General features: G+C 61.1%; 104 protein-coding genes, 1 tRNA gene and 3 pseudogenes (2 of these 108 cut by a window edge). 38 read left to right on the forward strand and 70 right to left on the reverse strand.

The window, feature by feature from the left end; all coding sequences use genetic code 11:
* Positions 1-811, forward strand: partial view of an NAD(P)-dependent oxidoreductase gene (locus tag ACQK2M_RS18135; RefSeq protein ID WP_223477043.1) — the 3' portion only. The gene continues 113 nt to the left of window position 1, outside the view; the window shows 811 of its 924 coding nt (coding positions 114-924); its start codon lies beyond the left edge, outside the window; its stop codon occupies positions 809-811.
* Positions 811-1605, forward strand: a complete 795-nt coding sequence (locus tag ACQK2M_RS18140) for an N-acyl homoserine lactonase family protein (protein ID WP_425418941.1) — start codon at positions 811-813, stop codon at positions 1603-1605. Before ACQK2M_RS18135 ends, ACQK2M_RS18140 begins: the two co-directional genes overlap by 1 nt.
* A 3-nt stretch (positions 1606-1608) precedes the next feature.
* Here the strand turns inward: ACQK2M_RS18140 and ACQK2M_RS18145 are convergent, their stop codons facing one another.
* From ACQK2M_RS18145 to ACQK2M_RS18170, 6 genes are all read right to left on the reverse strand, one after another.
* Entirely contained in the window at positions 1609-2508 is a 900-nt protein-coding gene (locus ACQK2M_RS18145) for a LysR family transcriptional regulator (protein WP_238484244.1), read from the reverse strand.
* Positions 2509-3220: 712 nt separating this feature from the next.
* Positions 3221-3901 (reverse strand): SGNH/GDSL hydrolase family protein, encoded by a 681-nt coding sequence (locus tag ACQK2M_RS18150; protein ID WP_425418942.1) that lies wholly within the window; start codon positions 3899-3901, stop codon positions 3221-3223.
* A gap of 28 nt (positions 3902-3929) precedes the next feature.
* Positions 3930-4886 (reverse strand): ABC transporter permease, encoded by a 957-nt coding sequence (locus ACQK2M_RS18155; RefSeq protein WP_425418943.1) that lies wholly within the window; start codon positions 4884-4886, stop codon positions 3930-3932.
* Position 4887: 1 nt separating this feature from the next.
* A complete protein-coding gene (locus ACQK2M_RS18160; RefSeq protein WP_425418944.1) occupies positions 4888-5826 on the reverse strand; it encodes an ABC transporter permease in 939 nt (312 codons plus the stop codon).
* A gap of 50 nt (positions 5827-5876) precedes the next feature.
* Positions 5877-7370: a sugar ABC transporter ATP-binding protein gene (locus ACQK2M_RS18165; protein WP_425418945.1), complete on the reverse strand. Its 1494-nt coding sequence runs from the start codon at positions 7368-7370 to the stop codon at positions 5877-5879.
* A gap of 91 nt (positions 7371-7461) precedes the next feature.
* Positions 7462-8532 carry a substrate-binding domain-containing protein gene (locus ACQK2M_RS18170; protein WP_425418946.1) on the reverse strand — a complete coding sequence of 357 codons (1071 nt, stop codon included), beginning with the start codon at positions 8530-8532 and terminating at the stop codon, positions 7462-7464.
* A 378-nt stretch (positions 8533-8910) separates the two neighbouring features.
* On the opposite strand from ACQK2M_RS18170, the gene ACQK2M_RS18175 reads away from it, so the two are divergent.
* A complete protein-coding gene (locus ACQK2M_RS18175; RefSeq protein WP_425420083.1) occupies positions 8911-9555 on the forward strand; it encodes an SGNH/GDSL hydrolase family protein in 645 nt (214 codons plus the stop codon).
* 48 nt (positions 9556-9603) lie between these two features.
* Positions 9604-10695, forward strand: a complete 1092-nt coding sequence (locus ACQK2M_RS18180; RefSeq protein ID WP_223477052.1) for an ROK family transcriptional regulator — start codon at positions 9604-9606, stop codon at positions 10693-10695.
* 521 nt (positions 10696-11216) lie between these two features.
* Here the strand turns inward: ACQK2M_RS18180 and ACQK2M_RS18185 are convergent.
* Positions 11217-11306 (reverse strand) — tRNA-Ser (locus ACQK2M_RS18185).
* Positions 11307-11600: 294 nt separating this feature from the next.
* Here ACQK2M_RS18185 and ACQK2M_RS18190 point away from each other — a divergent pair.
* From ACQK2M_RS18190 to ACQK2M_RS18205, 4 genes are all read left to right on the forward strand, one after another.
* Positions 11601-12707 carry a pyridoxal phosphate-dependent aminotransferase gene (locus tag ACQK2M_RS18190; protein WP_425420084.1) on the forward strand — a complete coding sequence of 369 codons (1107 nt, stop codon included), beginning with the start codon at positions 11601-11603 and terminating at the stop codon, positions 12705-12707.
* A gap of 32 nt (positions 12708-12739) precedes the next feature.
* Positions 12740-13408, forward strand: a complete 669-nt coding sequence (locus tag ACQK2M_RS18195; protein WP_425418947.1) for a YitT family protein — start codon at positions 12740-12742, stop codon at positions 13406-13408.
* A 438-nt stretch (positions 13409-13846) separates the two neighbouring features.
* Positions 13847-15805 (forward strand): ice-binding family protein, encoded by a 1959-nt coding sequence (locus tag ACQK2M_RS18200; protein WP_425418948.1) that lies wholly within the window; start codon positions 13847-13849, stop codon positions 15803-15805.
* Between the two features lie 96 nt (positions 15806-15901).
* Complete coding sequence (locus ACQK2M_RS18205) at positions 15902-16429, forward strand: L,D-transpeptidase (protein ID WP_425418949.1); 528 nt, start codon at positions 15902-15904, stop codon at positions 16427-16429.
* A gap of 146 nt (positions 16430-16575) precedes the next feature.
* Here ACQK2M_RS18205 and ACQK2M_RS18210 read toward each other — a convergent pair whose 3' ends face one another.
* Positions 16576-17634 carry a peptidoglycan-binding protein gene (locus ACQK2M_RS18210; protein WP_425418950.1) on the reverse strand — a complete coding sequence of 353 codons (1059 nt, stop codon included), beginning with the start codon at positions 17632-17634 and terminating at the stop codon, positions 16576-16578.
* Positions 17635-17851: 217 nt separating this feature from the next.
* Positions 17852-18118 (reverse strand): sel1 repeat family protein, encoded by a 267-nt coding sequence (locus ACQK2M_RS18215; RefSeq protein ID WP_223477057.1) that lies wholly within the window; start codon positions 18116-18118, stop codon positions 17852-17854.
* A 413-nt stretch (positions 18119-18531) separates the two neighbouring features.
* On the opposite strand from ACQK2M_RS18215, the gene ACQK2M_RS18220 reads away from it, so the two are divergent.
* The 4 genes from ACQK2M_RS18220 (at position 18532) to ACQK2M_RS18235 (ending at position 21868) form a co-directional block, all read left to right on the forward strand.
* Positions 18532-18873, forward strand: a complete 342-nt coding sequence (locus tag ACQK2M_RS18220; RefSeq protein ID WP_425418951.1) for a DUF2147 domain-containing protein — start codon at positions 18532-18534, stop codon at positions 18871-18873.
* 485 nt (positions 18874-19358) lie between these two features.
* Positions 19359-19535, forward strand: coding sequence for a hypothetical protein (locus ACQK2M_RS18225; RefSeq protein ID WP_425418952.1), 177 nt, complete (start codon positions 19359-19361; stop codon positions 19533-19535).
* Between the two features lie 82 nt (positions 19536-19617).
* Entirely contained in the window at positions 19618-20277 is a 660-nt protein-coding gene (locus tag ACQK2M_RS18230; RefSeq protein ID WP_425418953.1) for a DUF805 domain-containing protein, read from the forward strand.
* A 133-nt stretch (positions 20278-20410) separates the two neighbouring features.
* Positions 20411-21868: an AMP nucleosidase gene (locus ACQK2M_RS18235; RefSeq protein WP_425420085.1), complete on the forward strand. Its 1458-nt coding sequence runs from the start codon at positions 20411-20413 to the stop codon at positions 21866-21868.
* Positions 21869-21893: 25 nt separating this feature from the next.
* Here ACQK2M_RS18235 and ACQK2M_RS18240 read toward each other — a convergent pair whose 3' ends face one another.
* Positions 21894-22469: a cupin domain-containing protein gene (locus ACQK2M_RS18240; RefSeq protein ID WP_425418954.1), complete on the reverse strand. Its 576-nt coding sequence runs from the start codon at positions 22467-22469 to the stop codon at positions 21894-21896.
* A gap of 297 nt (positions 22470-22766) precedes the next feature.
* The gene (locus ACQK2M_RS18245) at positions 22767-23759 is read right to left on the reverse strand and encodes an acyltransferase family protein (RefSeq protein ID WP_425418955.1); all 993 of its coding nucleotides are present in this window, start codon (positions 23757-23759) and stop codon (positions 22767-22769) included.
* 204 nt (positions 23760-23963) lie between these two features.
* Between ACQK2M_RS18245 and ACQK2M_RS18250 the strand changes: the two genes are divergently transcribed.
* The 3 genes from ACQK2M_RS18250 to ACQK2M_RS18260 all read left to right on the forward strand — a co-directional run bounded on the left by ACQK2M_RS18250 (position 23964) and on the right by ACQK2M_RS18260 (position 29621).
* Positions 23964-25250 carry an MFS transporter gene (locus ACQK2M_RS18250; protein ID WP_223477064.1) on the forward strand — a complete coding sequence of 429 codons (1287 nt, stop codon included), beginning with the start codon at positions 23964-23966 and terminating at the stop codon, positions 25248-25250.
* A 259-nt stretch (positions 25251-25509) separates the two neighbouring features.
* Positions 25510-28701, forward strand: coding sequence for a hypothetical protein (locus ACQK2M_RS18255; protein WP_425418956.1), 3192 nt, complete (start codon positions 25510-25512; stop codon positions 28699-28701).
* 2 nt (positions 28702-28703) lie between these two features.
* Positions 28704-29621, forward strand: coding sequence for an EH signature domain-containing protein (locus tag ACQK2M_RS18260; RefSeq protein WP_425418957.1), 918 nt, complete (start codon positions 28704-28706; stop codon positions 29619-29621).
* Positions 29622-29645: 24 nt separating this feature from the next.
* Here the strand turns inward: ACQK2M_RS18260 and ACQK2M_RS18265 are convergent, their stop codons facing one another.
* Both ACQK2M_RS18265 and ACQK2M_RS18270 read right to left on the reverse strand, forming a co-directional pair.
* Positions 29646-32312, reverse strand: a complete 2667-nt coding sequence (locus ACQK2M_RS18265) for a hypothetical protein (RefSeq protein WP_425418958.1) — start codon at positions 32310-32312, stop codon at positions 29646-29648.
* A 209-nt stretch (positions 32313-32521) separates the two neighbouring features.
* Positions 32522-32659 carry a hypothetical protein gene (locus ACQK2M_RS18270; RefSeq protein ID WP_425418959.1) on the reverse strand — a complete coding sequence of 46 codons (138 nt, stop codon included), beginning with the start codon at positions 32657-32659 and terminating at the stop codon, positions 32522-32524.
* 139 nt (positions 32660-32798) lie between these two features.
* Here ACQK2M_RS18270 and ACQK2M_RS18275 point away from each other — a divergent pair, with 139 nt between their 5' ends.
* Together ACQK2M_RS18275 and ACQK2M_RS18280 are read left to right on the forward strand one after the other, a co-directional pair.
* Positions 32799-33782 carry an efflux RND transporter periplasmic adaptor subunit gene (locus tag ACQK2M_RS18275; RefSeq protein WP_425418960.1) on the forward strand — a complete coding sequence of 328 codons (984 nt, stop codon included), beginning with the start codon at positions 32799-32801 and terminating at the stop codon, positions 33780-33782.
* Positions 33775-36984, forward strand: a complete 3210-nt coding sequence (locus ACQK2M_RS18280; protein ID WP_425418961.1) for an efflux RND transporter permease subunit — start codon at positions 33775-33777, stop codon at positions 36982-36984. The genes ACQK2M_RS18275 and ACQK2M_RS18280 overlap by 8 nt, the downstream gene beginning before the upstream one ends.
* A gap of 71 nt (positions 36985-37055) precedes the next feature.
* On the opposite strand, the gene ACQK2M_RS18285 is transcribed toward ACQK2M_RS18280, so the two are convergent.
* Positions 37056-37502 (reverse strand): CreA family protein, encoded by a 447-nt coding sequence (locus ACQK2M_RS18285; protein ID WP_425420086.1) that lies wholly within the window; start codon positions 37500-37502, stop codon positions 37056-37058.
* A gap of 209 nt (positions 37503-37711) precedes the next feature.
* Between ACQK2M_RS18285 and ACQK2M_RS18290 the strand changes: the two genes are divergently transcribed.
* The gene (locus ACQK2M_RS18290; protein ID WP_425418962.1) at positions 37712-38563 is read left to right on the forward strand and encodes a polyphosphate kinase 2 family protein; all 852 of its coding nucleotides are present in this window, start codon (positions 37712-37714) and stop codon (positions 38561-38563) included.
* Between the two features lie 77 nt (positions 38564-38640).
* Here ACQK2M_RS18290 and ACQK2M_RS18295 read toward each other — a convergent pair.
* Positions 38641-39507 (reverse strand): annotated as a pseudogene (locus ACQK2M_RS18295) (cation diffusion facilitator family transporter); the annotation flags it as partial.
* A 127-nt stretch (positions 39508-39634) separates the two neighbouring features.
* Between ACQK2M_RS18295 and ACQK2M_RS18300 the strand changes: the two are divergent.
* Together ACQK2M_RS18300 and ACQK2M_RS18305 are read left to right on the forward strand one after the other, a co-directional pair.
* A complete protein-coding gene (locus ACQK2M_RS18300; RefSeq protein WP_425418963.1) occupies positions 39635-40537 on the forward strand; it encodes an NAD-dependent epimerase/dehydratase family protein in 903 nt (300 codons plus the stop codon).
* Between the two features lie 517 nt (positions 40538-41054).
* Positions 41055-41810, forward strand: a complete 756-nt coding sequence (locus ACQK2M_RS18305) for an endonuclease/exonuclease/phosphatase family protein (protein WP_425418964.1) — start codon at positions 41055-41057, stop codon at positions 41808-41810.
* Positions 41811-41818: 8 nt separating this feature from the next.
* Here the strand turns inward: ACQK2M_RS18305 and ACQK2M_RS18310 are convergent, their stop codons facing one another.
* Positions 41819-43513 carry an electron transfer flavoprotein-ubiquinone oxidoreductase gene (locus ACQK2M_RS18310; RefSeq protein ID WP_223477286.1) on the reverse strand — a complete coding sequence of 565 codons (1695 nt, stop codon included), beginning with the start codon at positions 43511-43513 and terminating at the stop codon, positions 41819-41821.
* 275 nt (positions 43514-43788) lie between these two features.
* On the opposite strand from ACQK2M_RS18310, the gene ACQK2M_RS18315 reads away from it, so the two are divergent.
* Both ACQK2M_RS18315 and ACQK2M_RS18320 read left to right on the forward strand, forming a co-directional pair.
* Positions 43789-44607 carry a uracil-DNA glycosylase gene (locus tag ACQK2M_RS18315; protein WP_425418965.1) on the forward strand — a complete coding sequence of 273 codons (819 nt, stop codon included), beginning with the start codon at positions 43789-43791 and terminating at the stop codon, positions 44605-44607.
* A gap of 91 nt (positions 44608-44698) precedes the next feature.
* The gene (locus ACQK2M_RS18320) at positions 44699-45946 is read left to right on the forward strand and encodes an MFS transporter (RefSeq protein WP_425418966.1); all 1248 of its coding nucleotides are present in this window, start codon (positions 44699-44701) and stop codon (positions 45944-45946) included.
* An 8-nt stretch (positions 45947-45954) separates the two neighbouring features.
* Here ACQK2M_RS18320 and ACQK2M_RS18325 read toward each other — a convergent pair whose 3' ends face one another.
* From ACQK2M_RS18325 to ACQK2M_RS18335, 3 genes are all read right to left on the reverse strand, one after another.
* Entirely contained in the window at positions 45955-46854 is a 900-nt protein-coding gene (locus ACQK2M_RS18325) for a DMT family transporter (protein WP_425418967.1), read from the reverse strand.
* 111 nt (positions 46855-46965) lie between these two features.
* Positions 46966-48315 carry a mechanosensitive ion channel domain-containing protein gene (locus ACQK2M_RS18330; protein ID WP_425418968.1) on the reverse strand — a complete coding sequence of 450 codons (1350 nt, stop codon included), beginning with the start codon at positions 48313-48315 and terminating at the stop codon, positions 46966-46968.
* A gap of 199 nt (positions 48316-48514) precedes the next feature.
* Positions 48515-49612, reverse strand: a complete 1098-nt coding sequence (locus tag ACQK2M_RS18335; RefSeq protein ID WP_425418969.1) for a CaiB/BaiF CoA transferase family protein — start codon at positions 49610-49612, stop codon at positions 48515-48517.
* Positions 49613-49915: 303 nt separating this feature from the next.
* On the opposite strand from ACQK2M_RS18335, the gene ACQK2M_RS18340 reads away from it, so the two are divergent.
* Positions 49916-51004, forward strand: a complete 1089-nt coding sequence (locus ACQK2M_RS18340) for a GGDEF domain-containing protein (RefSeq protein WP_425418970.1) — start codon at positions 49916-49918, stop codon at positions 51002-51004.
* Between the two features lie 90 nt (positions 51005-51094).
* Here the strand turns inward: ACQK2M_RS18340 and dtd are convergent, their stop codons facing one another.
* Positions 51095-51538, reverse strand: coding sequence for a D-aminoacyl-tRNA deacylase (dtd, locus tag ACQK2M_RS18345; RefSeq protein ID WP_425418971.1), 444 nt, complete (start codon positions 51536-51538; stop codon positions 51095-51097).
* A gap of 16 nt (positions 51539-51554) precedes the next feature.
* Positions 51555-53861: a xanthine dehydrogenase family protein molybdopterin-binding subunit gene (locus ACQK2M_RS18350; RefSeq protein WP_425418972.1), complete on the reverse strand. Its 2307-nt coding sequence runs from the start codon at positions 53859-53861 to the stop codon at positions 51555-51557.
* 181 nt (positions 53862-54042) lie between these two features.
* Between ACQK2M_RS18350 and pepN the strand changes: the two genes are divergently transcribed.
* Both pepN and ACQK2M_RS18360 read left to right on the forward strand, forming a co-directional pair.
* Positions 54043-56682 carry an aminopeptidase N gene (pepN, locus tag ACQK2M_RS18355; protein WP_425418973.1) on the forward strand — a complete coding sequence of 880 codons (2640 nt, stop codon included), beginning with the start codon at positions 54043-54045 and terminating at the stop codon, positions 56680-56682.
* Between the two features lie 216 nt (positions 56683-56898).
* Positions 56899-59193, forward strand: coding sequence for a PAS domain-containing sensor histidine kinase (locus tag ACQK2M_RS18360; RefSeq protein WP_425418974.1), 2295 nt, complete (start codon positions 56899-56901; stop codon positions 59191-59193).
* 27 nt (positions 59194-59220) lie between these two features.
* Here the strand turns inward: ACQK2M_RS18360 and ACQK2M_RS18365 are convergent, their stop codons facing one another.
* From ACQK2M_RS18365 to ACQK2M_RS18390, 6 genes are all read right to left on the reverse strand, one after another.
* Positions 59221-59982: an EF-hand domain-containing protein gene (locus tag ACQK2M_RS18365; RefSeq protein WP_425418975.1), complete on the reverse strand. Its 762-nt coding sequence runs from the start codon at positions 59980-59982 to the stop codon at positions 59221-59223.
* Positions 59983-60045: 63 nt separating this feature from the next.
* Positions 60046-63006: a bifunctional [glutamine synthetase] adenylyltransferase/[glutamine synthetase]-adenylyl-L-tyrosine phosphorylase gene (locus tag ACQK2M_RS18370; protein WP_425418976.1), complete on the reverse strand. Its 2961-nt coding sequence runs from the start codon at positions 63004-63006 to the stop codon at positions 60046-60048.
* Between the two features lie 82 nt (positions 63007-63088).
* On the reverse strand, positions 63089-64498 hold the full coding sequence (locus tag ACQK2M_RS18375) for a sensor histidine kinase (protein ID WP_425418977.1): 1410 nt from the start codon (positions 64496-64498) through the stop codon (positions 63089-63091).
* Between the two features lie 10 nt (positions 64499-64508).
* Positions 64509-65180, reverse strand: coding sequence for a winged helix-turn-helix domain-containing protein (locus tag ACQK2M_RS18380; RefSeq protein WP_425418978.1), 672 nt, complete (start codon positions 65178-65180; stop codon positions 64509-64511).
* Between the two features lie 151 nt (positions 65181-65331).
* Positions 65332-66861 carry a Do family serine endopeptidase gene (locus tag ACQK2M_RS18385; RefSeq protein WP_425418979.1) on the reverse strand — a complete coding sequence of 510 codons (1530 nt, stop codon included), beginning with the start codon at positions 66859-66861 and terminating at the stop codon, positions 65332-65334.
* Positions 66862-67011: 150 nt separating this feature from the next.
* A complete protein-coding gene (locus ACQK2M_RS18390; protein ID WP_425418980.1) occupies positions 67012-68235 on the reverse strand; it encodes an OmpA family protein in 1224 nt (407 codons plus the stop codon).
* A 156-nt stretch (positions 68236-68391) separates the two neighbouring features.
* Here ACQK2M_RS18390 and ACQK2M_RS18395 point away from each other — a divergent pair, with 156 nt between their 5' ends.
* Positions 68392-68940 carry a hypothetical protein gene (locus tag ACQK2M_RS18395; RefSeq protein ID WP_425418981.1) on the forward strand — a complete coding sequence of 183 codons (549 nt, stop codon included), beginning with the start codon at positions 68392-68394 and terminating at the stop codon, positions 68938-68940.
* Entirely contained in the window at positions 68916-69968 is a 1053-nt protein-coding gene (locus tag ACQK2M_RS18400) for a hypothetical protein (RefSeq protein ID WP_425418982.1), read from the forward strand. Before ACQK2M_RS18395 ends, ACQK2M_RS18400 begins: the two co-directional genes overlap by 25 nt.
* 37 nt (positions 69969-70005) lie before the next feature.
* Here the strand turns inward: ACQK2M_RS18400 and ACQK2M_RS18405 are convergent, their stop codons facing one another.
* From ACQK2M_RS18405 to ACQK2M_RS18520, 24 genes and pseudogenes are all read right to left on the reverse strand, one after another.
* On the reverse strand, positions 70006-71229 hold the full coding sequence (locus ACQK2M_RS18405) for an alpha/beta fold hydrolase (protein WP_425418983.1): 1224 nt from the start codon (positions 71227-71229) through the stop codon (positions 70006-70008).
* 37 nt (positions 71230-71266) lie between these two features.
* Positions 71267-71707, reverse strand: coding sequence for a cytochrome c-type biogenesis protein (locus tag ACQK2M_RS18410; RefSeq protein WP_425420087.1), 441 nt, complete (start codon positions 71705-71707; stop codon positions 71267-71269).
* 48 nt (positions 71708-71755) lie between these two features.
* Positions 71756-73744, reverse strand: a complete 1989-nt coding sequence (locus ACQK2M_RS18415; protein ID WP_425418984.1) for a heme lyase CcmF/NrfE family subunit — start codon at positions 73742-73744, stop codon at positions 71756-71758.
* On the reverse strand, positions 73741-74193 hold the full coding sequence (gene ccmE / locus ACQK2M_RS18420) for a cytochrome c maturation protein CcmE (RefSeq protein WP_425418985.1): 453 nt from the start codon (positions 74191-74193) through the stop codon (positions 73741-73743). Before ccmE ends, ACQK2M_RS18415 begins: the two co-directional genes overlap by 4 nt.
* Positions 74190-75374 carry a c-type cytochrome biogenesis protein CcmI gene (ccmI, locus tag ACQK2M_RS18425; RefSeq protein ID WP_425420088.1) on the reverse strand — a complete coding sequence of 395 codons (1185 nt, stop codon included), beginning with the start codon at positions 75372-75374 and terminating at the stop codon, positions 74190-74192. The genes ccmE and ccmI overlap by 4 nt, the downstream gene beginning before the upstream one ends.
* A gap of 92 nt (positions 75375-75466) precedes the next feature.
* A complete protein-coding gene (locus tag ACQK2M_RS18430) occupies positions 75467-75901 on the reverse strand; it encodes a hypothetical protein (RefSeq protein WP_425418986.1) in 435 nt (144 codons plus the stop codon).
* A gap of 121 nt (positions 75902-76022) precedes the next feature.
* Entirely contained in the window at positions 76023-77399 is a 1377-nt protein-coding gene (locus ACQK2M_RS18435; protein WP_425418987.1) for an ATP-binding protein, read from the reverse strand.
* 4 nt (positions 77400-77403) lie between these two features.
* Entirely contained in the window at positions 77404-78087 is a 684-nt protein-coding gene (locus ACQK2M_RS18440; protein WP_425418988.1) for a response regulator transcription factor, read from the reverse strand.
* A gap of 74 nt (positions 78088-78161) precedes the next feature.
* Positions 78162-78389, reverse strand: a complete 228-nt coding sequence (locus ACQK2M_RS18445; protein WP_425418989.1) for a hypothetical protein — start codon at positions 78387-78389, stop codon at positions 78162-78164.
* Positions 78390-78490: 101 nt separating this feature from the next.
* Positions 78491-78697, reverse strand: coding sequence for a hypothetical protein (locus tag ACQK2M_RS18450; RefSeq protein ID WP_425418990.1), 207 nt, complete (start codon positions 78695-78697; stop codon positions 78491-78493).
* An 18-nt stretch (positions 78698-78715) separates the two neighbouring features.
* Positions 78716-82543 (reverse strand): baseplate multidomain protein megatron, encoded by a 3828-nt coding sequence (locus ACQK2M_RS18455; protein WP_425418991.1) that lies wholly within the window; start codon positions 82541-82543, stop codon positions 78716-78718.
* A gap of 12 nt (positions 82544-82555) precedes the next feature.
* Positions 82556-83005, reverse strand: a complete 450-nt coding sequence (locus ACQK2M_RS18460) for an NlpC/P60 family protein (RefSeq protein ID WP_425418992.1) — start codon at positions 83003-83005, stop codon at positions 82556-82558.
* Complete coding sequence (locus tag ACQK2M_RS18465) at positions 82983-83876, reverse strand: DUF2163 domain-containing protein (RefSeq protein ID WP_425418993.1); 894 nt, start codon at positions 83874-83876, stop codon at positions 82983-82985. Before ACQK2M_RS18465 ends, ACQK2M_RS18460 begins: the two co-directional genes overlap by 23 nt.
* Positions 83873-84481, reverse strand: coding sequence for a phage distal tail protein, Rcc01695 family (locus tag ACQK2M_RS18470; RefSeq protein ID WP_425418994.1), 609 nt, complete (start codon positions 84479-84481; stop codon positions 83873-83875). Before ACQK2M_RS18470 ends, ACQK2M_RS18465 begins: the two co-directional genes overlap by 4 nt.
* A gap of 9 nt (positions 84482-84490) precedes the next feature.
* Complete coding sequence (locus ACQK2M_RS18475) at positions 84491-85099, reverse strand: phage tail tape measure protein (protein WP_425418995.1); 609 nt, start codon at positions 85097-85099, stop codon at positions 84491-84493.
* Complete coding sequence (locus ACQK2M_RS18480) at positions 85062-85271, reverse strand: rcc01693 family protein (RefSeq protein WP_223477105.1); 210 nt, start codon at positions 85269-85271, stop codon at positions 85062-85064. Before ACQK2M_RS18480 ends, ACQK2M_RS18475 begins: the two co-directional genes overlap by 38 nt.
* The gene (locus ACQK2M_RS18485) at positions 85264-85584 is read right to left on the reverse strand and encodes a gene transfer agent family protein (RefSeq protein WP_425420089.1); all 321 of its coding nucleotides are present in this window, start codon (positions 85582-85584) and stop codon (positions 85264-85266) included. The genes ACQK2M_RS18480 and ACQK2M_RS18485 overlap by 8 nt, the downstream gene beginning before the upstream one ends.
* Complete coding sequence (locus tag ACQK2M_RS18490) at positions 85581-85988, reverse strand: phage major tail protein, TP901-1 family (RefSeq protein WP_223477106.1); 408 nt, start codon at positions 85986-85988, stop codon at positions 85581-85583. Before ACQK2M_RS18490 ends, ACQK2M_RS18485 begins: the two co-directional genes overlap by 4 nt.
* 33 nt (positions 85989-86021) lie before the next feature.
* On the reverse strand, positions 86022-86429 hold the full coding sequence (locus ACQK2M_RS18495; RefSeq protein WP_425418996.1) for a DUF3168 domain-containing protein: 408 nt from the start codon (positions 86427-86429) through the stop codon (positions 86022-86024).
* Positions 86413-86559 (reverse strand): hypothetical protein, encoded by a 147-nt coding sequence (locus ACQK2M_RS18500; protein ID WP_425418997.1) that lies wholly within the window; start codon positions 86557-86559, stop codon positions 86413-86415. Before ACQK2M_RS18500 ends, ACQK2M_RS18495 begins: the two co-directional genes overlap by 17 nt.
* Positions 86556-86888 (reverse strand): phage head closure protein, encoded by a 333-nt coding sequence (locus ACQK2M_RS18505; protein ID WP_425418998.1) that lies wholly within the window; start codon positions 86886-86888, stop codon positions 86556-86558. The genes ACQK2M_RS18500 and ACQK2M_RS18505 overlap by 4 nt, the downstream gene beginning before the upstream one ends.
* A 2-nt stretch (positions 86889-86890) precedes the next feature.
* Positions 86891-87460 carry a head-tail connector protein gene (locus tag ACQK2M_RS18510; protein ID WP_425418999.1) on the reverse strand — a complete coding sequence of 190 codons (570 nt, stop codon included), beginning with the start codon at positions 87458-87460 and terminating at the stop codon, positions 86891-86893.
* Between the two features lie 70 nt (positions 87461-87530).
* A pseudogene (locus ACQK2M_RS18515) lies at positions 87531-87977 on the reverse strand (phage portal protein); the annotation flags it as partial.
* A 48-nt stretch (positions 87978-88025) separates the two neighbouring features.
* Positions 88026-88457 carry a winged helix-turn-helix transcriptional regulator gene (locus tag ACQK2M_RS18520; protein ID WP_425419000.1) on the reverse strand — a complete coding sequence of 144 codons (432 nt, stop codon included), beginning with the start codon at positions 88455-88457 and terminating at the stop codon, positions 88026-88028.
* Positions 88458-88551: 94 nt separating this feature from the next.
* On the opposite strand from ACQK2M_RS18520, the gene ACQK2M_RS18525 reads away from it, so the two are divergent.
* Positions 88552-89439: an SDR family oxidoreductase gene (locus ACQK2M_RS18525; RefSeq protein ID WP_425419001.1), complete on the forward strand. Its 888-nt coding sequence runs from the start codon at positions 88552-88554 to the stop codon at positions 89437-89439.
* A 26-nt stretch (positions 89440-89465) separates the two neighbouring features.
* Here the strand turns inward: ACQK2M_RS18525 and ACQK2M_RS18530 are convergent, their stop codons facing one another.
* Positions 89466-90800 (reverse strand): DNA-packaging protein, encoded by a 1335-nt coding sequence (locus ACQK2M_RS18530; RefSeq protein WP_425419002.1) that lies wholly within the window; start codon positions 90798-90800, stop codon positions 89466-89468.
* 808 nt (positions 90801-91608) lie between these two features.
* Here ACQK2M_RS18530 and ACQK2M_RS18535 point away from each other — a divergent pair.
* The 6 genes and pseudogenes from ACQK2M_RS18535 to ACQK2M_RS18560 form a co-directional block, all read left to right on the forward strand.
* Positions 91609-91995, forward strand: a pseudogene (locus tag ACQK2M_RS18535) (cell wall hydrolase); the annotation flags it as partial.
* A gap of 117 nt (positions 91996-92112) precedes the next feature.
* Positions 92113-93075, forward strand: coding sequence for a DMT family transporter (locus tag ACQK2M_RS18540; protein WP_425419003.1), 963 nt, complete (start codon positions 92113-92115; stop codon positions 93073-93075).
* Between the two features lie 217 nt (positions 93076-93292).
* Positions 93293-93673, forward strand: a complete 381-nt coding sequence (locus ACQK2M_RS18545; protein WP_425419004.1) for a DUF983 domain-containing protein — start codon at positions 93293-93295, stop codon at positions 93671-93673.
* Positions 93674-93802: 129 nt separating this feature from the next.
* The gene (locus ACQK2M_RS18550; RefSeq protein ID WP_425419005.1) at positions 93803-95971 is read left to right on the forward strand and encodes a transglycosylase domain-containing protein; all 2169 of its coding nucleotides are present in this window, start codon (positions 93803-93805) and stop codon (positions 95969-95971) included.
* A 57-nt stretch (positions 95972-96028) separates the two neighbouring features.
* Positions 96029-96616, forward strand: a complete 588-nt coding sequence (locus ACQK2M_RS18555; protein ID WP_425419006.1) for a DUF1214 domain-containing protein — start codon at positions 96029-96031, stop codon at positions 96614-96616.
* On the forward strand, positions 96609-97157 hold the full coding sequence (locus ACQK2M_RS18560; protein ID WP_425419007.1) for a DUF1254 domain-containing protein: 549 nt from the start codon (positions 96609-96611) through the stop codon (positions 97155-97157). Before ACQK2M_RS18555 ends, ACQK2M_RS18560 begins: the two co-directional genes overlap by 8 nt.
* Before the next feature lie 6 nt (positions 97158-97163).
* On the opposite strand, the gene ACQK2M_RS18565 is transcribed toward ACQK2M_RS18560, so the two are convergent.
* Positions 97164-97349 (reverse strand): hypothetical protein, encoded by a 186-nt coding sequence (locus tag ACQK2M_RS18565; RefSeq protein ID WP_425419008.1) that lies wholly within the window; start codon positions 97347-97349, stop codon positions 97164-97166.
* Between the two features lie 117 nt (positions 97350-97466).
* On the opposite strand from ACQK2M_RS18565, the gene ACQK2M_RS18570 reads away from it, so the two are divergent.
* On the forward strand, positions 97467-98408 hold the full coding sequence (locus ACQK2M_RS18570; protein WP_425419009.1) for a hypothetical protein: 942 nt from the start codon (positions 97467-97469) through the stop codon (positions 98406-98408).
* Between the two features lie 6 nt (positions 98409-98414).
* Here ACQK2M_RS18570 and ACQK2M_RS18575 read toward each other — a convergent pair whose 3' ends face one another.
* Genes ACQK2M_RS18575 through ACQK2M_RS18585 form a run of 3 tightly spaced genes read right to left on the reverse strand, consistent with a single transcriptional unit; the run spans position 98415 to position 101216 of the window.
* Positions 98415-98774, reverse strand: coding sequence for a DUF1491 family protein (locus tag ACQK2M_RS18575; RefSeq protein WP_425419010.1), 360 nt, complete (start codon positions 98772-98774; stop codon positions 98415-98417).
* A gap of 26 nt (positions 98775-98800) precedes the next feature.
* Positions 98801-99682: a peptidoglycan-binding protein gene (locus tag ACQK2M_RS18580; protein WP_425419011.1), complete on the reverse strand. Its 882-nt coding sequence runs from the start codon at positions 99680-99682 to the stop codon at positions 98801-98803.
* A gap of 4 nt (positions 99683-99686) precedes the next feature.
* A complete protein-coding gene (locus ACQK2M_RS18585; RefSeq protein WP_425419012.1) occupies positions 99687-101216 on the reverse strand; it encodes a sensor histidine kinase in 1530 nt (509 codons plus the stop codon).
* Positions 101217-101599: 383 nt separating this feature from the next.
* Between ACQK2M_RS18585 and ACQK2M_RS18590 the strand changes: the two genes are divergently transcribed.
* Both ACQK2M_RS18590 and ACQK2M_RS18595 read left to right on the forward strand, forming a co-directional pair.
* On the forward strand, positions 101600-101938 hold the full coding sequence (locus ACQK2M_RS18590) for a DUF5330 domain-containing protein (RefSeq protein WP_425419013.1): 339 nt from the start codon (positions 101600-101602) through the stop codon (positions 101936-101938).
* Between the two features lie 103 nt (positions 101939-102041).
* Positions 102042-102467 (forward strand): SufE family protein, encoded by a 426-nt coding sequence (locus ACQK2M_RS18595; protein ID WP_425419014.1) that lies wholly within the window; start codon positions 102042-102044, stop codon positions 102465-102467.
* A gap of 37 nt (positions 102468-102504) precedes the next feature.
* Here the strand turns inward: ACQK2M_RS18595 and ACQK2M_RS18600 are convergent, their stop codons facing one another.
* From ACQK2M_RS18600 to ACQK2M_RS18660, 13 genes are all read right to left on the reverse strand, one after another.
* A complete protein-coding gene (locus tag ACQK2M_RS18600; RefSeq protein WP_425419015.1) occupies positions 102505-103317 on the reverse strand; it encodes a DUF6456 domain-containing protein in 813 nt (270 codons plus the stop codon).
* Positions 103310-103768 (reverse strand): helix-turn-helix domain-containing protein, encoded by a 459-nt coding sequence (locus ACQK2M_RS18605; RefSeq protein ID WP_425419016.1) that lies wholly within the window; start codon positions 103766-103768, stop codon positions 103310-103312. Before ACQK2M_RS18605 ends, ACQK2M_RS18600 begins: the two co-directional genes overlap by 8 nt.
* 549 nt (positions 103769-104317) lie before the next feature.
* On the reverse strand, positions 104318-104737 hold the full coding sequence (locus tag ACQK2M_RS18610) for a MucR family transcriptional regulator (RefSeq protein ID WP_425419017.1): 420 nt from the start codon (positions 104735-104737) through the stop codon (positions 104318-104320).
* 200 nt (positions 104738-104937) lie between these two features.
* Positions 104938-105279, reverse strand: coding sequence for a monovalent cation/H(+) antiporter subunit G (gene mnhG / locus ACQK2M_RS18615; protein ID WP_223477136.1), 342 nt, complete (start codon positions 105277-105279; stop codon positions 104938-104940).
* A gap of 1 nt (position 105280) precedes the next feature.
* Complete coding sequence (locus ACQK2M_RS18620; protein WP_425419018.1) at positions 105281-105649, reverse strand: cation:proton antiporter; 369 nt, start codon at positions 105647-105649, stop codon at positions 105281-105283.
* Positions 105649-106122 carry a Na+/H+ antiporter subunit E gene (locus tag ACQK2M_RS18625; protein WP_223477138.1) on the reverse strand — a complete coding sequence of 158 codons (474 nt, stop codon included), beginning with the start codon at positions 106120-106122 and terminating at the stop codon, positions 105649-105651. The genes ACQK2M_RS18620 and ACQK2M_RS18625 overlap by 1 nt, the downstream gene beginning before the upstream one ends.
* Positions 106119-107732: a Na+/H+ antiporter subunit D gene (locus ACQK2M_RS18630; protein ID WP_425419019.1), complete on the reverse strand. Its 1614-nt coding sequence runs from the start codon at positions 107730-107732 to the stop codon at positions 106119-106121. Before ACQK2M_RS18630 ends, ACQK2M_RS18625 begins: the two co-directional genes overlap by 4 nt.
* 19 nt (positions 107733-107751) lie before the next feature.
* On the reverse strand, positions 107752-108129 hold the full coding sequence (locus tag ACQK2M_RS18635) for a Na+/H+ antiporter subunit C (RefSeq protein WP_425419020.1): 378 nt from the start codon (positions 108127-108129) through the stop codon (positions 107752-107754).
* Positions 108129-108548 carry a Na+/H+ antiporter subunit B gene (locus tag ACQK2M_RS18640; RefSeq protein WP_425419021.1) on the reverse strand — a complete coding sequence of 140 codons (420 nt, stop codon included), beginning with the start codon at positions 108546-108548 and terminating at the stop codon, positions 108129-108131. The genes ACQK2M_RS18635 and ACQK2M_RS18640 overlap by 1 nt, the downstream gene beginning before the upstream one ends.
* Positions 108549-108550: 2 nt before the next feature.
* Entirely contained in the window at positions 108551-110908 is a 2358-nt protein-coding gene (locus tag ACQK2M_RS18645; RefSeq protein ID WP_425419022.1) for a putative monovalent cation/H+ antiporter subunit A, read from the reverse strand.
* 179 nt (positions 110909-111087) lie between these two features.
* The gene (locus ACQK2M_RS18650; protein WP_425419023.1) at positions 111088-111378 is read right to left on the reverse strand and encodes a colicin immunity domain-containing protein; all 291 of its coding nucleotides are present in this window, start codon (positions 111376-111378) and stop codon (positions 111088-111090) included.
* A 24-nt stretch (positions 111379-111402) separates the two neighbouring features.
* Entirely contained in the window at positions 111403-112038 is a 636-nt protein-coding gene (locus tag ACQK2M_RS18655; protein ID WP_425419024.1) for a glutathione S-transferase family protein, read from the reverse strand.
* A 103-nt stretch (positions 112039-112141) separates the two neighbouring features.
* Positions 112142-112507 (reverse strand): SH3 domain-containing protein, encoded by a 366-nt coding sequence (locus ACQK2M_RS18660; RefSeq protein ID WP_425419025.1) that lies wholly within the window; start codon positions 112505-112507, stop codon positions 112142-112144.
* A gap of 129 nt (positions 112508-112636) precedes the next feature.
* Between ACQK2M_RS18660 and ACQK2M_RS18665 the strand changes: the two genes are divergently transcribed.
* Positions 112637-114742, forward strand: coding sequence for a S9 family peptidase (locus ACQK2M_RS18665; RefSeq protein ID WP_425419026.1), 2106 nt, complete (start codon positions 112637-112639; stop codon positions 114740-114742).
* 89 nt (positions 114743-114831) lie between these two features.
* Here the strand turns inward: ACQK2M_RS18665 and ACQK2M_RS18670 are convergent, their stop codons facing one another.
* On the reverse strand, positions 114832-115343 hold the 3' portion of the coding sequence (locus ACQK2M_RS18670) for a c-type cytochrome (protein WP_425420090.1). It continues 403 nt past the right edge of the window; 512 of the gene's 915 nt are visible here — the last part of the coding sequence; the start codon falls outside the window, past its right edge; its stop codon occupies positions 114832-114834.

Below are 115343 nucleotides of genomic sequence, written 5' to 3' on the forward strand. Positions count from 1 at the left end.
AGTCGAGATGGTGACCGAAAGCGGGGCAAAAGCAGTCGATTCTCCGAAGGCCGTCGCGGACGAATGCGAGATCGTCATCGTCAGCCTCCCCAACCCGCAGATACTGGAAACCGTTGCGCTGGGCGCCGACGGTCTCGCGCACGGGAAGACGATACGAATTCTCATCGATCTCTCGACGACCGGTCCGAAAACAGCCGCGCACATCGCCAACAACCTCTCCGAAAACGGCGTCAAAATGATCGATTCACCCGTCAGCGGCGGTTTGAAGGGTGCACGAGAGGGGACGCTCGCTGTCATGAATTCGGGACCGCAATCCGCGTATCAGGAAGTGAAGCCGGTTCTGGAAACCTTCGGCCGGCTGTTTTATCTCGGCGAGATCGCGGGTGCCGCGCAAACCATGAAGCTCGCCAACAATCTACTCGCCGCATCCGCTCTCGCCGTCTCCTGCGAGGCCGTCGTCATGGGCGTCAAGGCGGGCCTGGATCCGAAGATCATGCTCGACATCATCAATGCGGGAAGCGGCCGCAACAGCGCCACCGAGGACAAGTTTCCCAAATCCATCCTCCCCAGGACTTTCGACTTCGGCTTCGCGACAGGCCTGTCGTTCAAAGACGTGCGCCTTTGCGTCGATGAAGCCGAGGCCATGGGGGTTCCCATGGTCGTCGGCAGCGCGGTCCGGCAGATGCTCAGCATGACCAACCAGGTCTATGGGCCTGACAGCGATTTCACCTCGATGATAAAGATCGTCGAAGGTTGGGCCCATGTCGAGGTCGGAGAAGCGCAACCGGAAAGGACCGAGGTCCAGGGCTGATGGGTCAAGAACACTACGAGATCTATGCCGTCCGTTATGGCCATGATGGACGGCGATCTTCGCAAAACTTCCTTGGCGGAGATCCCCACGACACCGATATGCCGCTGGACTACTTCGTCTGGGTGATCGCATCGCCAAAGCGCAAGATCGTGCTGGACACCGGCTATTCACCCGAATCGGGCGAGAAGCGCGGCCGCAAAACCATACGTCCGGTCAATGAAGGCCTTGCCGCGATCGGATGCGACCACGCGGCCGTCACGGACGTGATCATCTCGCATCTCCATTACGACCACGCGGGCAATCAGGATCTTTTTCCTGAAGCGACATTCCACCTGCAGGACGCCGAGATGGGATACGCGACGGGGCGCTGCATGTGCCACCACGCGATCAACCACCCCTTCGACGTCGACGACGTCACCGCCATGGTAAAACGTGTCTACCGGGGAAAGGTCTGCTTCCACGAAGGCGACGAGGAGTTCGCGCCCGGCATTAGCTTGCACCACGTCGGCGGTCATTCGCAGGGGCTGCAGATCGTCCGGGTCGAGACCGCGCGCGGACCCGTTGTGCTCGGATCCGATGCCGCGCATTTCTATGCGAACATGGAACGCGGGATACCGTTCCCGGTATGCGACAGCCCGGCCGACGTGCTGGAAGGCGTTACACGCATGCGCAAGCTTGCAGCCAGTGACGACCACATCATTCCCGGGCACGATCCGCTCGTCACTGCCCGGTATCCTTCCGTGTCCGGCGACCTGCCGGATATCGTGAGGCTGGACCTGCCACCGGAGAAATAGCGGTCACGGCCGCCACGGGAAGGTGGATATGATATCCCGGATTTCCTGGCGGACCGTGCGCATCAGCGCACGAAAGGTCGGAGACATCGGTTTGCCGGTGCTCGTCGCCAGAAGCAGTTTCCGGGTCATTGCGGGCTCGAATCGCCATACCCTGACCTTGTCTGCCTGGACCAGCGAATGCACGGTCGCATAGGGGAGTATCGTATAGCCCTCCCCCTCCTCCACCAACAGCAGGGTCGAAGGCATTGCTTCCAGCTCCAGCTCGATCTGGGCAACGATGCCTTCCTTCGCGATCGCGCTGTCGATGAGACGGCGCAAACCGTGCGGACGGCTGGGTAAAATCATGGGAAGCCTTTGGAGGACGTCGAGCTTCACCGTTTGACCTTCGGGGCCATCCTTGGATTGAAACGGGCCGATCAGGCAGAGCTCGTCCTCGACGAGCGGCTCGGTGACGACCGACGGGATCGTGGGCGGATTATAGAGAACAGCAGCATCGATACGCCCTGCGGTGAGCCACTCCAGAATATGTCCCGAGAAGCCCTCGATCACGCGCGGCGTCACATTCGGGAACTCGTTCTTGATTTTCTTGACGAGAGGAACGGTTAGCACTGTTCCGACCGATGGCGGCACGCCCAGTACGAGCTTACCTTGGGGGGATTTTTGCATCGCCGAGACGATGTTCTTCGCATCCGCCGTCCTGTCGAGAATTTCATCGACGAACTCCTTCATCAGGACGCCCGCCTCCGTCAGCAAGACGCCCCGCCCTGTCCGATAGAACAGCTCTACGCCGAGCTCTTCCTCCAATTGCCGGATGTACCGCGTAACCATCGGTTGAGTGACTGACATTTCAAGGGCGGCCTGCGAAAGGCTGCCAACCCTGGCGACCACCTGAAAAGCAGTCATTTGTCGAAGTTCCATAGTTACATTCTAGCACCCAACCCATTGAAAGGGAAAGGAATTCTCCAAAAAACGCCAGAGGTACACATCTACTCTCTCGCTGCATCGGACACCGGAAAACAACTATCAAATTTCAGTAAATGCGTTATCGCCAAGGATTGGAATTTACGTCGGGTCAAATTGACCTTGTTTGTTCAGCGTCAAGCTGCTGAAGCGCTGGGAAACGCGATTTTCTTACAGCGATTCCTGGCAATCATCACTTGCCGCCAGCACACAGAAAAACCGTGTTCACTTCGATTGGTGATGACGCATCGAAAATAGAATGAAGGCTGTGGAATGAATGCTGCAAATCGCAGGGCTCATTGAAGCCACCATGTGACGATTGCCGTGATTGTGATTGCGGCCATTAAGACGTTAGCGCGCCTGTCATAACGCGTGGCAATGCGCCGCCAGCTCTTGAGGTTTGTGAACACATCCTCGATTGTAGAGAGTTGTTTGTATTAGGTTTTACAAGACGCTGCAGGCCATCTTTCAAGACACAGATGACGTCCGAAATGATCCGGCGCTCATCCACCCGCGCCACCCTGTGCGACTTCGGGAAGAATGGCACGATCTTCGACATCCGGGTGGGCGAAAGCAGTAATGGATCAGGGTGGCAAACTCCTTTGCCACCCTGATCCACGCAACGCCAATCAACGCCGATTATTGAGGCCTGAGCCTAAGCTGCCTCGGCTGGAGTCCTGGCTAAAATCTCCTTCACCTTCGAAGCAATCGCCACGCCGAGATCGATATTGTTTTGCGTCGTGAAATGAATCCCGTCGCAGCCATCGGTCGTGATGAAGTCGCTTGCATCGACGAAATCGATTTTCATGAAATCAGCCATGGCCCGATATTGCTGGCCGAGTTCGGCCGTCTTCTCGTGTCCGCCGCCGAACATTCCCTGGAAGTATGGATGAGGCATGGGCGTCAGCGGTGGTGGCGCGATCACGAGGCATTTCGGCGCAGGATACGTTGTGCCGACACCGCCGCCGCCTGTCAGCACCTGGCCGACCAGCTTCGCCATGCCATAGGCGATGTCATAGGGTGTTCTATTGAAGAACGGCTTGGTGTCGTTGGTGCCGAGCATGATGATCACCAGGTCGAGCGGCAGATGACTGGCAATGGCCGACGGCAGATACTGGCTGCCGTTAAGGCGCGGATCGTTCGGGTCGTCGGCGCTGGTCGTGCGCGCGCTCAATCCTTCCTCGATGATGTGGTAGCCCTGTCCGAGTTCCGCTGCCATCACCCCTGTCCACCGCTTCTCGTAGGGATAGCGCAAGGTGGGCGATCCCTCCACGACCGGGATCCAGCCCCAGGTCAGAGAGTCGCCAAAACACAATACGGATTTCTTGTCGGACATTGTTTCCTCCTCGTTTCAAAACATCTGGTCAGTTGGATCTGGCGGTTCTCACGCCGTAGAAAATGGCGGCGAGCAGTATGATCAGCCCCTGCGCGATCAGTTTTCCGGGCTCGTCTATGCCGAAGGTGGTCATCACGACGAACAACAGCGCGAATGACAGGACGCCGAAGAACGGCCCCCAGACACCTCCCTCGCCGCGCCCGAAGACAACGCCTCCGAGGATTGTCGCGGCGACCGCGAGGATCGGCAGATCGAGCCCGACGCGCACGCTGCCGACCGCGATCGAGGCCGTCTGAACCAATGCGGCAATGGCGGCGATGACCCCGGCGATCATGTGGGCGAGGATCACCGTGCGTTCGACGGGAACCCCGGCAAAGTGCGCCGCCTCGGCGTTTTCGCCGACCGAGGTCACGTAGCGGCCAAACACCGTCTTCGACAGGAACAGCGCCATGATGGCGGTGAGGAACACCCAGAAGATAACCGGTGTCGGCACCGGCCCCAACTTGGTGTTGTAGATGTCGTTGAACACGGAAGGCACGTCGCCCGGCGGCTTGCCGCTCGACAGGAACTGCACGAACCCGACCAGAATGATGCTGACGGCCAGCGTCACGATCACCGCCGAAACGCGCCGCTTCGCGACCATCACGCCGTTGAAGAGACCGATCAGCGTGCCGGTCGCCAGCGCCAGCGCGACGAAAAAGGCGACTGATGCGCCGGGAAACAGGCCGGATGATATGAAGTAGTTGACGAGCAGGATCACGCCGCCGCCCGAAAGGTCGATGCTCTTGACCCGCATCACCAGCAGCTGCCCGAGAACCAGAACGCCGAGCGGCGCGACCTGGCGGATGAAGATGCCCAAGATGTTGGCGTTGAGCATATGCGGACGAGCGATCCACAGGATGATCATCAGAATCGCGAAGACGAAATAGGCGGGCGGAATCCGCGTGACTCGCTGGACGACGGCGTTGTTCAGGGCAGCAGCCATGTCAGAGCCCCATCTTCTTGCGCGATTGCAGGCCGACAACGAGCAGTAACAGGCTGCCCTTGATCGCCGTCTGGATGAAGGGTGAGACGTTTGTCAGGTTCATGCCGTTGGAAAGAAGCGCCAACACTGCCGCGCCGATCACGGTTCCCTGCAGGCTGCCTATGCCGCCGGAAAGCTGGGTGCCGCCAATGGCGACCGCGGTGATTGCGTCGAGTTCAAACAGCAAGCCGACATTCGGATCGCCGGACACGATCCGGCCGGCGAGAAACACGCCGGCAAGCGCGGCGAAGCAGGACGAACACACATAGGCGAGCACGACCGTGCGCTTGTCGGCGACACCGAAATTGCGCGCGGCGTCATGGACCCCCGAGGCGATGCCGCCGCCGATCGCAAACAGATGCAGGCCGAACCGCGAACCATGCAGCAGTTTCCAGGCAACCAGAATGACGAAGACACCCCAGTAGACCGGCATCGGTACTCCGAGAAAGGTTTCCGACACCGCCCAGATGACGACATCCGGCACGGTCCCGCCTGAAACCGGCCGCAGGATCCGGGTGATGCCGAGGATGATGTACTGCATCGCCAGCGTCGCGATGATGGGGTGGACATTCAGCCGCGTGACGACGAAACCGTTGGTCGCACCAACAAGCGCGGCGAGGATGAAGACTGCGGGAATGAGAACGTAGCCGGGCCCGTCAAGCGCCAGGATCGCGGTGGTGAAGCTGATCAGCGACCCGACTGACAGGTCGAGCCCGCCGACGACGACAACGAACATCTGGCCGATGGCCGTTATGACCAGCGGCATCGCCTGCGCGACGAGATTGAGCAGGTTCTCCGGATTGGCGAATTGCTCCGTCCGTACGGCGAGAAAGCCGCAAATAATGACCGCGAGGACCAGCGGCAGCATCCACATGCCCTGCCGGCTCTGACTTCCGGTCATCAGTCTTCTTATACTCCGGCTCATACTTCTCCTGCCCGGTCTTGCCGCCGTCACGCGCTCAGCGCGGCGTCGAGGATGTCGTGCTCGGTCGCCGATGCCGCCGGCATTTCCGAAACGACGGTATTGTCGTGGATGACGTAGATGCGGTCGCACAGTCCGATCAGCTCGATCGTCTCGCGCGAAAGGACGAGCACCGCACCACCCTTGTTTGCGAAGTCGCGCAGCAGCCCGTAGATTTCGGATTTCGCGCCGATATCGACGCCACGCGTCGGCTCCTCGATCAGGAGGATGTCCATGTTCGCGGCGAGATAGCGCCCGAGCAGGACCTTCTGCTGGTTACCGCCGGAAAGCGAGCCGACGATGGCCGACGGACCGTCCGCCTTGACGTTCATGCTGGCCATGACGTCGGCGACTGTGTTGCGATGCCCTTTTGCGACCGACAGCTCACGCGCCCTGGCATGCAGCCCGATGGCGATGTTGTGCTCCACCGGCAACCCGAGGAAGAGGCCTTCCTCCTTGCGGTCTTCGGGGACGAAACCCACGCCGGCCGCCTGCAGCTGGCGAATGCCGCCCTCGTGTCCGACCGGCAGGGAAAGCCCCTTGCCCTTGATCGTGACGGTGCCGCCGAAGGGCTGGAACTGGCCAACCAACGCGCGCAGGAATTTCTGCTGTCCCTGCCCCTCGAGGCCGGCGAGCGCGACGATCTCGCCCTTCGAAACATGCAACGAAAAGGCTTTCGAGGCCGTGTCGATCCTGAAGTTCTCGACGGACAGGATTTCGTCTCCGGCCGCTTTTTCGCGCGGCGGAAACAGGTCCTGCAACTCGCGGCCGACCATCATGGCGATGAGCGACGCCGGCGTCATTTCGGAGAGCGGCCGGGTACCGATGAGCGTGCCGTCCTTCAGGACGGTCACCGTGTCGCAAATGGCGAATATCTCGTCCATCCGGTGGGAAATGTAGACGACCGCCTTGCCCTCGTCGCGCAAACGCCGAATGTGACGGTTCAGAACCTCGACGTCGGCGGCGTTGAGAGCGGCCGTCGGCTCGTCGAGAATGAAGATCGAGGCGTCTGCCTTGATTCCGTGTGCGATTTCAACGAATTGCCGCTCCGCGATCGACAATTCCGAGACAAGCGTTTCCGGATCGAGTGTCAGGCCGAGTTCGCCGAGCGCCTTTCGCGTCTCCGCGTTCATCTTGCGGTAGTCCACCGTACCGAACCGCGTCACCGGCTCGCGGCCAAGGAACATGTTCTCGGCGATCGTCAAGTTGGCGAGAAGCGATAATTCCTGGAAAACGGTGGAGATGCCGGATTCGAGCGCCTCGCCAGGGCTGGCGAAGGCGATTTCGAGACCATCCTTGCGGATCGAGCCGCCGTCAGGCTGATGGACGCCTGCGAGAATCTTCATCAGAGTGGACTTGCCGGCACCGTTCTCGCCCATCAGCGCGTGAACGCTTCCCGGCAACAGTTCGAGCGATACCCGATCGACAGCAAGGTTGCCGCCGAACGACTTCGATATGTTCGACATCTCGATTAGATTGACCAACACCGGCCTCCCCGGAAAATTCGTCCTTGCCCCGCGATCGCGACCGCCGGACCCGAAAGTCCGGCAGCCACCATCTCCCGGGAGGAGACTATTACTTGCCGTAGAGTTCCTGCAGCTTTTCTTCGGAGAGCTCGGTCGGCCACCACACATTCGCCGAGAGGTCGGGACGGTAGTATTCTTTCGCCTTCTCGACAGTCCAGCCATCGGGGTTGTAGTCGTAGTGCTTGTACAGCTCCTTGCCTTCCAGCAAAGCAACAGCCGCACGGACACCCGCGGCGCCCTGGGCCGGGGCATATTCCGCCGAGATCGAATCAAAACCGTCGGCGATCCACTGGCCGAAATAGCCATTGTTGCCCTCGCCCGAAATCGGCGGGATCGGCGTGCCGAACTGCTTGAAGACATCGACGCAGGCGCGCGTCATATCCGCGCCCGAAGACCAGATCCCATCGACACTCGGATTGTTCAGATAAAGGGTCTCGCAGAGCTTCTTGGCCTTGTCGTACTGCCAGTCGCCGTGCTCCTCGGCGAGAACTTCGATATCCGTTCCCTCCAGAGACTGCTTCAGCCCGTTGTAGCGATTGGTGTCCTCCGGATGCCCGGCAAGACCGCGAAGAACCCAGATCTTGCCGTCGTTTCCAACCTTATCGACAAGCCAGTCGCCCATCACCTTGCCAAAATGCTCGGCCCCACCCTGAATTTCGGTGGTGAATGCGTCGCTCTCGATACGGCCGGTATGCAGTACGACCGGAATTCCCGCGGCGACGGCCTTCTCGATCGATGCGTTCGCGGATGTCGAGGTAACCGGCTGGACAATGATCGCGTCCACTTTCTGGGCGATCAGGTCCTCGATATCGGCAACCTGCTTTTTCTGGTCGAAGGCAGCGTCAAGCAGGATGAACTTGTTGATACAGGAGTTCTTGGCAGCCGCTTCCTCGGATTCATGAGCGACCTGAACCGTCCAGGTGTTGGCGTTGACGCCGAAGTGGCTCATGCCGATTACCCAGCCGCAATCCTTCTTGTATTTCCCGGCCTCCACCATCGGATTATCGCCGGCGCGCGGCGTGACGCCGTCCATCAGGTTGACATCCTCGGCCAGAGCCGCGCCGGAAAGAAATGTCGCGGCGAGAAGCGCTACCGCCGCCGCTGTTTTATTGAGTCTCATAAGGTCTTCCTCCACATTTCAGGCTCCATCAGATCGCCTTTCGAAAGCCGCTGACGCCCGATAACTCAGCCGGCTCCCGTCGCGGACGCCTTGCCAAGGCAAGTCGTCACACATCGATTGCGGGTCGGGGTCACAAGACAAAGAGCTTCCCTGCCGCGGCAATATCGTCGCTGCGGTTTGGACTTGCACCGAGTGAATTGGGACCTCCCCCAGCCCTCATTCAACACGTTCCGGCTTGCGTGTCAATAATTAGTCAGATTGAATGATTATCTGTGAAGCTTGTCTCGAAAGCGATGCGATGTCATGAATGCGATCCTCGAGGCTGGCCGAACTTTCGGCGAACCTGTTGCTTTTTTTAATCTTTTCAGGGCGATACGCATCATGCGAACAGTTCTGTGTTACGGCGATTCCAACACGCATGGCCAAGCGCCTGGCGGGACACCGCTCGACCGTTACCCACTTTCGAAGCGTTGGCCCGGTGTTCTGGCACGCGAGCTCGGCACCAAATGGTACGTCATCGAGGAAGGCCTGAGCGGCCGCACGACCGTTCACGATGATCCGATCGAAGGAGCAATAAAGAATGGCCGGACTTATCTTCGACCCTGCCTGATGAGCCACGCCCCGGTGGATCTCGTGATCATCATGCTGGGTACCAACGACCTGAAAGCGCGTTTCGGCCAGCCTGCCTCGGAGGTCGCCATGGGCATCGGATGCCTGATCCACGACATTCGCGAATTGGCGCCGGGACCAAATGGCCGGACGCCGGAAATCATGGTCGTTGCCCCTCCCCCGATGCTCGACGACATCAAGGAATGGGAGCAGATATTCAAGAACGCGCAGCCGAAATCCAGGGAGCTCAACCTGCAGTTCGAGATCATGGCCGACTCACTGGAGGTCCATTTCTTCGACGCTGGTTCTGTCTGCGAATGCGATCCCCTGGACGGTTTCCACATCAACGATTCTGCGCATCGGGCACTCGGCGAGGCGCTTGCGCGTGAAGTGGAGGCAATCGGCTGGAAATGATCGGTTCGAACATCAAGTTTTCGGAAGCGAATGAAACGGTGCGCGGCCATGCCTGACATGCGCTTCGCTCCCCCCAATCCGTTGCGTATCGCCGACCGCGCGACCGGCCTGAATGCCGTCAGCGTACGCAGTTACAACGAGCGTCTGGTGCTTTCGCTTCTGCTTCAGAACCAATCGGTGACGCGACTCGAAATAGGCGAACGGACCGGCCTTTCCGCGCAGACGGTCTCGGTGCTTGTGCGCTCTCTTGAGCAGGAAGGCCTTGTCGCCAAGGGCGAGGCGCAGAAAGGCCGTGTCGGACCGCCGACCGTGCCGATTTCACTCAATCCGGAAGGCGCGTTTTCAGTCGGAATCAGCGTGGGCAACCGCCAGACCGATGTCGTGCTGATCGACTTCATCGGCGCGGTCCGTTTTCACGCCACATTGCCCAATCCGGAACCAGGGGCAGGCAGCAATCACTCGGAATTTCTGGACACGATTCGGAACGCTGTTTCCATGTTGCCCGCAACCGCGCGTGTGCGGCTCGCAGGCGTCGGGCTGGCACTCCCGCAAAGCGTCTCGAAAGGGCGCGACGAAGAACCCTATTTCCGGGCGCTTCAGGAAGAGATCGAGGCAACGCTCGGCATTTCGGTTTTCGTCCAGAACGACATCACCTCCGCCGCGAGCGGCGAAAGCATGTTCGGCGTTGCCAAGCAGCTCACCGACTACATGTTTTTCTATCTCGGAGCCCGCTTGCACGGTCGGCTCGTGCTCAACCACCAGATCCATGCCGGCAATTCCCCGATCAGCTTCGATGTGGGGATCGCTTCACTCGAGAAGGTATTGTCCGAACATGGCGAACCCCTTGAGCCACTGTGGGAACGCGCTGGCCAGTGGCCCGATTATGGCGGGCTTGTCAGCGCATGGGAGGAACAATTGATCGAGCAGTTGCGGCAGTCCCTCGCCGCTGTGAGCCAGTTCGTCGAGTTGGAGACTGTTGTGCTTTCTTCCTACGCCCCGAAGAGCGTTTGCGAGGACATCTGCCGCAAGCTGCAGGACGCGGTGCCGGGTGTCAGAGCCATTGCCGGCACCCTCACACCCTCGCCAAAAGCAGTCGGCGCCGCCAGCTTGCCGTACAGTTCGCGATTCATGGTCGAGTGAATCGCGGCTACGCTTTTTCGGCAAAACATCGCTGTTTCCGAAATTCGAGACCCGGGCGCTTGGTCGGCTGAACTGCATCGTCACCCGCGATCATCGAAGATAAAAACGAATTCGCGGCGCCACGTGCTCGCCATCCTCGTCCGGGCAACGATCACATAACCACTTCGAGATGTCCGTTTTCTGCCCGACCCCCATTCGCTCGGCTCGCACCGCAAGCAAATAGTGCGATTGCCATTTGTGATCTCTCTCGAAAGGAGATTCTCGCGATAGCGGCGTTACAAGTGCCAGATTTAAAGTGAAGGTGGCCAGTACTCGAGGTCAGTTCTCGTATTCAGGATATGGAAGCACATAACGTCCTCACGGCATCAGGGCCGCGGCCCTCGTCCGAAGTACGCTTGTTTTCCCAGCTTGCTCATGAGCTGCCTATTGACCCTGCTTACGGCAGTTGGAGTTCGCACTCCTAACGACAATCGAGGGAAAATTAATCTGTCAGAGAACTACATAAACCAAGGCAAAACAAATGGCGGAGAGGAAGGGATTCGAACCCTCGAGACGGGTTACCGCCTACTCCCTTAGCAGGGGAGCGCCTTCGACCACTCGGCCACCTCTCCATGCCATGAAATCCATCGGGATTTCGGCCTGACCGACTCGATTGCATCGTGACCGCAAGGCCGCGCGGCAACGCTATCGGTGGCAGGCTCTTTGCCACGTCCGCAGCGGGACTGCAACACCTGATCGGCTGGCCGACGCGACGCTTTTTCGCCGACCTTTCCTCTACGATTGAGGAAAACCGGACGTTTCCATCGCAACGCAGCGTCATCGGGGCAGAAGAGGCCGGCCTGCGCATGCCAACTGCGCTTGACAGTTGCCGAAAGTCCGGTTTGCTGGCGAGATCGAAACCGGAGATGTGCATGCCGAAAGCCAATCCGCTGGTTGCTTCCCTCCCCGCAAGCACACCATTTGTCGGGCCGGAGCGGCTCGAACGCCAGAACGGACGTCTGTTCAAGGCCCGCATCGGCGCGAACGAATGCAATTTCGGAGCCTCCCCGAAAGCCATTGAGGCGATGGACCGCGCGGCGCGCGAGGATGTCTGGAAATATTGCGACCCGGAGAACTGGGACCTGCGCCAGGCGCTCGCCGCCCATTGCGGTGTCACACCCGATGAGATCGTGGTCGGCGCAGGTATCGACAATCTGCTTGGCACAACCGTGCGCATCTTTTCCGATGTCGGCGATGCGATCATCAATTCCGACGGTGCCTATCCGACATTCAACTATCACGTAAACGGTTACGGCAGGCGGCTCGTCACGGTGCCCTATCGCCATGACAAGGAGGATCTGCTGGCGCTTTCGGAGGCTGCGCGGCGCGAAAATGCGAAGATCGTCTATCTCTCCAACCCCGACAATCCGATGGGGACGTGGTGGGACGCAGCCGCGATCGAAGGTTTCATCGCCGGGCTCCCATCCGAAACACTGCTGATCCTCGACGAGGCCTATGGCGAATTGGCCCCGCCGGGTGTCCTGCCGCAGATCGATACCGGACAGGCGAATGTCATCCGCATGCGCACCTTTTCCAAGGCCTACGGACTGGCCGGGCTGCGCGTCGGCTATGCGATCGGGCCTGCCGAACTGTGCACGGAATATCACAAGGTGCGCGACCATTTCGGCGTCAACGTGATGGCGCAAAAAGCCGCGCTCGCCGCACTGGCGGATACGGAATGGCTGGCTCAACTGACCACGCAGTTCGAGGCTGCGCGCAGGCATATCGAACGGATCGGCGTCGCCAACGGGCTCGTACCAATCCCCTCGGCGACGAACTTCGTGACGCTCGATTGCGGCCGTGACGGCGATTTCGCGATGCGCCTGCTGCAGGAACTCAACGCGCGAGACGTGTTCATCCGCAAGCCGATGGGACCGGGCATCGACCGCTGCATCCGGGTGAGTTGCGGGCTGCCGCACGAACTCGATTATCTGGAGGCCGCCCTGCCCGAGGCATTGCACGCGGCGGGCTAGCGCGCAGGGCGATTGCGGTCTACTTTGCTGCAATGCAAAAAATACCCGAAAACGCGAATTCCGCCGCAGCCGAGACGCCGAATCCCGCCATTGCAGGTTTCCGGAAATCGCGACATAGCCTCGCCGAGGACGTATTCGCGATCGCCATCGGCACAGCGCTCGTTTCTTTCGGTGTCTTTCTCTATCAGCAGTCGTCGCTGGTGCTTGGCGGGCTCGCCGGTGTCTCGCTCATCCTGGACTATCTCACACCGTTCGGCTTCGGCGTCATCTTCTTCGCGATCAATCTGCCGTTCTATCTCTTCGGCGTCGGGCGGCTCGGCTGGGGCTACATCATCCGCACCTTCGCCGCCGTCACAGCCATGTCGTTGATGGTGCGGTTTCTCCCCCAGGGTATCGATATCTCCGGCGTTCATCCGCTGGTCGCATCGACGATGGGCGGCGCGATGATCGGGCTGGGGCTGCTCGCCCTGTTCCGGCACGGCGCGGGGCTCGGCGGCGTCAATATCCTCGTCGCCTTCCTGCAGGAAAGGTTCAATCTGCGGGCCGGCTATGTGCAACTCGGCATCGACCTGGCGATCCTCGCTGCAGGCAGCCTTGTCGTATCGCCGGTGCAGTTGCTCTGGTCGATCGCCGGAGCGGTCATTTTCAACATGATCCTCGGCGTCAACCACAAGCCGGGCCGCTACATGGCCTTCAGTTAGGCCTGCCCTGCCTCTCAGTCCCCACGGCCTCGATCCCTTCGTGAAGCCATGGCTCGGGATCCAGAGACATTCAACATCGCGGCCGGGCGTTCCGCTGCGTCCAGACGACTCTCGCGCGCTTCGGGGGCCGCCAAAACAACGCGATGTGTCAGCCGTAATTAAATAAAAAGCGGATCTGTTTTCGGTTGCGCAATTAACAGCCGCGCTCTATTGTAATTTTCTTCCACCCAAGAAAATATTTTTGGATAAATACTAGGCGGCTCACCTCTTCTTCCGCCTTTTTAATTTTATCGATTCTTCTTTTGTGTCCATGATTTCACGTGCTTTCTTCTAAAAGACGTACTCTAACTCATTCAGGACAAAATCATGAACATTATTAGGGCCTTAGACTCCTCGGCGGATGCCCTGTTCAGGAGATGCGACCGAGTGGGGTCCGGGGTGATCGCAGCATCCGCGCTGCGAGATGCCGGAGATTTCGAGGCGCGTTTCCGACGCATGCGTTTCGCGGCGGGCGCGATAGCGGCCCTGGTACCGCTTTCGGCGTTCAACGTCCCCGGCGCGCAAGCGCAGGATCTGGACAGTTTCGCGATCCTTGCCGGCTCGGGGATCACGAATACCGGTGCGACAACCATTTACGGAAATATCGGCTCCAGTCCGACCGGCAGCTACACCGGATCCGGAAGCGTGACGCAAACGGGCTCCGTATATCTGGCAAATGCCGTCGCCGCGCTGGCGCAGAACGAGCTGACCACTCTCTACAACTATCTCGAGGGACAGCCGACCTCACTGGGTGGAGACCTCACCGGTCAGGAACTCGGCGGCATGACCCTGCTTCCAGGCGCATATAATTTCGATAGCTCGGCCGGCCTTTCGGCGGGCCAGACGCTGACGCTCGACGGCAATGGTGATCCAGATGCCACGTTCGTCATCAATATAGGGTCGACGCTCACCGCCGGAAGCGGATCGACGGTTCTGCTTCAAAACGGTGCGCAGGGCGGAAACGTGTTCTTCCGGGTTGGAAGCTCTGCAACACTGGATACATCAGCCAATTTCGTTGGGCAGATTGTTGCCTATACAAGCATCACGCTCAACACATCGGCGGACATACTGTGTGGCGCGGCCCTCGCCCGCAATGGAGCGGTTGCCCTGGATTCCAATACGATCGGGATCTGTGTCCTGACGTCGGGAACCTTCGTAGACTCGCTGGACGATATGGACGATTCGACGGAGACGAGCGGCAATGCCACGAGCGTTGCCGACGCGCTGGACGATTATGTCTCGAATGGCGGAATCCTTCCTCAAAGCTTCACCATTCTTGCCGCACTCATGACGCCCCAGGAGCTCGCCGACGCTCTCGAGCAAATGGCTGGCGAAACAGCCACCGGCGTGGCCCCTACGGGCATGCAGGCCATGGACTCCTTTCTCGATGTCGCCCTCAACCACCGAAGCTTTCCCACCGCGCCCGCGGCCCCTGCTGCACCGACGGGGCCGGCGACTGTAAGCGTTCTGGGCTATGCATCCCCCACCGACACTGCGTCGGACGAGCCGTTTCTTTCCATCGACGCCGACCGTCCGCCGCCAAGCTTGTCGACCTGGGCGGGCGGCTACGGCGGTTACCGCGAAGCCGGAGGCGACGCGGTGGCAGGTACACATGAGCGCACTTCGCGCGACTACGGGCTGGCGCTGGGCGTCGACTATCACTTCGACAACAACACGACGATCGGCATTGCCGTTGCAGCAGGCCGTTCGAGTTTCGAAATCGGAGAACTCGGCAGCGGCAACGCGGACACATATCATGTGGCGCTTCACGCCCGTACCGAAACCGATGCCGTTTATCTCGTCGGCGCGGTTGCCTATGGCTACAGCGACGTTGACACCAACCGGACTGTCACGATCGCCGGAACAGACAGCTTTAACGCCAATTTCGCGGCAAATGACGTGGCCGGGCACATCGAGGCGGGCTACACGCTCGGCTGGATTACCCCCTATGCCGCGCTTCGCGCGCAAACCTTCCGAACGCCCGCCTATAGCGAAGTGACGGTTGCCGGCGTTTCGACCTACGCTCTCGACTACGAAGCGCGCACCGCGACCTCCATTCGCAGCGAACTCGGCGTCGGTGTGGAATGGTCCCCCGACACGACGCTGACGCTCAGCGCGCGGGCCGCATGGCTTCACGAATACGGATCGGACACGGGCGTCGCCGCCCAGTTCCAATCGATCGCGGGAGCCGGTTTTAGCGTCGCAGGTGCCGAGTCCGACACAGATTCCGTGCAAGTTTCCGCCGGAGCGGACGTGGGTCTGTACGACGGCCTGTTTCTTGCCTCGTCGATTGGCGGAAGGTTCGGCGTCAACGCCCAGGCATATTCGGGCAATATCAAGCTCGGCTACAGCTGGTAGGTTCCGGAGCGGGCGCCCGGGCAGACAGTCAGGAACAAGCGTTCAGAGCAATGCGCCGGATCGGGTGACCGATGGGCCGGACAACGAGGTTATGTCATGCGTACAGTCCGCCAAAGCATCGGCGCGCCGGCACTATCTGGCATTCTCGGAGTGGTGCTGAGTCTCGCATTTCCGCCCCTCGCCGCAGCCGGCGTGCAGGTCGCATTCGAGGACAATGTCAAATCGGGCACGATCGTTATCCGCACGCGAGAGCGTCGGCTTTATCTCGTGCTCGGCGGCGATCGCGCCATTCGCTATGTGGTCGGCGTCGGGCGCAAAGGCTCGCAATGGGCGGGAAAGTCGGCCATCGAAGGCAAATTCATACGTCCCAACTGGGCTCCCCCGGAATCCATCCGCCGCGAGCACCCCAACCTGCCTAAACTGATCGCCAGCGGTTCCCCTTCCAATCCCATGGGCGCCGCAGCGATGACGCTTTCCGGCGGCTCCTATGCGATCCATGGCACCAACTCGCCGAAATCGATCGGGGGCTTCGTGTCACATGGATGCATCCGTATGTACAATGCGGATATCATGGATCTGCTCGACCGGGTCCGGGTTGGAACGCCGGTGCTGGTGACACGCTAAATGTGCGCATTCCGTGCGTGCGCGGGCCGGCTCGGTGCCATTGCTCTGGTCGATGGCCGGCCGGTGCGGTCATTTTCAACATGATCCTCGGCGTCAACCACAAGCCGGGGCGCTATATGGCCTTCAGTTAGGCCTGCCCTGCCCCATCAGTCCACGGGAAACTTTTCTCGGTAAGCCCCGAGGATCATCGGCGCGGTCAGGACAGTCAGTTTCTCGGGAAATTCATTGCCGGCAAACTCCCGGCATTCGAGAGCGGCAGCACGGGTCTTTTCACCGGCAATACCGTCGACGGGCCCGGCGTTGCATCCGAGCGCATTCAGATGCGCCTGCAACTCGCGAATGACCTCCCTGTCGTCTGGCCCATAAAGGCTGACGCCGCTATCGATTTCGATATTGCGCATCCTGAGGGTGATGCCCTCCGGCTGAATGTCGGTGAACTGCGACAGCTTTCCGAATTTCTTCCATTCCGGTCCAAAGCCCGCCATGACCGGACCCAGCGCGAAGAGGAACTTCTCCGGGTGCTTCTCCACGCCCGGTTCGCACTGGTTGGTGATGTAGCAGTGCGGCGCCTGGTTGGTCGCCAGCCCCTCCGCCAGGTGGATCGTTTCGCCGTTGCAGGCGACGCGTATCCAGCCCCGATCGTCATCCGCCCAGCGGATCTTCATCGAGAAACTGTTCCATTCTCCAAAACGGTCGGGTCCGAAGCATGTTTGGTCGAGAAAATAGGCTCCGCGCAGGCTGTCCAGCTTCAGCATGTAGATGAAGTTGTGCAGCAACGGCCCCTCCCAGGAGGCGATGCGCAGACGGCTGTCATGGTTTTGCAGCGGCCATGTCTGGCCGACGCCGAGGAACCCCCATGCGTGCGGGTTTTCGTAGCCGCGATAGCGGAATTCCTTCTCGACGAAGATATCGAAACGATACTCGACCGTGTCGCCAAGCCGTTCGGAAAAGCCACGCGAGAGGATCGAACGCACATTGCCATTGTGGCAATCGGTCTCGCCGCGCCCGTCGCCATAGGGCACGTCGCTGCATTTCCTGTCGAAGATACGAAAGGTGGTGACGCCGTCTTCCGTCACCGGATCGACCGGATTGAACTTGTGGTCCTGCAACCCCGCCGGGTGCGGATCCGCGACCGTACCGACGCAAACCGCCAGCAGCGCGAAAATCACCGCCACGATCCGGCAAAGGACCGACTTCATTCCCATCGCAACATTGCTCCGCACGCTTCCGGTGCGTCGCAAACTAAGGCGCTTTCCCGTGGGAGATCAACGCCTTCTGCGGCAGAGTCATTCACGTTTTTCCCGATACCATGAACGAGGCGGCGCGGACCGCAGTCCATCCCCATGAGCCTGCGGCCCGCCCCGTCCCGATGCACTGTCCGGGAACGTCGCCGCAGCGTGCGGCGATGGCATCAGTATCCGCTCAGTGGCAGGTCATCCACTCGCGCGCTTCGCGCAAGGCGGCCGCGAGGTCGGGCTTCGACATCGTTTCCGCGATTTCCGCGCGCAAAGCGGCGGCGCGGGCGCAGCCCTTGATCGCGGCGATATTGAACCACTTGTGTGCCGCGATCATGTCGACTTCGCATTCGCGGCCGGTCGCATACATGAGACCCATTTCAAAAAGAATGTCGGCATTGTTGGCGGCGCCAAGAGCCGCCATGTCTGCATTTTCCATTTCGATGCGTGCCATTGTCTTTGTCCCCGTTCATTCCTGTTTCAACTCCCGAGACCGCTTTTTTCGTTTGATGTCGCGGGTCGGTGCGATAGGGCCAAGAATGACGCTACCGGCTGAATCGCTCGCTAAAAAGCGTGCTTAATTTCGGGCAAACAAAGTTCAAACTCTTCGTAAACTTGACTCTACGTTAACACATTAACCTATTGATTTTATTTGTTTTAGCGGAAATATTATCGGCAATTTCCACCTGCGCGCTAAAGGCTTTGTTCACCGTGAAGGACGAAGCGCCAGGCGAATCTGCAATAGCCGGGCGGTGGAACGCGTGTGCGCCAACAGCAAAAACCGCGCCTTGAATTCGGAATTACTTTTACGTAATGGTAAGCGACTTTGGCGCGGCATCGGGCCGGCCAGGTTTTCGGGAGGAAACAATGATCCGACAAATCTTTCTTGCCGGCGCCCTCGCCGGGCTCATCGCCACGCCGGCACTCTCCGCTGAGGCCATCGAGGGGACGTGGCTGCGCCCGAGCACAGGAACGCTGGTGAAGTTCGCGCCTTGCGGCAGCGCCTATTGCGGCACCGTGCTCAACGGAAGCTACAAGGGCAAGTCGATCGGCAAGCTGTCCGGTTCAGGTGGCAACTACAAGGGCAAGATCACCGATCTGGCCGCCGGGAAAACCTACACCGGCAAGGCGAAAGTGAGCGGCAACACCATGGACCTGAAGGGCTGCGTCCTCGCCTTTTGCAGAGGCGAAAAGTGGAACCGTAAGTAACCCGAAACTCGACCGATTTGCGAGGGCGGCCTTCCAGTTGGAACGCCGCCTTTTTCTATGCCATGTGTCATTAGTCCAGGACAGCCTTCCACAGGCCAGTCTGGCAACGAACCGTCAATCATCTTGAACCGCACATGAACGACGCCGTCAGCGACCATTCAGCGTCGTGAGGCGATCATCTCCCGAAATAATCATTCGGGGGGGGCGATCCATGCTTATGCGCCGATTTACCGTCATATGTTTCCTCGCCGCGTTCGCGGGCGGAGGGCTGGCGGTGCTGATACAGGAAACCGGACGTTCTCCCTATAGCTGGCGCGCGGAAACGGCACGCGTCTGTCCGCTGGGTTTCACACCGGATTGCCTGCGCCTGATCAATTTAAGTCGCTGACGGCTATCTCGCAGATGAATGCACGCTGAACGGCGATCTCAGCACCGGTTCAGCCGTGATCGTTCATAGTCGCGTCAACGATTGAAGGGACACGACCATGACCACCAGACGCAACCGCTACCAGGCATTCCGAATCGCCGCCCGCGCTGGTATTCTTGCGCTCGCACTGATCGGCCCGCTTGCCGGTTTCGCGGCCGCGCAGGACGACGGATTTCACCGTGGCAACTCGGGCGCCGGTTTCGTGCTTTACGTCTCACTGATGCGCAACGCCTGACGCGCGGCGCTTTACGCTTTCGCGCGATCCGACTACCCTTGCATCAGGCTCCATGGGGGACATGGAGGGAGCGAGGCATCCTATGACAGAGAAAATCTGGTTCTACGCGATCAACGGCGAACAAAAGGGCCCGATCGACGGCGCCGAACTCGATCTCTTGACCGGCGTCTCGACCATCGGGCCGGGTACGCTCGTGTGGCGCGATGGCATGACCGACTGGCAACCCGCCTCCGAGGTTCTGCCAGACATCCATATTCCGGAAGGCTGGCCGAAACGCGCTGCCCCTCCTCCGCCACCGCCGCCTTCCGCGGCGCCGGCTCCAACGGACATGCCCGCATCCGAAGGCGCGCCGTCCTACCAGGAATGGACGTCCACGGACCATCCGACCGATTTCATGGATTGCGTGAAGACCTGCTTCAACAAATACGCGCATTTCCGCGGTCGCGCCCGGCGTCCGGAACTCTGGTACTTCGTCCTCTTCAACTTTCTTGTCAGTATCGGGCTGAACATCGTCGATGGGATGATCTTCGGCTTTGGCAGCGACGTTTCGCTTTTCGGCGGTCTCTATTCACTTGCCGTGCTGGTACCGTCGCTCGCCGTCGGCGCGCGCCGCCTGCACGATATCGGCCGGTCAGGCTGGTGGCTGTTGGTCGCCCTCATACCGCTCATCGGCTGGATCATCCTGATCATCTGGTATGCCAGCCGCGGCGATGACCGAGACAATGAATATGGACCGGCCTGAGCAGTAGGGCGTCGAAACGAATTCGATCGACAATCGCCATTTTCCTGTAGTGATTTCGCCTTTATAAGGCGACATGACCATACAGACTCTTGAAACACTTCCGCAAAATCCCGTCTCGAGCGCAGGCTGCGACATGCCGCCCGCCCAGGAGACGCAATCCTTCACCAACGCAAAAGATGCCGTTGCGGCACTGCAGGCGCTTTACGAGCGCAACACGGCCTTTCTGCGCGCCCGCTTCGAGGCGGTCACGCGCGGCGAGGAACAATCCACCCGCGTTCGCGCCTTCTATCCGATGCTCGAATTCGAGACCGATAGCTATTCCAACGTCGATTCGCGTCTCGCCTACGGCCATGTCGTCGCGCCGGGGCGCTATATCGGCACGATCACCCGCCCGGATCTCTTCGACAACTATCTCGAGACGCAAATCGCCCTGATCATGCGCAATCACAACGTGCCGGTGAAAGTCGGTGAATCGGATACGCCGATCCCGCTGCACTTCGCCTTCCTCGAAGGCACTTATGTCGAACAGGGCGACGCCAACGCCTCCAAGCCGTTGCGCGACACGTTCGACGTGCCGGACCTGAACACGACGAATGACGAGATCGTCAATGGCGATTTCGAACCGCAGCCGGGCCACCCACTGCCGCTCGCGCCGTTCACCGCGCAACGCGTCGACTACTCCCTGCACCGCCTTTCGCACTACACGGCGACCAGCCCGTCACATTTCCAGAACTTCGTCCTGTTCACCAACTACCAGTTCTACATGGACGAGTTCTGCCAGTATGCGCGCGATATCATCGCCAAGGGCGAAGGCGGCTACACCGCTTTCGTGGAGCCCGGCAATCTCGTCACGCAAGCGGGCGATAAAGAGCCCGTTTCCGGTGTCAACCCGGCACGCATGCCGCAAATGCCGGCCTATCATCTGAAGAAGGCCGACAATTCCGGCATCACCATGGTCAATATCGGCGTCGGTCCCTCCAACGCCAAGACCATTACCGACCATATCGCCGTCCTGCGCCCGCATGCGTGGCTGATGCTCGGCCACTGCGCCGGACTGCGCAACTCCCAGGCGCTCGGCGACTATGTCCTGGCGCATGCCTATGTCCGCGAGGACAATGTGCTGAACGAGGACATCCCGCTTTCCGTCCCTGTCCCACCGCTTGCAGAGGTGCAGGTGGCGCTGGAGCAGGCTGTGGAGGAAGTGACCGGATATACGGGCTACGAACTGAAGAGGATCATGCGCACCGGAACGGTCGCGACGATCGACAATCGAAACTGGGAACTGCGTGACCAGCGCGGCCCGGTCCGTCGCCTGTCGCAGTCGCGGGCCATCGCGCTCGACATGGAGTCGGCGACCATCGCGGCCAACGGCTTCCGCTTCCGGGTCCCCTACGGCACGCTGCTATGCGTTTCGGACAAGCCGCTGCACGGAGAACTGAAACTGCCGGGCATGGCGACGGATTTCTACAAGCGCCAGGTTGCTCAGCACCTGATCATCGGCATCCGCGCGATGGAAAAGCTCGCCCAGATGCCGCCTGAAAGGCTTCATTCACGCAAGCTCAGGAGCTTCAACGAGACGGCCTTCCAGTAAGCCGGAAATGCTAGAGTGTCGGGCTCTATTTGAGCCCGGCCAACCGCGCGATCTTGCTGGCGCCGCGGTCGATCAGGTTCAGCAAATAGCGCGGCGGACGCCGGTTGAACGCGATCTTGCGAATATAGCGAGGAACCTCCCATACCGCCGATGTTCCGGCGGGGAAGAAGATGCTGACGCCGGGCTCGGCGCGAAAGACGTTCCCCTCATCATCCGTGATGATGGCTTCTCCCTCGAGAAAGAGCACGGTCTCATCCCAACCGTAGTTCCAGCGGAACCGACCGGCGGTGCATGACCAGTGTGCGCTGTTGGCGCCACCAAGCGTGCCCTGCGAGAGGTATTCACAACGCGCCTTCGGCTCACCTTCCAGAATCCATTCCGGGCGGATCGGAGACGATTTCAGCGCTGCCTTGTCGAGCGTCGCAGCCTGAATGGCGGGCTTTTCCGCGCGGACTGGCGAAGCCAGTTTCAGCTTATTGGCCGGTGCGCTGACGAAGCCGCGAATTACTGTCGGCATGTTTCGATCCCCCAATCGATTTCCGCGAAATCTTCTTGCACCGACCTCGCCTAATTCAGCGTCAAGAACTTTGGTAAATTGCAATTTAACGACGGGATGACATGACATTGGCGAGGCCGCCGTCCGGCGGCGCAGCTTATCGTGGTCGATTGCTTTTTATTCAGCCAAGCCGACCGAACTCTGGCTGACGACCTGTTCCAGAATATCCATACAGCGCCCGGCCATTCGTGTCGGATTTCGGCCACTGGGTCTGAAAGAACTGGCTGGGTACGCTCGCGATGCGAATATCCGCGAAGCCGCGGGCGGCCGGGATACGGCGCGTCGGAGAGCAATGCCGAGCAGTCTCCACTTGTCGCGAAGACCTTAGGAACTTGTCCCGGATCAGGCAGCGGTAGCGGCAGGTCGGGCGCGCCACCACTGCGTCAACGGGCGCTCCAGATAGTGCCAGGACAGCGCCGCGGCCGCGACGCTTGCGATCGAGACGACGATTGCGAGGGGCAGCGGATCGAAATAGTCGTGCAGCGCCAGTTCCCAGGGCGACTGCCAGAGATAGATGCCGTAGGAGATCGTCCCGAGATAGACCATGGGTCGTGCGGACAATGTTCGCGAGATCGCGGATTGCTCCGCCAAGAGATGCAGGATCAGGACCGCCGTGGTGACCTCCACGATGGTCACGCCCAGGATCATCGCGACGGTCACCGAGGAATTGATGCTGAGTTGCACTGCGAGCGCGATGGCGCATCCGATGACAAGCGCCCTGCCCGGTCGCCAGTCGACGAAGGAGATCAACGCCCCAAGGACAAGGCCGGTCAGCCGGTCGTCAAACCGGAAATAGGTGCGGGTTGTATCCTCGAACATGAGCATGTCCGCGACACGCCAGCCCCATAAAGCCATGAATACCGCAGCCAATATCAGGACGGCCGCGCGATCGCGTTTTCCGGCAAGCCAGACGGCGACGAATGGCCAAAAGAGATAGAATTTCATCTCCACGGCGAGCGACCAGGTGTGACCGAAGGTCTTTTCCGCAAAGCCTGTCGCCGCAACGTAGTCCATCAGGTAGGCGGCCGAGTACGCCGCGCCCTGGTACTCGGTATGACCCAGGAAAAGCTGCTGGACCGCCATAACGATCAGCAACATGGCAAAAAGCGCGGGCACCAACCGGACGATACGCTTTCCCAAAAAGCCCGCGAAATCGAAGGAACCGTTCGCGCGCTGTGCCTGCACGATGATGCTTGTGATCAGAAAACCGCTCAGGACGAAAAAAACGGCCACGCCGTAAGACCCGCCCCATGCCATGGGCAGCTTGCAGTGGTACGCGATGACCGCGAAGGCGGCCACGGCGCGCAGACCGTCAAGTGCAGGGTTGTATTTCAAAGGCGTTTTCCGGTTGCAGCTTGCGGACCTGCTGGTATCAGCGGCAGGAGAGACCCGCCCGGCGGAACCTCACACAAACCGGTAAACATCTCGCTACAATCGCAGATTGTATTTTCGCGACACCTTAAGGGCGCTGTATTACCGACGCTTCAAATTGCGCAAACCACGTTCTAGGGTGGCGCAAATCAATCGCCGGACACAGTCATGCCTTTCCTGCCCCGCGCCGTCTATCCGCTCATGATCGGTTCAGCCCTGCTGATGTTCGCGGGCGGTGTGAACGGTCTGATCCTGCCGTTGCGCGGCAGCCAGGAAGGGTTTTCCTCCTTCGCGCTCGGCCTGCTCGGCACGGGATGGGCGATGGGCTACATCCTGGGCTGCCTCGTCATGCCACGAACCGTTGCCCGCGTCGGTCATATCCGTGCATTCGGTGCCATGACGGCACTCGCCGTGGTCTCGGTGCTGGCCTCGCTTCTCGTAATACAATCCTGGGCCTGGGTTCCCTTGCGCGGGGTCGCCGGTTTCGCCTTCGCCGGTGCGGCGATGATCGTGGAAAGCTGGCTGAACGAGCGCGCCGAATCCGCCTCGCGCGGCCGGGTTTTCGGGCTTTACACGATGGTCAATCTCGCCGCCACGACGCTTGGCCAGCTCTCCCTGACACTCGGACCGACATCGACCCATCTGTTCTTCGTGCTCGCCGCCATTTTCTATGCGCTCGCGCTGCTTCCGAGCGGGCTTTATGCCAGCCATCAGCCCAATCCGCTGGTCGGTGCATCGCTCGATCTGCCGACGCTCTGGCGCAACTCGCCCGTTGCCGTCGTCTCGGTCATCCTTGTCGGCGTTTCCAATTCGGCTTTCGGGACACTCGGCGCCGTCTATGCCGACCGGATCGATCTCGATATCGCGACGATCGCCTTCTTCATGAGCTTGGCGATCCTCGCCGGCGCGGGCGCCCAGATTCCGATCGGCTATCTCTCCGACCGGATGGACCGCCGTCTCGTTCTCGTTGCGATTGCCGGCGTCGCGTTTCTGGTCGACCTGTTCCTGATCGTCGTCCAGCCCTCCAGCGTGCCGATGGCGCTCGCCGCTTCGGCCGTGTTCGGCGCATGTATCTTCTCCATGTATCCGGTCATCGTCGCGCATGCGAACGACCACGCTCCGGAGAATTATTTCCTGCGTACGTCTGGCGGCCTGCTGCTGCTGTTCGGCGTCGGTTCGATCGCGGGTCCGCTGCTCGCCGGCGTGATCATGTCGGCAGCCGGCCCGTCCGGATTGTTCATCACGACGGCCCTGACCCATGTCACGCTGATTGGCTATGCGCTCTGGCGTATCCGCCAGCGCGCCGCACCGACCCAGGAGAACAAGACCGACTTCGTGCCAGTGACATCGGCGCGTTATTCGACGATGGAAACGGCTTCACTCGACCCTCGCGCCGAAGAAGAGGAGATAGAAGAGCAGCGTGTGGAGACACCCACGGAAGACGAGAATGGCTAGTCGTGCGAACAAACGTTCGCGCTGCCCGGAAACCACAGGTCAGAGCTCGCTTACTCTGCCTGCGCGCCACAGGGCATGTGAGCAGTGTGCGCAAGAGCACGGACAAGCCATAAATCCGCCGCGGCGCACTGTTTTTCGTTAAAATTGTGGGCTATACGCGCCATATTTTCAAAGGGCGGTAATACGGTGGGCAAGTCGGGCGATTCTGTTCGAGGCCCTCTGCAGGGAGGTATTTGATGAACAGGGCTGGGGTGGCTTCATGCTGAATTGGACGATGAGTTCCGGCTTTGACATCGTGATCGTAATTCTCGCCATCGTGGCTGGCCTCGGGCTTGCCGGGTGGATCGTCAGACGGGCCGCGCGTGATGTCGATGACCTCGAAAAGGCCGCATCCGTCATTCTGTCCGCCTCCCAGGAGGAATTGCCTCCCAGGGAAGCTTTTTCCGCCCAGTTCGAAACAGTTCATGAGAAGCTGAAGACAAACGATACGATCGGAAGGGCGTGGCAGCGCTTCTCGTCGACGATCGTGCCTCTCGAAGCCGATGACGGCATCGAGAAGGAAAAGACCCTGGTCTCGCGGTCTACATCCCCTGCCCGCTATTTCACGCTGGAAAGCCTCAGGCTCGAGAACACTTCCGTCAACATGGTACCCGCGGCCTTTTTGGCAGTCTTCGCGCTGATCGCCGGCGTGGGGCTGGCAGGCGCGCTTGGCGGCATCGCGGCAGCCTTCGCACCGGCCGGTGCGGATGCCGCCGTTTCCGGCGAAATGATGCGCGCGGCAATCGGCAGCGCAGGGGCGAAGCTCTTCTTTATCGCCATCGTGATCGCGCTGTTTTTGGCGCTCCGACTGGCCGTGTCATGGTCTCGCAACGCCAAGGCGAGCGCTGTCCAGCATTTTTGCGACGCCCTGCTCGACCGCATCTATTTCGAGAATGCCGAATCCGCCGGCACGAGACGGCAAGATGCGATGCACTTTCAAACCAAGAGCCTGCAAAGGTTGGGCGAAAAGCTTGCGACGTCGATCGGCGGAACCACACGCGACGCCATCGTCGAAGGCTATATGGACGTCGTCTCGCGCATGGAGACACTGACCAAGCGCTACGACGATCTCGTCTCGGCGGCGCAAAAAGGCGCCAAGGAGGCGGTCGCCAAGGCTTTCGACGAGTCCGTCGAAACCAGCGCCGATATCGTGGTCAAGCGCATGGAAGCGGTCGCAGAGCATCTGTCGGCCATTCCCGAGCGAATGGAGCAGGCATCGCGCTCACTCGAAACCGCCGGCGCGAACATCTCGTCGGAGCAGCAGCGCTTCGCCGCTGATCTCCAGGCGACCGCGAACCAGAGCGTCGCTTCGGCTGCGAGCGCGGTTGCCGGCAATGTCGAGGAAACCATCCGCGGCGTGTTGGCGGAGACCCACGAGGTGTCGGCCGCGGTTTCGGAACGCCTCGGACGTCTCCCGGACCGTATCGAAGAGGCCGCCCGTACATTCGAAACGGCGTCGAGCCAGATGATCGAGGTCCAGGGCACGGTCGCGGAAGAAACGCAGGCACGCACCAAGCAGGCCGTCGAGGCCGTGACGGGGATGATCTCCGATGCCGTGGGTGAAGTCGCGAAAGCCGTTGACGAAACCATCGCGAATTCGCTGCTGCAGACGACGCAGACGCTGCGCGCCGTCGGCGAGGACATGACGCTGTTGCCCGACCGGCTTTCCGGTGTTGCACGGGCACTCGAACAATCCAGCGACCGCATCGCCGAAACGCACGCCCAGATCCTTGCGGACCTCAAGATGGGTGCGCGCGAGATGACAACGACAGCGGCCGACACGATCATCGAGCGGGTCAACGAGAACACGACCGGGTTTATCGACAAACTCTACGAGGCGAACGACGCGTTCGAAGCCCGCACGGAATCGCTGTCCGGCCTGTTCGCTGCCATCGAGCGGACCAGCGACCAGATCGCGCAAACCCATGCCCAGACGCTTGCCGACTTCAAGACCAGCGCAAGCGAGATCACCGCGGTTACCGCCGACGCCATCGCCGCGCGCGTCAATGAAAACACGGATACATTCGTCCAGAGACTGAACGAGTCCAATGACGCGTTCGAGGCGCGCGCCGAGCGGCTATCCAGCCTGTTCGCCGCTATCGAGCGCACCAGCGACCAGATCGCGCAAACCCATGCCCGAACGATTGCCGACTTCAAGACCAGCGCAAGCGAGATCACCGCGGTTACCGCCGACGCCATCGCCGCGCGCGTCAATGAAAACACGGATACATTCGTCCAGAGACTGAACGAGTCCAATGACGCGTTCGAGGCGCGCGCCGAACGGCTATCCGGACTGTATTCGACGCTGGAGCAGGCCAACGAACGGATCGCGGAAACGCACACCCGCTTCATGGCGCAGATGCAGCAATCAACGCGTGACATGACGGCCGCAACGGCCCAATCAGTGTCGCGCCACATCAACGAGAACACGGAAGCCTTCCTTGCGAAGCTCAACGAATCCAATACCGTGTTCGAGGAACGGGCCCAGGCGCTCACCGGGCTTTTCGCGACGCTTCAAACGGCCAGCGACAGGATCGCGGCGACGCATACGGGCTTCATGGAGCGCATGCATGAGGGCGCACGCGAACTGACCGAGGCCACTGCCGATACGCTTGCACGTCATGTCAACGAGAACACGCTCGGCTTTGTCGACAAGCTCAATGAATCCAACGCCGCCTTCGAGGAACGCGCACAGGCGCTGACGGGGCTGTTCGCGACGCTTCAGAAGGCCAGCGACCGGATTGCCGAAACCCATACGCGCTTCATGGGTGAAATGCAGGACAGCACCCGCGACGTCATCGCGAAGACGACGAGCACGATCGCGGCCGAAATCCAGAAAAACACCGCGGATGTGGTTTCGCGACTGCGCGAATCCGACGATTTCTTCGCATCGCGCGTCGAGGCGCTGGCATCGGTGCTGCCGCAGATCGACCAGACCGGGCGGGCGCTTGCGGAAATCATGGAGCGGGTCTCGGCTGAAAACGGGCGCGTCGGCGTAGAATTGACGGAACTGGCCGGCTCGCTGCGGGACGCGACGGGCAGTATCAAGCAGTCCGCAGACCGGTTCTCGAACAACCTGCTCGAGGTCCAGCAGTCGCTCGACGATTTCCAGAAGCTCTCGAAAGAGACCGTCGAAACGGTTGGCACGTCGCAGCGGAACTTCAAGGAATCCATCGGCATGCAGGCCGAGCTCTGGCAGCGCCATGTCGAGCGGTTCGACGATGTCGACCGGAAACTCGGCGACGTCTTTGCGGAAATGGCTTCGCAGATCGATACGCAGACACGGCTGATGCGCGACCAGGTGGCTGAAATGGACAGTTCCCTGGCTACGGCCGTGACACATCTCGGCGAACTCGTGGAAGAGCTCAACGAAACGCGTTCGGGCGCGGGTGAAACCGGGGCCTATCGCTGACCATGGCCAGCTTCACCGGACTGAGAGAGCGGCTGGATAAACATCTCGGCCAGACAGTGCCGGGAGGGCAAACAGCGGCTCCCATTCCCGGTCGTGTGAAGGATGTGGCCAAGAGATGGGCGCGCAAGCGTGCGGCAGCCCGCATTCCCGAGCAGGGCCGCAGGCGGCGCCTGCGCGAGACGGCGCGGAAACTCAAGGAAGGACTGGGCGCGGAAATTCCGCTGAGCGACATCCGGCTTTCCCTGTTTCACATGCGTGACGAGGACGCCTTCACGTCGAGTACCATTGCGCGTCACCGGCTTGTCACCGAAGCGATGACGCGGCCGGGCAAGACACCCGTCAACGTCCTCTTCAACGCCTTCTTCCATATTTTCGAACGGGGCAGCCCCGAGACCGATCGGATCTACCAGCACCTGCGCAAGAACCAGGCGTCGCTGCGGATCAGTTCGCGGGAGTTCGTGGAGAAAACGAAATTCTTCGACGGCGATTATGGTCTGGACACAATCATCGACAGTGTCGATCTGAGGAACCCCGTTCGTTCGCTTGCCCGTTCGGGCCTCAAGGACGACGTGCAGGATTCATTGTACGGACTGGCCATCAAGTGCGCCCTGATCGAACGGACGCTCGCGCATGTCGATCTCGACGCGCAGCCGCTCAAGACCATTCTGGGATGGATCGAACTGGGCGAACGCAGGCGTCCGGACCTCGAATGCGCCTACTACGAGATCCTGCTGTCGCCTTTCGTCGCCAGAGACCCCTCGCCCGATGTGAAGAGAACGATCAGCCGATTCCTGCTCGGCCATTTCGGCGACCCGCGTTCGGTCTCGTGGCCGAAACTGAGAGACGATACGGGTCGCCTCAAGCGGGACGCTTGCATGAGCGTAATGGTTCGGTGGCTGGACACCGGAATCCTGCGCTAGACGAACCCGCGAGCCGGCAGGAGCCTAGATGGGCCGGTCCGGCGGAATCGGCACATTGTCCGGGATAATCGGGCGTCCGGGCTCCGCGTCAGCGACGGCTGCAGTTTCAGGCACCTCTTCAGCTGACGTATCCGCGGGCGCTTCGGAAGGCGCAATGGCGAGTTCGGGTTCTGCAGCCGGCTGCTCTGCCGGTGCGGGCGCAGGTTCCGGCGCAGCGGCTTGAACCGCGGCTTCTTCGCCCCAGGCTTCAGTGGCCGAACGGAACACCTCGCCGCCCGTCGCGCCGGTCACGAGACGCAGTGTCGAACGCCGTCCGCTGAAATAGACAAACGGAATCTCGATCAGATCGGGATTGCTCATCAAGCTGGCGTGCAATTCGCGCGCCGCGGGAACATCCGCGAGAGCGAACAGGAAGATATTGTCGGCGATCTTGACGATGGAACCCACCAGAGGCTGGCTCCGGTCCTGCCCGCTCTGTACGAAGGTAATGCCTTCGACAGAAGAAATCTCGCTGCTGGAAACACTGTCAGCCGGCGCGAAGACCAGTTCAAACAGGTGCGAAGCTGGTAGCGTTTCATCGAGATTGCGCCGCAAGGTCAGCGTCGCGCGCAGGCCCTCGCCCGGTATCGTGATCTCGCCGCGAATGGCAGGCTCCGCCGCGGCACCGGGACTCGGCGCTGACTGGATCAACGACCAGACGACATTGCCGGTGGCAACCGGTTGCTGCCCACCCGAGGTGGCGAACAGGAACGCCTTCTCGCCATCGATGGCGGCCACCGCCGGCTCGGCGGCAGGTTGTTCCGCGGTTTCTTCCTGCGCGGCCTCAGCGGCTTCCGCCGTGTCCGTTTCAGAAACTGTTTCAGTTTCAGCGACTTGCGTCCCGGCGGGTTCGTCGGCGGGCGCCGGTTCTCCCACCGCATCGCCTTCGCCGGCATCCGTCGTTGCGCTGCGCAATGAATCGGAGGATTCACCGGCAAGCCCGGCGACAAACTCGACCACCCATCCGGCAGTGGACTTGGCCTTTGCCGCATAGCGCGACGTCATGTCGGGAAGCGCAAAGGCGGTCGCGATCACTCCCACGATCAGCAAGACCAGCAATACGGCAAACATCCGGCCCGACCCGCCACGTCGTCGGGGCCTGTCGTCTTTCGCACGGACCTGCCGGGCAGCTACCGGGCCGGCCGGTTCGTCCATCGCGAATTCCTGATCGAAGGCATCTTCCGGCAATTCGAAGGAATCATCCGTCGCCCAACGATCGACCTCCGCGGGCGCGGGGTTCGCGCGGCCGTGATCGGCGTAGTTCTCATCCGTATCATCGTCGTCATACTCGACGCGTTCACGACGTGCGGGGCGCTGCGGTTTCTTCGCCGGCTTGCTGCGAATCTGGTGCCGGGAGGTGTCCGCAGCGATCAGATCCTGTACGGCCTCCTCGACTTCATCGTCTATCGAGCGCGGCGCAACGAGGTCTTCCTCGGGAAAATCGAAATCCAGTTCTATGTCGTCTTCGGGAACAGTGAGTTCCTGAACGGCTTCCTCGACCTCGTCGGCGATCGTGCGTTCCAGATCGAATTTCTCGGGCATTGGCGGCGCGGCGGGGCGCACCGGTTTCTCGACCTTGCGCACCTGTGGCTGCTCGTCATCCGCGGACCAGATATCTTCGAGTTCACTGATGAAGCCGCCCTTATCGGCGCCGTCAGTCGCGGCGTCGGTATCGACGGCCTTGGACGACTGTTCCGACTCGACCTCGCGAATCGCCTGGTTGAGCCTTTCGATATGCCCGTGAACGGTATCAAAGTCCGGTTGGGGCGACAAAGCCTTGAGATAGCGGACCAACGCGTTGCGTGCTCTGCGATAGATGATCTCGCGCGTCGCCGAGTCGCGCATGTCCTCATTGCTGACAGCCTTGAGCAGCATGAGTTTGACGTCGAATTCCGGCTTCTCCGACTTCGCTTCCAATACGCCGGCGGGCTCCGGCGCCGGTTCAGGTTGCGGAGCCGCAGTCGCCTGCTCCTCCTTCGGTTCTTCAACGGGTTCCGGATCCGGCGTCGCAGCCGATTTTGTTTGCTGCTCTTCCTCAGGCGTGATCGGAAGCGCCAATTCGGCCGTCAATGCGGACTGGAATTCCGCAAGCGGATCACTTTCGCCGGCTTCCACCTTGAGAGCCTGGCTGGCGGAGCCGCCGATCGCGGTCGTGCGCTGCGGCGTGTATTGCGGCTTTTCGTTGGTTGTGTTCCCGACCGGCGCCTCGGGCGCTGACGGTGTCTTCGCGACTTCGGGATGCGGCGCAGACGGGGCCGTATCGGCCGGCGTCGGCTCATTCGCGCTGGCGGCGACAACAGGCTCCCTGCCGGCAGGCTCCGGATTCTTTCGGATAATCGGCGTGACGTTGCTTTCCGGCGTATAGGCCGGTTTTACAGCGGAAGGCTCGGGTCGCGCAGGTGGTTCCGACTGTGCAGCGGGCGCAGGCGACGCTGGTTTCGCCGGGACCATGAGTTGCTCCGCCTCAAGGTCCAGAATGGCGTTTTCCAGCTCCTCCATCGTGTCGCAAATTTCGGCTTCGCCTGCCGAACGGGCGTCGAGTTGGCGCCTTATCGTCTTGCGCACTTTCTCATAGGCCGATGCCCGCGACAGCGGGGTATTTTCAGAAAGCCCCTGAATAGCGACGCGAATGTAATTGGCAAAATCCGACACGGAAATCCGATTCTCCGTTTCATGTCAGACATACAACGGAAACCCCGGAATTACCCGAACCGCGTACACCCGTTAAAATACAAGGCAAGCCCGCCCGTACCGATGATTACGCCATCTGGACCAAACGATCAAGAAACGGCCGGGCTCGCATAACAATAGGGAACCGCGTCCAGAATCATTCCGAAACCGCGACTCCAATCGCGGGGACACTAGCTCTTTTCATTTGCCGCAACAAGATTCGGGAATATCGAGGCTTTTTTGGGGTTTGACCGCGTTTTTTTCTGGCCGCACGCCGATTTCGTCCACAAAGCATGTGGCTTTGATGCCGTTTCCTTGATCGCGGTCATGGACCGCGTTCCGTTCGCGCGTTCTTTTGGCCCCCACTTGAAATGCGAAGCAGCAACATATATTGAAGTTCGCAAATATACTAAATCAGGAATGTTTTCATACCCGTCAGGGCGTGAAACCAGAAAGCAGGACTTGAACATGCGCGCGACACTTGCCGCCATCACATCCGCAATGGCGCTGGCTTTGATGCTTCCGCCCGTCGCGGGAGCCGAAACCTTCACGCTCGAACCAACCGACGTGACCGAATGGAAGGCCGTCTATGCCCGCATCGAGGCGCGAGACCGCATCCCCGCCCGCGCAAGGCTCGGCGGCACGCTTGTCGAACTCTCGGTGACCGAAGGCGATCTCGTCGAATCGGGGCAGAAACTAGCGCGGATCGTCGACGAGAAGCTCGACTTCCAGATGAATGCGATCGACGCGCAGCTTCAGGCCCTTAATTCGCAGCTCGTCAACGCACAGTCCGAACTCTCCCGGGGCGAGGAACTGCTTCAGCGCGGCGTTACCACCGTGCAGCGGCTCGACGGTCTGCGCACCCAGGTCGAGGTGCTGACCAACCAGATCGAGGCGACGCGCGCCGAACGGCGGGTGCTCGAGCAGCAGGTTTCCGAAGGTACCGTGCTCGCACCCTTGTCCGGCCGGGCGCTGGACGTGCCTGTCGCAGCCGGAGCGGTCGTGGCGCCCGGCGAATCGATTGCCACCATTGGCGGCGGAGGTTTCTTCCTGCGTTTGGCCGTGCCGGAGCGCCATGCCGGAACCTTCCGCGAAGGCGACACGATCCAGATCGAGACCGACGAGACGGTCGAAGGCAAGCTGGCGCGCGTCTACCCACAGATCGAGAATGGCCGCGTGATCGCCGATGTCGAAGTCGAAGGCCTCGACGATGCGTTCGTCGATGCACGCGTGCTGGTGCGTCTCCCGGTCGACACGCGCCCTGCCCTGCTGGTGCCGCAAGACGCGGTCGAAACCGTCTCGGGGCTCGATTTCGTGACGATCACGGAGGGCGGTGAACCCGTCAGGCGCACCGTAATAACCGGCATCCATCACATGGTGGATGGCAAGGACATGGTCGAGATCGTCACCGGTCTCGAAGGCGGCGAAGACGTGGTGACCAACGATGAGTGATGGACAATTCGACGGACGGCTCGGCATTGCCGGGCACCTGACGCGCGCGTTCATCGTCTCGCCGCTAACGCCGCTCTTCATCATCGCCGCTCTTGCGGTCGGTCTCGTCGCGCTGATTTCGCTTCCGCGCGAAGAGGAACCGCAAATCTCCGTGCCCCTGGTGGATATCCACCTTCAGGCTCCCGGCCTGAAGGCCGAGGACGCGGTGAAACTCGTCACCGAGCCGATGGAAACCATCGTCAAGGGCATCAACGGCGTCGAGCACGTCTACAGCCAGACCAGCGACGACTACGCGATGGTCACGGCCCGCTTCCTTGTCGGCACATCGTCCGACGCGGCCATTCTGCGCGTGCATGAGAAACTGCGCGCCAACATGGACCGTATTCCGGTCGGCATAGAGGAACCGCTGATCGTCGGGCGCGGCATTGATGACGTCGCGATCGTCTCGCTGACACTCTCACCGGAACCGGGCCTCGACATCACCGCAAACGATCTGACCCGGGTCGCGCGCGAACTGCGTGCCGAGGTCGCGAAGATCGAGAATGTCGGCCTGACCTATCTTGTCGGCGAGGCACCGGAAGCGATCCGTATCGCGCCCGATCCTGAGCGGCTGGCGCTTTACGGCGTCACCCTGCAGCAACTCGCCGGCAAGGTGCAGTCCGCCAACCGGACGTTCTCGACGGGCAAGCTGCGCGACAATGGCGAGCAGATCGATCTTGTCGCCGGCGAAACGCTCACTGCGCCGGCCGAGGTCGCGAACCTTCTTCTGACGTCCCGCGACGCCCGTCCCGTCTATGTGCGCGATGTGGCGACAGTGGAGTATGTTTCCGACACCTCGGACCAGATAGTCGCCAACGTGACGCGCAACGAGGCAGGCGAACTGCAACGCACGCCCGCCGTGACCCTGGCGGTCGCGAAACGGGCCGGCGCAAATGCCGTGGTGGTCGCTGAGGAGATCCTGCACAAGGCGGAGGAACTGGAAGGACACCTGATTCCGGATGGCATCGAGGTGCAGGTCACCCGCGACTATGGCGAAACGGCCAACGAAAAGGCCAACGAACTGCTGTTTCACCTCGGCCTCGCCACCGTTTCGATCATCGCTCTGGTGCTGTTCACCATCGGTTGGCGGGAAAGCATCGTGGTCGCGATCGTCATTCCCGTGACCATCCTGCTGACACTCTTCGCCGCATGGATCATGGGTTACACGCTCAACCGCGTTTCGCTGTTCGCGCTGATCTTCTCCATCGGTATCCTGGTCGACGACGCCATCGTCGTGATCGAGAACATCGCCCGGCACTGGGGAATGAGCGGCGGCAAGCACCGTGTCGCGCGCGCCATCGAGGCCGTCGCGGAAGTCGGCAACCCGACCATCGTCGCGACGCTGACCGTCGTGGCCGCATTGCTGCCAATGCTGTTCGTTTCCGGCCTGATGGGGCCGTATATGAGCCCCATCCCGGCCAATGCGTCGGCGGCGATGATCTTCTCGTTCTTCGTCGCGGTGATCGTTACGCCGTGGCTGATGGCGAAGATCGCAGGCGGCGCCCCGGTTCACGACCACGAGGGCCCCGGACATCAGCCCGGCGGCAAGCTCGGCGGTCTCTACACGCGATTTGCGCGGCCGATCCTGGCAACCAAGGGACGCAGCCTCGCATTCCTCCTGATCACGGCGGCGCTGTCCTTCGGCTCGCTCGCCCTGCTCTACACCAAGGATGTGACCGTCAAGCTGCTGCCGTTCGACAACAAGTCGGAACTGGCCGTTGTCATCGACATGCCGGAAGGCTCGTCGGTCGAAGCGACGGATGCCGTCGCTCAGGCCGTGGCGCGGACCGTCACGCAACTGCCGGAAGTGGTTTCGGTGCAGACCCACGCGGGAAGCGCCTCCCCGTTCAACTTCAACGGCCTCGTGCGTCACTACTATCTGCGCGCGCAGCCCAATTTGGGCGACCTGCAGATCAACCTGACGCCGAAAACCGAGCGAGACCGGGAAAGCCACGATATCGCGCTGGAAATCCGTGAGCGGATCAGCGAACTCGACGTACCGGAAGGCACCAGCCTGAAGACCGTCGAGCCGCCGCCCGGGCCGCCCGTGATCTCGACGCTCCTCGCCGAGGTGTATGGTCCGGATGCGGAAACCCGTCGCATGGCGGCCGCGAAAATCCGGGAGGCCTTCGAGGCCGTGCCGTTCGTGGTCGATGTGGATGACAGCTTCGGCACCCAGGCACGTCGTCTGCGCGCCACGATCAACACCGACGATCTGGAGTTCGTCCAGGTCCAGGAGAGCGACGTGTTCGACACGCTCGCGATCCTCAACGGTGGTTCGACCGTCGGTTATTCGCATCGCGGCGATGGCCGCCATCCGATCCCGATCCGTGTCGAACGGGCAAAGGGCGACCGGGTTCTCGATGAGCGGTTCATGTCCACACCGATCCCGGCCAATGTTCTCCCCGGCGCTCGCGGCGTGGTGGAACTGGGCGACGTGATCGATGTCGAAGAGGAAAAAGCGTCCTATCCGGTGTTCCGCCACAACGGACGCGATGCCGAGATGGTCACGGCCGAACTCGCCGGCGACTACGAAGCGCCGCTCTATGGCATGATCTCGGTCACGGAAGAGCTGGAGAAAATCGACTGGCCCGAAGGCACCAAGCCTTTGATCAAGCTGCATGGCCAGCCGGATGACGAAAGTGTCGTGACGCTGTTGTGGGACGGCGAATGGGAAGTGACCTGGGTGACATTCCGCGACATGGGCGCCGCCTTCATGGTTGCCCTTCTCGGCATCTACATCCTCGTCGTCGCGCAGTTTGGCTCTTTCAAGCTGCCATTGGTCATCCTGACCCCGATCCCGCTGACCTTCCTGGGCATCATGGGCGGCCACTGGCTGTGGGGCGCGCCGTTCTCGGCAACATCGATGATCGGCTTCATCGCACTTGCCGGCATCATCGTGCGCAACTCGATCCTGCTCGTCGACTTCATTCGGAATGCCGACACCGAGGGCAAGACGAAGATCGATATCCTGCTGGAAGCCGGCGCAATCCGCTTCAAGCCGATCCTCCTGACCGCGGTCGCGGCGATGATCGGCGCGGTGGTGATCCTGGCCGACCCGATCTTCCAGGGGCTGGCGCTGTCGCTGCTCTTCGGCCTGCTGTCGTCAACGCTGCTGACGGTGCTCGTGATCCCGGCGATCTATCGCGTCCTCAGAACCTGACATCGCGCCAGAACAAACGAAAAAGGCCGCCCGCTTCATCGCGGGCGGCCTTTTCAGTTCCGGCGAGGAGATTACTTCTCCGCGATCGGCTCCACCTCTCCGTAGAGTGGCACGGTCGAGATGGCCATCTTCGCGGAGCCGTCCTGTACCTGGCGGGAATGCGACAGATAGATCAGCGTGTTGTTATCGCGATCGTAAATCCGCTTCACCACAAGCTTCTTCCAGATCAGCGAACGCGAGCTCTTGAAGATCTCTTCCCCGTCTTCGTCCAGGTCGATATCCCCGATCTTGATGGGGCCGGTCTGGCGGCAGGCTATGGAGGAATTGGACGGGTCCTCGAACCAATTGCCCTTCTGCAGCCGGTCGATCAGGCCGCGGTCGAAATAGGCAACGTGGCATGTCACGCCATCGACTTCGGGATCGGCGATCGCCTCGATGACAATATCGTTGCCGAGCCAGTCGACACCGACCTCTCCGACCTGCTCGGCGGAGGCAGCGGACGGGACGATGACCGTCATGGCAAGGCCAAGAAACGTGTTACGTAAAATCTTCGACATGTACGGTCTCCGGGTAATGGAATCGTCCATTATGTTTGTTCGCGCCGCCTTTCCCGCAAGGCCGTGAGCGCTTCTTTGTGCCGCAGGCCCGCCATCCAGCGGTCCGTCCATCTTGTTGCAATGCATCAAATCGGCATAGTCTCCATAAGACTTAGAGAGGGCGATGGGGCATGAGCAAGAAATCCGGCGGCATGAAATCCCGGGACGGGACGCCCAGACTGGCCGATGTGGACCTCTCGCTTCACCTCGGCCGATCCGCCTATGAGAACAAGCTGACCAAGCTTCAGCATCTCCTCACGCAGATCCAGCAAGCCTACCTCTTTTCGGGCCAGTCGGCGGTTATCCTCTTCGAGGGCTGGGACGCGGCCGGCAAGGGCGGCACGATCCGCCGTATCTCGGCGGCGCTCGATCCGCGCAGCTTCAAGGTCTGGCCGATCGGCGCGCCGCGAAAATACTATCTCGAACGCCATTTCCTGTTGCGTTTCATGGAGCGGATGCCGCCCAACGGCGCGATCACTATTTTCGACCGCTCGTGGTACGGCCGCGTTCTGGTCGAGCGCGTGGAAAACCTCACTCCCGAAAAACGCTGGAGAAGCGCCTACAAGGAGATCAACGACTTCGAGCGCATGCTCCACGACGACGACACGCGGCTGGTGAAGCTGTTCTTCCACATATCGCCCGAGGAACAGCTGGCCCGGTTCGAGGAACGGTTAAAGAACCCTCTGAAGCGCTGGAAGCTCTCCTACGAGGATTTCCGCAACCGCAACCGCTGGGACGACTATGCCACCGCGATCGACGAGATGTTCGAGCGGACCTCCACGGATTACGCCCCGTGGCATCTGATTGCGGCTAACGACAAGAAACACGCAAGGATCGCGGCGATGAAGACGATCACCAGCGAGTTGAGCAAAGGCGTCGATCTCGAGCCGCCTTTGCTGGACGAGACCGTCCTCGACGCAGCGAAGGAGCATATGGACATTACCCCTTCCCTGATCGAAAGCCTGGCAGGCCGAACGGAATAGGCGCCCGTCCGCTTAGCCGTGACCGTGCCAATCCGATCGGGATGGTCGCAGGCATGCAGGCTGCACTCCATCTCCAGCGTCGAATGGCCGATGCCGAATTTCTCGGACAGCATCGCCTTGACCCGAAGCTTGATGTCGTCGGCGTGATCCCATGCGCCGCGATCAATCACCAGATGGGCGTCGAGCGCGTTGTCATGTTCGTTCATCTGCCAGAAATGGGCGTGATGGATGCCGGCGACGCCTTCGACGGCTTCCATCTGGCCAATGACAGCATCGGTGCGGATATCCGGGGGACTGCCGAGCATCAGGATGCGGATCACACCTCCGATCTCGGCGAATGCCTGCCAGAGGATGTATCCGGCGATGAGCAGGGTCACGAGCGGATCGATAAGCCGCCAGTCGAAGAGCAGGATCAGCGTGCCCGCGACTATCACGGCAACGGAGCCCAGCGCGTCGGCGACATTGTGGAGGAAGGCTGCGCGAATGTTCACGCTCTCCTTTGACAGGGCGAAGGTGAGTGCCGCCGTAACGACATCGACGACGAGCGCGATGGCCGCAATGATCACGACGGTCCAACCCGCGACATCCTGCGGATCGAGGAACCGCATCGCCGCCTCGTAGACGAGATAGACCCCGATCACGATCAGCGTGGTGTAGTTGATCAGCGCAGCGACGATCTCCACGCGGCCATAACCGAAGGTCATTGCCGAATCGGAAGGGCGGCGGGCGATCTTGCGGGCCGCGAATGCGATGATCAGCGAGATCGCGTCGGAGAAATTGTGCAGGGCGTCGGCGATCAGAGCCAGGCTGCCGGCGAGGACGCCGCCCACAACCTGCGCGACCGTCAGGGCGAGATTAACTCCGACGGCCAGCGCCACGCGCATGTCTCCCGCATCGGGATCGACGTGATGGTGGTGATGGCCGTGCTTGTGCCCATGCGCCATAACAGACTCCTTTGGTTCCTCTGTCCCGCAGAGATAGTGTCTCTAGCGACTAGAGCTTCAAGAGGAAAAATAGACGGTTGTCCGATCACGGTTCAATGTTACGAAGATGACCGCGAAGGAGAGATTGATGTCAGCAAAGAAGCGTATCCTTTTCACCGGCGGATCGGGCAAGGCCGGCCGGCATGTCGTCCCCTACCTGCTCGACAAAGGCCATCGGGTGGTCAATGTAGACCTGACGCCGCTCGACCATCCGGGCGTCGACAACCTGACGGCCGACATCGCCGATTCCGGCCAGATGTTCAACGTGATGAGTTCCTATGCGAATTTCGACGAGTTGGAACCCGGCAACGGCGTGCCATCGTTCGACGCGGTCGTCCATTTCGCCGCCATTCCGCGCATCCTGATCCATCCCGACAACGAAACGTTCCGCATCAACACGGTCGGCACGTACAATGTCATCGAGGCGGCGATGAAGCTCGGCATCCGCAAGATCGTGATCGCTTCGTCGGAAACGACCTACGGCATCTGTTTCGCCGACGGGCGGCGCGATCCGGTATCGCTACCGCTCGACGAGGAGTACGACGTCGATCCGATGGACAGCTACGGGCTTTCGAAAGTCGTCAATGAGAAGACTGCCCGCGCCTTTGCGCTGCGGTCCGGCTTCGACATCTACGCGCTGAGGATCGGCAACGTGGTCGAGCCGCACGAATATGAGCAGAACTTCCCGACCTATTTCGCCAATCCCGAAATGCGGAGGCGCAATGCGTTCTGCTATATCGATGCGCGCGATCTCGGCCAGATCGTCGATCGCTGCCTTGCGACCGATGGTCTGGGCTTCCAGGTTTTCAACGCCGGCAACGACACCAACGGGATGAACATCCCGACCGCGGAGCTGGTCGAACGCTTCTTTCCCGGCGTGCCGCTGACCCGCGAAATGGGGGAGAACGAGGCGCTTTTCTCGAACAGGAAAATCCGCGAGGTTCTCGGCTTCGAGGAAGAGCATGACTGGCGGAAATATGTGAAGGGCTGAGGCAATACGCAGCCGCTTCGCACGTCTTCCAGGCCTCTATGCGTCCCGCGCCTCGCTCCGCGTCATGCCGAACCGCGTGGCCCCCGCCGCCTGACGTATCGAAGCGCTGCCAATTGCCGCGCGAAGAGTCGAGAACAAGCCCCGTAAGCTCGTGGACGTGGCGCACTGCCAGTTCCGACACCCGCCCATCCGGGACCTGCCAGATGGCGGGATACAACAACACAGTGACGCTCAATGTCGGATATTCCTACAAATTCGGGCGATAGCGCGCGCCACACTGCGGTCATGGTTCCCCTGCTAATGCACGTCGGCAACAGCAAGGGAAACGGGGCGCGTGTTCAGGACAGTCTTCGTTCGGCTTTCAGCAGCCGCGGTGATATTGCTCGCCATTCCGACGGGATTGTCACTGCTCAACCGGTTGGCTCCGCAATTCGATTCCCTTGCCCATTTCCGGCTCCATCTCGCCGCCGCGCTCACCGCCGCCGCGATACTGGCGGCATTTCTCGGCGCGCGGAGAATGGCCATGGTCGGCGGACTGACCGTCGTGGCCGCGCTGGTTCTCACCTATCCCTATCTTCCGGGTCTTTCGCCGGGCTCCTTCTCGAGCGCCAATGCGTCGCCCCGCAGTTTGCGGGTGCTGCAGTTCAATACCTTGTATGACAATACGCAGACCGATCTCGCCGCCCGGGTCATCCGCGCCGCAGACCCTGATGTTGTTTTCCTGCAGGAGGTCACTGACAGTCCCAAAGCACTGATCAACCTGCTGAAGGACGACTATCCGGTGCAACTGCGCTGTGGCGATTCGGCAATCGGCGGCGCGACGGTGATCTCGCGCATTCCGGCCGCCAGGGACAAGATCGACTGCGTCGAAAGTTTTGCCCTGTCGGCGATCCGGCTCGACCTCGGCGGCGAACCGATAACATTCGCGAGTTACCACGGTTTCTGGCCTTGGCCGTTCAACCAGCAAGAGGGGATCGACAAGCTGGCCGGACAACTCGCCGCCCTGCCCCATCCGCTCATTCTGGCTGGTGACTTCAACGCCACGACATGGAGCGAAGGCGTCCATCAGATTGCTCGGCTCACGGACACCTCGCCGGCCCCCGGGGCACGCGCGACCTGGCTTTCGTCGCATCTGCCGAACGCGCTGAAACCTCTGATCGGCCTGCCGATCGATCAGATCATGGTCTCGGACGAATTTACGATTACCAGCATCGAGAAATTGCCGTTTGCTGGAAGCGACCATCTGCCGGTGGTCGCCGATATCGCGTTCTAAGCGCCCTCTTACATATTCGGATAGACCGGCCCCTCGCCGCCCTGCGGCACCGTCCAGTTGATGTTCTGGTTCGGGTCCTTGATGTCACAGGTCTTGCAGTGGACGCAGTTCTGGGCGTTGATCTGGAAGCGGACTGCATCGCCCGGCTTGCGGTCGGCGTCCGCCGGGACCGAGTTGCCGTCGGCATCGATCCATTCATACACGCCTGCGGGGCAGTAACGGGCGGAAAGTCCCGCGAATTCAGCATATTCGGAGGATTTCTGAAGGTCCATGTCCTTGACCTTGAGATGGACCGGCTGATCCTCCTCATGGTTGGTGTTCGACAGGAACACCGAGGACAGTCGATCGAAGGTCAGCACGCCGTCGGGCTTCGGATAGGCGATGGGCTTGAACTTCGACGCCTTTGCCGTGGCAGCGTAATCCGGCTTGCCGTGTTTCAGCGTACCGAGCGGCGACCAGCCGCCGGTGATCTGCGCGATCCACATGTCGATGCCGCCGATACCGACGCCCAGCGCCGTGCCGAACCGCGACCAGAGCGGCTTGACGTTGCGCACGCGTTTCAGGTCCTTGCCGATCTCGCTGTCGCGCCATTCGTTCTCATAGGCATCGAGCGCGTCATCATTGGCCTTGCCGGCCTTGAGAGCCTCCGCCACCTTGTCGGCGGCCAGGATGCCGGACAGCACCGCGTTGTGCGACCCCTTGATGCGCGGCACGTTCACGAAGCCCGCCGAACAGCCGATCAGAGCGCCGCCGGGGAAGGAAACCTTCGGAACGGACTGGAAGCCGCCTTCGGTGATCGCGCGGGCGCCATAGGCGATGCGCTTGCCGCCCTCGAACGTGTCGCGGATCGCGGGATGTGTCTTGAAGCGCTGGAATTCCTCGAAGGGATAAAGATAGGGATTCTGGTAATTGAGGTGCAGCACGAAGCCGACTGCGACCAGATTGTCCTCAAGGTGATAGAGAAACGAGCCGCCGCCGGTCTTCATGTCGAGCGGCCAGCCGAAGGAGTGCTGCACCAGTCCCTGGCGGTGCTTCTCGGGGCGGACCTCCCAGAGTTCCTTGATGCCGATGCCGAACTTCGGATAGTCGCTTTCGGAATCGAGCTCGAACTTCGCGATCAGTTGCTTGGCCAGCGAGCCGCGCACGCCCTCGCCGATCAGCGTGTACTTGCCGTGCAGTTCCATTCCGCGCGCATACATCGGCCCAGGCGTTCCGTCGCGTTCGATGCCCATGTCGCCGGTCGCGACGCCCTTGACCGAGCCGTCCTCATTGTAGAGCACCTCGGCGGCGGCGAAGCCCGGATAGATCTCGACGCCAAGCGCCTCCGCCCTGCCCGCCAGCCAGCGGCAGACATTGCCGAGCGAGACGATGTAGTTGCCGTGATTGTTCATCAATGGCGGCATTGCGAAATTCGGCAGGCGGAGCGACCCCGCAGGGCCCAGGAACAGGAACTGGTCGTCGGTAACCTCGGTCTTGAAGGGATGATCCGGATCGTCGCGCCAGTCGGGGATCAACTTGTCGATCCCGACGGGATCGACCACCGCGCCGGACAGGATATGCGCGCCCACCTCGGCGCCCTTTTCCAGCACCACGACCGTCATTTCCGGGTCGGCCTGTTTCAGCCGTATCGCCGCTGCAAGCCCTGCCGGGCCCGCCCCGACGATCACCACGTCGAATTCCATGCTTTCGCGCGGTTCGTTCATCGGATTAGCGGTATCATTCATGTTCTGTCTCCACTCCATGCCGAGGCATCCGGCGCTCTTGGGCGGTCCTGCCTCGGGTCGGCGCCGAATGTATCCGCCTGATTTCCCACCGCAAGCGCCGAACAAGCCATTTTTCCGTCAATTTATTGACCTGCACGTAAACGTCAATGACGAAGACGGGCGCGTTCGTGATTGCAACGAAGTTCGATAGTCTCTGGACCGCTTCCGCGTAACGACCGCTTGAAGCCGCTCGCGCCGTCTGCGAAAGGTTAGGCATGGTCAAGGCGACGGACATGACGCGGGGCGAACTGGAAAGCCTGCTGCGCTTTTATGCGGAAAGCGGGCTCGATTTTCCGCTGTCCGACGACGCGCCGGATCGGTTCGAGATTTCGTCGCAGGCTGCCGAACAGCCCGCCCCCAGACAGCAAACCGCGCCGCCTCCGACCGCGCCGGCGCGACTCCCGGCCATGCCGGATTCGGATGTGATCGCGCTCGCGAGCAAGGTCGCGGCCGGTGCGGAGACGCTGGACGACCTGAAAAAGGCCGTTGAGGCCTTCGACGGCTGCAATCTCAAGCTCACCGCGCGGCACACGGTTTTCGAGGGCGGCAACCGTGATGCGCCCATGATGATGATTTCGGATGCGCCCGGGCGAGACGACGACGCCAGCGGAGATGCGATCACCGGGCCGGAAGGACAATTGTTCGACCGGATGCTGGCGGCCATCGGGCGGTCGCGTGACGACTGCTATCTCGGCTTCGCGGTTCCGTGGCGGGTGCCTGGCAACAGTGCGCCTTCCCCGCTGCAATCCGCGATCTGCAAGCCGTTCGTGGAGCGCCAGATCGAACTCGCCCGCCCCGCCTTCCTGGTCCTGCTCGGAAACGGCGCAGCGCGGATCATGCTCGGCGCGTCAGCGGATATTCTCAATTTGCGCGGCGAGTGGAAAGCGGTGCGGACGGCTGGCGGGTTCGAAGTGCCGGCGATCGCCACGCTGCAACCGCGCTACCTGCTAGAACAAACCGCACAGAAGCGCTATGCTTGGGCCGATCTCCTGAAGATACGGGACCGGCTCGAAACGACAACGCCGGATTCATGACGGCGTATTCGAGGCATCATTCGTCGCCTCTCTTTCATGCGCCTTTCACCCATCCGCGTTAGGCGTGCATCGGACAAGCCGGAGACTCACAATGCTGCAACTCGTCGGTCCGGTCGCGGGACTGCTGACATCGACATTTCTGCTTCTCGCCGGCAACGGGCTTGTCGGCGTGCTGCTGCCGATCCGCGCCGCGATCGAGGGCTGGAGTCCGTTCGTCATCGGCTGGATCGGCTTCGGCTATGCGCTCTGCTTCACGGCGGGCTGCCTGTTCGTGCCGCGGATGGTGCTGCGTGTCGGTCATGTGCGCGTCTATGCGGTCCTGGCCGCAGCCCTCGCCATGTCGATCCTGATGCATGCGCTGATCGTCCACCCCGTCGCGTGGATTATCACGCGGGGCATCGGCGGTTTCGCGCTTGCCGGCACCTACATGATCGTCGAGAGCTGGCTGAACGAGAAAGCGCCGAATGAAGAGCGCGGAAAGATTTTCTCGGTCTACATGGTGGTGACCATGATCGGCCTGATGAGCGGCCAATTCCTTCTCGCGGCGGCCAATCCGGCAATGGCGACGCTGTTCATGGTTTCGGCGATGCTGTTCGCCGCGGCCGTGATCCCCACCGGACTGTCCAACGCCTCCTCGCCGAAACCGCTGGCCCAGGTCTCACTCGACCTGCGCAAGCTGTTCGCGAACTCGCCGCTCGCCTTCGTCGGGGTCGCGGTGACGGGCGCTGCTTTCGGCGCATACAGTTTCCAGACGCCGGTCTTTCTTCAGGCCGCTGGGCTGACGCAGGCCCAGATCGCCACGACCATGGCGCTGGTCATGATCGGCGGCATGGTCTTCCAGTTTCCAATCGGGCGGTATTCCGACCGGACGGACCGCCGCCATGTCATCATCGCGACGACGACGGCCGGGGTCGTTCTGGCCACGCTTCTGGCGATGACGGCGGGGACATCGCTGACCATGCTTTTCGTGTTGATGTTCCTGTTCGGCGGCGTGCTGATGCCGCTCTATTCGATCATCGTCGCCCACGCGAACGACCATGCCTCGCCCGACGATTTCGTCGAAGTGTCGTCGGGGCTTCTGATCATCTACGGCGTCGGCTCTATGGCCGGACCGGTGATCGCAGGCGGCTTCATGAACGTGATCGGCCCGGCGGGGATATTTGCCATGATGGCGCTTTCCTTCCTTGCCTTCACCTTCTATGCCGCCTGGCGTCTGACCCGGCGCGATGCGGTTCCGCAGGACGAAATGACCGACTTCACCTACGCGCCACCTAACGCGTCAGCGCAGACCCCGGAAGGCATCCAGCTCGATCCGCGCGCCGAGGAAACCGTAACCTGAAATCCGCGTCAGCCCTGAGGTGTCACGGCCCGTCGCGCCTTGCCGCGCTCGAGGCCAAGCCGGTGCTCGCGATATATGATGAAGATACCGGAGCCGGTCACGATGGCCGATCCGATGATCGTCGCCCAGCCGGGCACTTCGGTGAAGACGAAATATCCGATCACAATGGAAAGGATGACCGAGGTGTATTCGAACGGCGCGATTGTCGACACCTCGCCGTGGCGATAGCTTTCGGTCAGCAGGATCTGGCCGAGACCCCCGAAGAAACCTGACAGGACGAGGGAAATGGTCTGCGTGGTCGACAAGGCTTCCCAGCCGAAGGGAATCGTCACCAGCGAAAACACCGTGGCGGTGACCGAGAAATACAGGACGATGGTCGCCGTCCTCTCGGTGTCGACCAACCGTCGCACCAGCACGGTTGCGAGACCCGCGATACAGGCCGAAGCGAAGGTCGCCAGGACTCCGATGGCTTCGTCCCCGCCAAACCCGCCGTCACCGCGGAAAAGCTGAAGTTTCGGCCAGGAGATCACGAGCACGCCGACAAGGCCGGCGATGACCGCTCCCCAGCGGTAGCGACGCACCACCTCGCCCAGCAACACGGCCCCGAGTATCACCGTCACCAGAGGGCGCGCATAGCCGATCGCTGTCGAATCCGGCAACGGCAGGCGTGTCAGGCCAATGAAGCCGAGCGCCATCGCCGTAACACCGACAAGGCCGCGCATGATGTGGCCGACGGGATGCTTCGTCTTCCATGCGCCGGCGAGTTGCCCCGCGATCACGAGATAAAGGACAATCGGTAGAATCGCGAAGAATGAACGGAAGAAGACGATCTGCCCGGCGGGCAGTTGCCCGGCATATTTGATCGCGGTCGCCATTCCCATGAATGCGCAAACGGAACCGACCTTCATACCGATGGCCAGAAGGGGTCGGGATTGTGGAAGTGAGGAACCGTCGGGTGACATTCACCACGGTTCGTAGCGCCATAAACTCCGCGATGGAAGCCGTCACATGTATCACGGCTAGCCGTTCAGTTGGTCCGGATCCTTCTCGCTGAGCAGATCACCCTTGGCGGCATGCGTTCGTTCCTCGTCGATCTTGCGGGTCACGGCCTCGTCGGGACTGGTGTCATTGACCGCGGACGTCTCCTCGGTTTCCGCGACAGGCTTTTCCTGCCTGTCGGCGACAACGGAGGTTTTTGTCGTCGTATCCGGCGCGGACATGGTGCCCTCGCCGGCCATGCGAACCCGATAGGTCGGTTCGGGCAATGTGAAGCCATTGGCCTCGAGCTCGCGCTTGGCAAGCCGCATCGCCTCCGACCGCGCCTTCAGAAAGCTGGTCTGGTTCTGGTCTATCCAGGCGACGAATGTGAGATTGATCGTGGAGTCTCCGATCTCCTCGATCCAACCATCCGGGCCGGGATCGCTCAAGACGAAATCGAGCGCCTTGATCCGTTTGAGGACGATCTCGAGCGCCTTGTCGGAATTGCCTTCCGGCCCGATGCCGAGCTTGAACACAAAACGCCGCTGCGGATTGCGGCTGTAGTTGGTGATGTTGCTCTTGAAGACGGCGGCGTTGGGGATCCGGATATGGTTTCCGTCGGGGTCCATCAGGATCGTTGCGCGCGAGGTCAGCGCGATGACGAACCCTTCGTAGCTCTCGATGCAGATATAGTCCTTGGGCCGGAAGGGCTGGCGGACGGACAAGAGGATGCTGGCGATATAGTTCTCGACCGTATCCCGGACCGCGAAACCGATCGCCAAACCGACGATGCCGGCAGCACCCAGGATCGTTCCAAGCAGGGCCGTTGCGCCCATTATGTCGAGCGCCATCACCGCGCCAAGCACAAAGAATGCGAGCCGGACCATCTGCCGGAGCAGTTCCGCGATGAAGGCGTTCGGCGCGATGCGGCTCCACGGCCAATCGCGCCGCGCCGCCAGCCATCCGACCATGAAGATCGCGCCCCAACAGACGACGGCGACAGCGAGCAGAGGCAGATACCCGATCGCCTGCACAACGCGGTGGGCCAGCCGCTCATAAACGGGCGAAAGACGCCTCGAAAGCGAGGTCACTTCCTCGATCTGGTTCTTGACCGCGACGACGCCCTTCACGCGCGAGGCTATCGCTCCGGCCTGATCGGCAAGCGCAATTTCGCGGACCTTTCCGCGCAGCGTGACAACGCCCGAACGCACGGTCACGAACACGGTCTGGAGACCGTCGAGCTGATCAAGGATCGCTTCGATCCGCGCATCGATTTCGCTGTCGCCGATCGTCTGGTCGCCCGTTTCGATGAGGCCGTTTTCCTGCCCCCAGGCAAAGGTCGCGAACAGGGAGACAAGCGCGGCAAACAGCAGAGTGGAGAATTTTTGCAAGGGAGTATCCCGGAAGGTCGAACCGAATCCGGGGTGACGTTATTTCGTCGCTGGCGTGTTGTCAGCCATTTTGGCGCCTGCCCGATACACAAAGCGACTCGGGCAGCCGCCCTGTTGCGGGGGCAAGGCGCGTCAGATGCACTCGGCGGTTCGGCCACAGCCACGGAAGACCGGGGAAGCTCTGCCGCCGGACGGGCCGCTATGGGCTGCGCAGACGTTCCAGTTCCGCTAGGATTTCCGCCGTATGCTCGCCTCGCGCAGGGCTTGGCCGCGGGGTCCATCCCGACGAACTCGAGAAGCGCGGAGCCGGCGCGGCCTGCAAATGCCCATCAGTCGCGTGCCAGACCGACCGGGACGCAAGATGGGGATCGCCGGCCGCCTCGCCGGGATCCAGGACCGGGGCGACACAGCAGTCCGTATCGCGAAACAGTTCGGTCCAGTGCGTTCGGGTCTCCCGAACAAAGATGGTCGACAGGCGTTCCTGAAGAGTGGGCCACAGGGTCTGGTCGAACTGGCGGACGAACTCCGGATCGTCGGCGAGGCCCAACCGATCCAGAAACTGCCCATAGAATTTCGGCTCGAGGCATTGCACCGATACGAAGCCGCCGTCGGATGTGCGATACGTCCTGCTCCAATGCGGACCGTCGAGCAGGCTGCCGCCGCGCCGAAGCGAGAAGACGCCGCTGGCCGAAAGCGACATGAGCAGATTCATCATATGCGCGGAGCCGTCGACAATCGCGGCATCGACCACTTCCCCCTCACCGGTCGATTTCGCCCGCAGCAATGCCGCAAGCATGCCGATCACGAGGTAGAGCGCCCCGCCACCGATATCGCCGACCAGCGTCGGCGGTGTAACCGGCGCTTCCCCGGGCGGCGACGCGTACCAGAGCGCGCCGGAGAGCGAGATGTAATTCAGGTCATGGCCCGCGCGTTGCGCCAGCGGCCCCTCCTGACCCCAACCTGTCATGCGCCCGTAGACAAGCGCCGGATTGTCGGCACGGCATTCATCGGGACCGAGCCCCAGGCGCTCCATCACGCCGGGCCTGAACCCCTCGATCAGCCCATCGGCCGAGGCGATCAGCGAGCGGGCCGTGACTATGTCTTCAGGGTCCTTCAGATCGAGCGCGATCGAGCGCTTGCCGCGATCCAGCAAATTGCGTTCCGCAGCAACTGGCGCGCCGGCGACATCCTTTCGATGAATCGTTACCACATCGGCGCCGAGATCCGCGAAGGTCATCGCGGCAAACGGACCTGGTCCGAGCCCTTCGATCTCTATGATCCGGATACCTTCCAGCACTCTGTCCTCCCCGCTTCCCGCCGTAGTTTCCGCGAGTGCGGTAAAATGAAGCGAGTGTCCCGACAGTAACCCAACTTTAAAGTGTACGCCCCTATTTCGTGGCCGGCGCAAAGGCCGTGATCCAAACGATAAAATCTGTCTTTCGTATCAGAATGTTAACATTAAACTGCAAAATTTAGCGGGTTGGTTCGGGCAACGACCGCATGATGCGGTCATTCGACGATCCTGTCGAGATCATACCGACAATGTGCGTTTGTACCCGCGCCGCTCCCGTTACGGCCCATTCTCGCAGAAAACAGTTCCATGCTTCAGAATCCGAAACGCTCGCATGACGACAAAAGGACCGAAGATACCGGAGCACCCGCCGATCTCGAATTCGAACGGGCCGTCTCCCTTTCCAGCAGGGCGCTGCGCTATGCCGAGACCTACAAAACGCCGCCAACGCCGAAGAACTTTGACGTCTGGTACGCATTCGCTTCAGGCAGGCCCGAGGCTTTGTGCCGTGAAATCAGCGAAATCATCGAAAAGGACGGCTCAATCGACTCATACGAGTTGAGCCAGCTCCATTCGGAATATCTCGCCACCGGCGAAACCGAACGACGCCAGCAGGAAATGCTCGGCTATCATCTCGACCGCGAGATGGACAAGGCAATGCAACGCGTGCACAGCCACCTCGCGACGAACGAGCATTATTCGGGTTCGCTTAAACGGGGAGCGAACGAGCTTTCCGCGGCCGCAACACCGGCGCAGGTTCGCAAGACCGTGGAAGTTCTGATGATGGAAAACGCGCGCATGCGCGCCGAATCCGTCAAGCTCAACCGCGATCTCGAACAGACGCGCGTTCAAGTCCGCAAGCTGCGCACGAGCCTTGAAAAATCACGCGAGAACGAGTTCCGCGATCCCCTTACCAATGTGTCGAACCGCCGCTACTTCGAGCGCGCCCTGACGCGGCTCGTGACGGAAACCCGCAGCACGGGCAATCCACTCTGCCTTGTAATGGCCGATATCGACCATTTCAAACGCATCAACGACACGTTCGGTCACCAGGTCGGAGACGACGTCCTGAAATATTTCGCGGCCCTGCTGATGAAGAACGTGAAGGGCCAGGACCTTGTCGCACGCTATGGTGGCGAGGAGTTCTGCATCATTCTGCCTTCCACGACGATCGGCAATGCGCAGCGCCTCATCACGCACATCATGGCGCAACTGGACAGCGCAAATCTTGTGATGTCACGCGGCAAGGATCCGATCGGCAAGGTCACCAGTTCATTCGGCATCGCTCATCTGCAACCCGGCGAGACCGGGGATCAGTTGGTGCAGCGCGCCGATGCGCGCCTCTACCAGGCCAAGCATGCCGGCCGTAACCGGGTTATCTGCGACCCCTCCACGTAGGCTCCCCAAGAGTACGATCCGTACTTGAAGGTAGACGGCGCGGACTTCGCTGATCTGAGGACCGCCGCCGAGACGCTGGGACCCCCGACCTCATTTCGAATCCGTGTCGAGCCAGATCGTCACCGGCCCGTCATTGACCAGCGCGACCTTCATGTCCGCGCCGAAGATGCCGTTGGCGACCGAAACGCCATGGCTCGCCACCTGTTCGGAGAAATGCCCGTAAAGCCGCCGACCCTCGTCAGGCGCGGCCGCGGCGGAAAAGCCGGGACGGTTGCCCTTTGTCTCGGCAGCCAGCGTGAACTGGCTGACAATCAGAGCCTTTCCGCCGATATCGAGCAGCGAGCGGTTCATGCGGTCCTGCTCGCCGCGGAAGATGCGCAGATTGACGACCTTTCGTGCGAGCCATTCTGACTGCGCCTCCGCGTCGTCACGCATGGCGCAAACGAGAACGAGCAAGCCCGTCCCGATTTCGCCCGTCACGACTTCATCGACGGTGACCCTCGCCTCGGAAACCCTCTGGACCAGCGCCCGCATGGATCAGCTCCGCCCTTCAGCCGTTCAGCGCTGCCCATACCTTCTGCGGCGATGCGGGCATGTCGATGTGACCAATGCCTTTGGCGCGCCACAACGCGTCGGTGACCGCGCTCACCACTGCGGGCGTCGATCCGATTGTCGCCGCCTCTCCCGCGCCCTTGATGCCGAGCGCATTGGTGGTCGAAGGCACGTTGCGGGTGTCGAATACGAAATTCGGGAAAAAATCCGCGCGCGGCATGGTGTAATCCATGAAGGTCGCGGTCAGAAGTTGGCCGCTCTCGTCATAAACGGCATCCTCGTAGAGCGCTTGGCCGATACCCTGCACAACGCCGCCATGCACCTGGCCGAGCAGCAGCATCGGGTTTACGGTCAGGCCGTAATCATCGACCATCGTGAAACCGACAATCTCCACCACGCCGGTCGCCGGATCGATTTCCACCTCGCAGATGTGGCATCCATTGGGATAGGTCGCCTCATCCTGCTTGAACTCGCCATCGGCTTTAAGGTCGGCCGGATTGGTGGCCGCCGCAGCGATATCGGCGAAGGAGACCGACTTGTCGGTTCCGGCGACAACAGCCTGGCCACCGACCAGTTCGATATCGTCGGTGGATGCTTCCAGTTCGTCCGCGGCGAGCTTGCGGATCTTTTCCGCCAGCGCCTCTCCAGCGTAATAGGCGGATACGCCGCCAAGCGGGATTGAGCGCGAGCCGCCAGTGCCGCCGCCCTTCGCAAGCCGGTCCGTATCTCCCTGGATCACGGTTACCTTGTCCACATCGAGACCGAGCGTCTCGGCGACGAACTGGGCATAGGCGGTGGCGTGACCCTGGCCGTTGGACTGCGTCCCGATATCCATCGTGATGGTGCCGTCGTCGAGGAGTTGCACATAGGCGGGCTCGGACCCCGCAAAGGCGCATGCCTCGATATAATAGGACATGCCTATTCCGCGCAGCTTGCCGTTTGCCTTTGAGGCCTCAAGCCGCTCCTCGAACCCGGCCCAGCCGGCGTTTTCCATCGCCTGCTCCATGCAGGCTTCGAACTCTCCGACATCGTAGTTGCGACCACCCTGCGTCATGTAGGGCATCTGGTCGGGGCGAATGAAGTTGCGCCGGCGCAACTCCTCGCGCGGCAGACCAAGGTCACGAGCACAGGCATCGACGAGTTTTTCGATCAGAAAGGCGGCTTCCGGGCGTCCTGCGCCACGATAGGCATCTACGGGAGCGGTATTGGTGAAGACGCCGGTCAAGTTGAAGTCGAGCACCGGGATATCGTAGACGCCCGTCGCCATCATCGCGCCGAAATAGGGAATCGCGACACCGAACTGGTGGGTATAGGCGCCCATGTCTGCAATCAGTTCGATGCGCAGCGCCAGGAACTTGCCATTTTCGTCCATGGCCATCTCGGCATGGACGGTGTTGTCGCGACCATGGGCATCGACGAGAAAATGTTCGGTCCGGTCACCGACCCAGCGAACCGGCTTACCCAGGCGCTTTGCCGCTTCGAGAACCAGCGGATATTCGCGATAAACGAAGCCTTTGGGTCCGAATCCTCCGCCGACATCGGGCGTGACGACGCGCAAATCGATATCGCCGCCGAAAACGCCATCGCGTATGATGTTGCGCTGGCCATGCACGCCCTGCGAACCGCAGGTCAGCGTGAAACGATTGGCGTCTTCTTCGTATTCGCCGATGGCCGCCCTCGTTTCCATGTAATTGGAGACAAGACGGTTCTGCACGAAGTCAATTGACGTGACATGGGCCGCGTTGGCGAAGGCCTTCTTCGCGGCGTCCTGATCGCCCGTCGCAAAAAGATATGCGGTGTTCGAGCCGGCTTCCGGCCAGACAAGCGGCGCACCGTCTTCCATCGCACCGGTCATCGTGGTGACCGCATCGTCACTGTCGAAATCTATCTCGATCAGCTCGGCGGCATCCTTGGCCTGGTCCAGCGTGTCGGCGACCACAAAGGCGATGGCGTCGCCAACATGGCGCACGCGGTCGGCGGCCAGCACAGGGATCGGGCGGTAAGGCGCCTTCGTGCCGTCGGGGCCGGGCTGCATGCCCATCGCGGTCAGCGTACCGAGATGAGATATATCATCCGCGGTGAGGACGAGATGGACGCCGGGCGCCGATCTCGCATCCTCAACGGACGTAATACGGAACGCGGCATTGGCGATCGGCGAGCGGACGACGAAGCTTTCCAGCATGCCGGGCTTGCGGATATCCGAGGTGTAGCACCCCTTCCCCCGAATGAAGGCGTCGTCCTCCTTACGGTGGACAGCGGCTCCGATAAGCGACTTTGCTCCGAATTTGGGCGGTGCGACATTCATCTTGATTTCATCCCTCTGATCCGCCATGTCCAAGGCATCGCATGTGAACATCGGCTGATTTCGCGTTTGGGAACATATGCGATGAAACCCGAATGTCGAGCATTTGGCTCGTCACCGTTACAAGTTTCGCCGCTCGCGCCCATGGCCGGTTGCGAGAAATCCCGTCAGACAGGAATGCTGCATGCGCACCGAAACCGGAACCGTCATCCGCCTCGAGGATTATCGGCCGAGCGATTATCTCATCGAAACGACCGATCTGTCCTTCAGCCTGCAGCCGGACGCAACCGTTGTGCGCGCCAAGCTCGGCATCCGGCGCCGCGAGGGCGTGCCGGCGGATGCGCCGCTCACGCTCGACGGCGATGAACTTGTTCTGAAGGACCTGCGGATCAATGGCGAGACGCTGGCCGAGAACGGCTACACAGTATCGCCCGACACGCTCTCTATCGGCGAATTGCCGGAGAGCGACACGTTTACCGTCGAGATCGAAACGGCGCTCGATCCATCCGCCAACAAGCAGCTGATGGGTCTCTACCGCTCCAGCGGGACCTATTGCACCCAGTGCGAGGCGGAGGGATTTCGCCGCATCACCTATTTCCTCGACCGTCCGGATGTCCTTTCGGTCTACACGGTACGTATCGAGGCGCGCACCGAGGACGCGCCGCTTCTGCTTTCCAATGGCAACCGGATCGAAGACGGGGTCCTCGACAATGGCTGGCATTATGCCGTGTGGCACGACCCCTTCCCCAAGCCGTCCTACCTTTTCGCGCTGGTCGCGGGCAATCTCGGCGTCGTCCGCGACAGCTTCACGACCATGTCGGGTCGCGATATAGCGCTGGAAATCTATGTCGAGCACGGCAAGGAACCCCGTGCGGCCTATGCGATGGACGCGTTGAAACGGTCGATGAAGTGGGACGAGGAGGCGTTCGGCCGGGAATACGATCTCGACGTCTTCATGATCGTCGCCGTCTCGGATTTCAACATGGGCGCGATGGAAAACAAGGGGCTCAATGTCTTCAACGACAAATATGTCCTTGCCGATGAGCGCACCGCGACGGACGCCGACTACGCGAATATCGAGGCGATCATCGCGCATGAGTATTTCCACAATTGGACAGGCAACAGAATCACTTGCCGCGACTGGTTCCAGCTTTGCCTGAAGGAAGGGCTGACGGTTTTCCGCGATCATGAGTTCTCCGCCGACATGCGCTCGCGCACGGTCAAGCGGATCGCCGAGGTAAAACTCCTGAAGGCGCATCAGTTCCCGGAAGACGCCGGCCCGCTCGCTCATCCGGTTCGGCCGCGCCGCTACTCGGAGATCAACAACTTCTACACGGCGACGGTCTACGAAAAGGGCTCCGAAGTGGTGCGCATGATCCGCACCATACTCGGGCCGGAAAAGTTCCGCGCCGGTCTCGATCTCTATTTCGACCGCCACGACGGCGAGGCTGCGACGATCGAGCAGTTCATCAAGGCGTTCGAGGACGCGAGCGGTAAGGACCTGTCACAATTCGCGCTCTGGTATGAGCAGCCGGGCACACCGAACCTCATCGTTTCGAACAGCTATGACGCGACGGCGAAGCGGTTCACGCTGACAGTCGAACAACGTCTCAAGCCGCCGGTCGAAGGCGCGCCCCACGCGCCGATGCACATCCCCGTCAAGTTCGGTCTTGTCGGCGCGGGCGACATGGAATGGAATGGCGTATCGGGCGCGGATGTGACCGGCGATGTCATCCATATTACCAAGCCGAAACACGAGATCGTCTTCGAAGGGATTGCGGAACGGCCGGTGCCTTCGCTTCTTCGCGGTTTCTCCGCGCCGGTGACGATCTATCCCGAGCCGGACGATGGCGAACTCGCCTTCCTGGCCCGCAACGACCCCGACGAATATGGCCGCTGGCAGGCCCTTTCGGCGCTCATCGCACGCCAAATGAAACAGGCGGCTTTCCGGACGGACGACGATTCCGGCGACGTGCTGGATCTCGCCACCTGCGATATTCTGACTCAGATCGCGTCGGACGACAGTTACGAACACGCATTCCGCGCCTTCTGCCTGACGTTACCCGGCGAAAACGACATCGCCCGTGAAATCGGATCCGATATCGACCCCGACGCAATCCACCGGGTGCATGCCGCCGCGTCGAGGAAATTCGGCAAGGCCGGCGAACGCATATTCGCACGACTGTTCCATGGCCTTGAGGCGAACGGCCCCTACTCTCCCGACGCGGTCAGCGCCGGCAAACGGTCGCTGCGCAACATCGCGCTTTCCTATCTCTGCCATGCCGCCGGCGATATCGAACTCGCCGCCAAGGTCTATGGCGATGCCGACAACATGACGGACCGCGCGCACGCGCTTGCGCTGATGGTGCATCTCAAGCCCAAGGCGGACGAGACCCTGGATGCCCTGGCCGCCTTCCAGCAGGAATTCCGCGCCGAGCCGATCGTGATTGACAAATGGTTCATGATCCAGGCTACGGCTCCGGGTGCGAAGACGCTCGATTCCGTCAAGGCCCTGACCGGAAATCCGGGCTTCGCCTGGGACAATCCGAACCGCGTGCGTGCATTGATCGGGGCGTACTCGACAGGAAATCCGACCGGGTTCAACCGCGCGGACGGGAAAGGCTATCAGTTCCTCTGCCAGTCGATCGGCCGCATCGATGGCTATAATCCGCAGGTCGCGGCACGTCTTCTGACCGCGATGCGTTCCTGGAAGAACCTCGAAGCCGGACGGCGCGAACTGGCGCGCGGTGCGATGGCCACGCTGGCTGAGCGCCAAAATCTTTCGCGCGATGTGCGGGATATCCTCGACCGGACGCTGACCTGACCGGCCGTCATTGGCCGGGCCAACGATAAAAATCTCCCCTTCCGACTGGACAGCCCGAATCACTTTTGATTCATTATGGGTGATTCGGGAGTGCGGTATCCGGATCCTGTTTCAGGACAAGAAGTTAAAGGCGGCCTTTGTGCGGGGCTGTAACGGTAGCCTACGGCGCCGAGGGGATAAGTGTTGTCAATTGCGGGAATAGACGGCTCTACGACAATGACCGGCCATGCACGGTTCCTGGCCGGTCCCGCCTATGCGCGTCTGGAGGCGATGGAGCCGCTTCTCAAACGCTCCATCCCGATCCTCATCACGATTTTCCTGGGTGTCGTTTTCCTCGCCCGCGCGATGTCACTGATCGCCGACCGGTCCGAGACGATCCATGACGGCCAGCTTTACCTGTCGCTGATATCCGGTGTCGCGAACTCAGCTGTCGAGAGCGCGCGCCAGTCGGACTTCGCGCCGGAGACCGCTTCGCAGTACGAGCACATTCTTGCGCGCGCACTGCCCGAGGAAGCCACGCTCAACGGTCGGTTCATCCTCGTTACGGACACGAAGGCCACGGTCATCGCCGCACGCGGACAGGATGCCGGCTTACTGAACCAGAACCTGCGGCAGCGACTGCACGGCGAACAGGCCCTCTTCCTTTTCGGTGCGGGCGCAGGCGTGCAGCCGGTGACGCTCGACGGGGAAACCTATATCGCGGCATTCGCAAAACTCGACGGCGGCAACGCCGTCATCGCGGTCATGCAATCGCAGGGCGATCTTTTCTCTCAGTGGCGCAAGCGCGTTTCGCTCAACGTAACACTGTTCGTCGCCAGTTCATCGATCCTGATCATCCTGCTCTATGCCTATTTCGGACAGGCCGCGCGGACGAAGGAAGCCGACGAGACCTATTGCGAAACCCAGAAGCGCGTCGATCTCGCGCTGACGCGCGGGCATTGCGGGCTGTGGGACTGGGATCTCGCACGCGGACGCATCTACTGGTCGCGCTCGATGTTCGACATGCTCGGCTACGCGGCAAGCGAGGACATCTTGTCCTTCGGCGAGGTGAAGGATCTCATCCATCCCGAAGACATCGATCTGTTCGACCTCGCCCAGCGCGCCGCCGCACAGGAAATCCGCAGGGTCGATCAGTTGTTCCGCATGCGCCACGCCGCCGGCCACTATCGGTGGATGCGAATCCGCACCGAACTCGTGGAGAAAGGCGGCAGCGGCGTTCACCTGATCGGAATCGCCGTCGACGTCACCGAGCAGCACCGGCTGGAAACCGAGAACGCCATCGCGAACGACAATCTGCGCGCCGCCATCGAGAGCACGTCGGAATCCTTTGCGCTGTGGGACAGCGACGACCGTCTCGTGATGTGCAACACCAAGTTCCAGGAATATAACGGCCTTCCGCCGGAAGCCGTTCAACCGGGCGCGGAGCGTTCGGCCATCAATTCGATGATGCGCCAACCCGTCAGCGAAAGGCGCATTCCCAGCCCGAAGACCCAACACCAGGCACAGACCTTCGAGCGCCAGATCGCCGACGGGCGCTGGCTGCAAGTCAACGAACGACGCACGTCGGGCGGCGGAACGATTTCGGTTGGCACCGACATCACGCAGCTCAAGCTGCATCAGGAAAGACTGATGGAGAGCGAGCGCCGCCTTATGGCGACGATCGACGATCTGTCGGTCGCGCGCAAGGCATCGCAGCAAAAGGCCGGCGAACTCGAGGAGCTGAACGCGAAATATCTGGAAGCGCGCGACCGGGCCGAAGCGGCCAACAAGGCGAAGTCCGGTTTCCTTGCGAACATGTCACACGAATTGCGCACGCCGCTGAATGCGATCATCGGCTTTTCCGAAATTCTCCAGTCGGGAATGTTCGGGCCGCTCGGTTCGGACCGCTACGAAGAATATGTCAGCGACATCCACGCATCGGGCGCTTTCCTGCTCGGCGTGATCAACGACATACTCGACATGTCGAAAATCGAGGCCGGGCGGATGCAGCTCGAACCCGAGACACTCGACCTCGCGCCGCTGATCGACGAGACGCTGCACATGATCGCGATACAGGCGCAAGAAAAGGACATCGCCGTTGAACAGTCCATCGGCGAGACTATCCGCATCTTCGCCGACAAGCGTGCCATGAAGCAGGTCGTCATCAACCTGCTCTCGAACGCAATCAAATTCACCGGCGAAGGCGGCCGCATCCGCATTCGCGCGAAATCGGTCTCGGGAGCGGTTCAGATTTCGATCGAGGATACGGGCTGCGGCATTCCGGCGTCAGCTCTCAAACGGCTCGGGCGCCCATTCGAGCAGGTCCAGAACCAGCTGACGCGCAATCACTCCGGCTCCGGGCTCGGCCTTGCGATTTCCAAATCGCTGACAGAGCTGCATGGCGGATCGCTGAAAATCCGCTCGAAGCCGAACAAGGGCACAATCGTCGCCGTCCGCATCCCCAGCGACGTCCGCGAGACGGGCGATGGAGCGAACAAAAAACAGGGGCCGCACGAGACGGCCCCTGCCTGACTGGAGATCAGGAAAACGATAGCGGGATCAGTTGCGATCCCACCCCTTGCCGCCAGACCGGTGGAACTTCCCACCGCGATCACCCCTGTGGTGATCGCCGCCGCGCAGGTTCATTTCATCCTGTTCGATCGCGCCGGACTCGTCGATATCGAGACGGGAGAACATTTCCTTGCGCTGGCTTTCGATCTCGGCGGTGGAAACCTGACCGTCATTGTCGGTGTCAAAGCGCTGGATCATGCGTTCGGCGCGGCGAAGCAGCATCTGGCGCTGCATCTGATCGGCCAGTTCCACGGCGGTGATGTTGCCGTCGCCGTCAGCATCCGCATCGGTGAAGGTGAACGGCGATGTCGCCGCAAATTCCTCGAGCGTCACGGTGCCGGAATTGTCCTTGTCGGCCTTCTGGAACATGATCTCGAAATTCGGGCCTTGCCGACCTTCGCCGCCGAAACCGCGACCGCCGCGATTGTCCATGCCATGGCCACGTCGACCGTTCTCATTGGAAGCCATCTGGCGGCCCCATTTGCCGTGTCCCTTGCCACGGAAGTCGCCATCACGCGGCCCCATGCCCCGGGAGCCCATGGCCTGCTGCCCCATGCCCTGGGGAGCCATGCCCTGCCCGCCCGGAGCGCACGGCGCATTGCCGTTGGCACCCTGCTGAACCTGGCAGTCTTGGTTGTTGCGCGGCGCCAGCTGGTTTCCGCCTGCGTTCTGGGCGTAGGCGGTCGAAAGTGCGGTGGCGGACAGTGCAACGCCGGCCACAAGCAATACGATCTTGGAATTGGTTTTCATGACAGTCGTCCTTTGCATCGTTCGTCACCCCCGATGCGTAGAAATGCCGACCCGCGCTTCCCTTCACGGTTCGGAACGCGGATCTCCAAGGACGGAACGGAATATCTCCGCCACATTGTCTTCGGTCTCCGCAATGTGCGCCCGCAAGGTTTCCAATGTCGGAAATCCGACGGCCGCGCACAGTCGATCGATCAGTCCTTTCGGTGCGGTTTCGGGGTCGAACCCCTTCTCCGAACACAACCGGACAATCTGCATGATCGCTGTGTAATCGGAAAAGGCGCGGACAAGGAGATCCTTTGCGTTTTTGTCCAGTCCGTCATCTTCCGATGACCTGAAGATATGCGCGGCGTCGCGTTCGTTCAAATTACGATTTGGTAAGCCGGACAACACCATGAACTGGGCAATAAAATCGACGTCCGTGAGGCCGCCTTCCGCCAGCTTGACGTCCCAGGGCGAACGAGCCGGCTTCTCCTTCAAAAGACGACGGCGCATGGAGACGATGTCGGATTTCAGTTTCTCGATATCGCGGGGCATCTCGAGGATTGCCGTCAACTCGGTTTCCGTCTTCTCGCGCAGGCCCGGATCGCCCGCGACGGTGCGCGCCCGGCAAAGCGCCTGGTGTTCCCATGTCCATGCGTCTTCGCGCTGGTACTTCGAAAAGCCCCGGAACGATGTCGCGAGTGGCCCCATATTGCCCGACGGGCGAAGGCGGAAGTCGACCTCGTAGAGAACGCCTTCGGCGGTTGGCGCGGTCAGCGCGGCCATGAGGCGCTGTGTAAGCCGCATGAAATACATCGAGGCCACGAGCGGCTTTTCGCCGTCGCTCTCCGCGTCATTGGGCGCGTCGTAGAGCAAAATTAGGTCGAGGTCGCTGCCTGCGGTCATTTCGCGCGAACCGAGACGCCCCAGTCCGATGACGCACACCTCGCCCCCCTCGATGTTGCCGTGTTTCTCGGCGAGTGCGTCACGCGCCGCTTCGAGCGCATATTCGACGATCAGTTCGGCGAGATCGGCGAGAGCCTGTCCGGCGCGCAAGGGCTCCAGGCTGCCCGTCAGAAGCCGTACCCCGATCAGGAAGCGCTGCTCCGAGGCGAAGATACGCAAACGATCCAGCGTTTCCTCATAAGCGCGCGCCTCGCCCAGAAAGTCCTCAAGTCGTCCGCGCAGATCCTCCTTTGCGGGAACACCCGTAAAGAACGCCGGATCGAGCATGCCGTCGAAGACAAGCGGCTTTGCGGCGATGATCGCTCCAAGCCGTGGCGCCGCGGACAGGATCAGCGCCATCAGATGGATCAGCCGGGGGTTGGATTGCAGCATGGAGAAGACCTGGATGCCGGCGGGAAGCCCGGACAGAAACCGGTCGAAGCCGATCACCACATCGTCGGGCTGGCCGCTTTCCGCGAAGGTCTTCAGAAGAAGCGGCGTGATCTCGGTCAGCCGGGAGCGAGCCCGCTCCGATTGCACCGCCCGATACCGGCCCATGTGCCACTGGCTGACGACCCGCCAGATGTCGCCGGGGCGCGAATAGCCCATGCGGGAAAGGGTTTCGACCGTTTCGGGGTCCGACTCGCCGCCCGTAAAGACAAGATTGCCTTCCGAGCCGAGTTCGGCCTCGTGTTCGAACAAGGCCGCATAGTGGGTCTCGACCGTTCGCAGCGTTTCCAGCAAATCCGCGCGAAACGTTTCGGCGTCCTCATATCCCAGCATCCGGGCGACACGCTCCACGCCTGCCGGGTCATCCGGGAGCTTGTGGGTCTGTTCGTCGGCGATCATCTGGATCGCGTGCTCGACGCGGCGCAGGAAGACGTAGCACCGGCCAAGCACCTCGGCCGCCTGCTGTTCTATGCAGCCATGCTCGGCAAGCGCATCGAGCATGGCAATCGTGCCGCGCCCGCGAAGCTCCGGCACCCTGCCCCCGAAGATGAGCTGCTGGGTCTGGACGAAAAACTCGATCTCGCGGATCCCGCCGCGCCCCAGCTTGACGTTATGCCCCTCGATCGCGATCGACCCATGTCCCTTGTGGGCATGGATCTGCCGCTTGATCGAGTGGACATCGGCGATGGCTGCGTAGTCCAGATGCTTGCGCCAGACGAATGGGCGCAATTCGTAGAGGAAGCCCTCCGCGGCTTCGATATCGCCGGCGGCGGGTTTCGCCTTGATCATGGCAGCGCGTTCCCAGTTCTGGCCGCGCGCCTCGTAATAGACGAGCGCCGCCTCGACCGGGATCGCCAGCGGGGTGGAGCCGGGATCCGGCCTCAGCCTGAGGTCCGTGCGGAAAACGTAACCGTCGCCCGTGCGCTCCTGCATGATCCGCACGAGACGCCGCGTCATCCGCCCCATGGTTTCGCCGATCATGTAACGGTCGGGCCAGGACAGCCCCGCCGGATCGGGGTCGAACAGTGCGATCAGATCGATATCCGAGGAGTAATTCAGCTCATGGGCTCCAAGCTTTCCCATCGAGAGCATGATCCACCCCGAGCCGGCCTCCGGCTCATCGGGATCCGACAGGGTCAGCTTGCCGGTATTGTGGGCATCGCGCAGGATGAAGGCGACGGCAGCGCCCAATGCCGTTTCCGCAAACCGTGACAGCCATGTGGTCGTTTCGCAGACATGCAGCGCGCCGGCGATGTCGCCAAGTGCGAGCAGGAGGTGGAGGACTGCTTTCTCCCGGCGCAAAGCGGTCATGATTTCGGCTTCGCTCGATGCGATCCCTTCTCCATGGCGCATTGTTTCGGTGCGCCGGAGGATCGACTCCAGAGCCTCGGTCAGGGGAACATCGAACAGGCTTTCAAGAACGTTCGTCTGTCGCTCGATCTGATGACCGAGGAAGGGAGACAGCACCATCACCGCGACGAGGAACTCGGACAATTCGCCGCCATCGCGAACAGCCTCGCCCAGTCGGACAGCACCCGCCTTCTCGCAAGCCGCGAGAAGGATGCCGTGCGCTTTCTCAGCCGCTGCCGCATCGCCGGGATGAATCGTCTTCGCCGGTTTTCCAAACCAGGCCGTGCCGTCGTCCGCCAAGCTCCCCTCCGCAATATCACGAGTCTCGTCAACGGTTTGGAGGACGAGGCCGCGAAACCGATTCAAGTCTGTGCGGACCGGTCTAAGACCTTGCGACGGGGAATGACAAGATGACTTTCAGTCCGGGCTCGCCATCTTTCAGGTCGAGCGATCCGCCATGCAGGCTCATGATCGCGGAAACGAGACTGAGGCCGAGCCCGGAGCCGGGCTTGGTGCGGCTTTCGTCGAGACGCACGAACCGGCCCTTGACCCGTTCCTTGTCCTCGTCGGCAACACCCGCCCCCTGGTCGGCGACGGAAAGGCGGACAGTGTTCGTCGCCTTGTCCACGGATGCCGAGATGATGATTTTGCCCCCGGCCGTCGCACCATATTTGATGGCGTTGTCGATCAGGTTGGTCACGGCCTGTCCGATCAATTCCCGGTTTCCGGGGATCGGCAATGGCCCCTCGACCTCGTTGACCAGCACCATGCCGGCATCCTCGACAAGCGGTTCGTAAAGCTCACAAACCTCACCGGCAATCGCCGAAAGATCGACGTCGTCCAGCTTCTGTTTCGAAAATCCGGCCTCGACACGACTGATCAGCAGCAAGGCGTTGAACACCTTGATGAGCTGGTCGGCCTCGCCGATCATGTCCTCGAGGACGGTCCGATATTTCACATCATCGCCATCACGGGCCAACGCGGCCTCGGCCCGGTTGCGCAAGCGGGTCAACGGCGTTTTCAGGTCGTGGGCGATGGAATCCGAGACATCCCGCAAGCCGTCATTCAGCTTCGAGATCTTCTCGATCATGGTGTTGAGACTGGCCGAAAGCCGGTCGAACTCGTCATTGGCGCCGGTTACCGGCAGGCGGCCCGACAGATCGCCCGCCACGATGCGCGCGCTCGCCTCCGAAACACGGTCAATGCGCTGCAGGGCGCGCCGCCCGACGAAGAACCAGATCAGGAACCCGCCGAGCGCCATGACGCCGAGCGCCGTGATCAGTGCCTGCCGCACGATTTCACGGAATCGCTGCGGTTCGCCGAGATCGCGACCGACGAGGATGCGCATGCCGTTGTTGACGACGATCACCTGGGCCAATGCGTGCGGCGCCTTTTCCCTGTCCTCGATCACATCGACATCATCGCCGAATCGCGCATAGACGAAGGGATTTTCGGTCCATCCCTCCTTGTCCAGGACACCCGGCTCCAGCGCGATCACGTTTCCGGAAAGGATGCGCCCGGTGTTGTCGGCGATAATGTAGAGATTGGCACCGGGGCGGCGCGACCGGCGGTCGATTTCGCGCACGAGAACGCGGAGCCCTGCCCTGCGATAAACCTGGCCGAGATCACGCACCTCATCGACGACCGCATTTTGCGTCTCGTTGACGAGAAAGCGCGCCGCCGAACCGGTCATGTAGAAGACGAGGAATACCGCGCAGGCGGTGAAGAGAACGAGATAGAGCGCCGAAAGGCGCGCTGCTGTGGTGTTGAAGACTGCGAGCAGGCGTTTCATCGCGGCGGGCTCAGTCGCGCATCATGTAGCCCGCACCGCGGATCGTATGCAGGAGCGGCTTGTCGAAACCCTTTTCGATTTTCGAGCGCAGGCGCGAGATGTGCACGTCGATGACGTTTGTCTGCGGATCGAAATGGTAATCCCAGACATTCTCCAGAAGCATCGTGCGGGTCACCACCTGACCGGAATGACGCATGAGATATTCCAGCAATCGGTATTCACGCGGTTGCAGCACAATCACCTGTTCGGATCGCTGAACCTCGTGGGAAAGCCTGTTCAGAACGAGGTCGCCAACCTGGTAGCGCGTTTCATGCTCGACGCCATTCTGACGCCGCAACAAGACCTCGAGGCGAGCGAGCAGTTCAGAGAAGGCGTAAGGCTTTGTGAGATAATCATCGCCGCCGGCGCGCAGTCCGGTAACCCGGTCATCGACTTCCCCGAGCGCGGATAGGACCAGCGCGGGGGTCATGTCGCCTTTGGCGCGCAGCGACGAAATGACGGAGAGCCCGTCGCGCTTCGGCAGCATCCTGTCGACCACGAGCGCGTCATAGGTTCCGGTATCGGCCATCGCATAGCCGTCATCGCCATTGTGGGCGACATCGGCCGTATGGCCCGCCTCGTCCATCGCCTTCTTCAGGTAGGCGGCGGCCTCGGTGTCGTCTTCTATGATCAGGACTTTCATGGGACGTTTATCGCGCGGTGCGACGGCAAAGAAAAGCCGGGGCGTAAGGAGAGGATTGGCGACGGCAGGTTGAGGGGGAAGGCCTGCCGCCGCCAGTGTTGTCTGCCCGGGGGGATGACATGGTTCGTCCGGGCAGCCAAACAGTTTGGGATCAGCCGCGGCCGATCGGCATGGCGACAAACCGGGTGGTGTCGTCACGTTCCAGCAAAATCAAGGCCGCCTTGCGTCCGGAGTTCGCGACGTCGTCAAGAGCGTTTTCGATCTCCGACGCGGTCGCGACCGCCTCGTTGTTGACCTCGACGATCTTCTCGCCGGCGCGGATGCCGGCATCGGCTGCCGCGCTGTCCGGATCGACATCGGTGACCACGACGCCGTTACCGTCCTCGGCCGGCGCAACCGTCAGGCCGAAATCGGCAAGCGCGGTTTCGGACGCCTGATCGGGTGTGGACGGCGCTGCCGCAGCGGTCTTGGCGCCAGGCAGTTCACCGAGTTCGACGGATACGGTACGTTCCTTGCCGCCGCGAATGATCGTCACTTCGACTTTCGTGCCCGGATCGAAACCGGCGATCTGGCGCGCCAACTCGCGCGGACCTTCGACCTCGTTCCCGTTTACCGCGATGATGATGTCGCCGGAGCGGATACCCGCCTTGGCGGCCGGGGCGTCTTCCTGCGGGTCGGCGACGAGTGCGCCGGACGTCCGATCGATACCCAGCGATTCCGCAATATCCGCGGTCACCGGCTGGATGGCGACGCCGAGCCAGCCGCGTTCAACCGAACCATCGTCCATAAGCTCCGCCACAACGCCCTTGGCGACGGAGGCCGGGACGGCGAACGCGATACCGACATTGCCGCCGGACGGCGAGAAGATCGCCGTGTTCACGCCGACGACTTCACCGTTGAGATTGAAGGTCGGGCCGCCGGAGTTGCCGCGGTTGACCGCCGCATCGATCTGGATGAAGTCGTCATAAGGGCCGGCGCCGATATCGCGACCGCGTGCCGAGACGATACCGGCCGTGACCGTTCCGCCGAGGCCGAAGGGATTGCCAACGGCAACCACCCAGTCGCCGACGCGGACCTTGGTGTCGTCTGCGAAGTCCACATAGGTGAACTCGCGGTCTTCTTCGACCTTCAGCACGGCAAGGTCGGTGCGCTGATCGGAACCGATCAGTTCAGCGTCCAATTCGGTTCCGTCATCCATCACGACGGTGAATTCCGTGCCGCCGTCAATGACGTGGTTGTTGGTGACGAGAAAGCCGTCTCCGGAAATGAAGAAGCCGGAGCCCTGGGAAACCGGACGCGCGCGGCGCGGGCGCTGCGAACGACGATCGTCGCGGCTGTCAGGACCGCCGAACTGGGGGCCGAACTCACGGAAGAACTTCTTCAGCGGATGATCGTCCGGAAGGTCGTCGAAGCCGCGGCCGCCGAAGCTGAAATCGCTGGAAGCGGGCTGGATGTCCGACTTGACGCGAACCGACACAACGGCCGGCGAGACTTTTTCGATAATGTCTGCAAAGCCAGGCGCCACGGCTGGCGTCTCGATGCGCACGGCCTCGGCATTGGCCACGCCGCTGGTCGCAGCGGAGAAGCCGGAAATGCCAACGCCGAGCACGGTCGTCGCGATCAGCGCGGCGGCGAGCTTGCGGGTAACGGAGTTGCGAGAAGAATTGTTAGGGGTCGTCATCAATTCACGTCCTCGGTTTGAATTGTGCAGGCCGGCGTTTCCGGCCCTAGAGGACAGATATAGGGAAGCCAAAATTACATGCCGCTTTCCACAACATGAAATATTGGTAATGTTCGGGCTGAACGATGCCCGCCGGAAAATGACTTCGGCCTATCGCCGCACGACTTCAACGCGGCGGTTCAGTGCCTTGCCGTCCGCGGTGTTGTTGCTGGCGACCGGTTCACTCTCTCCCCTGCCAGCCGGCTGCATCCGCGTCGCTTCGATGCCGGCATCCGTGAGCCAGGAAACCACCGACGCCGCGCGCCGCTGAGACAGATCGAGGTTGTAGGCGTCATCTCCGTCGGAGTCCGTGTGCCCCTCGATGGTCACATCCAGCGACGTATCGGATGCAAGCGCTTCGCGGAGCTGTTCCAGCGCGGCGCGCGAAGAGGCCTTCGGTACATCGCTGTCGTGATTGAAAAGGATACCGTAGATCTGGACTTCGCCGGCTTCCTGCAGCGCCGCGACAATCGGGTTGACGGGCTGGATGTCGCTGCAAGGCGTCGTGGTCCCCTCTGGCGCGGGCGGACCGCCCCACGCGTTTCGGCTTCGCTGGCGATAGCGAACACCGGCAAGGGCACCTTTTGAATCGATGGTCATGAAGGCATTGCCCTGAATCCCCTGCTCGGAGGTCCAGTTGAGGAGCGCCACACCTTCATTGACCGAACCGGAGAGAGTGCCGGTGCTGCGCCCACTATTCTCGATGTAGCAGCCCGTCAGTGCTGCACCATCCTGTTTGAGTTCGATGAAATCGACCCGGCCACTCTGGAACACGCCGGTGAAACGATCCGTATCGGACGGGGCCACCGTCGTTCCATGTGCGGCCGCCTCGTTGAAATAGAGCCAACTCGCATCGGCGGACTGCGCGCCGTTTATGGTGTAACGCAACCAGCGAACCGGTGTTGAGATGGCGCTTGGCGCAAGCGTCTCGCCGTTCGGCGCAGCGTCAAGCGTGGCGAGCGTTGCGAAACCGGCGTCCGGCCCTTCAGCGGACCCTTCGATCAAGACATTACCCGCCGATCCGCCGGCGACGCCACCGGGGCGGTCGCCTGCACCGATAATGCCCGCCTCCGTGATCGTCGCCGGTGCGATCAACTCAAAGACGAAGACATGCGGCAACGGAACCTTCTTCGTCGAGGCGTTCCAGTTGCTTTCCGGATCGCCGTCCGTCAGGGCAAGCGCCCTGAGGGGATCGGCAGCGGCCGAAACGAGGACAGCTCCCTTCGCCAGGGTGAGAAGATCATCAGGCGCCGGCGCGTCCTCGGCGGTTGCGCCTGCACATGGCATTAAAATACCGAACACGATGACAACCATCACTGCGATTCGTTGAATCATGCGCATTACTCCTATCGCAGTGGTTGCGTCTCCTTGCAGGCTAGCGCGCTATCATTGCGGGAACAACTGCAATACCGACTACCGCGACGCGAGGCACGCGGAGGTTTGCCGGAAGCTCGGCACGCCAGCGAAACAAAGACAAAGAAAGGTTCATCCGTGACAAAGAAACGAACTGTCGCCTACTCCGTGGTGATCGGCCTTGTCGCGCTTCTCGTCGGCGCTGCGCTGGTCATCGGCCAGGTCCGGAAGGTGGATGCGATCTTCGCGGCGAACGACGCGCGAAAGGCGGAAGGCTACTATCTATCCGAGTTCGAGTTCGAATTGCTGAGTGTCTCCTATTACCTCGACAAGGGCCGTTACCTGGACGGTCTGCGGCGTCTGAACGAGATTCACGCCAAGTTCGTCGACAGTCAGGGGCTGGTCAAAGTCCCGGCATTCTCCAGCGTCGAGGAGCAGCTCGATTTCTACCTGGACCGTCAAAACCCGGAAACCGGGGCGTTCTATCCCAACGCGACAGATCCCGTCTTCGCTTATACCGGTGTCACGGCGAACATGATCAACCTGATCGACGACCTGTCGCGCCGCGCCGGCAGGCCTTTCGCGCTGAAATATCCTCTGCGCTTCCTCGAGCGCATCGACACGCCCTCTGAAATGACGGCCGCGCTCGACGATGCGGGAGCGTGGGGTTCATCGGGACGAAATTGAAGCCGCTCTTCGTCAGTTCGATCGAGCTCAACGACCTGCTCGAACAATGCGCGCGCCTGGATATCTACCCCTTCCCGGCCGAAGCGAAGACCGCTTTCCTGCAGTGGTTCTACGACAATCAGGATCCGCAAACCGGTCTTTGGGGACCGCGAGACCGCGCGAGCGGCGCGATCATCGACGGCGGCGATATCGGCGACAGCGGCAAAATCATCAAGCTTTTCGTCGATGACGACGCCAAGGAAATCCATCCGGAGTTCCCGCTGCGCTACAGCGACCGCATACTCGCTTCGACCATTGAGCGGCTGTCCACGCCGCTGCCCGCGCGTCTCGACGAGACGCATCGCTGGATTATCGACCGCGACCGGGGCTTCCGGCTCCTGACCAAGTATATCTGGGCCAAAGGATCGGAGGAAGACCGGGATACGATTCGCGACATGCTCTCGGATTTCGTGCGGCTACGCTTCGAGCGGTTCTTCGTCCCCGCCGACGGAGCGTTCAGTCTTTATCCGGACAGCGACGCCGCCAATCTCGACGGAACCAGCGAAGCCGGCGGCATGCTCGATTATATCGGCGCGCTTACGCCCGACCGGCAGAAGCGCTTGTGGGGCGATGCGTCAGACCTTGGGACCGCGCAAGTCGACGAAGTTACCGGCGCGGATCTCGATCCGGTTGCCGGAAAGGCCGAGGTCAACGCCATCCGCTTCTATGCGGACGACCCGCAGGGCGATTATCTGCGCGCCGTCGCGGCTGTCTACTACCCGCGCGCGACACCCGTTCTCGACATGGTCGATTTGGTGCCGCGTATCGAGACGTGGCTCGACACGACCACGCAAACCATGGGCAATTGGGGCTCGAAGGACGGTGTCCGGGAAAGGCTGTCCGTCGTGACCGTCGATCCGGCCCCGGTCATCGAAACTGGCGATGTCGCCGGCATTGACAGGTTGCTGCAGGAAAACGGCAGCCTCGTCGCCATCGGCTTCGACGTGCTGCAGGCACCGCGCTACCGGATGCAGTTCGTCACCGGATAGGGCGGCACCGACCGACAGGCGAACGCGGCGGCCGGCCTTATCGCTTCACCACTGTCACGACCTTGGCGCTCGCCTCCAATGTCCTGTGGACCGGGCACTTGTTGGCGATCTCCTCGATCTTTGCCGCGAGTTCCGGCGCGATCTCGCCGTCGATGGAGATATGGCGCTCGAAACGATCGATCTTGCCGCCATGCGCGCGTTCCTCCTCGGTGCATTCAACGCAGTCCTTCGCGTGGACCTTGGCGTGGCTGACATCGACAGTGACCGCGCCCAGCGACAGTTTCTTGAAATCCGCATACATGCGAAGCGTCATCGACGTGCAGGCGCCCAGGGCCGCGCCGAGGAGGTCATAGGGCGACGGGCCTGTATCGGTTCCGCCGGCTGAGACCGGTTCGTCCGCGAAAAACCGGTGCAGCCCGGCCTGAACGGTATTCTGAAACTTTGATTCACGTGTCTCGGATACGCGTATGTTTTCGATCGGTTTTTCGCCTTGCGGCTCATCGGCAGGCAGGAAGCGGGTCGCCCATCCGGCGATCACATGGGCGGCGAATTCGGCATCTTCCGGTTTGGTCAGAAGATGGTCCGCATGATCGAGCGAGATATAGCTCTTGGGATGGCGCGCGGCCATGAAAATCCGCTCGGCATTGTCGATCCCGACGGTTTCGTCGAGCGGCGAGTGCATGATCAGGAGCGATGCTTTCAGCTTTGGAAGGCGATCGAGCAGATTGGATGACCGCGCGGCGTCCAGGAACACCTTTCCGATACGGAACTGGCGGCCGCCAAGGGAAACCTCGGCCTCGCCGTCCCGCTCGATCGTCTCAAGATCCTCGTGGAACATGCGCAATATGTGCTCGGTGTCAGCGGGCGCGCCGATGGTCACAACACCCTTGACCTCCGGAATGTCATGCGCCGCCGCGAGCACCGCCGCCCCGCCCAGCGAATGACCGATCAACAGAACCGGCGCTTCGACATGCTCACGCATATGATCGGCCGCGGCAACGAGATCGGCGACATTGGAGCGGAACGACGTGTTGGCGAACTCGCCTTCCGACGAGCCGAGACCGGTGAAATCGAAACGCAATACCGCGATGCCAAGCCGGGACAGGTTGGATGCGATCCGCCGTGCCGCGAGGATGTCCTTGGTGCAGGTGAAACAATGGGCAAACAACGCGCAGCCACGAAGGGCGCCGTCGGGCATGTCCAGCCGCGCGGCAAGCATTTCGCCGGTGGCCGAGGGGAATTCCAGTTTCTGAGTCGCCATCGCCGCCTCCGATCAGGGTTGGGCCGAAAGCCGGATGTTACCGGGACCCGTCTTCGGTATCAGACATTATCCGGGACAGTTTCTCCTGCTCCTCGGCCGTCAGACCGCTGGCCGGCGCTGCGCCGCGACGCATTCGGAAAAGGAAAAAGATCGCGGTCAATCCGAGCGCGAGACCGATCAGAGGGGTTCCCCAGAGCAGCATGTTGCGCGCGGAAAGTCGCGGCTTCAGCAGCACGAACTCGCCATAGCGCGCGACGACGAAATCCATGACCTCTTCGTCCGTGTCGCCCTCCACGAGACGTTCGCGCACGATGACCCTCAGGTCGCGGGCAAGCTCGGCATCGGAGTCGTCGATCGACTGGTTCTGGCAGACAAGGCAGCGCAACTCCGCCGAGATGTCACGCGCGCGCCTTTCGAGAGCCGGATCGTCGAGCACCTCGTCCGGATTGACCGCATGAGCCGCGCCCATGGCGAACATCAGGATAGCAAGGGCGGCAAGAAAACGTTTCACGGCGTGTCCCCTGCCCTATTCCGCGGCGGCAAGCGTCTGGCGACGTTTGGCCGACGGCACGGGCGCTCCGATCCGCAACCTGCGGTCGGATAGCGAGAACAGGCCGCCGATGACCATCAGGACCGGCCCAAACCAGATCAACGTGACCTGTGGTTTCCACCAGAGCCTAACCACAATCTGATCGGTGCCCTCTACAGGATCGCCGAGCGCGATATAGATCTGGCTGAAGCCGGTCGTGTGGATTCCGGCCTCCGTAGTCGGCATGCCGCGCGCGGTGTAAAGGCGCTTGGCCGGCGTGATCGTCGCGACGGGATCGCTGTCCTGCGAGACCTGGAAGGTGGCCACGTCCTCTGTGTAATTCGGTCCGCGCCGCGATTGAGCCCCCTCATACGTCACGGCATAGCCGGCGAGTTCGGTCGTATCGCCGGGCGCCATGCGCAGAACCAGTTCCTCCTGAAACGCCGTCACCGATACGATGCCGAGCGTGATCACGCCCAGACCGGCATGAGCGAAAGCCGTTCCCCAGACCGAACGCGGCAAGCCCCGCAGGCGATAAATAGCCTTCGTCATTCCCGCCTTGGGCAGACCGGATTTCTGCCAGACTTCGGCGAAGGCCCCGAACAGAAGCCAAAAGCCGATCGCGATGCCGACGGCAGCCAGCACCGGAGCGCCGGTCGCGAAATAGACCGTGGCGAGGCCGGCCAGAAGCGCGATGCCCGCAAAGACATAGAGCCGTTGCGCCGCGCCAAAAAGATCGCCGCGTTTCCATGCAAGCAATGGACCGAAAGGCACAGCCAGCAGGAGCGGGATCATCAGCGGCACGAATGTCGCGTCAAAATACGGAGCCCCAACCGAGATTTTTTCGCCAGTGACCGCCTCGACGAGCAACGGATACAGGGTTCCGACGAACACGGTCGCGGTCGCGGTGGTCAAAACGAGATTGTTGAGCAGCAGTCCGCCCTCGCGCGAGATCGGGTGGAACATGCCGCCGTTTCCAAGCGACGACGAGCGCAGTGCAAACAGGAACAGCGCGCCGCCGATAAAGAAAACGAGGATCGCTAGAATGACGACGCCGCGTGTCGGGTCGGATGCGAATGCATGCACCGAGGTAAGCACGCCTGAACGCACCAGAAATGTGCCGAGCAGCGACAGCGAGAAAGCCAGGATCGCGAGCAGGATGGTCCAGACCTTCAACGCCTCGCGCTTCTCCATGACCAGTGCCGAATGCAGAAGCGCAGTTCCCGCCAGCCACGGCATAAAGGACGCGTTTTCGACCGGGTCCCAAAACCACCAACCGCCCCAGCCAAGCTCGTAATATGCCCAGTAGGACCCCATCGCGATGCCGGCAGTCAGGAAGATCCAGGCGGCCAGGGTCCATGGCCGAACCCAGCGCGCCCACGCCGCATCGATACGCCCCTCGATCAGCGCCGCAATGGCGAACGAGAAACTGATCGAGAACCCGACATAGCCGAGATAAAGCAGCGGCGGATGGATCGCGAGGCCGACATCCTGAAGGATCGGGTTGAGATCGTTGCCTTCAAGCGGAGCTGGCGACAAACGGGCAAAAGGGTTCGAGGTGAACAGGATGAAGCCCGTAAAGGCCATCGCGATCAGCCCCTGCACCGAGATCACCATGGCTCGAAGGCTTGGCGGCAGGTTGGAGCCGAACAGCGCAACCATCGCGCCGAACAAGGCGAGGATCAGCACCCAGAGAAGCATCGATCCCTCGTGATTGCCCCACACACCGGTAATCTTGAAGAGCAGAGGCTTTTGCGAATGCGAATTCTCGACGACGTTGAGAAGCGAGAAGTCTGACGACACATAGGCCCAGGTCAGCACGGTAAAGGCGAAGGCCAGTGCGGCGAATACAGCGAAGGCAATGTTGGGCGCCATGGCGATCTGGCGGGCGTTTCCGGTTTTCACGCCGACAAACGGTATGACGGTCTGGAGGACCGCCAGCATCAGGGCCAGAACGAGTGCGTAATGTCCGAGTTCGACTATCATTGTGTCGCGCTTACCTCATCTCCCTGCCAGTAGCCCTGTTCCTTCAGGCGGTCGGCGACTTCCTTGGGCATGTAGGTTTCGTCATGCTTGGCCAGCACCGTATCCGCAAGGAAGGTCCCGTCCTGCTGCAACTGCCCCTCGGCAACCACGCCCTGCCCCTCACGGAACAAATCCGGCAGGATGCCGGAATAGCGCACGAGAATACGATCGTTGGCGTCTTCGACGGCAAACTCGACACCGGAACTCTCGGCATTCGTCACAGAACCCATTTCGACGAGGCCGCCGAGACGGATACGGCCACTGTTTTCCTCGGGCGCAGCGAGAAGTTCGGTCGGCGTGCGGAAGAACGTCACCTGATCGCTGAGAGCAGTCAACACCAGCGCGACCGCGACACCCAGAAGGGCCAAGGCACCGAAAATCACCGTGAAGCGTTTCTGTTTACGGGTCATTGGGTCGTGTCTCCCGGTAGTGAGATGCCAAGCGCCGCCGCGAATGCCACGATTTGTCCGCGCTTTGCGTCCTCCTTTGAGAACGCGCTAGCCGCACGGGCGAGCGCATCCTCGGCATCAGTCTGTCGTCCCAGAACGACATAGGAGCGGATCAGCCGCTGCCAACCGCTGACGTCGTCGGGTTGTTCGCGCAACCGCGCATCCAATTGCGCAATCATTCCCGCGATCATTTCATTGCGGTCTTCCGCATCCATGGCCTGGACGTCTCGCACCGTTTCCTCGTCGAGCTGCGGAGCAGCCGATCCCGGAGCAGAGGCGAGCATTTCGCCGCCATAGCGCCGCAAGCCTTCCTGGGCCGCGGCTTGCCATTCAGGCGCCGCGGCGCCCGTTTCGAGCATCGACTGCCAGTTCTTGACGGCTTCAGCCACATTTCCGGCTTCGGCAGAAGCAAGCGCGAGGAAGAACCGTGCGCGGCTGTCACCTGAATCGAGAGCCACGGCACGTTCGAATTCGGCACGCGCATCAATATCGACCGAACCCGCGAGCATGTAATACGCCTGCCCCAGCCCGGACCGGCGCGCGGCAGTTTCGCCCTGTAATGCGGTGGCCCGCTCGAAAGCGTTGCGCGCATCAGCCGCCCGACCCAGCCGTAGATACATCGGCGCGAGCACGTCCCAGCCGCGCCCATCCTCGGGGTTCGTTTCAAGATGGGCTTCGGCGCGCGCGACAAGTTCGCGAATATCCATCCCTTGCAGGGTTTGCGAGGCTGCCTGCTGGCGGATTTCATCGACGCGTGCGGCGAGAGGCTGCGCCTCCATGCCCGGCGAGCCCGTCATCGAATAGACCAGCGCCGCCGCCAGCGGGGCAAAAAGCGCCGAAGCAACGACGAACGCCCTGCCTCCGGATGGTAGCGCCTTCTTTCCGGAAGCCTCCATGTTCACCGCCTCCTGGGCGGCGATCAGGCGACGCCCGATTTCCGCACGGGCGTATTCAGCCTGTGCAGGCGCTATCGCGCCACGCTCGATATCGGCATCGAGCTCGCGCAGCTGGTCCTTGTAGATTGTCAGATCGAAAGCGTGTTCGTCCGGGTCGGACTCCGTCTTGTCCGCCCGCAGAACGGGCAGGAAAACGATGCCGAGCAGCAGAAGCGTCAGCGAAACAGCGAGAATGACGAACAACATGATGGTCAATTAAATATGCAAGTCAGACTTGCCAATGGAATTCGCCGAAACGCGACATTTTCACGCTTGCGGGATACGCGCCTTGATCTTGATCAGGCAAGCGGCGTCCAGCTGCCATCGCTATTGCGGCAAGCCGTTCCACGCCCGACGAGGGGCGCGCTCCCGCCATAGACGGTGTGGGTATATTGACGGCAATTCTGGGACCCGACCCGGTATGGTTGCGAAGCGACGACATCACCGGTGTACTGATCGCCGGACTCGCCCCATGCGACGCGTTCGCCGGCAGGCGTGTATTCCAGCGCCTGATACTCGGCCTGAAGCGCCCGGTTACGGATATCGGGTGCCATGTCCGCACGCGCCTCATCGGCGAGGATGCCACCGTTGAGCGCAGTCACGAGTGCATCACCGGCGAGGCGATTGTCGGAATCGCGAACACCGGAAACCGAGCCAAAAGCAAGGCTTGGCACCGCGGTTCCCGTCGATGAACAACCGGCTACCACGCTTGTCAGCGCCAGAGCGAATGTCATGGAAATAATTCGCATTGCCTTCCTGCCCATGTCGCACTCAACCCTATTGTGAGGGTCAAAGATGAACAAAACTATGTCGTTATTTTGTTTGCAATTGAAGGATTTCACAGTTTCAACAACCTCATTGCGCCGCTGCAGGAAGAGTGATGATAACGCTCAAGCCGCCGCTCTTGCTTTCGCCCAGTTCGATCTCGCCGCCATAGGCCGCAACCGTTTCCGCGACGATCGCAAGGCCAAGCCCTGTCCCCGGAACCGTTTCGTCGAGCCGCTTGCCGCGTTTCAGCGCCTCTTCGCGTAACTCGGCGGCGATGCCGGGCCCATCGTCTTCGACGCGGAGCCTGATCCCGGAGCGACCGCCAGTGATGCGGGTTCGTTCGATATCGAGCTCGATGGCTTCACGCGCCCACTTGCTCGCATTTTCCATGAGATTGCCGAGCACTTCCTCCAGATCCTCCTTTTCGCCCATGAAAACAAGTGGTTCGGAGGAAATTCTGAGCGCGATCTTCTTGTCCGGATTGAGCTTGCGCATCACCGAAACCAGCTTCTCGGTCACCGGACGTATATCTGTTCGGAAAATGATGCTTTCGCGTTGGGCGGCGATGCGGGCGCGCTTGAGATAATGCTGGATCTGGTAGTCCATCGCCCGCGTTTGCTCCTGAACCACGGCCGCCGACGGCCCGGCCTTCGCGCCGGCCTCGTTGACCAGAACAGACAAGGGCGTCTTGAGCGAGTGGGCCAGATTGCCGACCTGCGTACGCGCGCGCTCGACAATGCGCTTGTTGTTGTCGATCAGCGCGTTCATCTCGTCGACTAGCGGCTGAATCTCACTGGGAAACCGTCCCTTGAGGCTCGTCGCCTCGCCGCTGCGAATCGCGGCAAGTGCGCTGCGGGCGTGATCGAGAGGACGCAATCCCGCCAACAGGATCGCCACATTGATCAGCACGACGCCGAGACCGAAGGCCGACAACAGCAGCCCGACGCGCCTCGCGAAGTCGCGAACGGAGTATTCGAACTCGGTCTGGTTTCCTGCGACCTGAAATCGCGCGATACGCCCCCCACCGAGATCGATTTCCGATTCGAGAACGCGAACTTCCTCGCCGCCCGGACCATCTCCGATCCAGTGTCTGCGGAATTGGCGATCATAGGGCCGCTCGGACAGCGGCGGACGTTCGAACTGGTCGGTTCCCAACGACGGGGAGACAACCGGGGCGCCGGCGATGCCTTCGACCGGCTGAACGCGCCAATACCATCCCGAGAGCGGTTCGAGAAAGCGCGTATTGCCGAGATTGGGAGTGCCGTGAAGCTCGCCCGCATCATCGACCGAAACCGCGCCGACGAGATTGAACAGCTGCGCTTCCTGCAGATTGGCGAAGCCGCGCGCGGAGTCGTTTCTGTAGAGCCCGATCAACAGCCAACCGAGAAGTGCGATAGCGGCTACCGACCAAAGACTGGATATAAGGATGACCCGGAGCGCGAGGGAATCGGTGCGCAGCTTCACCGGGTCAACCGGCCTTTTCGCTGGTCTCGTCCGGCGCGGTCATACGATAGCCGAGCCCGCGAACCGTCTCGATCAAGTCGTGCCCGAGCTTCTTGCGGAGCCGGCCGACAAAGACCTCGATCGTATTGGAATCGCGATCGAAATCCTGGTCGTACAGATGCTCGACGAGTTCGGTGCGAGAAATCACCTCGCCCAGATGATGACCAAGATAGGAGAGAAGCCGGAATTCGTGCGACGTCAGTTTCAGCGTCGCGCCATCGAGCATGGCCTTGGATGACTTCGTGTCGATCGTGAGGGGGCCGCACCTGATTTCGGAAGATGCGTGACCGGCCGCCCGGCGAATGAGCGCGCGCACCCTCGCCAGCACCTCCTCGACGTGAAACGGTTTCGTGACGTAGTCATCCGCTCCCGCATCGATGCCGGAAACCTTATCGCTCCAGCGGTCGCGCGCGGTCAGAATCAGCACTGGCATCACACGTCCGTCGTCACGCCAGCGCTGCAGGACGCTGATTCCGTCCATGACCGGCAGGCCAATATCCAGAACCACGCAGTCATACGGTTCGGTATCGCCGAGGAAATGGCCATCCTCGCCGTCAGTGGCAGCATCAACGACATAGCCGGCTTCTTCCAGCGCGGATTTCAATTGCGCATTCAGCGAAGCGTCATCTTCAACGACGAGAATTCGCATGGTTACGTCCCTCCCGAGAATTCGCACCAATGCCACCGCATATCGACCTTACGGCCAATGCGGCGACATCGGTCTTATCCATTGACGATGATTTCCTCGCGCTTCGGACGCTCGCCGTTCGCGCCGGGCACCAGAAGCACGATCTTGCACTTGCCGCCGCCGACAGATTCCGCGCTTGCCAGCTCCGCACCGCGCTGAGCGGCAACCTGCTGGCCAACGGCGAAACAATTATCGGCGGCATAGACCGGCGCAGTGCCCAGCACCGGAAGTGCTATCAGCGCGGCCACGATGAAACGTAACATTTTTCTTGTTCTCCAACTTGGCTGCCAACCTACACAAGGGTGCCTGAACGGAACATGAATGGATCGTTCGGTCCATTCATGCCCCGAAAATACTCGACGGTTCAAGCGATGCGGCTCGATGCGGCGACGCGTCCCAGGATTGCGACGATTCCGGCGAGGGCCGAAACCGTCTGGAGGATCGCTTCGGTCAAGGCGGTCTGGCCGGCCGCGTCCACCGGCAGTCCGAGCATCGCGCCCAGCGTGGCCGCGACGCTCACCAATGCGCCCCAGATCGTCTTGGAGAGATACCATGGCTTGGCTTCGTTCATGACAGTTCCTTTCATTTGTCAGGGAAGAACGATCGTTTTGCGGGCAGGAAGTCCCTCGCCCGCCGCGAGACTGATTTGCGCGACCTCGACATCGAACACGCAATCCGGCGCATCGAGACCGAGCGACGAAACGGTTGAAGAACCGAGCATCAAGGTTGGATTCGTCGTTTCGGTCGAGAAGACGACCTCGCCGCCGTCAAGCAACCGAACCGCGTAGCGTTCCTCCTCTTCGCCAAGAGGCACATCTGAACCCATCCAGGAATCGCCTCCGGTTCGTGTTCTTCGGATCCATTCGATCGAGATTGCATCCCCGTCGGCGCGAGCGGCCCGCAGGTGAACTGGAGAGAGCGGCATCAGCGCGCGCAACCCACCGGTCGCCTCGACTGTTTCGAAATACCGGTCTGTAAAGGGCCGTCCGGCAACGCCAATTCGCATTTGCAGGGTCAACCCGATCTCTGCGGCGGTTATGCCGGCCGGAACCACCGCCTCGTTGAGAAGGACTGCGCGAGCACCCGCTATCGCGCCAGCGTTCATCGCATCCTCGGTCCCGCCCTGACCGCGTAAAAGATCGGTCAGTCGCCACTGGCCCGCCGACACCTCTTCGGCATTACTGAACTGCAAAACCTCCCAGGACCCGTTCGACGATTCGACCGCGAGACGGTTTCGTCCGGCAAGTAAAGCGGCCTCGCCGACGCTCTCGAAAGCCCCCGAAGGTATTGAGAGTTCCACCGCGTTCGCCCGGTCGATGCGACCGGAAAACCCACCGGACAGCGGTGCGGCCAGTTCGCCCATCACGGCGTTGGACAGTGTCCCGGTTCGATACTCGAAGCCTGACACATCGGGCGAAACATAGATCGCCTGCATCCTTGGCGGTGAAGACCAAGCGGCAATCATGAAGCGCTGCTCCGGCGCGCTTCCTTCCGACAACGGCAGATCGAGCAAGAGGAAATCCGGAACACCCGCCATGTCGCCGGCAACCTGCCCGCGTTGCGCTGGCAAAGCCGGTACGCGGGCGTTGGCCGGCAGCCGCAGCACAGGCACCGCGTCGAGACGCAACACATCGCCGAGGTCGCTGCGCGTGACCAACCATCGTTCCGAGGGAAGCGATGCGAAGACGAACACGTCGCCCGGTGCCAGATCGGCGTGCCGCCAAGGGAGCGAAAACCGCAACGTCCGGCCGTGCGCCCAGGCAAGTGCCAGGATCCGGTCGGCAACCGCATCGACCACGCTGGCGTCCGCGATGACCGGCAGTTCGATACGTTCCTGCCGGTCAGACCCGGTTTCCAGTCGGCGGGAATAGCTCGTCGCGGACCGGTAATCACTCAATCCGTCGCGATAGGACGCGACGATCTCGGTCGGCAACTCACTCTTTTGCGCCTCGGTAATGTCGCGCAATGCCTCGCCGTCGAGATCGGCGATGTCGCCCTCGTCGATTACGCGCGTCGCCGCCGCACCCTCGGCGCGCAAGGCAAACCCGGCCTCGCCATTCATATCGGAAGCTGTCCAGCCAAACGCCGCCGCCAGCGGCTCCAGTGCATCACGAACCGAGGCGGGGCCGGAAATGACCATTCCCTGAACGGTATCGGCGATATCCACCGTCGCCGACCCGGCCAGCATATCGGATGCGACTTCGCGCAGAGGTGCGGTACCGAGCCGTCCATTCAACCAGTGCCCGCGCAGCCAATTGCCGCCATCGCCCCAGACATCTGTCGCCATCGGAAAGGCGGGAAAAGGTCTCGCGTCCCAGGCCCAAAGAAAGATGCGCGACAGGTCGACCATCGGCTCGCCGCTGATCCCGGAAAGCGGGTTGGCGATGCTCCCGCTTGACCAGTGCTCCAGATGCGCCTGCAGGAATGCCCGCTGCTCCGCATCGTCACGCCCGCCATTGGAAAACCAGGGGGGCGCGCTTTCGGCCGACTTCGCGTCCGTGAAGACGTTGGGCTGGGTCGCTCCCTTGTCGATCGCCGGACAACCGAGTTCCATCAACCAGATCGGTTTCGCTTCCGGAATCCAGGCCGTTGCGGACTCGCTTTCGGTCCCGCCGGTCCGCTCGTAATGGGTGTTCGACCACCATGCGACAAGGTCCTTGTAGCGATAGACCCAGTCCTTGCCCGCGAGTCCGTCCGCAATCGGCGTGCGAATCCGGTTCTTCCGATTGTCATCGGAGGCGTAGTACCACTCGAAGCCCTCGCCACCTGTTATCGCGGAACGAAACGCCGTGCGGTCCGATGCCTGCAATTGACCGTCCGGGTTCGCACCGGGATTGGCCTCGTCTTGGTCGCGCCAATCCGAAAGCGGCATGTAATTATCGACACCGACAGCATCGATATTGGCGTCGGCCCAGAGCGGGTCGAGATTAAAGAGAACATCGCCGCTCCCATCCTGGGGGTGATAGCCGAAATATTCCGACCAGTCCGCGGCGTAGGTAATTCCGCAACCTGCGCCGACCGTCGCCCTCACCTCCGCCGCCAACGCCTTCAGTTCGGCGACAAAGGGGAACGCTCCCGTTTCGTCGCGGACCTGCGTCAGGCCCCGCATCTCCGTGCCAATAACGATCGCATCGACTCCCCCGGCAGTCGCCGCAAGGCTCGCATAGTGATTCACCATGCGGGCGTAACCTTCTGCTCTGTCGATGAAATCGGCGATCTGCGTTGCGGCCGCAGCCGTCTGATCCACGGACGCTGGTTGTCCAGGCGCGGGATGGCAGGTGATACGCCCCCGCCACGGATATGCGGGCTGCATCCCCTCCGTCCAGGGATCGGGCAGCGTATTGCCCGCCGGTACGTCCATGAGAATGAAGGGGCAAAGCGTAACCTTCAATCCTCGCGATTTCAGGTCGGAGATCGCGGCAATTACGCTGGCGTCAGATGGTGTCCCTCCATAAGCGGGTTCTCCGTTCGATAGGCTGACGACATGCACGCCCGGGTCGTCGCGCGCCAAGGACGCAACGGTCCAGGCCTCGCTCTCTCCGCCGCCTGAGACCGACACCACGCCCGGCCGCAAACGGCACTCACCTGCCCTCAAGTCGTCGCCAAACCAGGCGACGATCAGCGAGACGTGCTCGAGATTTGGACATACCGCCTGCAACTCGTCGATAGAGGCTTCCCAGTCCGATCCGGCATGGAGAACGTGCCGGTTGATCTCTGTTGTCTCGCCCTTTCGCGGCATCGCCGTCACGAGCCCGGGTGCGTAGCCATGCTCCGTCGATCCAGGAATGACGCAGACAGCCCTGACCTGTTGTTCCAGATCGCCAACGGCACGGATGATTTCGATCTGGAACTGCGGCACGCGATTGCCGAACCGGTCCAGCGGCAAACGCTCGAAGACGACATAAGCCGTTCCGCGAAATGCCGGCGCGAGGCCCTCGCCCTGCTTGGCCTCGATCAACGGATCGGGCTGCTGCGCTTCATCACCCGGATAGAAGCGCATCGTAATTCCGGCAAGGTCCAGCTCCTTCCCGTCGGCCCAGACGCGCTTGATCGCCGAGACAGATCCCTCGCAAAGGCCGATCGCAACGTTTGCGAAGTAGGAATAGGTCGTGACCTTCGGTCCGCCCTTCCCGCCCTGCCGCTCGGTTCGCGCGGTCTCCTCGAAACGGGTCGCCCAAATCACCGTACCGGCGATGCGTGCATGTCCGAAGACACGCGCCATCGGCGAACCTTCTTCCGCTGTCAGCGGCCGCGCGCCCGAAAGCCGCGCGCCTTCGATATGCCGTGTCGAGTTGATCAGCGTCGTGTCAATTGCATAGCCGGCCAATGCGCCCGCAGCGGTACCGACCGCCGCGCCGGCCGCGCCGAAAGCACCGCCGAGCCATCCGCCCGCGGCCTGAAGCAACAGGGTTGCCATCAATACACTCCGTCAGTGATGGGGAAATGCAAAAACGCCGGCGATACGGCGGCGCCAATGCGGGACGAAGGGCGACGCAATGACCGCATGACCTTCATATGCATGTATGATCCGTTTTTCCGGCGCGAGCAGCGCCAGATGTTTCGCCGCAGCACCCGCCTGCCATCGAAAAGCCAGGATATCGCCCGGGCGCATATCGTTGACGTCGACAGTTGCGCAACGCTCCCGCAGAGCATCCAGAAGAGGCTCTCCGGGCGAGGTTTCAGCCCAATCCGCGGAATAGGCGCGTGGTATCTCCACGCCGCTCCCGTACAGCTCGCGCCAGATGCCGAGTATCAGGCCCAGACAGTCGCAGCCGACGCCTTTTCGGCTCGCCTGATGGCGATAAGGCGTACCGATCCAGCCCTTTGCGATTTCAAGCGCCCGTGCTCGTGCCGTATCATGGGATGAGCGGACTGCCATCGAAATCACCTTCGCTGTCGGCATAGTTGAGTGCTGCATCATTCCCGGGAATATGCGGGAAACCCCGAAAATTGAGTCCGTTGGAAAACTTCGCCCGACACGTCCCGAAGCGTTTGTCGCAGCCCGCTTCGACGGTGAAGGTATCGCCGGCCTCGATGCCGGATATGCGTGGCTCGAACAGCGTCATCGCATGTTCCCCGGAGGCCGCGCCCGCGCGCACTGTCGCCACCGTTGCCGTCGTGCCTGCCATGAGGCCTGACGTCCAGGTCAGTCGCCCGCGGACGAACCAGCCATCGTCATATCCGGCGAGCCCCGCCACACGGAGTTCGCCCAACCCGCTTTCGACGACCGTTCCTGTCGCCGAGAAACCCGGCGCGTTCGTGTCGAAGCCACAACGCGCATCGCCAAGATTCGCGTCGCAGCTGCGTAGAAAGTACCGGCCGCGCCGCTCGTCGAGCTTCGCGGACAGGCTGCGAAGCTCCACTTTGAACGCGCCGTCGATGCGCCGGATCTCGCCGACGGAATGACGCTTCAGCAGGCCCGCCTGATCCGGCTCGTCCCAATTGACCAACCACTGCTCGACCGAAGCCGCGTCATATTTTCCCGCCTCGATATCCGCGCCGGAGAGTCTTTCGGACGACAGCGCCCCCCCCACCTCCGAGGTGTCGCCGGCAAATCCGAGGCCGGACTCGATCGCGCCGGCAACGAAGCCCGTATCCGGTTCGCAGGTGATGCCGTCCACGATCAACGCGCGATCATGATCGGTGAATCCGAGCACGACACCGTCCTTACGGCGAACGATCCAGCAGAAACAGACGGTCGTGACGTCGCCATCGAGGTGCTCTTTCAAAGACTGCGGCAACGCTGTCATTCGAACACCTCCACCAGCTGGATATCCGGAATCTCGCCTGCCGCGAACGCGGTCTGCGTCAGGGCAAGGTGCGCGTTGTCGAAACGCACCGGCACATGGAATTCGAAGCCGGCGGTCACCATCGCCTCCGCTGCCGGCGCGGTTTGCAGGGTGACCACGCCCGTCAGCGGATCGACTGCGTATTCGGCGCCCGGCAACTCCACGCCGTCCACTGCCACCCGAACCGTGCCCTCTATCGGCTTGGTTACGAGACGACCCTCCCCGAGCGAAAGTCGAAACTCGACAGTCTCGCCGTCGCCCGCACCGATCGCCCGGTCGGTTGGCGCGATTGCCTCACCCGGAGGCACGGAACTATGATCGACCGGGTCTAGGAACCGGAACGCGTTCAACGGCCCGCCGCGTTCCTCGAAGAATTCCAGCAGGTTATGCAGGTCGGCGAACGATTTGATTCCGGTGGAGATCGTGTAGCGCCGACGCGAGCGGGACCAGCGCGCATTGCGTTGTTCCAACCCCGAAGCCAGCCGCACGATCTCGACACGCCTTTCCGGCCCGCCAGTCGCGCCGAATGCGAGGCGCGAAGGGAAAACCACGTCATGAAAGCTCATCGATCTACCTCAGTTTGCGCGCCGGCCACGCGCGACGGCACGCGCCAACGCCGCGGAAACCTGTGCTTCCGATTTGCGAAAGGAATTGGCATCCGGCGTGGAAATCGTGACGTTCACGGTCATTGAAGATGCACTCTCTCCAGCCGAAACGCCGAGCCGGCCGTCCGCCCCGCGGCTAAGCGGCAGGATCGCTTCCGGCCCCGCCTCGCCGGCCAGGCCGGTGCGTCCTCCGGACAGCGGGAAATACGCAGGAGCGGCCAGCACACCGCCGCCAGCGAACATCGTGTTGGCGCCGACAACACCGCCCTGCGCAAAAGGCAGAACGCCCGAAAAACCTGCAAACGCCCGCGAGGCGAAACCGTTCAGCAGGTTCTGCAAAGGTGACAGCCCGGCATTCAAGGCGTCGATCGCCAAACCACGGCCGATGGAGCGAAGGGTGTCCTCCAGCGACCGGCCCGAGACGACGGCACCTTTCAGCGCGCCCGTCAGCGTCGAACCGAAGGACGAAGCCTGGCGCTCAAGTGTCTTCAATGCCGCTTCGAAACCCGTGGTATCGGCTTCAATGGCAATCGTCAGTTGTTCATCCACGGTTTGGCTCCTTACGGTCCGGATAGGCATTCATCAGGCTCTGGAGAGCCTGTCGTCCCGGCGCCTCCTGTGTTCCATGTCCAAAGGCCTGCATCGCAGCGCCCAACTCGCGCGGTGTCATTGCCCAGAATTCCGTGGGCGATAGCCGCATCACGGCGAACCCGAAGGCCATCGCCGCATCCCAAGGGAACTTCTCAGCCATCGCCAACAAACGTCGCCTGCAATAGGTCCGAGACGATCAGGGCGTAGCCCGCCGCGCCGCCCTCAGCCTGCATCTCGGCCACTTCTTCGCGATTGAAGGTGTGACCCGCACCCTTCAGCCCGGCGTGAATGATCGTCAGCAGGTCGTTGGCCGACAGCTTTCCCGACGAGAAGCGCTGCGTCAGCGCGGTCAGATCGTCCGCGCCGAAATGCGCTTCGAGTTCGGCTAGGGCACCGAGCGTCAGGCACAATGCCCGCTCCTTACCTCCGAGATCGGCAGAAATTTCCCCGCGCTTCCTGTTGATCAGCATCAGGCGGCTCCGAAAGTCAGTTCCGAGCCGGATTCCAGCGCGATATCGAAGGTGACCTCTCCATCGTGGTTGCCGGAATAATCGAGCGACGTGATCTGGAAACCGCCCTCGATGGTGCCAAAATCGGGGATGACCAGCTGACACGTCGTCACCGCCCCGGCGAAGAAGGCCGCACGCACGAGTTCATCGGAAGACGCATCCTTGAATATGCCTGCGGCCGATATCGATGCCCGCTGGATACCTGCACCGTCGAGCAATTCGCGCCAGCGCCCCGCCGACTGCGAATCCGTGATGTCGACCGACTGTGCGTTGAAACTGATGCGCTTCGACCGAAGCCCGGCGACGGTCGCAAACGCAGCGCCGTCCCAAAATTTCAAAAGCAGATCCTTGCCGCGTTGCGATGCCATCGCCGCGTCTCCTGTGTTCGGTTGTGAGTGAGATCAGACGGGTTCAGTCAAGGCCCGAAACCGAAGCACCGCGCGCCAGGCCCGATCCAACGGTTCATAACCGTGCTCGTTCGACATCATCCTGAACGAGACAACCCGGGTGTCGCCGAAGGAGCCTTCGAGGGACGAAAGAGCCGTCGTCACGCGTTCGGCAAGCGCGAGCACCTCGGAGCGACTTTTTACCCGCGACCAGCAGCGCATCGTGACGAGATGCTCCTCGCCCGACCGGTCGTCAGTGCTCCGGTCCTGCACGCTAGTCCGGCCGATGGCGACGAATGGAAATTCCAGCTCGGGCGGCACCCGATCGAGGATGCGCTCAGCGCCGCCCAAGAGCGCGACGAGTTCAGCGTCGGCCTTCAGGGCCGCGACCATGGCCACCTGAAGATCATGCGCGGCGCTCATCGCTGTCCTCCGTTTCCGGCTTCGGCTTTTCCAAGCGTCGTTCTTCGGTTTTTTCATCCACAGCGATCTGCGCGCGTGTCCGAAGCGCTCTCAGCAACCCGTCGAGGGTCATCTGCATGGTCAGTTTCATGCTGTTTCCTCGCGCGTCAGGCAAAGCAAGTAGCGGCCGCTCTCATCGAGATCGCGCACCGCGCGGATCGCGAAAACCCGCTCACCCATCCGCAGGCGGCGTCCTCGCCAGACACGCACATCGAAGCGCAGCACCACCCGATGCGTGATTTCGGCCTCCTCGCCGCCGGCGCGGCTCACGATTTCCGCCGCGGGTTCCAAATGCGCCCACAAAGTCGCGACCGCCTGCCAGCTTTCTGTATGACCAGCCAAAGCGTCGGCGACCTGTGTCGCTTCTTCCAAAACCATCTCGTGACGCAGTTTGCCCGGATCGAAAAAGGTCCCACGCATGGTCACACCGAGAGGAAACGGAAGTGCCGGGTCAGGCGCGCATAGAGCGCGGGGACCGAAACCGGCTGATCTGCCGCATCGAAGACGCCGCGGAACTCGAACCAGTGCGCGACAAGGACGAGGACCGCTCGCTTCAGCATGTCCGGTACATCCGTGCCCGCCTCGCCGTATCCGGCGTCGAAATCGATCTCGATACCATTGGCCCGCATGGCCGCGGTGATGCCATCGACGAGACGAACCCGCGCAGGTCGGGAGACGAGATTGACGTAATAGTCCGACCCGTCGAGTTCGGTCGGATTACCAGCGCTGTCGTAGATCGTAACGGCAACGATACCGCGCACCGGCGAACGCATGAGTTCCAGCACGCCATCGCGCGGGACGGCATCGAAATAGGCCCGCCACTGCTGGTCGAGCAAAGACTGTCCGGTATCGCGCTCGAGGTACTGCGTCGCCGCTGCAATCAGCGACGTGATCGTGTCGTCTTCGGTATCCGAGGTGACCCGCAGATGGGCCTTGGCTTCGGCAAGCGTCACAGGCATCGCCGCAGGTGCGGCAATTTGCGAATAGGTCATCATAATGTCCGTGAAAGAGGAAACGAGGCGGCCCCGGCGGGAGGAGAGCTCCGGGAAGGTAAAGTGCCTCGCTATCGCCTTCCCCCGTCCGTTCCACGAAAGCGTCGCCGGAAAGCAGCATGTGGCCGTAGAGCGTCTCAAGGAACGTCGCCCGGCTGTCTCGAATGTTGGGCCGCCCGATCAGCCCCAGGACCGGATCGTCAGGCGTCTCCTCCTCGCCCTTGTGGGCAAGCCACGGCACCGCCGCACCGGCTTCGGCGATCATCCGCACACAACGATGCACCACCGGATTGCGCATGAAGCCTTCGCGCGACAAGGCGCCATAGGAGGCTGATGTCCACGCCGCCGCGCCCGCGCCATGCATGGCGAGGAATCCATAGGGCATGGCTTTCGCTTCGGCGGGATGCCGCTCAGCGTTTTTCTGACGGCCGAGCCCGAAAGTCCGTGCCAGCCAGTTCGGGGTTTGATTCATGAAAGCGGTCCATGTTGCTGTTTCGGAATCAAAAAAGGGCCGCATGCGGCCCTTTTTGCTGATCTCATTTTTTCCGAGCGTCAGGCCGAGCGGCTACGCGGCTTCCGCCTCTTCGTCGAACGCATGACGCGCGGTGCGAATATCGTCGTGACGCGCTTCGGCCCAGCCTATGAGAGCCGTAAGAGGTTCGAGCACGGAGTGCCCGAGTTCCGTCAGGCGGTAGTCTACCGTTGGCGGTGTCGTCGGATACACAGTCCGTTCCACCAGTCCGTCGCGCTGCAAAGAACGGAGCGTTTGGGTCAACATCCGCTTGGAGATATCGCCGACATCCCTATTGAGGGCGCTGAATCTTTTCGGCTCCCGCGCAAGCGCCGTCAGGATCAGGACTGACCATTTGTCTCCAATTCGATCCAGCACATCGCGAACCGGGCAGTTTTCGGCAAAGCCCGCTTCATGCCAGGCGTCAAAATGTTCGCCCACCGTCTCGGAAGCAGCCGCATGGTTACCTTCGTGTTCCCTGGTCACTGAAAACTGCCTCCTTCCAAGGCCTGTCGAGATGCGGTAACAAAATGAGACCATATCTCATATTGAGACCAAAGAATATCGTCAGGAGTTAAAAATGGCAAACCAGACCGCAAAACACCTCGTAACCGGCGCCTCCGGCCAGCTTGGCCGCCTCGCCGTAACCGAACTCGCAAACAAAGTGCCGGCCGGAAACATCGTCGCGCTCGTTCGACGCCCGGAGGCCGCTGCCTCACTCGAAGCGCTGGGCATCGAGGTCCGCATCGGTGACTACGGGGACCCCGTATCGCTCGAGAAGGCATTTCACGGCATCGACCGCCTGCTCCTGATTTCATCGTCGGAAGTTGGCCAGCGCGCCGCGCAGCATGCCAACGTCGTGAGCGCGGCCCATAAGGCCGGCATTGGTTTCATCGCCTACACTTCGATCCTCCATGCCGATACGTCGCCGCTTGGTCTTGCGTCCGAGCACCGGGAAACAGAAGCCGCAATCAAGGCATCCGGCATTCCTTATGCGTTCCTGCGAAACGGCTGGTACACGGAAAACCGGACCGGCTCGATCGCACCCGCGATCGAACACGGCGCTTATCCCGGTGCAGCCGGCGAAGGGCGTACATCCAGCGCCACGCGGCAGGATTTCGCCGAAGGCGCTGTCGCGGTTCTCACCGCCGAAACGACGGAACCGAATGCGGTTTACGAACTGGCCGGCGATGAGAGTTATTCGATGACCGAGTTCGCCTCCGCGATTTCCGCCGCTGCGGGCAAACCGGTGAGTTATTCCGATATGAGCGAATCTGAATTCGCCTCCCTTCTCGAAGCGGCGGGCCTGCCGGGCCCGATTGCCAAGATGCTCGCCGACAGCGATGCGGGAACGGCGAAAGGCGGGCTCGAGGACAACAGCCGCACTCTCTCGCGCCTGATCGGCCGTCCGACCACTCCCTGGCGGGACAGCGTCGGCGAGGCGGTCACCGCGTCGGGAGCGATCTGATCCGTTGGAGCGGGTACGGGGCATTTTCACAATCCCCTTACCCGCGGTTCTCCCCGCGCTTTCAGCATCAGATCGCTCATGGCCCAAACAAGTGCGTCGAGGCGGTCCGGTGATCGGCCGGAGGCGAGCCCGTCGGTGCCAAATGCACACATCTCATCCTCGAGGGCATCCAGCCCTCGGGCATGGGTCACGCGGCCCTGCTCGTACAGAGCGGCAACCGGCTCTGCGCGAAGCCACTTGCTCCGCCCCGCATGCACTTTCTTAAGCGCCACGCTCTCATCCACCTGACGGATCACCGCCTCCACCATGTCGCCTCCCTGGTTGACCTCGGCCAAAATCAGGTCCGCTTCCAGCGTTTGATAAAGCGCCACCGCCTTTGCTGCCCAGGCGGATGGCTTTGCAGCCCGGAGCGAAGAATCCGCGATGACATGGGCCGTTCGATCTGCGGTCAGGCCGACCGCGACGATCCCGCAAGCGTCCGATGTCGTCTTCGATCCTGCCGGCGGATCGACCGCGACCACGATGCGGGTCAACGCCGGCGATCTCTCTCGGCGTATCCCATCCAGGGCCGCTCTCGACCAGAGCGCGCCTTCGGCTTCGTCGAGGATTTCGGCATACAGTTCCTGACGACCGAGATTGGTGGCTTCGTATTTCGCGCGAACCGCATCCAGAAACCCGGCCGCGAGATTGGCGGCATTGTCGAATGTCGCGCCTCGCGTGACCGCGGTCGATGGGTCCTTGAGGATTTCCTGCAGCAAACCGAGAGGCTTCGGCGTCGTCGTGATGCAGACTTGCGGGGACTGTCCCATCCGAAGTCCGAACATGGCCATGTCCCAGGTCGCTTGCGGATATTTCCAGGCGCACAACTCGTCCGCCCAAATTTTCTCGTTTTGCGGACCGCGCAAGCGTTCCGGCTCCTCTGCCGAAAATACCATTGCCGTCGCACCGTTTCGCCATGTCAGCCTTCGTTTCGTCGGCTCGAAGACCGGCCTGCCGAGCAATTCTCCGCCATGCGTCCGATCCCCTTTCCAGCAAACGGAAAGCACGCCGCTCTCGCCACCGATCATGACATCGCGCGCATCGGCCATGGTCGGCGCGATCAGCGCGAGCCGCATTGCTCCGGCCTTGACCTGCTCTCGCAACCATTCCGCGCCGGTACGGGTCTTGCCGAAACCACGTCCGGCGAGGATCAGCCAGTTGCGCCAGTCGCCACCGGGCGGCAGTTGGGCCGGTCTTCCGACAAACGGCCAGAAATGAAGAAGATCCGCGCACTGTATGTCACTTATCTTCCCCGGAAGCGCCTTCAGCATCACGGGTGGCAATGTGTCGATCGACAAGCTCTTCGAACGCCTTGCGCGCATCCGCCAGTTCCGACGTCGTGAATGTTACGGTCTCTTCCGGGCGGCCGACGATACCGCCGCATGTCGGACATGTGTCACCGGGCTTCAGCGCGTTCAGCTTGCTCGCAGACGCCCTGCCCGCACCTCTCGGCTTCGTCTTTTCGTTGGAGCTTTCCAAGAAGCGTCTCCCGGCAAGGCGACAACAAAAAGAGCCGCGATGCGGCTGGCATCCGGCTCTCGACCCATTTCTTTGATTATGCCGTAACCCTACCCCAGGACCGTCACGGCGTCAAGGATTATTTTCCTATTTTTTCGCCGAGCGGTTTACGCGAATGTTCCACGCCATACAACCAGATGTTGCCAAACATTATGGATGTAATAACGCGAAATATTATGATGTCTTAAAACGTGACTAGATTACGTGAAACATTTCTGTAAGTCGGCCGCAATTCACGAATTCGACAGAAATCCGCCTTGCTTTCAACAAGAGCCGCGGCTTTTCAGCGTCTAACGAAATCGCGGTTTAGACTTACCGCCTCCAAGTCAAAAGAAAAAGACAACCATGATCCGGCTCCTCTCCGCCGAGCGCAAATTCGCGCGCACGGTTCGCCTGTCCGTTCTTGCGGTCATCCTCGCGGCCACATCCGTCGCCAGCATGCCTTTGTATAAACCCCCGCTTCCCGATCCACGTGTAGCGTTCCTGCTTCGCCACGAACTGTTTCTGTCGCCTCATGCGCTCGAGTCGAAGGATCCGGTGATGCCGCTCGCGGTTCCACCTGTCGCCTATCTCAACCCGCCAATTATCGATACGACGCCGGCGGTACCGAAAAGCGAACTCGCCTGTCTCGCCACGGCGATCTATTTTGAGGCGCGCGGCGAGCCGGAACGCGGTCAGAAAGCGGTCGCGCAGGTCATCATCAACCGTGTTGCGAGCAACGCCTATCCGAAAACCATATGCGGCGTGGTCTATCAGAACGCGAAGCGCCGCAATGCGTGCCAGTTTTCCTTCGCCTGCGACGGTCGGCCCGATATCGCCAAGGAGAAGAAGGCATGGAGCCGCGCCAAATCCATCGCGTCGGACATCGTCAAGGGACGCGGCGCACCCGGCGCGACCCTCTCGGCCACCCATTATCACGCGGACTATGTCAGCCCGCGCTGGGCGCGAAAAATGAAGCGCCTGTCCAAGATCGGGAACCACATCTTCTATCGAGGCTGATGACGGCGGAATATTGGCCTAAAGCGCCGCGCACGGGATGACCGGCGCGGCGCTTTCGCATATAGGCTTCGCCGCGGCGGCAGGACCGGACAGCATTTTTCAGGGAGACCGATAAGGATGGATGGCGGCAGCACTTCGCCCGCTCGCGGCTTGGGCTTTGCGTTCCTGGCCTTTGCCCTGTTCGCCACGCACGATGCGATCATCAAGGCGCTGGGACAGGACTACTCGATCTTTCAGATCATCTTCTTCGCCATGCTCTTCGCGTTCGTTCCCTTGGCGGTGATGGTTCTCGCAGACCAGTCCACCGGCAATTTCCGTCCGCGCCATCCTTGGCTGGTTCTTGCCCGTGCCGTTCTCTCGCTCACCGCCATGAGCTGCGCATTCTACGCATTCGTCGAACTGCCGCTCGCCGAGGTCTACGCCCTTCTGTTCGCAACGCCGCTGCTGATCACTGCGCTGTCGGTTCCTTTGCTCGGCGAGACCGTCAGGGCGCGCCGCTGGGCCGCAGTCGTGGTCGGCCTGATCGGAGTGCTTATCGTGCTGCGACCCGGCATGACGGCGTTTTCGCCGGGGCATCTCGCCGCGCTCTGCTCGGCATGCGCGGCTGCGACCGCGACGATCATCGTCCGCAAGATCGGCGGAGAGGAGCGCTCCGCCGTTCTGATCCTTTACCCGATGCTCACATCGATGATCGTGATGGGCGCGGCCCTCCCCTGGACATATGTCCCGATCGAATTGCCGTCGCTGGGCTTGATGGCCACCGTCGGTCTTCTGTCTGTGATCGCACAGCTCTGCTCCATCACGGCATACCGGTTCGCGCCGGCGGCCGTCGTCGCGCCGATGCAATATAGCCAGATCCTCTGGGCCACCCTTTACGGCGTCGTCTTCTTCGCGGAGAAGCCGGACACGATGGTCGCGATCGGCGCATCGATCATCATCGGATCGGGCATTTTCATTGTCTGGCGCGAAAGCCGCCCGGATGTTTCCGAGCGCAACCCCGTCCTGCGCACGCCCAACCCGCGTTACGACACTGGCCCCTCGCCGAGGCCGAAAGGATGGTGGCGCAAGGATCGAAGCTGATCTTCCGCCGCCTCGAACCGACTGGAGAAAGACCGCGTTTTCATCGCAACGCGGCCAAACTGGCCACGAAAGACATGAGTGGTGACCGCTTGCTGTTACCCATGGGCACGTCAGGAGCGGGCGCCGTATTCATTCCACGGCGAACCGCGCGCGACCATCCGCCACTCCACTTTCGAGCCTCCATCGACTATGTGAGCAGGAAATGGAGTACCCCCCAATGAGAGACGACCAGTATCCGCCGCTGCCGCCCCTGTCTGTCGGCCCCGCCGGAAAATGCCCACGCTGCGGTCAGGGCTCGATATTCAAGAGTTTCATCACGCTGAAGGAGAAATGTGACGTCTGCGATCTCGATCTGACTTTCGCAGACGCGGCCGACGGGCCCGCGTTCTTTGTGATGCTTATTGCATCCGTGCCGGTGCTCGGCTTCGTCCTCTGGATGATCCTCGGCGTTGGAGCGTCCTATTGGCTGACCGCGCTCATCACGCTTCCGCTCCTGATCGTCCTGTGTATCCTGCCGCTTCGGCCGATAAAAGGCTGGCTTGTTGCAAGCCAGTACTACCACAAGGCAGAACAAGGAAAACTTGATACCCAGGAATAGCGAGTTCGCTTGAGGTCGCAATGTAAATGCGGCATGTGTATCGTAGGGGTATGCAGCGCATAGCAAGGCCGGGTCGGTTCGCAACTGAACGGGCCAGGCGGATTTGAGCGCAGGGATGCGGGCGACCAGATGGAAGAATCAGAGAAAACCGAATCCTCCGAGAGTGAGAAAGGCCGGATCAGGAAGCGCTCGTTCCTGCTCGAGGTCGATGCGTGGATTGATTCGACACTCTATGAATCCCGCTTCGCGGCAGCCGAATTCTGGGAAGAAATAATCATTTTCTTCAGGCGCTTCCGTGCCCGCGGGTTCAAGCGCTTCATTGTCGAGATCCTCGGAGAAAGCGCGACGCTCGGTGCGGGCGGTCTGGTCGTCATGTTGATGCTCGCCTTGCCGGCTTCCGAGGAGATAGCGGGAAACTGGCGCGAACAGGACGAGTTCGCGGTCACCTTCCTCGACCGTTATGGCAATGAAATCGGCAAACGGGGGATCCTGCACTCCGACGCCGTCCCGATCGACGAGTTGCCGGATCACCTGATCAAGGCGGTTCTTGCGACGGAAGACCGGCGGTTTTTCGATCACTATGGCATCGATATTTTCGGCCTCGTTCGCGCAATGAGCGAGAACGTGCGCGCGAACACGGTCGTACAGGGCGGCTCCACTATTACGCAGCAGCTCGCCAAGAACCTGTTCCTGACTCCGGAACAGTCGCTGGAGCGCAAGATCAAGGAAGCTTTCCTGGCGATGTGGCTGGAAGCCAACCTGTCGAAAGAGGAGATTTTGAAGCTCTACCTCGATCGCGCCTATATGGGTGGCGGCACTTTCGGCGTGGCTGCGGCCTCCGAGTTCTACTTCGGCAAAGACGTTCGCAACGTCAATCTTGCCGAAAGCGCCATGCTGGCCGGCCTGTTCAAGGCACCTGCCAACTACGCGCCGCACATCAACCTGCCGGCGGCCCGCGCCCGCGCCAACGAGGTCCTGACCAATATGGTTCAGGCCAGTTTCATGACCGAAGGCCAGGTGACCGGTGCCCGCCGTCATCCCGCGGACGCCGTCCTGCGCGATACGGCCGACAGTCCCGACTACTTCCTCGACTGGGCTTTCGAGGAAACCAAGAATTACATGATATCGAACCGGCTGCCGAACCGCTCCATCGTCGTGCGCACGACGCTCGACCGCGACCTGCAGCGCGCCTCCGAGGAAGCCGTCCAGTTCTTCCTTCGGCAAAACGGCAAACAGTACAACGTCTCGGAATCGGCGGTGGTTCTGATCGAGAACAACGGCGCGGTTCGCGCCATCGTCGGCGGGCGCGATTATGGCGAAAGCCAGTTCAACAGGGCCACGGCTGCGGAAAGACAAGCCGGCTCGTCGTTCAAGCCCTATGTCTACGCGGCGGCGCTGGAAAACTCCGATCTTACGCCCGATAGCGTGGTGCGCGACGGGCCTGTCACCTGGCGCGGCTGGTCGCCGAAGAACTACGGTCGTTCTTTCCGCGGTAACGTGACGCTGGCCACCGCTCTCGCCAAGTCGATCAACACCGTGCCGGTTCGTCTGGCGCGCGACTATCTGAAAGGCACCGATCAGATCGTCGAACTGACCCACCGGATGGGCATCACTTCGCCGATCATCAAGCACCACACCATGGTGCTCGGCACGTCCGGCATCACGGTGCTGGATCAGGCGACGGGCTACCTCGCTTTCGCCTCGGGCGGATACGCTCATCGGCGCCACGCCTTCACCCAGATCATCAGCGTGGCCGGCGACGCGCTATACAAGAAAGACGATACCGAATTCGTTGGCGACCGGATCTTGTCCGAAGAAACGACGCTTTACATGAACCAGATGCTGGCCAACGTGCCGAAATGGGGCACGGGGCGCCGTGCAGACCTCAAGATGACCACGGCCGCCGGCAAGACTGGCACGACGCAGTCCTATCGTGATGCTTGGTTCGTTGGCTACACGGGCAATTTCACGGCTGCGGTCTGGTACGGGAACGACAACTACATGCCGACAAACCGGCTCACTGGCGGCAGCCTGCCCGCGATGACATGGCAACGGATCATGGAATTCGCCCATACGGGTATCGAACTCAAAGCGATACCAGGCATTCCGCAGCCAGATAACGGGCAGCAGAAGGACACGTCGCAGGACGCGATTGCGGATGCCGCGGAACAGGGAGCCCGGCCGCGCGTGCTGTCCGCGGCGATGTCAGGCTTCCTTAACCGGCTGGGCGAACGTCTCGAAAGCGCCAAACCGCTCAACGCCGACGACCTGACCGTCGCAAGCACCCGCCCGAAATAGTCCGGGTCATGCCGCGTTTACGATTGATTTCCTGACGCTTTCCGGCACAACACCGATATGATCCGAGAACTGTCCACTCTCCTGTTCAGCGTCGCGCTCGCGCTTGTGCTCGGCATTGGATCGGCTGTGTGGGCATCCGGACAGATGGCGTTGCTCGGCGAATTGGAGATCAACGACTGGCGGGCCAGCTCAGGGATCGGCGCGAACAGTCCGGACCCGTATGTTCAGGCGTACTATTCACGCTCCGGCGGGTTGCCGCTTGCGAAAGCCGAAGGATTGGCGTTCGTACGCCAGACCGACGAGTCCGGCGATGGGCTGAACGCCCGCTGCACCTACGTTATCGAAGGCGACACCCCCGGCGCACGCCTGTGGACGCTCTACGTTCTTCGCAACGATGCGCCAATGGATGCGCCGGAAGCAGCCATTCCGACCGCCCTTCATTCCGGTTCCATCCTGCGTTTCAGCGACGGCGATTTCGACATCCGGATCGCCCCTCTCCCACAACCGCGCAACTGGCTCTATGCCGGCGCCAGTGGACCGTTCGCATTGGTGCTTTCGCTTTATGACACGGCGATCGCGAGCGATACCGGCCTTTCGGAACTGCGCATGCCCGAGGTCAAAAAGCTTGGGTGCACCAATGGGTAGGATCATCTATGCGACGCTGGTCGGACTGGTGGGGGCTGCGCTGGTGCACCTCGCCGTCATCCTCATGCTTCCGCAACTGTCGGAAAACGACGTGTGGCGGCAGGTCGAGACCCGTGTCGCGTTGAACGATCCGGTCCGCCTGGACCGTTACGGAGTGGAACTCGCGGCGGCTCGAACGCTCGATCCGATGTTCGCCGTCATTGCGTGCCGCTATGATCTCTCGGCAGGTATCTTCTCGATCACCGCTCCGGCGACGGGAGATTTCTGGTCCGTCGCGGTCTTCGATGATCTCGGCCGCATTCGCTTTTCGGCCAACGATCGGATTGTCGCGACGGAGAATCTCGACCTTGTGGTCGCGCAACCATTGCAGATGCGCATCCTTCGCCAGTCCCCTCGCCCGGAACTGGCCGACGCCGTCATGGCCGAGTCGAACCGCAGCAGCGGCTTCGTTGTGCTGCGAATCTTCCGTCCGGACGAGACCTACGAACCCGTCGTGCGTGAGTTCATAGACCGCATCAACTGCAACACCACGCCGATCTAGACGCCGCTATTTTTTCGGCTTGCGTCTCTTTTTCGGGGCCTCGGGTAAATCCTCGCCATCGACGCGCTCATGCCACACGCCGGTGAAAACGATCACTTTGCCGAATACGCTGTCTCCATCCGCCCGTCTGACCGTTTTCGGACGGCGGGCAGTACGCGGAGCGAATGATGGGAACGCGACAACCTGTGCCATGTTCTATTCCTCGCTCGCTGAATGCGATGCATAAGCCCTGACATTTCATGGTTAACAACTTGCTAACGCTTTGGCCGTTACGCTGCTCTCGAAATGACACGGGAGCATTTGCCGGCCATGACGCAGACGATCGAAACCTCTGACTATTTCGACAATAACAAGATCGCCGTGGCGGCGGTTCGAGAATTCTGCGATGCGCCGAGACCGTCGAAATCCGACATGACGCGGCTGGTCGATCTGGTTCTGCCGCTCTTGCCCACGATCAGTGACGACAGCCGCCGCGAGATCGCCTCGCTGCTCGCGATCAGCGAGCTTGCCCCGAAACCGTTGCTCCTCGCCCTTTGTGACTTTCCCGTTGCAATATGCTCGCCAATCCTCACGCGCAGCCACCTGCTCTCCGCTGCGGAATTGCTCGCTATTCTCTCGCAACGCGACATCGAACATGCGCGCGCCATCGCACGCCGAACCCGGCTTGAAACTCCGGTGGTCAATGCTTTGCGCCACATGGAGAATGAGGGCATCGACCGGGCACTGGACCTGCGCCAGAGGCTCGACAACGCCATGCCGCGAGAGCAGGCGGAATCATTCGAGAAGTTTCGCAACGACCTGCGGGGCGATATCGCCTCACAGGCGCAACCTGTTATCGACGTTTCGATGGAGCAAATCATCGAGGCGGCGAATGACCCCAATCCGCGGGTTCTGCACACCGCTGTTGCCGACGCACTTGCGATCACGATGGTCAGCGCGGAGGGCCTGTGCAGCAATCCGACGTCGCGCAACCTTATCTACATGCTGCGCTTCGTAGGCGCTTCGCCGGAGGACGGTTTGAAGGTTTTTGCCGCGCTGTCTCCGGACCTGGCGGCGGATCCCGCGGTCGCGGACCGCTTCTCGACGGTCTTTAACGAAATCACGACCGAACAGGCTGTTCACAAGGTCTGGTCATGGCGAAGCGATGATCTCCTGGCCCTCGCCCGCGAAGCGCTGTCTGCCAATGATCCCGGCGAATCGCATCGAGACCATGCCGACATGTCGGGCACCAGCTTCATGAAGGTCGCCTGACGGGTTTCAGGCGATATCGAAGTAATCCGAGGCCTGCTTGCCGAAAAGGTCAAGCTCGACGACCCAGAAATCCGGGTCCATCCGAGCCTCGCGTGCGAACTTTTCCGCCAGTTCGTCGTCCGCAAGGCCCTCTCCGACGCGTTCGAACAGCCGTCCGCCTACGAAAGGCCGATCATTGTCGGTAAACATGCTTTGCGGCGCCTGGGCATAAAGCGTTGTCCCGGCTCCGGGTCCTGCCGGAACGCAGATGAAGATCGCGCCTGCCTCGTCCGAACCATGCCGGAGCACGGTGGCGAAGCCTCCGGCGCTGTTCACATTGCGTATCACCGCCGCCACGAATATCGCGGAGGTCAAGCGGTTGGACATCGAATCTCCCGGCAGTTCCGAGTCGGCTACTTTATCAGACCGATCGCGCGCATCTTGTCGAGCAATGTACCGTCGATTTCCCCGGTCACGGGCAAATGAAACAGGGCCTGAAACTCACGAATGGCGACTTCCGTTTGTGTTCCCGATATTCCATCGACGGCAATATCGGTATTGCCGAAGGCACGCAGCGCGGCCTGGACTTTCACCACTTCCATCGACGGTATCTGCGCCGGAAGGGCGGCCTGACCACCGGCACCGCTCGTGTTCGCGATCAATTCGGCGACAATCTCTGATGCGTTAGGCGCGCGCGGCTCCGGCCGCGAATCCGGAATGGCAGCGGTGACGCCCAGATTGTTGCGCAGCGAAGTGATCAACTCGGCTTCGCTGAGTTCGATGCCGCGCAGACCCGCCTTGTCCTTGTAGGTTTCGATCGCGGCGCCGGTCATCGGTCCCATCAGCCCGTCGACCGCACCATCATAATATCCCATTTTGGCAAGCAATTCCTGGATGCCGGCCACCTGCGGGCTCTTGTCTTCCTGAGAAACGGACGGCCCATCGGACGACGGCCTGATCGCCGGCACCGGAGCGACCTCCGGAATGACTTCACTGACCCTTTTCGGCATCGGCTCCGGCTCGGCGAAGCGTTTCGTGTCAGGTGCCTGCGGCAGGTTGACGGCCGTTTCCGCTTTCGAGGCTTCGGATTGCGGCAATTGCGTCTCGACAACGGGCGCGGGCCTCGTCGCGAACAACGCGGAGGGATGGCGTTGTTCCTGGAAGTAGACTGCGTTGGCGGTGAAGAAGGTCATCGCGACGCACATGGCGGTCGCACCGCCCGCAAAGCCGGGATTTGCCGCGATCGTTTCGCCGAGAAAACCTGCCGTTCCACGAATGGCTGATAGAACCGTCATATCCTTACCCTGCAAGTCGTACTGCACTGCTGTTGACCTTGCGCCGCGCCTTGCCCGGCGCATCCAAGAAAACCTGCTCATCGCCGGCGTCGATCGAGGCACATTCCTTGCCCGCCGGGATGAACACCGTCACCTCGGTTCCCTCGCCGGCTTTGCTTTTTACGTCGAGCGACCCGCCGTGCAATTGCACAAGTCCGGTGACGACCGTAAGCCCGAGGCCTGTCCCTTCGCAACTGCGCGTGTAGGCATTGTCGACTTGCGAAAATGGCGCGCCGATGACCGCAAGATCCGCGTCAGACATCCCGATACCGTCATCGGAAACGCGGAGCGCAAATCCACCTTCGTCGCACTCGATCGTCATTCGCACAGTTCCGCCGGCTTCGGTGAACTTGATGGCGTTCGACAGGAGATTGATCGCGATCTGCTTCATGGCGCGTCTGTCCGCATCTGCCTGAGCAACATCGCCCGTACTGTCGAACTCGAGCGTAACGCCTTTCGCGGCCGCCTGCGGTTGCAGCATGGCGGCGCATTCCTGCGCGACCATACCGAGATCGAACGTTTCACGGTGAATGGCATATGTCCCGGCGCTGATCTTGGAGACGTCGAGGATCGTGTTTACGACACCCAGAAGGTGCGAACCGGAACTGTGAATCAGGTTCACATATTCGCGCTGTCGGTCGTTGGCCAATGGACCGAACATGTCACGGCGCAGAATATCGGAGAACCCGATAATGGAATTGAGCGGTGTCCGCAGTTCATGGCTGACCGTCGCGAGGAAGCGCTTCTGCGCATCATTGTCCGCTACGTCCGCTTCGGCGGCCTCTTCTTTCAGAACAAGCGCCACGAATTCACCCGATGCAGAGAGCTCGAGTCGCATGGACGAGAAGGATTGCGGCTCATCGGGCGACGCGAGGTCGATCCTCACTGTGATCGATCTGGGCATCCGGCTCTTTTCGGACACATCGGCGATCGCTTCCAGAAAAGCGATCCTGTCAGCAACATGTACCTGATCGATAAACTGGCCGCGAACCGGAAACAGACCGGCTCGTTTACCCGTCGCCGACCTTATCTTTCCACGACGGGTCAGTTCGATGCGCGTGTTTGGCGGCGACGCCTCTTCGGCTTCGGCGGGCGGCGACTCCATGAGCAAGCGCACGCGGCTGGCCGTGACGTATCGGCCGACAACCAGAAACAGGACAAACCCGTTGGCGAGTGCCAGTATCGGTGAAACCGCGACAAGCGTCCCTGCCAGAGCACTCCAGCATGCGATTGCGAAGACACCGGCGCTCCAGGGCGTTCGCGAAATGCTCAACCAACCGAGAGCGAGAAACGGGATTGCGACATGCGCCAACGCGATCGCTGCGGCGGCACCATAAGTCCCCGGCAGACCAAAGCCGCTGAGCGCGATGCAAACCGGAGCGATGATGAATGCTGCGCCGGCAGCGAGACCGACCAGTCGCTCGGCAACGAACGACAGGATTTCCGGTTCGCCATCCTCTGTCTGCCGACCGGCCGAAATCGAGCGGCGCGCCATATCATGAAGCGCCTTGCCGTAAATTTCAGGAATGGTTCGCTGTAACGCCAACAATCGTACTCGCAACGCGGATGAGCGGCAATAATCGCCTCGGCCTCAAGATCGCAGCTAGCGTTTAATGAATGGATAAACGGCCGGGCCGCTCATCCCCTTTCCAGCACACAATTCGGTTTTGTCCGCCCTGAACGGCGAGGTTTTGACGGTATGGTTAACGCGCTGTGTAGAAGCCAATCGCTTGAATGAGCGGGATAATTTCAGGCTCTGTAAACTTTTAGCAAAACACGCCTAAAAACGATCATTCCGTGCATGCAATGCGCCAACGGCTGCCGGGCTAGATGTCGGTTAGGGACGAATGTGAAGGAACCAGGTTTGGCGGATTGAAAATGCGTTTTCTATTGAAAATGTTTGTCTTAGGCTTCATCGGACTGGCAATTTTGCCGGCCTTTGCGCCATCGGAATACCGCGACGCCTCGGCCAGCATCCAGAGCGATACTGCACCAACGCCTTCACCATACGACATCGCATCGCTGGTCGGTCAGGCAGCGGCGGATATACGTGGATTGTGCGACCGCCAGCCGGAGGTTTGCAGAACTGGTGGAGATCTCGTTTCCTATGCGAGTTCGAGGGCGCGTGAAGGACTGGATATCGCATATGCGATGTTCCGCCATGGTCACCCGTCGATGAAGGAACCCGCTTCCGGGAATACACCCGAAGCCAAATAAACCGGCGCCTCCCACCCTTGCCGGGTGTCCCTGTACCGACTAAGTAGCCTGCAGATCCGGGGATTTTCACTATCGCCGGTTGAACAGGAACTCTGCGCGGCCGATGCTACCTTCGCTCGAAACGATCACGGATGATTTCGCTTTCCTCGACGATTGGGAAGACAAGTACCGTTATGTCATCGAGATCGGAAAGAGCCTCCCCGACATGCCCGAGTCCGAGAAAACGGCTGCCAACAAGGTCAATGGATGTGTCAGCCAGGTGTGGCTTGCGACCTCGACCGGTGACGGAAGCGATCCCGTGGTGACGTTCCGCGGTGACTCCGACGCTCATATCGTTCGCGGGCTTGTAGCGATCATGATTGCGGCGTTGTCAGGCAGAAAGGCATCGGAGATCGGTTCTTTCGATGCGGCGGAACTTCTGAAATTACTGGGGCTTGAAGACAACCTCACACCGCAACGCTCCAACGGCTTGCGTGCCATGGTGGCGCGAATGAAGGAAGAAGCGCACGCTGCAACAAACGCGGCCTGACGCTTTCCGGAGCACTTCAGAGCCCGGTTGCCTTGCTCTAGCAGTTCAACGACGGGCGAAATCCATCGGATCCCCAGTGGAGAATTTTGCGCGAGCGCCGTTTCCGCGTCGATCCTGGATCATAGTGAGCGTCCAGAAGCCCAAGCGCTGTTTTGAGCATCAGCTTCGCGGAGCGACGCGGCCAGTTTCTTTCGCGTTCGACCTGCTCCAGACCCTTCAAAAAGCAGCAGACGTCCACGAGAGCGCCGCCAAGATCGGGCCCGACGGCGGTCAACGCGGCGTTGACCCGATCGCGAGCGGCCATGACATGATCGGCCATCTCCGCGGCTCCGGACTGCCCACCAGACCTTGCGACATGCGAAATATCCCAGGAAGCGGTGACTCGTGGTTGAAGCAATGCATGCTCGAAGTCACTCCGCAGCCTGTCGCCTGCCGCGAGTTCCGCCCCATCGAACCATGTCTCGCCATCCGGGCGTTTGAGGCGCGCCAGCATCGCAAGGGGCGACTCAGCATCATTGAGCGTGACTCGATGCGGATGTCCGTGAAATTGCACATGCGCCTCGCGGATTTGGCGGTGTTGACCAGCGACATCGCCCGACCGTTGCCGGCGCAGTGAAGCCTGCCCCGCATCTGTCAGCCTTACCTCTGCCAAGTCATCCCGGCGCGAGACGACGATACTCCCCGATCGCAGCATCGTTTCGATATCCGAACTCTCACATCGGACCGATCGACTGCCGGCAAATTCCAGCAACTTCACATCGGAACTGCCGGTATCTCTCAGAACCGCAGGAGACTTCTCGAGCATCTGCATGAAACGCAGGATCCGCCTCTCGGATTTTGCGTCAGACATTCCGCTGCTCCGATCGGCAATTCAGCGAAAACGCAATCGTGACAAGATGTTCCACCCGGGAAACGATCACGTTGAAATCCTCGTCGTCACGCATGTCTTCTATCGTATGGCAGGCATGGACAACCGTGCTCTTGTCGCGCCCGAACCCGGCGCCGACCGCCACCATCTTCAGTCCGAGCGTGACGTGGGCGACATACATGCCGATCTGGCGGATTCGGGAAACCGGCTTCACCGTTCGTTTCGATGAGCGCAACTGGCGGCCGCTGACATTGAAGAACACTGCCAGCAGATCGATAATCCCGTCGCATATTTCCACCGCCTCGGCGGTTCCGACAGAATGGCCGAAGCCAAAATCGGCATCGTCATTATTTTCCCTGTCGATTTCCGCTGCTCCGCTTCGAGCGGGGCTGCCGCCGTCGTGAATTGAAACGCCTGCGAGAGTGTTCAGCATTCGCAAAATTCTCCGTAATAGGTTTTTATTCCTATATCGGATTGGCAAGCGTTGAATAAGTGGATTTCCGGACTTTGTTCATACGCCCGGTTTTCCGGCCTCTATCGCCGGGTCCCGAAGGTTTTCACCAGGCACTTATCCAACAGATCACCGATGCGCCTACTGTCAGCACCGGTATCGATTGCAGGAGCGCGGCATTGGAATTAGAGCGAGACCGCAGCGGGAGCGCCCGAACCGCACGCATTCATGCACTTGCGAGCAGGCCCACGCAATTGCTTCAACTTGCGCGTGCAAGCCAGTGTCGTCTTGCCGCCGCCTCGCCCGATGAGTTGCGCGACTGGATGGACAGCATCACGATTGCGCTGCGACGCGAGCGGACCAAGAGCGCGTCCCGGCACTGGTCATACGATCTCAACCGCCACATCGCGCTAAAAGCGGCCCGGGACCGCGTGCGGAAAGAAATCGAAGCCAGGAAGACCTGACCCCGCCAAAAAGAAAGCCGCGGACGAAGCCGCGGCCTTGAAAGATCGATTTCGGGTCAGGCTGTATCTAGCGCTTCGATCCGCGCTTGCGGCCAAGACCCATCTCACGTGCGAGACGCGAACGCTGCGCGGCATATGCGGGAGCGACCATCGGATAGTCAGCCGGCAGGCTCCATTTCTCGCGATACTCTTCCGGCGTCATACTATAGTGGCTCATGAGATGGCGCTTCAGCGATTTGAACTTCTGGCCATCTTCAAGGCAGATGATGTAATCGTCGGTGACCGAACGCTTCGGATTGACGGCGGGACGCGGCTTTTCCTGAACTTCCTCAACAACGCCGCCAAGTGTCTTGCCGAGTGCTGTATGAATCTCCGAAATCAGTCCGGGCAGATCCGAGGCGGGAACAGGGTTATTGCTGACATAGGCAGATACGACGTCTGCGGTCAGTTCGGCCAAAAGGTCGTTTTGTCCCGAATTGTCTGTCATAGTTGTATTATCCTTTATTAACTTTCTACGCGCGCCGAGTTGTTGACCGCGTGCTGTATGGTTTCCATCCCAAACCGTACATGACACCTATCACAATAAATTGGAATACAATAATTAAATTCGCCGTGATGTCAGCAACTAAAGGTTGTAAATGCTTTACTTTTTCGAATGTTCTAACGGTATGGCTGTATAAAAGGGATTTAACTGTCTCTTTTCGATTCGCCCATTTCATCCAGCACCGAAGATTTTGCAAGTTCATAACCTACGACATAGGCTGCTTTAGCAAGCAAATGAGCCGAAATCGGTGCCGTCAGAAGAAAAAACGTAATACCCGCAAGTGCTCGCGTTACAGTTGCGGTATCACCTGCATGCACGGCAAGCGCAAGTAAAACCATACCCGATCCGAGCGTGCCAGCTTTCGACGCAGCGTGCATCTTCGAATATATATCAGGAAAACGCCAAAGGCCAACTGCCGCGACGAATGCAAAGAAAGTACCTGCAAGTATTAATAGTCCAGCTACGATATTGACGACTGTTTCCATGTCAGCCTGCCTTTTCCTTATCAGACGCAGTCGCGTCCGAATGGGGCTTCACGGTCGTGACCAGCCGTGGCCGATTTTCCTCGGTTTCCTCGATGCGCCCCCGCGCCATGATGAATCTGGCGAACGCAACGGTCGCGAGAAACCCGACCAACCCGAGTGCGATCGCGATGTCGAGATAGAGAGTGTATCCCGTCTTGATGCCGAGCACCGCGATGAAGCCGATTGCCACCGCGACCAGCATATCGAGTGCGAGGACACGATCCGGCAGCGTCGGTCCATAAATGACCTTGATCACCGTCAGGAGAAACGTCACCGACAGAACTGCGAGCGCGACATGAACGGCGATGTCTAGAAAATCGGAGGCGATCATCAGCGGAATGCCTCCAGGATCTTGCGTTCGAATCCATCCGCAATGTCTTCACGGACTTGTTCGGGATCCGAACAGTCAAGCGCGTGGACAAAAAGGAAGCGCCTGTCATCCGAAACATCGACTGACAGCGTTCCCGGCGTCAGCGTAATCAAATTCGCCAGGAGCGTGATCTCGAAGTCGCGATCGACCTTCAGCGGATAGGCGAAGATACCGGGTTTCAGGTTCATGTTTGGCGTAAGAACGAGCTTGGCGACCCTGACGGACGACAGGACAAGCTCGTATATGAACAGCAGAATCAGCGAGAGGACGCGCCGCGCTCGGGAAAAATATCCCATCGAGCCAACCTGCTCGCGGATCAGCGACAGAGCCAGCGCGCCAAGCGCGAAGCCAAAGATCAAATTGATCACGCTGAACGAACCGGTCACGGCCGCCCAGACGAACGCCATCAGGATATTTGCAAGATAGAGGTTCATTCCTGCGCCTCCCCTTCATCCGCCGACGGTTCTTCCACCATCGGCTCTTCAGCAGGAAACACCGCATCCACGTAACTGCCAGGCGTCAGAAGCTCACTGGCGATCCGGTCGGTTACACGGATGACGGGTTCGGGGTAGATACCCACCGCAACCGACAAGAGCGTAAGGGCAATCAGGGAACCGGCAACCGCGCGTCCGCCGTTAGCGGGCCGTGTCGTATCGGTGTCGTCAGTCTCCCGCGTGCTTTCGCGCCAGAATGCAAAAGCGAAAGTCCGCCCGACCGCGATCGTGGTCAGCAGTCCGGTGAGCAGGATGCCGAAAGCGACCCACCACGCGCCGACGTCGAGCGAGGCCTTGACCAGAAACGCTTTCGGCCAAAGGCCCGAAAACGGCGGCAATCCCGAAACCGAAAGAAACAGGATCAGTGCAATCGCGGCAAGCCAGGGTACCCGGCTATAAAGCCCGCCCGCCTCGTTGAGCGCAAATCCGTTCATCCGCTCACCGATCATTCCCGCGAGGAAATACAGCGCCGTCATGACCACCATCGAATGGGCCGCATAGAAAACCGCGCCAGACAGTCCGGTCTGGCTGCCCAACGCGAGCCCCGCCAGCATCATGCCGATACCGGAAATGACGAGATAGCCGAGCAGACGCCGGATATCGTTCTGGGCGAGCGCTCCCATGGCGCCGAGCACCATCGTCGCGACGGCGACGATGGCGATCGTACCGGCCAAAGCATCACGTTCGACGTCAAAGAGGGTCAGGAAGATGCGCAGAAGGGCATAGACGCCCACTTTCGTCAGCAGGCCCGCAAACAGACCGGAAACGACGATCCGCGGTGTATGATAGGAAGCCGGCAACCAGAAATTGACCGGGAATGCGGCCGCCTTCATCGCAAAGGCGAATAGAAACAGCGCCGCAATGGTGAAAAGCGGTCCGTTGTCCCGTAGTCCTGCCGCCTTGCGCGAGATGTCGGCCATGTTGAGCGTGCCGAACATGCCGTACATGTAGGCCACGGCGAGCAGGAACAGCGTTGTCGCAATGAGGTTCAACAGCGCGTATTTCGTCGCGCCGTCCAACTGCTCGCGTTCCGAGCCCAGCACAAGCAGGCCGAAGGATCCGATCAGCAGCACCTCGAACCAGACGTAGAGATTGAAAATATCGCCGGTCAGGAATGCGGCGGTCACGCCTGACAACATCAGCAGGAGGAACGGATAGAAGCCGTAGCGCCGGCCGGTGCGGTCCACATCCTCCAGCGCATAGATACCTCCTGCAAGGCCGACGATTCCAGCGACCAATGCAAACGTGGCACCCAGCATGTCGGCAGCGAACGTAATACCAAAGGGCGGCAGCCAGCGGCCCATCGTCATGACCACCGTGCCATTCTGCAAGACGTGCCAGAAGAGGCCGATATCGGCCAGCAGCATCAGGACGAGGCCACTGATCGCGATATAGGGCTGGCGATCGATGTTCTTGCGGGTCATCAGACACAGCGCGCCGAACACGAAGCCGATCGCCAATGGCGCGACGACGAGATAGTCGGCCAGAGGCGGCGGTGTCAGCACCATCGCAGCTTCGAGATTGACATTATGGGCGGTTGAAGTGGCCATTAAGCTTTGGTCCGGAGTGTCAGTAGCCAAGCGGCGGCGCGGGTTCGTCGCGCGGTTCGGCGTCGCGCATCTCGTCCGTGTCGTCGGTGCCCAGTTCCTGGTAGCTGCGGAACACCAGCACCAGCAGGAACGCGAAGAAAGAGAAGGAAATGACGATCGCGGTCAGCACCAGCGCCTGGGGCAGCGGATTGGCGATAGCCTCAATCGGCATGACCGCGTCGTCTGGAATGATCGGCGGCACTTCGCGGGTAATCCGTCCCGTCGTGAAAATCGTCAGGTTGACCGCGTTTCCAAGAATGGTGACGCCGAGCAGGATGCGGATGATATGCCGCGACAGCATCAGGTAGAAGGACGTCGCAAAGAAGAGCCCGGTCAGGACCGCCATGGCCGTTTCCATCAGTCGCGCTCCCTTTCTTCCAGGGCAAGCGCGGTCGAGGTGATCGACCCGAAAACGACGAAATAGACCCCGATGTCGAATATCAGCGGGGTCGACAATGCGAGTTCGACACCGAACAGCCGCGGATAGACCCACAATCCGGTCAGGAAGGGCACGCCGGAGAACATCGACAGGATACCGGCTATCGCCGCCAACAGCAGGCCGAAGCCCGAGAGTGCCATGGGGTGAAAGCGGATTGCGCGGCGGACCGGCGAAACGCCGAAGGCGATGCCGTAGATCGCAAGCGCCGACGCCGCGATCAGGCCACCGATGAAACCGCCGCCGGGCTCGTTGTGGCCGCGAAGCAGCACGAACACCGAAAACAGGATCATCAGGCTCGAAAGGAATGGCGCGACGGTCCGGAAGATCAAAGTGCGCATGGTCAGCCTGCCTCCACTACCCGGTCGGATAGCGACGCGGGCGACTCCGTCGTCACCGGCGTCGACCGCTTCGGCACCACGCGGATGAGCGCGAGAATGGCAAGTCCCGACACCATCACCACCGCGATCTCGCCAAACGTGTCTATGCCGCGGAAGTCGACCAGGATCACGTTCACGATGTTACGACCATGGGCGATCTGCAACGAATAGGTGTTGAAGAAATCCGTCAGCGTCGCATCGAAGGGCACCTGCAGGACACGCAGCAGCAGCAAAGTCAGCGCGCCGCCCAATGCCAGGGCGATCGCCCCGTCGAGCACTGTCTGGGTTGCAGATCGATGGTCCTGTGGAGACAACCGGAGCCGCGTCATCGCCAGCGCGAGAATGACGACCGACAGCGTTTCAACCATGAACTGGGTGAAGGACAGGTCGGGAGCGCCCATCAGCATGAAGAAAACGGCAACCGCGAAGCCCTGAATGCCGAGCGAGACGATCGCGGTCAGGCGGTCCTTGGCCCATATCACCGCGAAAAGCCCCATCACCGCGATGAGGAACAGAAGCCATTCGTAGAAGAACAGCTGCGGGAACGCAGGCACCAACGGCCAGTCGCCCGCGACAGCCATCGGCACGAAGATCGATGCGGCGAGGAGAACAAAACTCGCTGTGATGTAAAATTCCAGCCGCCCGTTCTGCACCAGACGCGTCACCGCCACCGACAGCTTCACGATACCCCGTATTGCCTGGTCGAAACCACGATCCGGGCCCCATCCGATCGCCACCAGAAGGTTCTCCATGCCAGCGCGCAAACGCCAGAGCGACAGATAAAGCACCACGCCAAGCGCGATCGTGAGCAGCGACAGATAGAGTGGCACCCCGATATGGGGGATCACGGTGATGGTGATATCGGCTTCATGGCCGCTGACGGCACTGGCCATCGGGCTCGAAAAGCGTGCGTGGAACCATCCGGAAAAGATGGCGGAGGAGAGGCTGCACAGGGCGAGTATCGCGGGCCCCACCCAGAGCAGGATTGGCCCTTCATGCGCGTGTTTCGGCGTGTCGACTTTCGGACCCAGGAAAGGTTTCAAAGCGACCGCGAAACCGATCACGAACATCAGCGCGTTGCCTGTAATCGCGACGATCGTAAAAAGAATCGACCACGCATCGCCATGCGCCAATCCGTAGTAAATCTCCTCTTTCGCGAGGAAGCCGACAAATGGCGGCAAACCGCCCATCGACAGGGCCGCGAACAGCGCCGCGGCGAAGGTGATCGGCATCGCGCTGGCAAGACCGCCGAGCCTCGTGATATCGCGTGTGCCGGCCTCGTGATCGACATTGCCGGCGACCATGAACAGACCGCCCTTGAACATCGAATGGGCGATCAGATACAGCACCGCGCCCTCGATTGCCTTCTCGTTGCCGAAGCCGGTCAGCATGACGAGAATGCCAAGCGAGGCCATGGTCGTGTAGGCCAGCATCAGCTTGAGATCGGTTTGGCGCGCGGCCAGAAGCGTACCGGCGATCAGCGTAAAACCGCCGAATATCGGCAAGACCGTTTCCCAGGCCACCGTCTCGCCCATCACCGGGTTCAGGCGCATCAGCAGATAAACGCCGGCCTTCACCATGGTGGCGGAATGCAGGTAAGCGGAAACGGGCGTCGGCGCTTCCATGGCGTTGGGCAACCAGAAATGGAACGGGAACTGCGCCGATTTCGTGAACGCCCCGCCGAGTACCAGCAGAAAAGCCGCGATAAAGAACGGGCTCTCTCTCAGCAGATCGCCGGAGGAAAGAAGCAGAGAAAGCTCGCTCAGACCCGTGATGTTCCAGATGACCAGAAGGCCAGCGAGCAGTGAAAGCCCGCCGAGGCCGGTTACGACCAGCGCCTGAATCGCCGACCGGCGAGACTTTTCTTCCGCGTGATTGAAGCCGATCAGCAGGAATGACGTGATCGAGGTCAGTTCCCAGAAAACGAACAGCATCAGGAACGAGTCCGACAGGACAAGCCCCTGCATAGACCCCATGAACATGAGGATGAACGAGAAGAACCGTCCCTGGTGCTTGTGCCCCTTCAGGTAGCCGCCGGAATACAGAACGACCAACGTTCCGATCCCGGTGATCAACAGGGCGAATGTCAGTGACAGGCCGTCGATCAGCCAGGAGAAATTCACGTTGAAGGACGGGATCCAGGAATAGCCGCCCGTAATACGCTCGCCCTGCGACACGTCTTCGGCAAAGCCGAAAAAATGCCAGAACAGAAGCGCCGGAACCACCGCGAGTATCCATGCCGCATTGTGCTTGAAAACGCGGGTCAACACCGGCGCGAACAACGCGGCGATGAACGGGGCAAGAAGCGCGTAGAACGTCATGTCAGGCTACGCACCCCAGTACTATTTCAGGAAAAGGCAAGTCGATATGTGCATGCTGACCGGACCTAGGTCGGTTCGTACCAAATCTCAAGAGGTTGCGGGGAAAACCCGCAGTTTTCGAACAGTTATGGGCCCTCGCCCACATTTCCAGCACGCAAAACCAATCGCTGCCGCTTCGATCAAGGCCGTGACGGCAGGCTTTCCCAACGGGCCAGGGCAATTCGCGCCCGCTCTCGCAAGCCATCCTCGTCGAGATCATCCGGCCCGCGCAGCGACGCGTCATCGCAAAATGCATCAACATCATAGAACAGCAGATCGACCGCATGGCGGATCGAATGGCCGTTGTCTCTCGCGCGTCGGAAATTTTCCAGAAACCTGGCCTCGAAATCCCGACCGTTGATGTGACCGAGAACAAATGTCTCAATCAACTGCCTGAGATGATCGTCGGGCGCATTGCGGTTTTGCGTCAATCCCCTCTCTCCGCCGACACGTGCTTATCCATTGCTCTGCATGGCTTCGATATATGTGGCATCGATCGCCTTCGCGGCCTGGTATGCCGGTCTCGCCCTCAGCCGTTCGGCATAGGCGATGTACTCAGCGCGTTCGGGAAGGGTCTTGAACATGAGACCCCAATCCACCTGCGAACCGACATAGATATCGGCAGCAGTGAAGCGATCGCCGCATATGAAGTCCCGGTCTTTGAGCATTCCGGCCAGCACATCGACGACGAGATCGAAATTTCCGAAACCGAGCCGGCCCTGCGCCCTCGCATCGAGCCCCTCATCCCACTTGAAAGAGTGCGCGATGATCGCCTGTTCGACCGGGCCCGCCGCAAAGAAACTCCAGCGGAAATAAGCCGCCTTTTCGGCCAGCGTAGTCGGCTGGAGACCCGCTTCGGGATACACTTCGGCGAGATAGAGACAGATCGCGGACGCTTCTGTGACGACATTCCCCTCATGCACGATGGCGGGGACCTTTCCCATCGGATTTATGCGACGGTAATCGCCTTTCATCTCCGCGCCGTAACCGAGAATATGTTCCTCGTAATCCGCGCCGGCTTCGTGCAGAGCCCACCGCGCTATCTGCCCGCGGCTCATCGGATTGGTATAGAATTGAATCTTCGCGGACATGCGCCCCTCCGTTAGCCTGCTTTAGCGGCCGTGTTCGGAGGGAATAAGACCGGAGAAGGCATCGCGGCGCAACGCCATTCTCCGTGGGCAAGCATCACTCCTGTCAATTCGGACGCATATATTTCATATACACCCAACCGGTCTTCCACTGGCCGTTGTTGGCAGGGTCGTGCCAGACCTCGCACCATTTGTAGCGGACTGCCTGACGCTTCTGCCAATCCGGCAAATGAGCGATATCGTCGAGCATCAATCCGCCCTTGCACCGGCCGGTGAGCGACAGCACCGTACCGTTCGGATAGGCGCTCTGCTTCTGGGAATAGGATGCCGGCCAGCGGCGAACGTTGAGAAGGTCACCCCAGGAGACATTGGTCACCTCCCAGGCATGGAACACCGACGCCCCGACCGGGGCGGTGGCGGCTGTTGCGGTGATGAGCGCTGCGAGCGCGATGGGGATCATTTTCAGTTTCATGGCTTCCTCCGGGCTTGAACAGGGGACTGCAATCGATACATCTGATCTAGCTCCCTCTCGCTGAACCGGTCCTTATCCTGCCGTTCAGCTCCCGTTCATTCCGTGCAGATGCGCACAACTGGAGGCCCGATGTCCCGTTCCTTTGGCACCTTGCCGCAAGCGCCCGCCGCCCAAAAACGTCCCGTAGAGGACGAACGGCACGGGATCACGAGACAGGACGAATACGCCTGGCTGCGCGCGGACAACTGGCAGGACGTCTTCAAGGAGACATCCGTCCTGGACCCGGAGATCCGCGCTCACCTGGAAGCCGAAAACGTCTACCAGGACGCCCTGATGGCGGATACCAAAGATCTCCAGAAGGTCCTGTTCGAGGAGATGAAGGGGCGCATCAAGGAAGACGACTCGACGGTCCCTGCGCCCGACGGCCCCTGGGCTTACGGCTCCTCATTTCGCAAAGGCGGCCAGCAGCCCCTTTTCGAGCGCATGCCGCGCGGCAAGACGGCGCCAGAGGACAAGACCATCATTCTCGACGGTGACGCCGAGGCGGAAGGCAGGGCGTATTTTCGGATCGCCTCGAGCGACCATTCCTCCGATCACTCGAAGCTCTTGTGGGGTTTCGACGACAAGGGATCGGAATTCTTCCGGCTAAGGGTTCGCGATCTCGACACGCTCGAAGACCTTGACGACGATGTCGCCGACTCCAGTGGAGGCGGTGTCTGGGATGCGGCCGGCAACGGATTTCTTTATTCGAAGCTCGACGCCAACCATCGGCCATCCAAGCTCTATTACCATCGTGTCGGCACCGATCAGACAGATGACATTCTCGTCTACGAAGAGCCGGATGCGGGCTTTTTCATGGGCGCGGGCGGAAGCCGGCTCGATGATTTCGTCTTCGTCAGTTCCTACGACCACGAAACAAGCGAAGTCCGCCTGATCCGCGCGGACGACCCGCTCGGCGGGGCGGTCATGGTGGCGCAACGCGAGACCGGGGTCGAATATGAACTGGAGTCGGGCGGCGATGTGTTCTTCATCCTGACCAACGCCGACGGAGCCAAGGATTTCAAGATCATGACGGCGCCGGTCGATGCGCCGCAGAAGGAAAACTGGACCGAGCTTGTGCCGCACAAGCCGGGACGTCTGATCCTCGCCATGCAGGCTTACAAGGGCTATCTCGTCTGGATCGAGCGTGAGAACGGCCTGCCGCGCATCGTCATTCGCGACCGCACAAGCGGCGAAGAACACGCCATCGACTTCGAGGAGGAAGCCTACTCGCTGGGGCTGGCAGGCAGCCTCGAATACGACACGACCGTCATTCGCTTCACCTATTCCTCGATGACAACGCCTGCCCAGGTCTACGACTACGACATGGGTACCCGTGAACGGGTTCTCCTGAAGACTCAGGAGGTTCCGTCTGGCCACAACCCCGAGGATTACGTCACGCGCCGCGTCAACGCCCCTTCGCATGACGGTGAACTGGTGCCGGTGACACTTCTCTACCGTGAGGACACGAAGCTCGACGGCTCCGCGCCCTGCCTGCTTTATGGCTACGGCTCCTATGGCATCGCCATTCCCGCATCCTTCAACACCAATTGCCTTTCCCTGGTCGATCGGGGGTTCGTCTACGCGATCGCGCATATCCGGGGCGGCAAAGACAAGGGCTTCGCCTGGTACGAGAACGGCAAGCGCGCGCTCAAGCAGAATACCTTCAAGGATTTCATCGCCGCAGCGCGCTATCTCGCAAAGGAGGGGTTCACCTCCGCCGACCGGATCGTCGCGCAGGGTGGATCCGCCGGGGGCATGCTGATGGGTGCGGTCACGAACATGGCACCAGACGCTTTCGGCGGCATCATCGCGGAAGTTGCCTTCGTCGATGTTCTGAACACCATGCTGGACGACACCTTGCCGCTCACGCCGCCCGAATGGCCGGAATGGGGAAACCCGATCGAGTCCGCCGACGATTACCGCACGATCGCGGATTATTCGCCTTACGACAACGTGACCGCTCTACCCTATCCGCCCGTACTCGCCGTCGCAGGGTTGACCGATCCGCGCGTGACCTACTGGGAACCGGCGAAATGGATCTCCAGGCTGCGGGACCATTCCACCAGCGGCGAGCCGCTGTTGTTGAAAACGAACATGGACTCCGGCCATGGCGGGGCGTCGGGACGTTTCTCGCGCCTGGAAGAAATCACGTTTTCCTACGCTTTCGCGCTCAAAGTGGTTGGCAAGGCCTGAGGTTTCTCGCGCGGCTCGGGTCAGCCAGGGCAGATTGCAGTCCCGTCAGGCAAGCGGGACTGGGATCGCGGAAAGACCTGCAGGACGCGCTACCGCGCGCCCTCGACCGCGGGGATCGCCTTCAGATAGGCGGCAATGGCGTCCCTGTCCTCGGCGGGAAGCTTGGCCATGTTCTCCTGAACATCGACCATCGAACCGCCGACGGAATCGAACTCCGGCGTGAACCCGCTTTCGAGATAGTAAGCGATATCCGCCTCTGACCAGTCGCCGATGGTTCCGCCGGGGGTGATGTTGGGGATACGTCCCTCACCGTCCGGATTGGGCGCTCCGCCGAGCCATTCGCTATTGTTCAGCCCACCAGCGAAGTCGCGTGGCGTATGGCATTCTCCGCAATGGCCGAGCGCTTCGACCAGATACTGGCCACGCACGAGTTTTTCGTCGCTTTCGTCCAGCGGAACGATCGGTTCGTTGCCCGCATAAAGCAGCTTCCACATGCCGACGCCACGGCGGATATTGAACGGGAAACCCATACGGTGCGGACCGGGATCATTTTCAACGGCGGGTAGCGTCTGCATGAACGCCCAAAGGTCCGCGACATCAC

The sequence above is a fragment of the Oricola indica genome, assembly GCF_965227485.1.
In the GTDB taxonomy this organism is placed as follows: Bacteria; Pseudomonadota; Alphaproteobacteria; order Rhizobiales; family Rhizobiaceae; genus Oricola; species Oricola indica.

Coding starts and splice junctions, on each gene's coding strand:
- ACQK2M_RS18140 (WP_425418941.1), top strand. CDS start 811: ATGGGTCAAGAACACTACGAGATCTATGCCGTCCGTTATGGCCATGAT.
- ACQK2M_RS18145 (WP_238484244.1), bottom strand. CDS start 2,508: ATGACTGCTTTTCAGGTGGTCGCCAGGGTTGGCAGCCTTTCGCAGGCC.
- ACQK2M_RS18150 (WP_425418942.1), bottom strand. CDS start 3,901: ATGTCCGACAAGAAATCCGTATTGTGTTTTGGCGACTCTCTGACCTGG.
- ACQK2M_RS18155 (WP_425418943.1), bottom strand. CDS start 4,886: ATGGCTGCTGCCCTGAACAACGCCGTCGTCCAGCGAGTCACGCGGATT.
- ACQK2M_RS18160 (WP_425418944.1), bottom strand. CDS start 5,826: ATGACCGGAAGTCAGAGCCGGCAGGGCATGTGGATGCTGCCGCTGGTC.
- ACQK2M_RS18170 (WP_425418946.1), bottom strand. CDS start 8,532: ATGAGACTCAATAAAACAGCGGCGGCGGTAGCGCTTCTCGCCGCGACA.
- ACQK2M_RS18180 (WP_223477052.1), top strand. CDS start 9,604: ATGCCTGACATGCGCTTCGCTCCCCCCAATCCGTTGCGTATCGCCGAC.
- ACQK2M_RS18190 (WP_425420084.1), top strand. CDS start 11,601: ATGTGCATGCCGAAAGCCAATCCGCTGGTTGCTTCCCTCCCCGCAAGC.
- ACQK2M_RS18195 (WP_425418947.1), top strand. CDS start 12,740: ATGCAAAAAATACCCGAAAACGCGAATTCCGCCGCAGCCGAGACGCCG.
- ACQK2M_RS18205 (WP_425418949.1), top strand. CDS start 15,902: ATGCGTACAGTCCGCCAAAGCATCGGCGCGCCGGCACTATCTGGCATT.
- ACQK2M_RS18210 (WP_425418950.1), bottom strand. CDS start 17,634: ATGGGAATGAAGTCGGTCCTTTGCCGGATCGTGGCGGTGATTTTCGCG.
- ACQK2M_RS18215 (WP_223477057.1), bottom strand. CDS start 18,118: ATGGCACGCATCGAAATGGAAAATGCAGACATGGCGGCTCTTGGCGCC.
- ACQK2M_RS18220 (WP_425418951.1), top strand. CDS start 18,532: ATGATCCGACAAATCTTTCTTGCCGGCGCCCTCGCCGGGCTCATCGCC.
- ACQK2M_RS18225 (WP_425418952.1), top strand. CDS start 19,359: ATGACCACCAGACGCAACCGCTACCAGGCATTCCGAATCGCCGCCCGC.
- ACQK2M_RS18230 (WP_425418953.1), top strand. CDS start 19,618: ATGACAGAGAAAATCTGGTTCTACGCGATCAACGGCGAACAAAAGGGC.
- ACQK2M_RS18235 (WP_425420085.1), top strand. CDS start 20,411: ATGCCGCCCGCCCAGGAGACGCAATCCTTCACCAACGCAAAAGATGCC.
- ACQK2M_RS18250 (WP_223477064.1), top strand. CDS start 23,964: ATGCCTTTCCTGCCCCGCGCCGTCTATCCGCTCATGATCGGTTCAGCC.
- ACQK2M_RS18255 (WP_425418956.1), top strand. CDS start 25,510: ATGCTGAATTGGACGATGAGTTCCGGCTTTGACATCGTGATCGTAATT.
- ACQK2M_RS18260 (WP_425418957.1), top strand. CDS start 28,704: ATGGCCAGCTTCACCGGACTGAGAGAGCGGCTGGATAAACATCTCGGC.
- ACQK2M_RS18270 (WP_425418959.1), bottom strand. CDS start 32,659: ATGACCGCGATCAAGGAAACGGCATCAAAGCCACATGCTTTGTGGACG.
- ACQK2M_RS18275 (WP_425418960.1), top strand. CDS start 32,799: ATGCGCGCGACACTTGCCGCCATCACATCCGCAATGGCGCTGGCTTTG.
- ACQK2M_RS18280 (WP_425418961.1), top strand. CDS start 33,775: ATGAGTGATGGACAATTCGACGGACGGCTCGGCATTGCCGGGCACCTG.
- ACQK2M_RS18285 (WP_425420086.1), bottom strand. CDS start 37,502: ATGACGGTCATCGTCCCGTCCGCTGCCTCCGCCGAGCAGGTCGGAGAG.
- ACQK2M_RS18290 (WP_425418962.1), top strand. CDS start 37,712: ATGAGCAAGAAATCCGGCGGCATGAAATCCCGGGACGGGACGCCCAGA.
- ACQK2M_RS18300 (WP_425418963.1), top strand. CDS start 39,635: ATGTCAGCAAAGAAGCGTATCCTTTTCACCGGCGGATCGGGCAAGGCC.
- ACQK2M_RS18305 (WP_425418964.1), top strand. CDS start 41,055: ATGGCCATGGTCGGCGGACTGACCGTCGTGGCCGCGCTGGTTCTCACC.
- ACQK2M_RS18310 (WP_223477286.1), bottom strand. CDS start 43,513: ATGAACGAACCGCGCGAAAGCATGGAATTCGACGTGGTGATCGTCGGG.
- ACQK2M_RS18315 (WP_425418965.1), top strand. CDS start 43,789: ATGGTCAAGGCGACGGACATGACGCGGGGCGAACTGGAAAGCCTGCTG.
- ACQK2M_RS18320 (WP_425418966.1), top strand. CDS start 44,699: ATGCTGCAACTCGTCGGTCCGGTCGCGGGACTGCTGACATCGACATTT.
- ACQK2M_RS18325 (WP_425418967.1), bottom strand. CDS start 46,854: ATGAAGGTCGGTTCCGTTTGCGCATTCATGGGAATGGCGACCGCGATC.
- ACQK2M_RS18340 (WP_425418970.1), top strand. CDS start 49,916: ATGCTTCAGAATCCGAAACGCTCGCATGACGACAAAAGGACCGAAGAT.
- dtd (WP_425418971.1), bottom strand. CDS start 51,538: ATGCGGGCGCTGGTCCAGAGGGTTTCCGAGGCGAGGGTCACCGTCGAT.
- ACQK2M_RS18350 (WP_425418972.1), bottom strand. CDS start 53,861: ATGAATGTCGCACCGCCCAAATTCGGAGCAAAGTCGCTTATCGGAGCC.
- pepN (WP_425418973.1), top strand. CDS start 54,043: ATGCGCACCGAAACCGGAACCGTCATCCGCCTCGAGGATTATCGGCCG.
- ACQK2M_RS18360 (WP_425418974.1), top strand. CDS start 56,899: ATGACCGGCCATGCACGGTTCCTGGCCGGTCCCGCCTATGCGCGTCTG.
- ACQK2M_RS18365 (WP_425418975.1), bottom strand. CDS start 59,982: ATGAAAACCAATTCCAAGATCGTATTGCTTGTGGCCGGCGTTGCACTG.
- ACQK2M_RS18375 (WP_425418977.1), bottom strand. CDS start 64,498: ATGAAACGCCTGCTCGCAGTCTTCAACACCACAGCAGCGCGCCTTTCG.
- ACQK2M_RS18380 (WP_425418978.1), bottom strand. CDS start 65,180: ATGAAAGTCCTGATCATAGAAGACGACACCGAGGCCGCCGCCTACCTG.
- ACQK2M_RS18385 (WP_425418979.1), bottom strand. CDS start 66,861: ATGACGACCCCTAACAATTCTTCTCGCAACTCCGTTACCCGCAAGCTC.
- ACQK2M_RS18390 (WP_425418980.1), bottom strand. CDS start 68,235: ATGATTCAACGAATCGCAGTGATGGTTGTCATCGTGTTCGGTATTTTA.
- ACQK2M_RS18405 (WP_425418983.1), bottom strand. CDS start 71,229: ATGGCGACTCAGAAACTGGAATTCCCCTCGGCCACCGGCGAAATGCTT.
- ACQK2M_RS18410 (WP_425420087.1), bottom strand. CDS start 71,707: ATGTTCGCCATGGGCGCGGCTCATGCGGTCAATCCGGACGAGGTGCTC.
- ACQK2M_RS18415 (WP_425418984.1), bottom strand. CDS start 73,744: ATGATAGTCGAACTCGGACATTACGCACTCGTTCTGGCCCTGATGCTG.
- ccmE (WP_425418985.1), bottom strand. CDS start 74,193: ATGACCCGTAAACAGAAACGCTTCACGGTGATTTTCGGTGCCTTGGCC.
- ccmI (WP_425420088.1), bottom strand. CDS start 75,374: ATGTTGTTCGTCATTCTCGCTGTTTCGCTGACGCTTCTGCTGCTCGGC.
- ACQK2M_RS18430 (WP_425418986.1), bottom strand. CDS start 75,901: ATGACATTCGCTCTGGCGCTGACAAGCGTGGTAGCCGGTTGTTCATCG.
- ACQK2M_RS18440 (WP_425418988.1), bottom strand. CDS start 78,087: ATGCGAATTCTCGTCGTTGAAGATGACGCTTCGCTGAATGCGCAATTG.
- ACQK2M_RS18445 (WP_425418989.1), bottom strand. CDS start 78,389: ATGTTACGTTTCATCGTGGCCGCGCTGATAGCACTTCCGGTGCTGGGC.
- ACQK2M_RS18450 (WP_425418990.1), bottom strand. CDS start 78,697: ATGAACGAAGCCAAGCCATGGTATCTCTCCAAGACGATCTGGGGCGCA.
- ACQK2M_RS18455 (WP_425418991.1), bottom strand. CDS start 82,543: ATGGCAACCCTGTTGCTTCAGGCCGCGGGCGGATGGCTCGGCGGTGCT.
- ACQK2M_RS18460 (WP_425418992.1), bottom strand. CDS start 83,005: ATGGCAGTCCGCTCATCCCATGATACGGCACGAGCACGGGCGCTTGAA.
- ACQK2M_RS18465 (WP_425418993.1), bottom strand. CDS start 83,876: ATGACAGCGTTGCCGCAGTCTTTGAAAGAGCACCTCGATGGCGACGTC.
- ACQK2M_RS18470 (WP_425418994.1), bottom strand. CDS start 84,481: ATGAGCTTTCATGACGTGGTTTTCCCTTCGCGCCTCGCATTCGGCGCG.
- ACQK2M_RS18475 (WP_425418995.1), bottom strand. CDS start 85,099: ATGCCTATCCGGACCGTAAGGAGCCAAACCGTGGATGAACAACTGACG.
- ACQK2M_RS18480 (WP_223477105.1), bottom strand. CDS start 85,271: ATGGCTGAGAAGTTCCCTTGGGATGCGGCGATGGCCTTCGGGTTCGCC.
- ACQK2M_RS18490 (WP_223477106.1), bottom strand. CDS start 85,988: ATGGCATCGCAACGCGGCAAGGATCTGCTTTTGAAATTTTGGGACGGC.
- ACQK2M_RS18495 (WP_425418996.1), bottom strand. CDS start 86,429: ATGAGCGCCGCGCATGATCTTCAGGTGGCCATGGTCGCGGCCCTGAAG.
- ACQK2M_RS18500 (WP_425418997.1), bottom strand. CDS start 86,559: ATGAAACTGACCATGCAGATGACCCTCGACGGGTTGCTGAGAGCGCTT.
- ACQK2M_RS18505 (WP_425418998.1), bottom strand. CDS start 86,888: ATGCGTGGGACCTTTTTCGATCCGGGCAAACTGCGTCACGAGATGGTT.
- ACQK2M_RS18510 (WP_425418999.1), bottom strand. CDS start 87,460: ATGACCTATTCGCAAATTGCCGCACCTGCGGCGATGCCTGTGACGCTT.
- ACQK2M_RS18525 (WP_425419001.1), top strand. CDS start 88,552: ATGGCAAACCAGACCGCAAAACACCTCGTAACCGGCGCCTCCGGCCAG.
- ACQK2M_RS18530 (WP_425419002.1), bottom strand. CDS start 90,800: ATGCGCGCAAGGCGTTCGAAGAGCTTGTCGATCGACACATTGCCACCC.
- ACQK2M_RS18540 (WP_425419003.1), top strand. CDS start 92,113: ATGGATGGCGGCAGCACTTCGCCCGCTCGCGGCTTGGGCTTTGCGTTC.
- ACQK2M_RS18545 (WP_425419004.1), top strand. CDS start 93,293: ATGAGAGACGACCAGTATCCGCCGCTGCCGCCCCTGTCTGTCGGCCCC.
- ACQK2M_RS18550 (WP_425419005.1), top strand. CDS start 93,803: ATGGAAGAATCAGAGAAAACCGAATCCTCCGAGAGTGAGAAAGGCCGG.
- ACQK2M_RS18555 (WP_425419006.1), top strand. CDS start 96,029: ATGATCCGAGAACTGTCCACTCTCCTGTTCAGCGTCGCGCTCGCGCTT.
- ACQK2M_RS18560 (WP_425419007.1), top strand. CDS start 96,609: ATGGGTAGGATCATCTATGCGACGCTGGTCGGACTGGTGGGGGCTGCG.
- ACQK2M_RS18565 (WP_425419008.1), bottom strand. CDS start 97,349: ATGGCACAGGTTGTCGCGTTCCCATCATTCGCTCCGCGTACTGCCCGC.
- ACQK2M_RS18570 (WP_425419009.1), top strand. CDS start 97,467: ATGACGCAGACGATCGAAACCTCTGACTATTTCGACAATAACAAGATC.
- ACQK2M_RS18575 (WP_425419010.1), bottom strand. CDS start 98,774: ATGTCCAACCGCTTGACCTCCGCGATATTCGTGGCGGCGGTGATACGC.
- ACQK2M_RS18580 (WP_425419011.1), bottom strand. CDS start 99,682: ATGACGGTTCTATCAGCCATTCGTGGAACGGCAGGTTTTCTCGGCGAA.
- ACQK2M_RS18585 (WP_425419012.1), bottom strand. CDS start 101,216: ATGGCGCGCCGCTCGATTTCGGCCGGTCGGCAGACAGAGGATGGCGAA.
- ACQK2M_RS18590 (WP_425419013.1), top strand. CDS start 101,600: ATGCGTTTTCTATTGAAAATGTTTGTCTTAGGCTTCATCGGACTGGCA.
- ACQK2M_RS18595 (WP_425419014.1), top strand. CDS start 102,042: ATGCTACCTTCGCTCGAAACGATCACGGATGATTTCGCTTTCCTCGAC.
- ACQK2M_RS18600 (WP_425419015.1), bottom strand. CDS start 103,317: ATGTCTGACGCAAAATCCGAGAGGCGGATCCTGCGTTTCATGCAGATG.
- ACQK2M_RS18605 (WP_425419016.1), bottom strand. CDS start 103,768: ATGCTGAACACTCTCGCAGGCGTTTCAATTCACGACGGCGGCAGCCCC.
- ACQK2M_RS18610 (WP_425419017.1), bottom strand. CDS start 104,737: ATGACAGACAATTCGGGACAAAACGACCTTTTGGCCGAACTGACCGCA.
- mnhG (WP_223477136.1), bottom strand. CDS start 105,279: ATGGAAACAGTCGTCAATATCGTAGCTGGACTATTAATACTTGCAGGT.
- ACQK2M_RS18620 (WP_425419018.1), bottom strand. CDS start 105,649: ATGATCGCCTCCGATTTTCTAGACATCGCCGTTCATGTCGCGCTCGCA.
- ACQK2M_RS18625 (WP_223477138.1), bottom strand. CDS start 106,122: ATGAACCTCTATCTTGCAAATATCCTGATGGCGTTCGTCTGGGCGGCC.
- ACQK2M_RS18630 (WP_425419019.1), bottom strand. CDS start 107,732: ATGGCCACTTCAACCGCCCATAATGTCAATCTCGAAGCTGCGATGGTG.
- ACQK2M_RS18635 (WP_425419020.1), bottom strand. CDS start 108,129: ATGGAAACGGCCATGGCGGTCCTGACCGGGCTCTTCTTTGCGACGTCC.
- ACQK2M_RS18640 (WP_425419021.1), bottom strand. CDS start 108,548: ATGCGCACTTTGATCTTCCGGACCGTCGCGCCATTCCTTTCGAGCCTG.
- ACQK2M_RS18645 (WP_425419022.1), bottom strand. CDS start 110,908: ATGACGTTCTACGCGCTTCTTGCCCCGTTCATCGCCGCGTTGTTCGCG.
- ACQK2M_RS18655 (WP_425419024.1), bottom strand. CDS start 112,038: ATGTCCGCGAAGATTCAATTCTATACCAATCCGATGAGCCGCGGGCAG.
- ACQK2M_RS18660 (WP_425419025.1), bottom strand. CDS start 112,507: ATGAAACTGAAAATGATCCCCATCGCGCTCGCAGCGCTCATCACCGCA.
- ACQK2M_RS18665 (WP_425419026.1), top strand. CDS start 112,637: ATGTCCCGTTCCTTTGGCACCTTGCCGCAAGCGCCCGCCGCCCAAAAA.